Raw genomic sequence first — 112,459 nt, forward strand, 5'->3', positions numbered from 1 at the left:
TTTCCAGAGTGGGGGGAGTGACTCTTGATGGCATATCCAGAAGTGGATTCACGCCATGGCGACAGCCCCCTGGGCATGAGCGAAATCGGTCTCAGTGACGACGACCTCGTGCTGCTGGCTGAGCTCGCCAAGGGTGTCACCGTCGATCGGGTAGGGCGTCGCCTCGACATCAGTGGCCGGACGGTGAGGCGCAGGCTGAGAGGCATCTGCGACCGCATCGGCGTCGCCACGGCGATCGAGGCCGTGGCCTGGGCGGCTCGCCGTCGCCTGATCTGACGCGTCGCCGCGTGTCCGGCAGGTCGGGCCGGACACGCGTGCGAGCCGGCAGGCAGGACAGGCCACACCACTCCGGTCCGGCAGGTCGGGCCGGACACGCGTGCGAGCCGGCAGGGACGCCCGCACCGCTCAGGCCGGAAGACGGCTCAGGCGGCGATGCGGACGCCTCCGGCGAAGGGCCGGTTGTCGATCGTGGCGATGTGGATGACGTCACCCGTCCGGGGCGCGTGGACCATCAGGCCCGCGCCGATGTAGATCCCGACGTGGTGCAGGTCGCTGTAGAAGAAGACCAGGTCGCCGGGGCGCAGCTCGTTCCTGGAGACGTGGGTGCCCGCGGTCCACTGGTCGCCGGTGTAGTGCGGCAGGCTGATGCCGACCTTCTGGTAGGCCCACATGACCAGGCCGGAGCAGTCGAAGGAGTTGGGCCCCTCGGCGCCCCACACGTACGGCTTCAGCTGCTGGGTGAGCGCCCAGCGGGCGGCCTCCGCGCCCTTGCCGCTGCCCACGATGGGCACGTTCGTCTTGACCCGGGCACCCCTGTTGCTGACGGCCCTGGTGCGCACCTCGCTGAACAGGTCGCTCTCGACCCGGTCGACCAGCCGCTCGATCTTGGTCCGGTTGCCGTCGATCTCCGCCAGGAGCTTCTTGACCTCCGTCGTCCTGGCCTTGGCACTGGCCTGGGCCCGCTCGGCGGCCTCGATCGCCCGGCTCACCTGGGCGAGCTCCTCGCTCTGCTGCTGCTGGAGCGCGTAGTTGGTGGTGGCCTGGTCGAGGAAGGTGTCGGGATCGGTGGCCTGCGTGAAGGCGAGCCCGGAGTTCAGGCCGCCCGACATGTAGGTGCTCTGCGCCAGGAGGGTGGCCTTGGTGCGGCGGGACGCCAGCTCCGACTCGCTCGACGCGAGGATCTTCTTGGCGCTCTCCGCGGCCCGCTGGGCCTGCCTGAGCTTGACCCGCTCGCCGTTGTAGCGCTCCGCGAGGGTGCCGATCTCCTGGTGCAGTTTCTCGGCCTGCTTGGCCAGCTGCTGGAGGCTGGGCTCGGGGTCCGCGGTGGCGGACACCAGCGGGGTGCCGAGGGTCAGGGTGGCGAATGCCAGGCCGATGACCGCCATGCGACGGCGCAGCCCTCGCGGCGCGCGTTCTCGATCGCGGGTGTCGTGACCCGCCTGCTTTCCTCCGAGGTCGCGCGTGCGCTTCACCAACGGGCTCCTCTCTCGGCCGCCTACCGGGTTAGCTGACGGGTTCGGGCCGGAGGCAGCCCTACCGGGTGCGCCGGTGGCACTCGGATTCACCCCGGAGGACGTGGTGGGTCCCTGGTTCCCCGCGCGGGGGGATTCGGCGGGTCAGGCTTTTTACGTCTCTGACATCGAGCACGGAGATTAGTGCACCCGTGGTTCATGCTCAACCAGAACTGCGAATTCAGTAGAGGTTTCGCAACTGAGGTGTCACGAAAAGATCACACCTCAATATGATCAACATAGCCGTTACGCAGGCTTTGCCTTCGGTGTGACGGGTGGGACGAGAGGTCCTCCCAGGTCCGGGACCGTGCCAAAGGTGAGTTGCGGCACACGGGAGGCGCCGCGTACCGAGAGTGGTAAAGCGATCGCCAACGGTCATGTGCGGCCTGCGAGCTGCGAGTTAAGGATGAGCCGTAATTAAAGACCGGTGAGGACGTACGCTGAACGGTCATGGAGCAGCTTGCTGAGCATTCTCCCGTGCCGGTCGTCAGCGCCCCCGGCGGCGGGGAGCGGCGTGCCGGATCCACGGAGGCGGAGCGGGGCGCGCCGGAGGCCGGGACGGGTCCCGAGGTCGCCGGGACCACCGAGGTCGCCGTGATCGCCGAGGTCGCCGTCCGCCGCGCACGCACCCCGGACGTCCGCGCGATAAGGCGGCTCGTCGACACCTACGGCGGTGCCGGCCCGCGCCTGCTGGCGAAGGCCACCGTGACCCTGTACGAGGACGTCCAGGAGTTCTGGGTCGCCACCGACGCGGAGGGGGCGGTGATCGGCTGCGGGGCCCTGCACGTCCTCTGGGAGGATCTGGCCGAGATCCGCACCGTCGCCGTCGATCCGACCCGCAGGGGGCTGGGAATCGGCCACCGGATCGTCTCCGCGCTCATTCGCACGGCCGCCGAGCTCGGGCTGCGCCGGGTCTTCTGCCTGACCTTCGAGGTCGACTTCTTCGCCCGGCACGGATTCCGGGAAATCCAGGGCACACCCGTCGCGCCGGAGGTCTACGCGGAACTTCTCGCCTCCTACGACGAGGGTGTGGCGGAGTTCCTCGATCTGGAACACGTCAAGCCCAACACCTTGGGAAACACCCGGATGCTGCTACATCTGACACGTGAGCCCGACTCTGATGACTTTAGAGCTGACTGATCGGAAAGGTGACTGTTGATACCTATGTCGATACCTTGTGCTGCAGCATGCATGTGCGTCTGACATTTGCCACATGCGCAGTCTAAGTGAGGTGACGCGGTGAGCACCGGACAGCCGCCGTATCGACAGGATGATCCCGACCGCGATCGCACACCGTCGGGACAGCCGGATTACGGACAGCACAACGCGGGTCGAGCCCCCAACGAACTCGATCCCGACGTGACAGTCGTGGGATATCGGTCGGAGGCCTCACAGCCGAACACCGGCCCAGGACAGAGCCAGCCCGGTTACGGCCAGCAGGGCTACGGGCAGCAGGGGTACGGCCAGCAGCAGGGTTACGGCCAGCAGCCCGACTACGGGCAGCAGGGCTACGGCCAGCAGCAGGGTTACGGTCAGCAGGGTGGGACGGGGGCGTACGGGCAGCAGCCCGGCTACGGCCAGCAGCCCACCCACGACCAGGGTTACGGCCAGCAGGGCGGGACCGGCGCGTACGGTCAGCAGGGTGGGACGGGGGCGTACGGGCAGCAGCCCGGCTACGGCCAGCAGCCCACCCACGACCAGGGTTACGGCCAGCAGGGCGGGACCGGCGCGTACGGTCAGCAGGGTGGGACGGGGGCGTACGGGCAGCAGCCCGGCTACGGCCAGCAGCCCACCCCCGACCAGGGTTACGGTCAGCAGCCGGGCTACGGCCAGCAGCAGCCCGGCTACGGGCAGCAGCCCCAGCCCGGTTACGGCCAGCAGCCCGACTACGGCCAGCAGCCGTACGGCAAGCAGCCCGACTACGGCCAGCAGCAGTACGGCCAGCAGGGCTACGGCCAGCAGCCCGACTACGGGCAGCAGGGTTACGGCCAGCAGCCCGCGTACGGGCAGCAGGGCTACGGCCAGCCGTACGGCGGTCCTCCCGGGGCCCCGGCCCCGCTCGCCGAGTGGTGGCAGCGCCTGGTGGCGAGGATCGTCGACGGGGTCATCCTGGCGATCCCGACGTTCATCATCAGCGCGGTGCTGACCAGCATGCTCGTGACGTTGCCCAGTTTCAACACCGAGACGGGCGAGGTCACGGAGGCCGGCGGCCTGTTCCTGTCGACTCTCCTCATCACGCTGATCACCGCGGGGATCTACTTCGCCTATGAGTTCTTCATGCTCAGCAGGGGCGGGCAGACGGTCGGCAAGATGGTCATGGGCATCAAGGTCGTGCCGGTCGGCGGCGCCCTGCCGCCCGGCGGGCTCAGCTCCGACGTGGCGGTCAAGCGCGCCGGGGTGCTCTACGGTCCGCAGTTCCTGACCTGGGTGCCGTTCCTGAACTACATCGTCTACATCTTCAGTCTCGTGAACGTGCTGTGGCTGCTGTGGGACAAGCCGCTGCAGCAGGCTCTGCACGACAAGGTGGCCGGGACGGTCGTCGTCAAGATCAAGTAGTTCCCTGAATAACGGGGCCGGCGGTTGAACCGCCGGCCCCGTTTTCGCGTACGGGTGAGAAAACGGGGGGCCTTAGGGGCCGCGTATGGGTCTCGGGGTCCGGGGGCCGCGGAAGCGCGAAACCATTTGCCGCGTCCTGAGCAACGCGGGGCAACTTATGACCGAGTCTCGCCCCGCCCACCGGAATATTCGCGTACGGTGCCCACAACGGGCCCACCGGCGCCCGTGGGTCTCCTATGGGGCGTCAATGCCGGATCCACCGCCGTCGGGGGTTCGCGCACTACTCACCGAATGGTCGGCCCGGCGCGCCTCCGGCATCCTCGGCGATCTCGTGCCGGATTCTCTTCTTCGCCTTCCGCCGCGCGTTCAGGACAGGCGGTGAAGGCCTTCTTACGGACCCGGATCGGAGGCGCGTGGTGTTGGCGGGGTTGTCCGAGGGGGCCATCGTGTTTGGTGGTTATACGGTCTACGACTATGTACTCCGTGCCAGAGCGGGTCGTACTCTTGGCGAGAAAGTGTTGAAGATCCGTCTTGTTCCATACGCTTGCGTCACATCGGCTCACACCGGGGTGATGAAGCGAGCGGCTCTCCGTCCGGGTGTTCCGCCGACGGCGGGTATTCCCGTGTTGAACCCGCTCGCGGCGATCTCCGGTTCCACGGCGAGGTGCTCTTCGTCCAGCCCGGCCGACCCCTCCACCAGGGGTTTCGGCGCGGGGAGCTCGACGGCGCGGCGGCCGCGAACCCGCCTGGCATTGGTATTACCGCGACGGTGATGATCACCCGATCGTCCTGTTGGTTTTTCCTCACGGCTTTACGGCCGCAACCGGTAAGGCGGCTGGAGAGAAGCATTAGGCTGGAGAGAGACGGACATGGTCGCCCCTGCTGACGCGCGTCGCCGGCCGGTGGCGCTATGGTCATCTGTGGGCGGTTCCAGACCGATCGGGCGTGCCTGCGCGGCCCAGGAGTCGCCGCCACATTTCCATGGTCCCCAGAAAGCCACCCACGGTGCGGAGCGAGGACGAATGTACGACGTATTGTCCGCGTTGATACCCCCGGCGGTCGTCGGCGGGGCCTTCATCTTCGGAGTTGTCAAGCTACTTCGGAGTGAAGCCGTCGGCCGACGTCCGGCAAAACGACCCGACCCCGAGTCGCAGAAGAGCTGATCCACGGGAGGCTCGACTGCGAGTCTCGGTTGCCTGTGAGAATCGCCGGGCTCCTGGAATTGCCGCTCTTCGATCGCGGGTATATGTTTAGCTTGCGAATGAAACAATACCCGCGAAAGGATTGTGTAGATGGCCAAGCAGATCCAGGAGATTCTCATCGACGACCTCGATGGGGGCGAGGCCAATGAGACTGTCGCCTTCGCGATTGACGGCACCAGCTATGAGATTGACCTGAGTGACGTTAACGCGAAGAAGCTCCGTGACTCCCTGTCGCCTTTCGTGCAGAGCGCCCGCCGGTCCGGCGCCCTGGCTCCCCGTCGCCGCCGCGCAGGCGGAGCGCGGGCGCTCACGCGAGAGAAGAGCGCCGACATCCGGGCGTGGGCGAAGGCTCACGGCCTTAATGTCAGCGAGCGCGGTCGAATCGCCTCCAAGATCGTCGAAGAGTACGAGCGGGCTCACTAGATCGGCTCAGTGGATCGAGTGAATCATGCGGTTATGGCGGTCACGGTGGGGTCCGGTGGCGGCCATGACCGCATGATGCGTTTCGCCGACAGACAAACGTCGTTCGCTTGCGGCGTAGCGGGAACATCCCGCCCCTCGTAAGTAGTTGGATGGAGGGTGAACGCCCTGCTCTCGGGGAACGTCTTCTGCATAGAGCGGTCGCCGGGTCGGGGCTACCATGCGGGATGACAGGGCTCGGATATCCCGGACCTGCCTGACCGCTCTGTGAGGAGCGACGAGATGTTCGAGAGGTTCACCGACCGCGCACGGCGGGTTGTCGTCCTGGCCCAAGAAGAGGCCCGGATGCTCAACCACAACTACATCGGTACGGAGCACATTCTTCTTGGCTTGATCCATGAAGGTGAAGGCGTTGCCGCCAAGGCTCTGGAGAGCCTCGGCATCAGTCTTGAAGGTGTGCGTCAGCAGGTCGAGGAGATCATCGGCCAGGGTCAGTCTGCGCCGTCGGGGCACATTCCGTTCACCCCGCGTGCCAAGAAGGTCCTTGAGCTTTCGCTCCGCGAAGCCCTGCAACTAGGACACAACTACATCGGCACCGAGCACATCCTGCTCGGCCTCATCCGTGAGGGCGAGGGCGTCGCGGCCCAGGTGCTGGTGAAGCTGGGGGCCGATCTCAACCGGGTCCGCCAGCAGGTCATCCAGTTGCTCCACGGCTACCAGGGCAAGGAACCGGCCGCCGCGGGCGGTCCGACCGAGGCCGCGCCGTCGACCTCCCTTGTGCTGGACCAGTTCGGCCGCAACCTGACCCAGGCCGCTCGCGAGGGCAAGCTCGACCCGGTCATCGGCCGGGAGAAGGAGATCGAGCGGGTCATGCAGGTCCTGTCCCGCAGGACCAAGAACAACCCGGTCCTGGTGGGGGAGCCCGGCGTCGGCAAGACCGCCGTCGTGGAGGGCCTGTCCCAGAAGATCGTCAAGGGCGAGGTGCCCGAGACCCTCAAGGACAAGCAGCTCTACACCCTCGACCTGGGCGCACTGGTGGCGGGTTCCCGCTACCGCGGTGACTTCGAGGAGCGGCTGAAGAAGGTCCTCAAGGAGATCCGCACCCGAGGCGACATCATCCTGTTCATCGACGAGCTCCACACGCTCGTCGGCGCGGGTGCCGCCGAGGGCGCGATCGACGCCGCCAGCATCCTGAAGCCGATGCTGGCCCGAGGCGAGCTGCAGACCATCGGGGCCACCACCCTCGACGAGTACCGCAAGCACCTGGAGAAGGACGCGGCGCTCGAGCGGCGCTTCCAGCCGATCCAGGTGGCCGAGCCCAGCCTCAGCCACACGATCGAGATCCTCAAGGGCCTGCGCGACCGCTACGAGGCGCACCACCGCGTCTCCATCACGGACGGCGCCCTGGTGGCCGCCGCCCAGCTGGCCGACCGCTACATCAGCGACCGGTTCCTGCCCGACAAGGCGATCGACCTCATCGACGAGGCCGGCTCGCGCATGCGCATCCGCCGCATGACCGCGCCGCCGGACCTTCGCGAGTACGACGAGAAGATCGCCAACGTGCGGCGCGACAAAGAGTCCGCGATAGACGCGCAGGACTTCGAGAAGGCCGCCGCGCTGCGCGACCAGGAGAAGCAGCTCCAGCTCAAGCGCGAGCGCCGCGAGAAGGAGTGGAAGGCCGGCGACATGGACGTCGTCGCCGAGGTCACCGAGGAGCTCATCGCCGAGGTCCTGGCGACCGCCACCGGCATCCCGGTCTTCAAGCTCACCGAGGAGGAGTCCCAGCGACTGCTCCGCATGGAGGACGAGCTGCACAAGCGGATCATCGGCCAGGACGACGCCATCAAGGGTCTGTCCCGCTCGATCCGCCGTACGCGCGCCGGTCTGAAGGACCCGCGCCGTCCGGGTGGCTCGTTCATCTTCGCCGGCCCGTCCGGTGTCGGTAAGACCGAGCTGTCCAAGGCGCTGGCCGAGTTCCTGTTCGGGGACGAGGACGCGCTGATCATGCTGGACATGTCGGAGTTCATGGAGAAGCACACCGTCTCCCGCCTGTTCGGCTCGCCTCCCGGCTATGTCGGGTACGAGGAGGGCGGGCAGCTGACGGAGAAGGTGCGGCGCAAGCCGTTCTCGGTCGTCCTGTTCGACGAGATCGAGAAGGCCCACCCCGACATCTTCAACTCGCTGCTGCAGATCCTGGAAGACGGTCGCCTGACCGACGCCCAGGGCCGGGTGGTCGACTTCAAGAACACCGTCATCATCATGACGACGAACCTCGGCACCCGCGACATCTCCAAGGGTCAGGGCGTCGGCTTCGCGAAGAACAACGACGCCGAGTCCAACTACGACCGGATGAAGTCCAAGGTCCAGGAGGAGCTCAAGCAACACTTCCGGCCCGAGTTCCTCAACCGTGTCGACGACATCGTGGTCTTCCACCAGCTCACGCCGAAGGAGATCATCCGCATCGTCGACCTGATGCTGGCCCAGGTGGGCCTGCGTCTGAAGGACCGCGACATGGGGATGGAGCTCACGCAGGAGGCCAAGCAGCTGCTGGCCGACCGTGGCTACGACCCGGTGATGGGCGCCCGCCCGCTCCGTCGTACGATCCAGCGCGAGCTGGAGGACACCCTGTCCGAGAAGATCCTGTACGGCGAGCTCCGTCCCGGCCAGATCGTGAAGATCGGCATCGAGGGCGAGGGCGAGAACGCGAAGTTCACCTTCATCGGTGAGAACGCGCCGGTCGCCCAGGTTCCCGACTCGGCCGCCGCCATCGCGGAGCCGATCCAGAACTAGGACCGACCGGGCATGGCCTGATCAGGCAGGGAGCAGACCCCGCCGTGAGGAGACTCACGGCGGGGTCTGCTTATTTGTTACTAAAGACGGTATCTCGCCACGGCAGGTAGTACTACACTCTGTAGAGCGAGCTCGCTCAATCCCGTCAGACGATCTCAATGTCGTACGAACCGCGGTGGGAGCGGTGTCGGGGTCAGCCTGGCGACGTACCGAGGAATCAGCTCCGGGAGTGACGCGGAGGTCGGTGCCCGCGCGGGATGCTTCGGAGGATGGTCGGGCTCCCGACAGAAGAGCTCCGGCTCACGCCGTCTTCGACGACCGGCGCGGGGCCATCGGGGACGCTTACACGGAAAGTACGCCTTGGAGGCACGCATGCGTTTACGGCACGAGGACGGGACGCTCGTTCACCTGGCCTACAACGCGGGCGTGCACCCCGCCGAGGATCTGGAGAACCTCATCGCGCACCTGACGCGGTACGCGGTGCCGGTGCGCAAGCGCCTCGGGGTGGAGCGCATGGGGGTCGGCCTCTGGCTCTCCCCGAGCGTCGCCGACCACCTCACCGCCGACCGGATCGAGCTGGTGCGCCTGCGCCGCTCCCTCGAGGAGCGCGGCCTGGAGGTCGTCAGCCTCAACGGCACCGGCGGCAGGAACCAGGAGGTCCCCGGTCCCGACTGGGCCAAGCCCGAGCGCTACCGCTACACGATGGCCCTGGCCAAGATCCTGGCCTTCCTGCTCCCGCAGGACGTCCGGTTCGGGAGCATCTCCACCATCCCCATCGGCTGGCGCCGCGACTGGCCGGCCGACCTGCACTCGATCGCCTCACGGCGGCTGGAGCGCCTCGCCCGCGAGCTGCGCGGGCTGCACAGCGTCACCGGCAAGACGATCAGGGTCGGCTTCGAGCCGTGGCCCGGATGCGTGCTGGAGACCACCAAGCAGGCCCTCGACCGGGTGGGCGGCATCGACTCCGAGCACCTCGGGATCTGCCTGGACGCCTGTTACCTCGCGGGCGGCTCTGAGGAGCCCGGAGCCGCCCTGCGCGGCCTGGCGGACACCGGAGCCCCGGTCGTGAAGCTCGGCCACGTGCACAACCACATGGCCGCCGCCTGCCAGGAGCTGCCCAGCACCCGCCCGGTGCTGGAGGACACCCTCACCGCGATGCTCTCCGGCGCGGTGAACGGCACCGCGCACATCGAGGTGGAGACCCACGATCTGGCCGTGCCCGTGAGGACCAGGGGCCCCGGCGCCCTGGTCAGCATGATCGCCGAGGAGCTCGACTGGGCTCGCACCAGCCTCACCGCCCTCGGGCTGCGCCTCGCCGCCTGACCTCCCTCGCCCGCCGGTCCGCCCGGCTCAGCCGGGGAGGCGGTAGGCGCCGTCGTCGAGGACCTCGGCCAGGCCGTCCGCCACCAGGCCGTCCAGGGCGCGCTCGCGCTGCGGGGCGTCGTCCCAGACCACGTCGAGGGCCTTCTTGGGCACGGCGCCGTGGGCCTGGCGCAGCACCGCGAGCAGGCGGCCACGGCACTGGCGGTCCGTCCCCGCGTACGTCTGGCCCTTGCGCGCCGGGCCGTCGTAGGCCGGCTTGCCCGCCAGGCGCCAGGCGCACAGGTCGCTGATCGGGCAGTCGGCGCAGCGGGCGGCGCGGGCGGTGCAGACCAGGGCGCCCAGCTCCATGACGGCGACGGCCCAGACGGGGGCGCGGGCGGGGTCGGGGAGCAGCGAGGCGGCCAGTTTGCGCTCGGCGGGCGTGGTGGCCTTCGGCGGGTACTCCAGGCCGCTGACGGCCCGCGCCAGGACCCGCCGCACGTTGGTGTCGAGGACCGCGTGGCGGCCCTGGAAGGCGAAGCTGGCGACCGCGGCGGCGGTGTACTCGCCGACGCCGGGAAGCGCGAGCAGGGCGTCGTGTTCCGTGGGGACCTCGCCGCCGTGCCGCTCGGTGATCGCGCGGGCGCACGCGTGCAGGTTCAGTGCCCGGCGGGGGTAGCCGAGGCGACCCCAGTGGCGTACGGCCTCGCCAGGGGACTCGCGGGCGAGCGAGGCGGGCGTGGGCCAGCGTTCCATCCACTCGGTCCAGACGGGCAGCACCCTGACCACCGGGGTCTGCTGCAGCATGATCTCGCTGACCAGGATCGACCACGGGGAGGCGCCGGGCGTCCGCCAGGGAAGGTCGCGGGCGTTGCCGGCGTACCAGTCGAGGACGGGTTCGAGTAAGCGGTTCGACTCGGGCACCTTTCGACGATAGTGCGGCCTCGGGCACCCTTGGCCCGTCTTCACCGTCCTTCGCCCGTCGCCGCCCCGAGCCCCGAGGCCGAAACAGGCCGGAAGCGGCGGGTCGCCTGCTGTGGCCCGCGAGGACTAACCATACTGAGCGTATGGATCCCGACACGTTCCGTAGCGATATCGGAGTCGACGTCTACTGGCGGCGCCGGATGGCCGCGCTCGTCGGTGTGCTCGTGGTGGTCGCCGTCGTGGCGTGGGCCTGCTCGTCGACGAGCGGGCCGGACGACGTCAGGGAGAGGAACGCGGCGGCCCGGCAGGAGACCCCGGACCCGCTGCTGGCCGTCCTGCCGACCGTGACGGTCGTCCCCTCGCCGTCCGCGAGCCCGACGCCCTCGCCGGGGACGGCCAAGGTGTCCGCCAGGCCCAGGAGGCCCGGCGAGGCCTGCGCCTCCCCGCAGCTCGTGCTGAGCATGGAGGGTCAGGGGACGATCTACCCGGCGGGCATCCGGCCCCGGTTCATCCTCACCCTCGTCAACGTCGGCAAGGTGATGTGCACCACCGACGTGGGGCCGCGCGCCCTGGAGGTGCGCATCACCTCCGGCGACGACCGCGTGTGGTCCTCCTCCGACTGCGTCAGCGGCGAGGCCGCCAACGTCCGCGAGCTCAACCGCGGCATCCCGTACGTCAAGGAGCTGGTGTGGGACCGTCGCCGGTCCGGTGACGACTGCGCCGCCGACCGCGCCGCCGCCCTGCCCGGCACCTACGTCGCGGTGGTCCACGCCCCGGGCCTGAGGAGCCGCAAGGCCGTCTTCCACCTCAGGTAGCCGCCGAGGGTCCCGCCCGGCAGGGGGCCTCAGACATAGCGTTCCAGGATGGACGACTCCGCCAGCCGGGACAGGCCCTCGCGGATGTGGCGGGCCCTGGCCTCGCCCACCCCGCCCACCTCCTGGAGCTCGCCGATGCTGGCGGCCAGGAGCTTCTGCAGGCTGGCGAACTGGTCGACGAGGCGGTCGACCACCGTGTTCGGCAGGCGCGGGACCTTGGCCAGCAGGCGGTAGCCCCGGGGGCTCACCGGGGTCTCCAGGGCGTCGTTGCCCGAGTGGCCGAGGATCTGGGCGACGACCGAGAGGTCGAGCAACTCGGCGGAGGAGAGCTGGTCGAGCTCGTGCAGCGCCTCGGCGAACTTGCGCGGCCGCCGGCCCGCCACGGGCAGGTAGTCGCGCACGATCAGCTCGCGGTCGCTCTCGGTGCCGGCGACGAGCTCGTCCAGCTGCAGGGAGAGCAGCCGGCCGTCGGTGCCGAGCTCGACCACGTAACCCGCGATCTCCTCGGAGATGCGCCTGACCATCTCCAGCCGCTGGGCGACCACCGCGATGTCGCGGACCGTCACCAGGTCCTCGATCTCCAGCGCCGAGAGCGTGCCGGAGACCTCGTCCAGGCGGAGCTTGTAGCGCTCCAGCGTGGCCAGGGCCTGGTTGGACTTGGACAGGATGACCGCCGACTCCTCCACCACGTAGCGGATGCCGTCGAGGTAGAGGGCGATGATCCGCATGGACTTGCTGAGGGAGATGACCGGCAGCGACGTCTGCAGGGCCACGCGCTGGGCGGTGCGGTGGCGGGTGCCGGACTCGTCGGTGGGAATGGAGGGATCGGGCATCAGGTGAACGGCCGCGCGCACGATCCGCAGATCGCCCGCGTTGAGCACGATGGCGCCGTCCATCTTGGCCAGCTCGCGCAGCCGCGTCGCGGAGAACTCGACGTCCAGCTCGAAGCCGCCGCTGCAGATCTCCTCGACCGTGCCGTCGTACCCCAGCACGATCAGGCCACCCGTGTGCCCGCGGAGAATGCGCTCCAGCCCGTCGCGCAGAGCGGTGCCCGGTGCGACCGCGGCCAGGACGGCCCGGCGGCGTTCGTCGAGCCCTTTGTAGGTTGCTGCCACATGACCCCCGTGGTCTGCGTATAACGCTCAGCTTACCGGCGAAGACCCCGCGCGGCCCGGAATCGGTGGATGCCACGCGCCGTACGGCTCCCGTGACGCGCCGCACCGGCGCTGGATCGCCACCCGTGTCTCATGCGGCTCCCGTGACGCGCCGCACCGGCGCTGGGTCGCCACCCGTGTCTCATGCGGCTCCCGTGACGCGCCGCGCCGGTGCGGCCGGTCGCGGGAGGCTCAGGTGACGTGGGTGAGGGCGTCCCAGACGTTCTCCGCCTCGACGACGTCGAACCCGGGCGCGAAGGGCGCCCCGCGGCCGGCCACGGGGACCAGGGAGTTGTCGCCGTTGCGCCTCTTGCCCGTGTCGAGGGAGCCCGCGGGGACCAGCGCCCGGGTGAAGCCCAGCCGGGCGGCCTCCGACAGGCGGCGCCGCACGTCGCGCACCGGGCGCAGCTCCCCGGCCAGGCCCACCTCGCCGAGCACCACCAGGCCGGAGGGCAGCGCCTTGTCGCCGGCCGCGCTGGCGACCGCCAGCATCACCGACAGGTCGACCGCGGGGTCGCTGAGCTTGATCCCCCCGACGGTGGCGGTGAAGACGTCGCACCCGCCCAGCTTGGCGTTGAGCCGCCGCTCCAGCACGGCCAGGACCATCGTCACCCGGTAGGTGTCGAGGCCCGAGGAGGAGCGGCGCGGCTGCTGCGCCTCGGTCCTGGCGACCAGCGCCTGGACCTCGGCGGGCAGCGGCCGGGTGCCCTCCAGGGTGACCGTGACGCACGTGCCGGGCACCGGGTCGGTGCGGTGGGAGACGAACAGGCCGCTGGCGTCGGTGATGCCCTCGATGCCGCTCTCGTGAAGATCGAAGCAGCCGACCTCGTCGACCGGGCCGTACCGGTTCTTGATCGCGCGGACCAGGCGGAGCCGGGAGTGGCGGTCGCCCTCGAAGTGGAGCACGACGTCGACCAGGTGCTCCAGGGTCCGGGGACCGGCGATCGAGCCCTCCTTGGTGACGTGGCCGACCAGCACGGTGGACATGCCGCGCTCCTTGGCCAGCCGCACCAGGTTTCCCGCGACCTCCCTGACCTGGGTCACCCCGCCCGGCACGCCCGTCGCCTGGGTGGAGCCGATCGTCTGCACCGAGTCGACGATGAGCAGGTCGGGCTGGACCTTCTCGACGTGCGAGACCAGCGCGCCCAGGTCGGTCTCGGCGGCCAGGTAGAGGCGGTCCTGGATCGCGCCGATCCGATCGGCCCTGATCCGCACCTGGGCGGCCGACTCCTCGCCCGTGATGTAGAGGACCGTCTGCTGGCGTGCGATCTTGGCCGCGGCCTCCAGCAGGAGGGTCGACTTGCCGATGCCGGGCTCACCGGCCAGCAGCACGACCGCCCCGGGGACCAGGCCGCCGCCGAGGACCCGGTCGAGCTCGGGGACCCCGGTGCCGCGCGCGTGCGCCACCTCGGCCTTGACCTGGCCGATCGGCACCGCCGGTGCCGACACCGCCCCGGCGGAGGCCACGCGCGCCCCCGCGGGCGCCGTCTCCTCCTCGACCGTGCCCCAGGCCTGGCACTCGCCGCAGCGCCCCACCCACTTGGCCGTCTGCCACCCGCACTCGGCACAGCGGTAGCCACCAGCCTTCTTCGCCATGGCCGCACGTTACCGGCAGGGCCCGACAACTTTCACCCGGTACGGGATGTCGTACCGGGTGAAGGGCGGCGCGCGCTCCGTCAGATGTGGCCTTCGAGGTCGGCCAGGAGCAGGCGCTTGGGCTTGGCGCCCTTGATCTGCTGGACCACCTCGCCGTCCTTGTAGAGGTTGAGCGTCGGCAGGCCGAGGACGCCGTACCTCGCCGTGATCTCGGGATAGTCGTCGGCGTTGAGCTTGGCGATCGTGACGCGGTCGCCGTACTCGGCCTCGATCTCCGCCAGGACCGGCGCGATCATCTTGCACGGCCCGCACCACTCGGCCCAGAAGTCGACCAGGACGGGCTTGTCGCTCCGCAGCACCTGCTCGTCGAAGTTCTCCGCGGTCAATGTGATCATGACTCTCCCACTTTCCTCAGTACGCATCCTGGGCAGGCCGTGGTCAGCTGTGCCGCCACCTCCGCCCTCCGGGTGAGAAGCGCGCGGATCTCGTCGTCGATCTCCGCCAGCTTGCGCTGGTAGACGGCCACGGACTCCGGGCACGACCCCCCGGAGTCGTGCCCGGCCCGCAGGCAGTCGACGAACGGGCGGGCGTCGTCCAGGGTGAATCCGACGGCGAGCAGCGAACGGATCTCGGAGACGAGCCTGAGGTCCGCCTCCCCGTACTCCCGATAGCCGTTGGCCGAGCGCCGGGCCGTGATCAGCCCCTGCTGCTCGTAGTAGCGCAGCGCCCGGGTGCTGACACCCGCACGCCGCGCCAGCTCACCGATCCGCATCCGGCCCTCCCCATGGGACGACGATAAACCTTGACATCAACGTCAAGGTCAAGCGCCCGCCCGGTTGTTCCCGGCCGGGTCCGCGTGAGGGTCAGAAAAGCTTCCAGCGAAGCACGTTGGGGTAGGCGATCTCCAGGCCGGGGGTCTCGGCGATGGCCTGTTCGGCGACCGCCGGGGTGAACTCGATGCGGAGCACCGCCTCCAGGTCGGCGCGGCGCTCGAAGGACATGCGCAGGTCGAGCTTGTCGGTCCGCCAGCCCTGGCGGTTCCAGAAGCTCTCGACGGACCTGGCCGAGTACGCGGGGATGGACTGGCCGAACCAGCGGCCGAAGGCGCCGCGGGTGGTGTCGATGTCGATCACGAAGGCCGCGCCGCCGCGCCGCATCACCCGGGAGAGCTCGGCTAGGCCCGGCTCGCACCCGGGGCCGAAGAAGTAGGCCCAGCGGGCGATGGCCACGTCCACGGAGGCGCCGGGCAGCGGGAGGGCCTGGGCGGTGGCGGCGTGGATCTCGACGTTCCGCAGGGCGTGGCAGCGGCGCCTGGCCAGCCGGACGAGGTCCTCGTGCGGTTCCGCGCCGATCACGCGGCCGGCGGTGGCGGCGAGGGCGGGCAGGTGGTAGCCGGTGCCGCAGCCGACGTCGAGGACCGTCGCCCCGGTCCACGACCTGATGGCCGACATCGCGGCCTCCGCGCGCCCCTCGGGGTCCACCGCCCGGTTCTCCAGCTCGTAGGTCTGGGGGGTGTTCCAGATGTTGGGGCTGGGGATGGCGCCCCGTAAGAACCTCGGCATGCCCTCACCGTAATGGTGTGATCTCGGACGCGTCGGTGGTGGCGGACAGCACCGCTCTTCGGACGCGCTTAGGCTGGCAAAGGTGAGCGACTTGAGCGAGTGGGCCGGTCGGCCCGGTGGTGCTCGCGAGTGTGCGCTCCGAGCCGGAGACGAGGAAGCGGTATGAGCGTCCGTGTATCCAGCGCGAAGATCGCGCTGTCCACCGCGTCGGTGTATCCCGAACGTACTCCCGACGCCTTCGAGCTGGCCGCGCGCCTGGGGTACGACGGCGTGGAGATCATGGTGGGCGCCGACCCCGTGAGCCAGGACGTCGACGTCCTGGAGCGGTTGTCGGACCACTACCAGCTGCCGATCCTGGCCATCCACGCCCCGTGCCTGCTGGTGACGCAGCGCGTGTGGGGCAAGGACCCGTGGGCCAAGCTCCAGCGCGCGCAGCGCGCCGCCGAGCGGGTCGGCGCCAGGACGGTCGTGGTGCACCCCCCGTTCCGCTGGCAGCGCGACTACGCGCGCGACTTCGAGGTCGGCCTGGCCAGGATGCGTGAGGAGACCGACGTGGTCTTCGCGGTGGAGAACATGTTCCCGCTGAAGGCCAGGGGCAACGAGGTCGTCCCCTACTCGCCCGACTGGAACCCGGTCGACTACGACTTCCCGCAGGTCACGCTGGATCTGTCGCACACGGCGGTGTCCGGGTCCGACGCCCTGGAGATGTTCACCAAGCTCGGCGATCGGCTCGCCCACCTGCACCTGGCCGACGGCCTGGGGGTGCCGAACAAGGACGAGCACCTGGTTCCCGGCCGGGGCGCCCAGCCGTGCGCGCCGATCCTGGAGCGGATGGCGGGCAACGGATACTCCGGGCTGGTCGTGCTGGAGATCAACACGCGCAAGGCCACCAGCCGCTCCGAGCGGATCGACGACCTCGCGGAGGCGCTGGCCTTCGCCCGGCTGCACCTCGCCGCCTCCACCCCCGCATGAGCGAGCTTTCCGTGAGTGAGTCCTCTGACTCCTCTGAGTCGTCGGAGTTCTCCGAGGTCAGGAGGCGTCCGGGGCGCAGGCCGGGGTCGGCCGACACGCGGGGGCAGATCCTCGCGGCGGCGCGCGAGACCTTCGCGGAGAAGGGGTTCGACAAGGCGACCATCCGGGGCATCGCCCGCCGGGCGGGGGTGGACCCGGCGCTGGTCCATCACTACTTCTCCGGCAAGGAGGGGATGTTCGTCGAGGCGATGGACCTGCCGATCACCCCCGACATCGTCCTCTCGGCGGTGACGGCGGGACCTCGCGAGGAGGCCGCCGAGCGGCTGGTCCGGCTCATCCTGACGATCATCTCGGAGGAGGGGGCGCGCCAGCCGGTGCTGGCGCTGGTCCGCACCGCGATGACCAACGAGCAGATGGTCGCCACGATCCGCGAGTTCCTCGGCCAGGCGCTCCTCGGCCGGGTCGGGGAGGCCCTGGAGGTCCCCAAGGTCCGGATGGAGGCGGCGTTCGCGCAGATGTTCGGCGTGGTCCTGGTGCGCTACGTTCTCAAGCTGGAACCGCTGGCCTCGGTGGACACCGAGGAACTGGTGAAACTGCTCACCCCCACGATCCAGGGCTATCTCGACTCGCCCCGGTAGCCTTTCCCGCCCCTGTCCTCGTCCCGGATCGGCGGGTGGCCTCCCGGCTTTGTCCGGGCCGTTCCGGTGTCCCGGGGGTCTCCCGGGTCACTCCGATGCCCCCCGGAGGCGTACAGAGCATTGTTCTGGGAACGGTGTTGACCATAGGGTGACCACGGTCGCCGCGGGTCCCGGTACAAAGGGAAGTTACTCGTCGGTAGGATTCGTGGAGACCCCTTGTCATCGTGGATGACCGGCGGTCGTACGCTGGCAGCCAACGCCGTCTGTGGGAGGACCCGTGCTCTGGGTAGCGATCATCGGGCTGGTCATGACAGCCGTCGCGGTCGCGCTTGCCGCGCGCCGCGTGTTGTTCCTGTACAAGCTCGCCACCGTCGGGCCCGCCGCGCCCGAGCGCGTCGAATACGCCAGGACCCATCTGGGTGACGAGATCAAGGCCCAGCTGGTCGAGGTCTTCGGGCAGCGGAAGCTGCTGAAGTGGACGGCGTCGGGCATCGCGCACTTCTTCGTCATGTGGGCGTTCTTCATCCTGGCGACCGTCTACCTGGAGGCGTACGGAGCGCTGATCCAGGGGGCCGTCACCGGCACCCCGGACTTCCACATCCCGCTCGTCGGGACGTGGGCCGTCCTGGGCTTCCTGCAGGACTTCATCGCGGTCGCGGCCCTGCTCGGGCTCCTCGCCTTCGCGATCATCAGGATCAAGAACTCGCCGAAGAAGCTGGGCCGCAGGTCCCGCTTCTTCGGGTCGCACCTCGGCGGCGCCTGGCTCGTCCTCTTCATGATCTTCAACGTGATCTGGACGATGCTCCTCTTCCGCGGCGCGGCGGCCAACACCGGCAACCTGCCGTACGCCTCGGGGGCGTTCGCCTCCGACGCGGTCGCCGCCCTGCTGCGCCCGCTCGGCCCCTCGGCCAACGAGGTGCTCGAACACGTCGGGCTGCTCCTGCACATCGGCGTCATGCTGGTGTTCCTCGTGATCGTGGTGAACTCCAAGCACCTGCACATCTTCACCGCGCCGATGAACGTGGCGTTCTCCCGGCGCCCCGACGGCAACGGCCCGGCCCAGCCGATGCGGATCGACGGCAAGGTCGTCGACTTCGAGGACGAGGAGCTCGACGGCGACAGGCTCGGCCGGGGCAAGATCGAGGACACCACCTGGAAGGGCTTCCTCGACTTCTACACCTGCACCGAGTGCGGACGCTGCCAGGACCAGTGCCCGGCCTGGAACACCGACAAGCCGCTGTCGCCGAAGATGCTGATCCTGGAGCAGCGCGACCACGCGTTCAAGGTCGCCCCGTACCTGACGGCCACCCAGGAGCAGCGCGCGGGCTTCCACGAGGACGTGCTGGCCCTGCTGGAGAAGCCGCTGGTCGGCGAGGACGGCGTCATCCACCCCGACGTGCTGTGGTCCTGCACCAACTGCGGCGCCTGCGTCGAGCAGTGCCCGGTCGACATCGAGCACATCGACCACATCCTCGACATGCGCCGCTACCAGGCGATGGTGGAGTCCAACTTCCCGTCCGAGGCCGGCGTCATGGTCAAGAACCTGGAGAACAAGGGCAACCCGTGGGGGATGTCCGAGACGAAGCGGGCCGACTGGATCGAGGAGCTGGCCGGGCGCGAGGTCGACCCCATCGAGGTCCAGCTCATCGACGAGACGATGCCCGAGGACACCGAGTACCTCTTCTGGGTCGGCTGCGCCGGGGCCCTGGAGGACCGGGCCAAGAAGACCACCAAGGCGGTCGCGGAGCTGCTGCACGTCGCGGGGGTCAAGTTCGCGGTGCTCGGCCCGATGGAGGCGTGCACCGGCGACCCGGCCCGCCGCCTGGGCATGGAGTATCTCTTCGACATGCTGGCCAAGCAGAACATCGAGACCCTGAACGAGGCCGGGGTCAAGAAGATCGTCGCGACCTGCCCGCACTGCTTCAACACCCTCGCCAACGAATACCCGCAGCTCGGCGGCACCTACGAGGTGGTGCACCACACCCAGCTGCTGGCCAGGCTCGTGGACGAGGGCAAGCTGGTGCCGGTCACGCCGATCGAGGAGAAGATCACCTACCACGACCCGTGCTTCCTCGGACGCCACAACAAGGTCTACTCCCAGCCCCGCGACATCATGGCCAAGGTGCCCGGGGTCCAGACCCAGGAGATGCACCGCCACAAGGACCGCGGCTTCTGCTGCGGCGCGGGCGGCGCGCGGATGTGGATGGAGGAGCGGCTCGGCAAGCGCATCAACACCGAGCGCGTGGACGAGGCGCTGACCACCGAGCCGGACACCATCTCCACGGCCTGCCCGTTCTGCCTGGTCATGCTCGGCGACTCGATCAACGAGAAGAAGAACGCGGGGGAGGCCAAGGAGACGCTGGAGGTCGTCGACGTCTCCCAGCTGCTGATCAAGTCGATCAAGGGCCAGCCCGTCGAGGCGTCTTGACATCCGGACAGTGACCGTCAGAGGGGACATCTTCCCGATGTTCCCTCTGACATATGGTCAAGTCACCGGGAAAAGGATGTCAGGTCCGAAAACCTTTCTCCACATAACGGGAAAATCACGGTAACCTCAACGTCGCGTAGCTCATTCAACGGGGAGGGGGCTTGACGATGCCCGTCGTCGTCAGCGATGCCGAGGTTACCCTGGCCGATGTTCTCTCACTTCGGCTGGCCGTCGACGAACCTCTGGCCGACGGCACCGAACTGGTCCTGCGAAACCGGGCCACCTCGGTCGAGAGCCGGGTGCCGCTGGGCACGCCGGACGTACAGATGCGGGAAGCGGAGCTGGCGGTCTCGCTCGCGCCGCTCGAACTCGGTCCCGGCCGCTGGGACACCTACCTGCAACAGGGCACGACACGCATGCGGCTGCGCAGTGTCGATCCCGGGTTCTCCCTCGACCATCTCGACGCGTACGCGCTGAGCCGCCGCACGCTGGCCTATCGCGCCTACCGGACCCGCAACGGCTTTTTGGCCCTGAAGGTCGACGACGCCCAGCCGGCGGCGGAAGTCCGTTCCGTCTGGTTCAGGGAGGGGCGCTTCGAGGTCACCGGGCTGCTCGCCTTCACCGGCCTCGACGACGACGAGGCGCGGCACGAGGCGAAACTGGCCCTGCGCCGCAGCAGGCCCGACGCCGAGCTGACCTCCGTTGCAACGGTCCAGGGTGTGCGCTTCCACGCCGCGCTCTCGCTGTGCGACGTGATCGCCGCCGCCCCCGACCAGACCGGCACCTGGGAACCCTCGCTGGAGGTACGCGGCGTGGCCACGCCACTCCGGCTGGGCTCCCGGCTGGACGACGTCGACGGCAAGCGCCGCCGCCTGCACTACCCCGCCACGCAGATCGACGGCGTGCCGATCCGGCCCTGCTACACGGCGGACGACGAGCTCAGGATCGAGGTCGGCGGGTGAGGATCTGCCTGCTCACCCCCTCCGTCTACGGCATGCGCGGCGACGTCAGGTCGATCGTCAACCTCGCGGGGGAGCTGGCAGAACGTCACGAGGTCGAGATCATCAGCGTCCGCCGCCACCGGGAGAAACCGTTCTTCCCGGTGGCACCGGGCGTGACGCTCTCCTGGGTGGTCGACGCCCGGCCCGGGGTCAGATACCTGCTGCCGAGGGGCCAGATGCGCACCGAGGTCGCCCTGTGGCGGCGGCTGCGCGGGCTGCGGGCCGACGTGATCGTCAGCACCCGGCCCGGGCTGAGCGTCCAGGTGGCCAGGCACGCGCCGCGCGACGTCACGCGGATCGCCCGCGAGTGGGGACGGCCGCCGGTGCCGGGGCCGATCAGGAAGTTCTACCCGCGCCTGGACGCGGTCGCCGCCGCCACCGAGACGAGCAGGCAGGAGTGGGACCACCTGCTGGGCGGGACCGTCCCGGTCAGCGTGATCCCGGACGCGCTGCCCGCCGGGCCGTGGCCGCGCTCGCGGATGGACAACCGCATCGTCGCCGCGGGAGGGCGCCTGGTGCCGGTCAAGGCCCACGACCGGCTGATCCGCGCGTTCGCCGTCGTCGCGGGCAAGCGCCCCGACTGGAGGCTGCGCCTGTACGGCGGGGGCCCCGAGGAGAAGCGCCTGCGCGCCCTGGTCGGCGACCTCGACCTGCACAACCACGTCTACTTCATGGGGACGACCTCCGACATGACCGGCGAGTTCGCCAAGGCGTCGATCGTGGCGACGACCTCCAGGACGGAGGTGCTCGGGATGACCGTGATCGAGGCGATGGCCAGCGGGGTGCCGGTGGTCGCGTTCGACACTCCCCGGGGGCCGGGCGAGTTCGTGGCCGACGGGCGGAACGGGGTGCTGGTCCCCGAGGGGCCCGAGGGGGAGGACGGGATCGAGGCGTACGCCTCCGCGCTGCTCACGCTCATCGACGACGAGGGGCGGCGCAGGGAGCTGGCCGCGGGCGCCCTGGAGGTCGCGGCGGGCCACGGCGCGTCCTCGGTGGCCGACCGGTGGGAGAAACTGATCGCGGCCACGTCCCGCCGCGCCTGACACCGGTACCGTTGGGACATGCATGGGTACAGCAGTGACAAGCAGGCTTATCTGACCCGGTTACGGCGCATCGAGGGACAGATCAGGGGCCTGCAGCGGATGGTCGAAGAGGATGCCTACTGCATCGACGTGCTGACCCAGGTCTCGGCCGCCACGCGGGCGCTCCAGGCGGTGGCGCTCGGCCTGCTGGAGGACCACATCGGGCACTGCGTCGCCGACGCCATCAACACCGGGGGGCCGGAGGCGGAGGCCAAGGTCAAGGAGGCGTCGGCCGCGATCGCCCGTCTCGTCCGTTCGTGACTAGTCACATGACTATCTTTTCCGACCACGTCCCGGACCCCGTTGGAGGGTCCGGGACCAGGTCTTGGAAACGGTTCTTCCCGAGGCTTCAGCAAACAGCCGAAGCACTCAATCCGAGCGCGTTGTCGAGCTCCACCAAGGTGAGGGGCCGTTCGCTGATCGCGACGGCGGACAGCACCTCGGCATAGAGCGCGATCTCGTCCAACGCGACACGGTCGTGGACCCTAGAGTCCAGGTCGTCGTGCCCCACCGCGTCGTCCTTCCTTCCGCAGCCCACACCCACTTCGAGGTTACGGCGGGCGGTCATCGGTGCCCATGGCCCATCGGGACCATTCCTCGCCCCGCCCGGCACATCCTCAAGGAGGATCATTTCCCGTTTAGGAGATCACAATTCAGCTAATTGTCTGATGCGTGGGGGGGTAGAAGGATATAGGGAGAGTAAGGATGAAATAACTGTATTTGTGGTTTAGGTATACCGGCGCGTGTCAGGAGTGACGGGGGTAAGTTCCCGATACTCCGGGGACGGGATCGTCGCGCTCGTGCGTCAGCCGGTGCACGACCGCGGAGGCCGTCGCGAACCCGCGCTCCGGCACCTCGGTCCCCGTGAGGCGGCACCACGCGAGCCCGGTGGCGTAGGCGGCGCCGAGCAGAGCCGCCGCCGCGGCCCGGTCCGGCGGGTGGAGCGCCGCGGGCAGCTCCCCCGAGCGCGGCCAGCACCCCCGCAGCGGGTGCGAGGAGTCGGTGAGCACCACGTGGAGGATGTGCCGCAACTCGGGGTCCAGCCACGGGTAGAGACGGTCGGCCGCCCTGGGCGAGAGGCCCGACAGGTCGGCGGCCAGCAGCGAGGCGGCCACCGCCCTGGGGTCGGCGCCCATCGGTGCCAGGAAGCCCAGCGCCTGGACCAGGTCGTAGAGCGCGTGCTGGAAGTACTCGCCGGGCGAGGTGTCGGGCAGCGTCAGGTGGGGCGGGCAGCGCGAGAGCCACGCGTGCCGTACGGCCTCGTCCCCCTGGCGGGCCACCTCGGGATCCCGGCAGGCCCGGCGCAGCAGCGGCTCGACCATGGACAGCAGGGCGTCGGCCCTCGGCCTGAACCTCGGGTCCTCACGCACCACGGCGGCGGTGTCGGCCATCAGCGCGACCAGCCGCAGGCCGGCCTCCGGGTGCCCGGCCCTGACCCGCTCGCCGTACAGCGCGACCAGGTCGTCCAGCGAGGTGGGCGGCAGCCAGCGGACCCACTCGTCACCGGGCAGCGGGCGGGCCAGGAACTCCCCGAACATCGACAGCAGCACCTCGTTGCCGTCGAAGGCGGGGGCGTAGGCGCACCACATGAGCGTGCCCCAGATCGCGGCGACGGGGCTGGCCACCTCCCTGGCGAAGAGCTCGGTGAACGGCCCGGTGATCGGGAAGTCCTCCCTGCGCCTGCCGCGCTGGGCGACCACCAGTTCGCGTACCCGCTCAGTGATCTTGTACGGCACGTCGGGGCCGACGAACCCCTGGATCGACCCCCGGTCGGCGACGAGGTCGGCGCCGGTCGGCACCAGGTGCGGCATGACCACCGAAGTGATGTTGGTCACCTGCGCCGCGGCGCGAAGGCTCCGGTCGGTGGGGGGAGCGGTCAGGTACCAGCGGCCGTCGGCGGGATCCTGGCGGTACCACCGGGCGTGGGCGCCGAACAGCCAGCGCCCGCCGTCCGGGGTGGACAGCGCGCGCCGCGCGATGGCCTGGGCCCGTGCGAGCGGCGGCAGCGCCACCCACCGGTGGTCGGCGACCATGGTCCGCACGTCTTTCTCGATGGCGTCGAACCCGTCCCACTGCCACATGCCGGTCATCGGCATTCCGGGGCGAGGGCCCCTGGCCTGCGCCACGGGCGGGATGCCCCTGCCTCCCTTCGGTCAAGGTCGTGCCAGGCCCCGTTCCCCCGATGGGGCCTGGCACGATCGTAAGGCCCCGCCCGTCGCCGCGTCGGGGGGCGGGTGGTGCGGCCCATCGGGGGAACGAGGCCGGGAGATCCGGGGACGCCCGGATAACCCGAGCGTCCGGGACATCTGGATCTTCGGGTGTTCGGTCGATCGGGGCGTTCAGAATGTCCAGGTCATCCGGGTGGTCCGGGGCGCCCGGGTCATTCGGGTCGCTCGGGCTGTCCGGGGTGGGGGAGGGCGGTCGCGGCGCGGTGGCGGGCCGCCCTGGCGACGTAGCCGGCCGGCGTACGGGCGAACGAGGCGCGGTCGTCGTCGGTGAGCTCGCGGACGATCTTCCCGGGGACGCCCGCGACGAGCACCCCGGCAGGGATCCGCTTCCCCGGGCCCACCAGGGCGCCCGCCGCGATCAGCGACCCCGCGCCGATCCTGGCGCCGCCGAGCACGATCGCGCCGATGCCCACGAGCGCGCCGGTCTCCACGTGGGCCCCGTGCACCATGGCCTTGTGCCCGAGGCTCACCCGGGGCTCCAGCACGGCCGGCTCGCCCGGGTCGGCGTGCAGGCAGCACAGGTCCTGGATGTTGCACTCCTCCCCGACCTCGACGTCCTCGTCGTCGCCGCGCAGGACCGAGCCGTACCAGACGTTCGCGGCACGGCCCAGCCGTACCCTCCCGACGACCACCGCTCCGGGGGCGATGTAGGCGTCCGGATGGATCCGCGGGATCGCGTCGCCGTCGAGGGCGGCGATGTAAGGCGTGGCGTTCATGATGACGATGTTATGAGGGGGCGATCTGTCCGGTATTTCCGCAAGCAGGTCGGGCGTTCAGGTTGCGGACTTGGGCAGTAAGCAGGAAAGTCGTCTCCTGACGTCTCCTTTCCCGCCACACGACCTCCACGGGCAGTGCCATGACAAACCAGCACGAGAGCTTTCCCGACCTGATGCATGAGGACTCGTTCGAGGTCGTCATGCGCGGCTACAGCCGTCGTCAGGTTCACGACTACATGGACCGCCACCGCCACCAGATCCGCGACCTGGAGGAGCGGCTCGGGCGCGCGATCGACCAGGCCGAGCAGGGCCGGATCGAGCTGGCCGAGGCCCGCAGGAGGCTCTCGGACGCCCCGCAGGACTACGACGAGCTCGGTCAGAGACTCAGCCAGATCCTGAAGCTGGGCGAGGAGGAGGCCACCTCCAAGAGGGAGGTCGCCGAGGCGGAGGCGATCAAGCTCCGCGACGACGCGGCCACGGAGGCCGAGCGGCTGATCACCTCCGCGCAGGATCGGGCCGAGGGCATCCTGAACGCCGCGCAGCAGGAGGCCGAGCGCCGCGTCGCCGAGGCCACCGCCGCCGCCGAGCAGATGCTCTCCCAGGCCGGCAACGACGCCGAGGAGACGCTCAACGCGGCCCGTGCCGAGTCCGAGGAGACCCTGCGCGGCGCCCGCACCGAGGCCGACCGGATGGTCACCTCGGCCAGGAACGAGGCCGAGCGGACGGTCCAGGAGGGCCGCGCCGAGGCCGACTCCACGCTGAGCGCCGCCCGCGCCGAGGCGGAGGCGACCGTGCTGGCCGCCAACACCGACGCGCACTCCACCCTGTCGACGGCCCAGCGGCGCGCCGCCGCCCTGGACGAGACCACCGGCCGCCGGGTCGTCTACCTCACCGACACCCACCAGGAGGTCATGCGCCGCCTGCACGAGATGGGCGCCGTCCTGGGGGACCTGCTCCACCGCGAGAGCGCGGCCGGAGCCCTGATCGACGAGAACGCCGTGCTGCCCCCGGCCCGCGTCCAGCCCGCGCTGGCCGCTCCCGACCCCGTCGCCGTCACCGCCCCCGTCCCCGGGACCGGAGCGGGCTCCGCTCCCGCTTCCGCCGAGGCCTCCGACGACGTCCAGGGCGCTCCCGGCGCGACGGACGTCACCGCGTCCGGGGCCGCCGCGCCCGAGGGCGCGGAGAAGCCCTCGGGGCGGGCCGGGACCGCCCGGCGAGCCGGGTCCGAGGAGACGCCCGAGGACGTGCGGGACCCCGGGTTCGACGGCTCGTCCGACCTGGAGTCCGTACGCGTGATCGTGGACGACGACACCCCCGCCAGGGGCGCGGAGGAGCGGCGCGGCCGGGACGACGACCGTTCCGGCGAGGCGCGGGTCGAGGTGTACGACGACACCGACACCGACACCGACCTCGGCCCGGCCGCGGGGAAGACCGGTAAGGACGAGGGGAAGAAGTACGCCTCCCCGAGGAAGTAGGGAACCCCGGAAGCAGGAACCCTGGAAGTAAGAACTCCGGGAGCGGGGGCTCGGGGAGCAGGAGAACCCCGGAAGCGGGAGCCCCGCCCCGGAGGCGGTGGAACGGGCTCGCGCGGCCGTGGAGACGCCGCGCGGTGAGCCCTCGCGAAGGCCGCGCGGCCGTGGAGACGTGGAAGAGGCCGCGCGGTGAGCCCTCGCGAAGGTCGTGGCGGGGCCGCGCGGCCGTGGAGGCGTCAGGCGTGACCGGTGCCGCGCGAGCCCTCGCGGGCGTCACGGGCTGGTCCGTGCGGCCCGGGTGCTTCGGAGATCGAGCGGAAGTCCCCGCGGGCGTCACGGGCAAGTTCGTGCGGCCCGGGTGCTTCGGAGATCGAGCGGAAGCCCCCGCCCCCGATCGGGTCGGGGACTTCCGTGATTGGGGGCCCGGCGCCGGGACCGCATCGGATCCGCTCATCCCGGCACCGGGCGGTCTTCAGGGGTCCGTTCTCGGCTCCGTGTCGCCGGAACGTTCCCGTTGGTCGAGAAGCTGCTCGCGCAGCCCTTCCGGATCGTCCGCGTCGATGGTCATCGCGCAGCCGACATCGCGCTGGGCGGGGGTCAGCGGGTGGTGGCGGGTGGCCCACCACCTGCCCGCGTCGCTCCGCCAGATCGTCCAGTCGGGGAACTCCCGGGCGATTTCAGCGAGATGTCGGTCGAAAGACATCTGTGCACCTTCCCCGCGCCCAGGCCCGCCTTTGCGACGTTCCACCTCTGACGGTGAGGCACTTCTCTAGAGAAATCAATGATCGCAGGGGACAGGTCAACCTATCGGTTGACGGATGGCCTTGATCTATGAGTCGAAGTCGTACTGAAGTACGTAAGAGGCGGCGTCGAGGACCATCTCGTTGACCTCGACGGCGACGCCGTCGGCGGTGCGGGCGACCCGGGCGATCACGATGACCGGGGTGCCCGCGGGCAGGTCGAGCTGGACGGTCTCGTGGGGATGGGGCATGCGGGCCCGGATCTCCTCGGTGAAGTGCACCGGGGCGTGGCCGAGCTCGCCGAGGCGCGCGTACACGCCCCCCGGTCCCGTGTCCTCTCTCGTGATCGCGGTCCCCTCCACCAGGGCGGCGGGGAAGTGGGAGACCGACAGCTGCACCGGCCGCTCGTCCACCGAGTAGCGCCGCCTGCGGACCCACACCTCGGGGCCGCCCAGCACCCGGGCCACGGCGTCCTCGGCGGTCTCCCGGTCGATGTCCACCTCGTCCACGGTGTAGGGGCGCCCCCTGGTGTCGGAGTCCCAGATGGCCTCGCCGCGTCCCCACTGGTCACGGGAGAGCCGCCGGGAGCCGTGCCGCCTGATGGGGCGGAACTGCCTGACGTACACCCCTGAGCCGCGTTTGGGGACGGCCAGTCCTTCGTTGATTAGTACGGACAGGGCCTGCCTGGCGGTGGCACGGGCTATGCCGTGTCTCGCCATCAGGGCGTTCTCGCCCGGAAGCCGATCCCCGTCTCGGAGATCACCGGACAGGATCGCTTCGCGAAGCCCGTCGGCGATGCGCCGATAGATCGGGGGCTCGGGAGGTACCGGGGACTGCTGCACGTTCGATCACCCTCTGTCACCAACCGGGTTTGGCGTCTCCAGAGAACTTGCCCCGCCTTGTCCACGATCGCACAGATACGGGGGTTGGTATCGTGCTTCTTTTGGGAGGATCGTGCCCGTGTGGCGATCTTAAGGAGTTTCTTCGGTCCGTTACCGTGGAACGGTCCCAGCCGGTATTCGGGCGGCCCACCACCGGCGCGTGACGACCGCGGCCAGCACGGCCCCCGTCGCGTTGATGATCACATCGTCGACGGAGCTCACCCGCCCCAGCCCCAGGGCGTACTGCAGGACCTCCACGGCGAGCGACGCCCCGGCCGCCACGGCCGCGATCCGGGCGAGTGACGCGAACAGCGCCGAACGGACGGGAAGCATGGCCCCGAGCGCGGCGAAGACCAGCAGGTTCCCTCCGACCTGCACGAACGCGGCCTGTCCCGGCCCCTGAAGGGTCGCCCACAGGTCCGCGAACGGGACGAGGCTGACGCCCGAGACCCCCGCTCCGGGGGTGAGGATCATCCAGATCCAGGGCGCGGTCCCGGCCACCGCGACCACGTCGGCCAGGGCGGTGCGCGCGGGGAGGGGACGACCGGCGCGGGTGCGGCGGAGGGCCAGCAGGCGGACGGCCACGACGACCAAAGGGGTCGCCAGGAAGGCCACTAGAACGATGTTCCCCCACTGCTGCCACGCCTGGTGCATGAGGCGATGATGCGGTGTGCGCGGCCCCGCTGGGCGGCCTTCGAGGTTACGAGAAGGTGACCTTCGAGCAAGGGCCGTTTCCGCCCCGGCCCCGCCTCCGGCGGCGGCGAGACGGCGGCCGGAGCCGCGGGCCCCCTCACCCCCGCCGTACGCGGAGAGCGGAAACGCGGAAGCGGGAACGCGGGAAGCACGCGCCTCAGGGGAGGGAGGCCGGGGCGAGGGTGCGCCCGAGGAAGTGCACGGCCCGGTCCCAGGCGGTCCGGGCGGCCTCCGGGTCGTGGAACTGCGGGGCCTCGTGGTTGTGGAAGGCGTGCCCGGCCTCCTCGGCGACGTACACCTCGACGTTCGGCCGCCCGGCCGCGGCCTTCTCGACCACGGAGACCCGCTCCCGCGGGATGTAGGGGTCGGAGCCGCCGAACACGAGCAGCAGCGGGCAGGTGATCTTCTCCAGCATGCCGGCCGCGTCGGGCACGGCCGATCCGTAGAACGACAGGACCGCGTCCACCTCGACCGTGGCCGCGAGCAGGTAGCCGATCGAGCCGCCCAGGCAGAACCCGACCACCCCGGCCCCGCCCTCCGCCTCGGGCAGCCCCCGCAGGTGCGCCAGGGCGACGGCCGAGTCGGCCACCCCGTGGGGGACGTCGAACGTGGAGACCATCTCGACCGACAGGCTCGTTCCGGCGTCGTCGTGCTCGGACACCCAGTTGGGCCGGATCCGCCAGAACAGGTCGGGGGCGCCGACGACGTACCCGAGCGCCGCCAGGTCCTCGGCCACCTTCCTGATGTACGGCCCCACCCCGTAGATCTCCTGGATCAGCAGGATGACCGGGCCCCGGCCGGTCGGGGGCAGCCACAGGTGCAGGTCGAACGAGCCGTCGGCGACGGTGACCGTCTCGGTGCGAGCTTCCACGGGTTCCTCCTGCTGGTTGGTGGCCTGGCGTGCGGCGACGGACGGGCAGTGAATCTGCATACCCGTCGAACGCGGACAGATGTGCGGGCGGGGCGGCGGGGTGCGCGGCCCGCCGTCAGATGGTCCTGGCCAGGGCGCGGGAGATGCCCAGCGCGGCGGCCTTGACGGCCGGGGCGAGCCGGGTGGGCTGGAAGCGGGCCAGCGGCACCGAGACGGACAGGGCGGCCACGGCCACGCCGTCGCCGAACACCGGGGCCGCGATGCACGCGCCGCCCAGCTGGGCCTCCTCGCGCTCGTAGGCCAGCCCCGCCGCCTGGATCTGGCCGAGGGCCTCCTCCAGGCGCCGGGGGTCGACGATCGAGTGCGGGGTCAACCGGCGCAGCGGGCGGCCGAGGACCTCGTCGATCAGGTCGGGCCCGGAGTAGGCCAGCAGGGCCTTGCCGATCCCGGTGCAGGTCAGCGGGAGGCGCCCGCCGACGCGCGAGGGCAGCGCGAAGGCCTCCTGGCCGCGGATCTTCTCGACGTAGACGACGTCGAGGCCGTCGCGCACCCCCAGGTGGACGGTCTCGTGGGTCGCCTCGTAAAGGTCGTGCATGAAGGGCAGGGCCGCGTGTCTCAGGTCGCGCTCCAGGGGCACGATGCTTCCGAGCTCGAAGAGGCGGCGGCCGAGATAGTAGCCGTCCGGGCGGCGGGTGACCGCGCCGATCGAGGTCAGTTCGGTGAGCAGCCGGAAGGCGGTGGTCTTGGGCAGGTGGCAGCGCTCGGCGACGTCGGCCAGGCGCAGCGGTCCTCCCGTGGGACGGAACGCGTCGAGTACGAGCCAGGATTTCTCCAGCACGGACAGCCGGTCGGGGTTCCGTTTCACGGAACGCATTCTTGCCTACGAGCCACTTACGGCTCTATACCCGTACGTAATGACCCTTAAGGAGTACATCCCCGAGGAGCAGTCTTGTCTGACCAGGTGAACCACTTCATCGGTGGGGTGCCGGTCGCCGAGGGCGCGACGTTCACCACCCACGACCCGGTGACCGGGCTGCCGGTACGCGAGGTCCGTGAGGCGGACCGGGACGTCGTCGGCAGGGCGGTGACCGCCGCCCGCGCGGCGCTGCCCGGGTGGGCGGCGCTGCCGGTGGCGGAGCGCGCCGCCTGGATGCGCCGCCTCGCCGCCGCGATCGAGGAGCGGTTCGAGGACCTGGTCGCGGCGGAGATCGCCGACACCGGGAAGTCGGTCACCCAGACCCGCACCCTGGACATCCCGCGCGGCGCCGCGAACTTCCGGTCGTTCGCCGAGATCGCGGCCCAGCACCCGGAGGACGCGTTCCACCTGACGGACGTGCTGAGCTACACCGTCCGCAAGCCCCTCGGCGTGGTCGCGGTGATCGTGCCGTGGAACCTGCCGTTCCTGCTGGCGACCTGGAAGCTCGGTCCCGCGCTCGTCGCGGGCAACACCGTCGTGGTCAAGCCCTCGGAGCACACGCCCGGCTCGGTCGCGGTGCTCGCGGAGATCGCCGCGTCGATCGGCCTGCCCCCCGGCGTGCTCAACGTCGTGAACGGCTTCGGCGGCGGCTCCACCGGCCAGTTCCTGGTGGAGCATCCCGGCGTGGACGCGGTCACCTTCACCGGCGAGAGCCGTACCGGATCGACGATCATGAAGGCGGTCGCGGACCGGGTCAAGCCCGTCTCGTTCGAGCTGGGCGGCAAGAACGCCGGGCTGGTCTTCGCCGACGCCGACCTGGACGCGGCCGTCGAGGGGAGCGTGCGGTCGGTCTTCACCAACGGCGGCCAGGTCTGCCTGTGCACCGAGCGGCTCTACGTGCAGCGGCCCGTCTTCGAGGAGTTCGCCGCGCGGCTGGCCGCGCGTGCCGGGGAGCTGCGGTTCGGCCGCCCCTCGGACGAGGACGCCACGATGATGCCGATGATCTCCGCCGAGCACCGGGACAAGGTGCTCTCCTACTACGAGCTGGCCAAGCACGAGGGCGCCGAGATCCGCGCCGGGGGCGGGGTGCCGCGCTTCGGCGACGACCGCGACGGCGGCTACTACGTCGAGCCGACCGTGCTGACCGGCCTGCCGCCCGGCTCCCGGGTGAACCGGGAGGAGATCTTCGGCCCGGTCTGCCACATCGCCCCCTTCGACACCGAGGCCGAGGCGGTCGGGCTGGCCAACGACAGCGAGTACGGCCTGGCGGCGACCGTCTGGACGTCCGACCTGAGCAGGGCCCACCGGGTGGCCAGGTCGCTGGAGGCCGGGCTGGTCTGGGTCAACACCTGGTACCTGCGCGACCTGCGCACCCCCTTCGGCGGGGTGAAGCTGTCCGGCATCGGCCGCGAGGGCGGTACGCGCTCGCTGGACTTCTACTCCGAGCCCACCACGATCACCATCAAGCTGGAGCCTGGACATGACTGAGTGGAGCGAGGCCACCGACGTGCGCGCGGAGGCGGCCGACCGGCTGCTGGAGGCGGCCAGGAGCGGCAAGCCGTGCGCCCCGGTGCGCGACACGCTGCCGAACGGGAGCGCCGAGACCGGCTACGCCGTACAGGAGATCAACACCAGACGGGCGCTGGACGAGGGCCGCAGGCTGGTCGGCAGGAAGATCGGGCTGACCTCCGCCGCCGTCCAGCGCCAGCTCGGCGTGGACCGGCCGGACTTCGGGATGCTCTTCGCCGACATGGCCTACCTCGACGGCCTGCCCGTGCCGACCGGCCGCTTCCTGCAGCCCAGGGTCGAGGCGGAGGTCGCGCTGGTCCTCGGGGAGGACCTGGAGGGCGGCCCGTTCACGGTCGCCGACGTCATCCGGGCGGTCGACTTCGCGCTGCCGGCGATCGAGATCGTCGACAGCCGCATCGCGGGATGGGACATCACGCTCGTCGACACGATCGCCGACAACGCCTCCAGCGGCGCGTTCGTCCTCGGCAACACCCCGGCGAGCCTGCGCGGCCTGGACCTGCGGCTGGCCGGGATGACCATGAACCGGCACGGCCAGGAGGTCTCCACCGGCGCGGGTGCGGCCTGCCTCGGGAACCCGCTCAACGCCGCGGTCTGGCTGGCCGACGCGCTGGCCCGTACGGACTTCCCGCTGCTGGCCGGGGACATCGTGCTCACCGGCGCGCTCGGCCCGATGGTGGACGCCGCGCCCGGCGACGCGTTCGAGGCCCACATCGAGGGCCTCGGCTCGGTCAGGACGGTGTTCTCGTGAAAGCCCGTGAAGGCGGTCCTGTCGTGAAGATCGCCATCATCGGCTCGGGGAACATCGGCACCGACCTGATGTTCAAGGCGCTGCTGTCGGAGAAGGTGGAGGTCGTCGCGATGGCGGGCATCGACCCCGACTCCGACGGCCTGGCCCGCGCCCGCCGCCGGGGGGTCGCCACCACCCACGAGGGCGTCGAGGGGCTGGTCGCGCTGCCCGGGTTCGCCGAGGTGGACGTCGTCCTCGACGCGACCTCCGCGGGCGCGCACCGGCACAACGACCGGGTGCTGCGGGAGCACGGCAAGCGCGTCATCGACCTCACCCCCGCCGCCGTCGGCCCCTACGTGGTGCCCCCGGTCAACCTGGACGCCCACCTCGGTGAGCGGAATCTCAACATGGTCACCTGCGGCGGGCAGGCCACCATCCCGATCGTCGCGGCGGTCGCCTCGCGGATGCCTGTCCGGTACGCGGAGATCGTCGCCTCGATCTCCTCCCGGTCGGCGGGGCCCGGCACGCGCGCCAACATCGACGAGTTCACCGAGACGACCTCCCGGGCGATCGAGCGGGTCGGCGGGGCGGCGCGGGGCAAGGCGATCATCGTCCTCAACCCGGCCGAGCCACCGCTGATCATGCGCGACACGGTCTACTGCCTGGTGGACGAGTGCGACGAGGCGACCTTGGGAAAGGTGGCGGGCGCCGTGCTGGAGATGGTGGCGCGGGTCAACGACTACGTGCCCGGCTACCGGCTCAAGCAGGACGTGCAGTTCGAGACGATCCCGCCCGGGGAGCCGCTGCCCGACGGCACCCGCGACGGCGGCGTCAAGGTGACCGTCTTCCTGGAGGTGGAGGGCGCCGCCCACTACCTGCCCGCCTACGCGGGCAACCTCGACATCATGACCTCCGCCGCGCTGCGCACGGCCGAGCGGCTGGCCGAGCTGCCGGACCGGGCCGTGGACGCGGCTCGTACGGGCGCCGAGGCCCGTGCGGACGCGGAGGTGGGCGCGTGAGGCTGTACGTGCAGGACGTGACGCTGCGGGACGGCATGCACGCCGTCCGGCACCGCTACACCGTCGCCCAGGCCACCGGGATCGCCGCGGCCCTCGACGCCGCCGGGGTGGCGGCCATCGAGGTCGCGCACGGCGACGGCCTGGCCGGGGGCAGCTTCAACTACGGCGCGGGCGCGCACACCGACGACGAGTGGATCGAGGCGGTCGCCGGGGTCGTGCGGCGGGCGAGGCTGACCACCCTGCTGCTGCCCGGCATCGGCACCATCCAGGATCTCAGGCGCGCCCACGCCCTCGGCGTCACCTCGGTCAGGATCGCCACCCACTGCACCGAGGCCGACATCTCCGCCCAGCACATCTCCACCGCGCGCGAGCTCGGGATGGACGTGGCCGGGTTCCTGATGATGTCCCACATGGCCCCCGCCGAGGAGCTGGCGCGGCAGGCCGCGCTCATGGAGTCGTACGGCGCCCACTGCGTCTACGTGACCGACTCCGGCGGCCGGTTGACCATGGACGGGGTGAGGGAGCGGGTCAGGGCCTACCGGTCGGTGCTCGACGAGGGCACGGAGATCGGCATCCACGCCCACCACAACCTGGGGCTGGGCGTGGCCAACTCGGTCGTCGCGGTGGAGAACGGTACCTACCGGGTGGACGCCTCCCTCGCCGGGATGGGCGCGGGGGCGGGCAACTGCCCCATCGAGGTGTTCGTCGCGGTGGCCGACCTGATGGGCTGGGAGCACGGCTGCGACCTGCACGCCCTGATGGACGCGGCCGACGACCTGGTCAGGCCGCTGCAGGACCGGCCGGTCCGGGTGGACAGGGAGACGCTGACGCTCGGCTACGCGGGGGTCTACTCCAGCTTCCTGCGGCACGCCGAGGCGGCCTCGGCGCGGTACGGGGTCGACACCCGGACCATCCTGACCGAGGCGGGCCGCCGCCGGATGGTGGGCGGCCAGGAGGACATGATCGTGGACATCGCGCTGGACCTGGCGCGGGAGGGGAGGCGGTCGTGACCGACGTCCACAAGCTCGCCGCCGTCCTGGACGAGGCGGCCCGTACCGCCCGCGCGGTGCCGAGGCCCGAGCAGGACTACGGCGTGGCCGACGCCTACCGGGTCCAGGAGGAGCTGATCCGGCTCCGCCTGGAGCGGGGCGACCGGCTCGCCGGGGTGAAGCTGGGCTTCACCAGCGAGGGCAAGCGCCGCCAGATGGGCGTGCGCGACATCATCTTCGGCCGGGTGCCGGAGTCGTCGGCCATCCTCGACGGCTCGTACGCGGATATGTCGAGATATATCCATCCAAGAGTGGAGCCGGAGGTCGTCTACCTCGTCGGGCGGCGCATCGCGTCGCCGGGCGACGCGCTCGCGCCGGGCGCCGTCGCGGCCGTCGCGACCGGCATCGAGGTCATCGACTCGCGCTACGAGGACTTCAGGTTCTCGCTGCCCGACGTGATCGCCGACAACACCTCGGCCGCCGGGTACGCCGTCGGTCCCTGGCAGCCGTACGACCCGTCGCGCTGGAACCTGGGCGTCGTCCTGGAGATCGACGGGCGCGTGGTCCACGCCGGGTCGACCGGCGCGATCCTGGGCGACCCGCGCCGGGCCCTCGCGGAGGCCGCGCGCCTCGCCCTCCAGGCGGGGACGGTCCTGGAGCCGGGCTGGGTCCTCCTGGCGGGCGCCGCCACGCCCGCCGAGCCGCTCGCGCCCGGCGCGCGGGTACGGGCCGAGATCCAGCACCTGGGCTCGGTCTCGTTCACCGCCTCCTCGCCGGAACCCGCCCCGGAACTTAAGGGCCCCGAAGGGCAGGGATCATGAGCGACGGGCTCGTCGTGGCGGGGAAGGCCCGGCCGCGAGGCAGGTTCCCGCACGTCAAGCGGGCCGGAGACTTCCTGTACGTGTCCGGGACCAGCTCGCGCAGGCCCGACAACACGATCGTGGGAGCCGAGGCCGACGAGTTCGGCACGGTCACGCTCGACATCGCCGCACAGACCAGGGCAGTGATAGAGAACATCGGCGACATCCTCAAGGCGGCGGGAGCCGACCTGAGCGATCTCGTCCAGATCACCACCTACCTGGTGAACATCAATGACTTCGGCGGATACAACGCGGTCTACGCGGAGTACTTCGACGAGGCCGGCCCGGCGCGCACCACCGTGGCCGTCCACCAGCTGCCCCACCCGCACCTGCTCATCGAGATTCAGGCCGTGGCCCACCGACCGGAGGAGCGCCCGTGATCCCGCCCATCGACCTCACCAAGTGGATCGACGAGCACGCCCACCTGCTCAAACCGCCGGTGGGCAACAAGATGGTCTTCGAGGGAGCCGGCGACTTCATCGTCATGGTCGTCGGCGGCCCGAACGCGCGGACCGACTTCCACATCGACCCGTACGAGGAGCTCTTCTACCAGATCCGCGGCAACATGCACGTGAACGTCATGACCCCCGAGGGGCCCGACACCGTGCACGTGCGCGAGGGCCAGATGTGGCTGCTCCCGGCGAACACGCCGCACTCGCCGCAGCGTCCCGAGGAGGGGTCGATCGGCCTGGTGGTGGAGCGGATCAGGCCGGAGGGCGTGCTTGAGCGCTTCCTCTGGTACTGCCCGGAGTGCAGCGGCGTGGTCCACGAGGTCGAGCTGCAGGTCCGCGACATCGTGACCGACCTGCCGCCGATCTTCCAGGCGTTCTACGACGACGAGAAGGCGCGCACCTGCGAGAACTGCGGCACCCTCCACCCCGGCAAGGGATAGTCGTTGATCATCGACGTCCACACGCACCACGTCCCCAAGGGCTGGCCGGAGCTCGGCTGGCCGGGGGCGCCCCGGCTTCGGGTCGACTCCGAGCGGGAGGCCGTGATCCTGCTCGGGGACCGGGAGTTCCGCCGGATCGCCGACGACTGCTGGAACCCCTCGGTCCGCCTGGAGCGGATGGACGCCGACGGGGTGGACGTCCAGGTCGTCTCGCCGACGCCGGTCTTCTTCTCCTACGAGCGCCCGGCGGCCGAGGCCGTACGGGTCGCGCGGGTGTTCAACGACCTGGCGCTGGAGATCTGCGCCTCCGAGCGGCTGGTGCCGTTCTGCCAGGTGCCGCTGCAGGACCCCGACCTGGCCTGCGCCGAGCTCGACCGGTGCCTGGCCGCCGGGCACGCGGGCGTCGAGATCGGCAACCACGTCGGCGACCGCGACCTCGACGACGAGGGGATCGTCCAGTTCCTCCAGCACTGCGCCTCGGTGGGCGCGCCCGTCTTCGTCCACCCCTGGGACATGCCGGGCGGCCCCCGGCTGGAGCGCTGGATGGCGCGGTGGCTGGTCGGCATGCCGGCCGAGACGCACCTGTCGGTGCTCGCCCTCATCCTGGGCGGCGTCCTCGACCGGGTGCCGGAGACGCTGCGGCTGTGCTTCGCGCACGGAGGCGGCTCGTTCGCCTTCTGGCTCGGCCGGTTCGAGAACGCCTGGCACCGCCGTAACGACCTGGTCGGGGTCTCGGAGTTCCCCCCGTCGCACTACCTCGACCGGTTCAGCGTGGACTCGGTGGTGTTCGACGAGCGGGCGCTGCGGCTGCTGGTCGACACGATGGGGGAGGACGGGGTGATGCTCGGCTCCGACTTCCCCTACCCGCTGGGCGAGTCGCCGGTGGGCTCGCTGGTCCGCCGGGCGGGATTTCTCTCCGACACCGCCCGCGCCAAGCTGCTCGGCGGCAACGCCACCCGGTTCCTCGGCCGCTGATCAGGGCGGAATGCTATGAAATCTGGCTTTGACGGCATTATGGGAGGGTTGCCAGGCACCTAACCGGGAGACGACTCTTGGCCATCAGCCGTGCGGAGTGTGCCGCGCTCGACGCCGCAGACCCCCTCAAGGACGTCAGGGACGAGTTCGTCCTGCCCGACGGGACGATCTACCTGGTCGGCAACTCCCTCGGCGCCCCGCCGAAGAGCGCGACGGCGGCGGTGACGCGGACCGTGGAGCAGGAGTGGGGAGGCCGCCTGGTCGGCGCCTGGAACACCTCCGGCTGGTTCGACCTCCCGCTGACCACGGGCGACCGGCTCGCCCCGCTGATCGGCGCGGGGCCCGGCCAGGTGGCGGTGGGCGACAGCACCTCGATCTCCATCGTCAAGGCCGTGTCCGCCGCGCTGAGCCTGCGCCCCGGGCGCCGGGTCGTCATCTCTGACCTGGCCAACTTCCCCACCGACCGCTACGTGGTCGAGGGGCTCGCCGAGGCGCTGGGCGGCTACGAGATCCGCGACGTCACCGGCGGCGACGACCTCGCCGGCGCCCTCTCCGGCGCCCTGTCCGACGAGGTCGCCTGCGTGCTGCTGTCGGAGGTGGACTACCGGACCGGGGCCCGCCACGACACGGCGTCGGTCACCGCGCTGGTCCAGGAGGCGGGCGCGCTGATGATCTGGGACCTGTGCCACAGCGCCGGCGCCTACCAGGTGGACGTCTCGCCGGCCGACTTCGCGGTCGGCTGCACCTACAAGTATCTGAACGGCGGCCCCGGATCCCCGGCCTTCGTCTACGTCCACCCGCGCCACCAGGCCGGGGCGCGGCCCATGCTGACCGGCTGGCACGGCCACGCGGCGCCGTTCGCGTTCGAGCCCGGCTTCCGCCCCGCCGACGGCATCCGGCGCTTCACCGTGGGCACCCCGCACGTGCTGTCCTTCGCCTCGCTCAACGCCTCGCTCGACATCTGGGAGCGCGTCGACCTGGCCGCCGTACGGGCCAAGAGCGTGGCGCTGGGCTCGATCTTCATCGAGCTCGTCGAGGAGTTCTGCGCGCCGTACGGGCTGGAGCTGGTCTCGCCCCGCGACCCGGAGCGCAGGGGCAGCCAGGTCAGCTTCCGTCACCCCGACGGCTACCCGGTCATGCGCGCCCTGATCGACCGTGGCGTCCACGGCGACTTCCGCGCCCCCGACGTCCTCAGGTTCGGGTTCGCGCCGCTCTACATCCGCTTCGTGGACGCCTACGACGCGGCCGTGACCCTGACCGAGGTGCTGGAGAAGGAACACTGGCGCGACGACCGCTACAGCCGGCGCCTCGCCGTCACCTGAGGAGGGGGATCCCGGAGAAGGAGCCTCAGCGCCTGCTCAGACGGCGTCCCTTGTACATCGGGTGGTCGGTCTCCCAGTATCTCCAGCCCTCCACCCGGGCGGGGACGCTGGCCACCCCGGCGGCGATCTTGCGCATCCGGCAGTTGTAGACCTGCTTCCACGCGGAGAAGCCCACCCGGTAGCCGAAAACGCGGTACCACATGTTTCCGTATTTGCCGGCGGTGATCTCCTGGGCGTATTCGTGCCCGGTCTCGACGATGTACTCCTCGGCGAGCAGCGGGTTCACCATGTTCCGCAACTGGCGGATCAGATCACCCGTGGTGATCAAGCCATATCTTTCCCTTTCGATTTCCATCTCGGCGTACACGCGGTGCTGCCGGGTGACCGAAACGGTCATCGTGCCACCGGGACCGTCGATGAAGCGCGTACGGGGAACGAAGAAATTCCTCGGCCGGAAAGAGTGGAATCTGAAGAAGGACCTCGGCTTGCATTTCTTGCGCGCCTGTTCCGCGAGCGTGTGACGGGTGTCGTCGTCCCCGTCGTCGAGGGCGTCGGCGGTGTCGAGGTCGTCGAGGGCGTCGTCGTCGGCGGTGTCGCTGTCGGTGTCGGTGTCGTTGGGGGACGAGGTGGTGGTGGAGGTGCTGGTCGACTTGACGGACGAGCCGGAGTCCTTGACGGACGATTTCGGGTCGGGGGGCGGGGCGCCGAGCGCGGACGCGGTGGCGGGTGAGGGGACGGCGGAGGACACGGTGACCACGAGGGCCACGGAGAGGGATCCGGCCAGGGCCAGCAGCGCCGGTCCTTTCGGTGACCGGCCCCCCTTCCGCCGTCCACGAATGGCCGCGGCACTCATTCGGGACGTGGGAGTGAGCATGGAGACACCATTCCCTTCGAGGCGTGGTCCGTGGCCGCGATCAATCCGCTGACCGGAATACGGCTTTTGCCGGTACGCCGAGCCGCTCAGCGTGACAGTGACGATGCTTACAGTCGTGATTGAGGGTCATGTGATGACACGCCGAGACCCCGTCCACTGAATGTCCACCGAACAGGGAAAGGACGGGTGAAAGGGGACTGGAGTGGTTGCCCGTCGTTCCGCTCCGTCTTGCCGCCGTTCCGCGAGGGTGCGTCGAGCCCGGAGAGCAGGCCCCCGGAACCGTGCGGTTCAGGGGCGCGGGATGCTCCGCAGGTTCGCCTTCGCCATGTCGATCATGCGCCCGACCCCGCCGTTGAGCACGATCTTGCCCGCGGCCAGCGCGAACCCCTTCACCTGCGCCCGGCTGATGTTCGGCGGCACGGCCAGCACGTCCGGGTCGGTGACCACGTCGAGGAGGAAGGGCCCGGGGGTCGTGAAGGCCGTGGCCAGGGCCTCCCGTACGTCCGAGGGGTCCTCCACCCGCAACGATCCGATCCCGGCCGCGGCGGCGATCGCCGCGTAGTCGACGGGAGCGTGGTCGGTGCCGTAGTCGGGTATCCCGTCCACCATCATCTCCAGCTTCACCATGCCGAGCGAGGAGTTGTTGAACACCACCGTCTTCACCGGCAGGTCGTGCAGCCGGACGGTGAGAAGCTCCCCGAGGAGCATGGCGAGCCCGCCGTCCCCGGAGAGCGAGACGACCTGCCGGCGCCGGTCGGTGAACTGGGCGCCGATGGCGTGCGGGAGGGCGTTGGCCATGCTCCCGTGCCAGAACGAGCCGATCACCCGGCGGCGCCCGTTGGGGCTGAGGTAGCGGGCCGCCCAGACGGTGCACATCCCGGTGTCCACGGTGAACACCGCGTCGTCGGCGGCGAGCTCGTCGATCAGGTTCGCGACGTACTCGGGATGGATCGGTAGGTGGTGCTCGATGTCGTGGGTGTACGCCTCCACGACGTTCTCCAGCGCCTTCAGGTGCTTGCCCAGCATCCTGTCGAGGTGGCGGCGGTCCGTCTTCTGGGTGACGTGGGGCAGCACCGCGCGGATCGTCGCGCCGACGTCGCCGTGCACGGCCAGCTCCAGCGGGGTCCTGCGGCCCAGATGCGCCGCGTCGTGGTCGATCTGGACCGTACGCGAGCCGGGCAGGAAGTCGTCGTAGGGGAAGTCGGTCCCGGCCAGCACCACCAGGTCGGCCTCGTGCGTCGCCTCGTAGCAGGCGCCGTACCCGAGCAGCCCGCTCATCCCCACGTCGTACGGGTTGTCGTACTGGATCCACTCCTTGCCGCGCAGCGCGTGCCCGACCGGTGCCAGGAGGCGTCCGGCCAGCGCCATGACCTCGTCGCGGGCGTGGCGGGTCCCGGCGCCGCAGAACAGCATCACCTTCTCGGCACGGTTCAGCGCCGCCGCCAGCTCGGCCACCTGGTCGGGGTGCGGGACGACCGTGCCGGTCCCGGTCACGAAGTCGTGCTCGCCGGTGGGGCGGGCGGCGGACAGGTGCGCCACGTCGCCGGGAAGCACCACGACCGAGACGCCGCCGAGGCCGATCGCCTGCTGGACGGCGACACGGAGCACCCGGGGCATCTGCTCGGGCGTGCTGATCATGTCGCAGAAGTGGCTGCACTCCACGAACAGGCGCTCGGGGTGGGTCTCCTGGAAGAAGCCCGTGCCGATCTGCGAGGAGGGGATGTGCGAGGCCAGCGCGAGCACCGGGGCGCCGCTGCGGTGGGCGTCGTAGAGCCCCTGGACCAGGTGGGTGTTGCCGGGCCCGCAGCTGCCCGCGCAGACCGCCAGGCGCCCGGTGACCTGCGCCTCGGCGGCGGCGGCGAACGCCCCGGCCTCCTCGTTGCGTACGTGGATCCACTCGATGGCGCCGGCCTTCCTGATGGCGTCGACCACCGGGTTCAGGCTGTCGCCCACCACCCCGTAGATACGTTCCACCCCGGCCTGGCGGAGAACCTCGATGAACTGCTCGGCCACGGTCGCCATGGTGCCCCCTCGTGTCTGACGTCACCGGGGTACCTCACCGTATTTCGCCGGATCACTCCGGGTTTTCCCAGGTCACTCGGTGTCACCCGGTGTCACTCCGGGAGAAGTGCGCGACCAGGTGCTCGGAGACCGCCTCCGGCCGCTCGACGTTCGCCAGGTGGGCCGCTCCGTCCAGGACGACCAGCCGGGAGCCGGGAATCCCCTCGGCGATCCGTTCCGCGTGCTCGGGCGGTGTGGCGGGGTCGTCGGCGCCGGCGAGCACGAGCGTGGGCGCCGAGATCAGCGGCAGGTCGGGGCGGAGGTCCATGGCCCCGATGGCCTCGCAGCAGGCGGCGTACCCCTCGGCGGAGACGCCGCCGAGCATCGTCACGTACGGTTCCCGCCCGGTGAAGGCGGGGGTGAACCACCGGGCCATGGCCGTCCCGGCGATCGACGCGGTGCCCGCCTCGCGGACCGCGCTCGCCCGTTCGGCCCAGGACTCGGGGGTGCCCAGCTTCGCCGACGTGCACAGCAGCGCGAGCCGGTCGATCCGCCCCGGCGCGTGCGCGGCCAGCCGCATGCCGACCATGCCGCCGAGCGAGAGCCCCGCGAAGGAGACGCGCGGCAGCTCCAACCGGTCGAGGAGGTCCAGCACGTCACCGGCGAGGTCGGCGATCGAGCACCTCCCGGTCGCCGGGGACCGCCCGTGGCCCCGGTGGTCGAAGCGGACGACCCTGAAGTGCCCGGTCAGCGCCTCCATCTGCGGATCCCACATCTCCAGCGTGGTGCCCAGCGAGCCGGCCAGCACGACCGTCGGCCCGCCGGCGGGTCCTTCGATCTCGTGATACAGCATTGTTCACCTATCGCACATAAGTTCTTTATCCGGACATACTGTAGCTTGGAGGATACGTTCTCCAGGGAAGATGGCCAGGTCCGGCCGGAGGCCTGTCACTTTCCGTGGTGCCCTACCTACCATGCGGCGAGTATCCGCTTTTGGAAGGGTCCAGATGACCGGGCAGAACCCAGCGCCCCCGTCCGACTACGTCTTCGACAACGACGGGGATCACTCGTCCGACCAGCATCATTACCTCGCTCGCCTCCTCGACCCGCTCACCTTCGAGCGCCTCGCGCTGACCGGCGTCGGGGCGGGCTGGAACTGCCTGGAGGTCGGGGCCGGCGGGGGCAGCGTGGCCCTCTGGCTGGCCGAACGGGTGGCGCCGGGCGGGCGCGTGCTGGCGACCGACATCAAGCCGGGCCTGATCCCGTCCAGGCCGGGGCTGACCGTGGCCCGCCACGACATCGTCACCGACCCGCTGCCGGAGGGCGCGTTCGACCTGATCCACGCCAGGCTCGTGCTCAGCCACCTGCCGCGGCGCGGCCAGGTCCTGCGACGCCTGCGGGCCGCGCTGCGGCCCGGTGGCTGGCTGCAGCTCGACGAGATCGACATCACCCGCTGGGCGGCGCCTCCCGCCTCTGGCGGGCGTGCGGGAGAGGTGTACGGGGCCTACGTCACGGCGATGGCCCGGGTGCTGAGCGCGGCCGGTGGCGATCCGACCTGGGGCGGTTCCGCGGCGCGGGACATGGCGGCGGCGGGCCTGGCCGACATCGACCGGTTCCGCTGGACCGAGGTGTGGGAGCGGGGTTCCGCCGGCCTCGGCCTCCTGATCAGCAACAGCCACCACCTGGAGGACCGCCTGGTGGAGGCGGGGATGACCCTCAGGCAGCTCGGGGAGGTCAGGGAGGTCATGTCGGCCCCGGGTTTCAGCGCCCCCTCCTTCGAGATCCACTCGATCCTCGGCCGCAGGGCCCACGACGGGTGAGGGTCGCGCGGGGCGCGTGAGGGCCCGGGCCTCGTGGTCCCGGCTCGGCCGGCACGTGTGAGGGCCCGGGTCCCGTGGCCTCGGTACGGTCGGCACGTGTGAGGGCCCGGGCCTCGCGGTCCCGGCCCGGCCGGCACGCGTGACGGCCGGGGGCGCGGCGCGCGGCCGAGGCGCCCCGGTTGTGGTAGGTGGGAGGGGCGGGGGTAGAGATGCCGGTATGACGATCACGGGTCTCACCACGCGTATCTCCGGGGCGTGGACGCGTGCTCGTCGTCGGCACGGTTGGCTGGACCACCTGGTGCGCGCCGGAGTGCGCTACGACGAGGTGGACGCCGGACGGCTCTCCGCGGCGCTCACCTACTACTCGTTCTTCGCCGTGTTCGCGCTGGGACTGCTCGGCTTCGCCGTCATCGGGCAGGTCCTCGACGACCCGCAGGTGGTGCACGCCGTCGAGGGCTACCTCTCGGAGAACTTCCCGCGCCTGGACGTGCGGGCGCTGCAGAGCGCCAGGGCCACGGCCGGGGCGATCGCCCTCGTCGGCCTGCCCCTCACCGGCCTGTTCTGGATGGACGCCCTGCGCTCGGCGATCAGGGCCATCTGGCGGATCGAGGAGTATCCGGGCCGCTTCGTGATGCGCCAGGTCATCGACCTGGGGGTGATGGCCGGCCTGGGACTGCTGCTGTCGGCCTCGCTCGCGGTGGCCTTCGTCGCGGAGACGGTGCTGAACTGGTTGTTCCTGCACACGGTGGGGATCGACGACACGCTGTCGCGGTGGCTGCTGTCGGCCGCCGCGTTCGTGATCGGGCTGGCCGTCAACACCCTGCTGGCGATCGCCCTGCTCTGCGCCCCGCCGCGCCTGCGGCTGTCGTTGCGCCGGGTCATCTGGCCCGCCCTGCTCATCACCGCGGGGCTGGAGGTCCTCAAGTCCCTGGGCCAGGTCTACCTGGAGATGACCGTGGGCAACCCCGCCTACCACGTCGTCGCCGGTGCCGTCGGGATGCTCGTCTTCCTCAAGCTCCTCAACCAGCTGATCCTCTTCGCGGCGGCGCTCACCGCCACCGGCGAGGGCACCATGATCGACCTGGCCGCCCGCCGCGCCCGCTCCGAGGCCGTACGCGAGTCCGAAACGGCGAGGGAGTCCGAAACCGAGCGGCAGTCCGAAACCGTGCGCGGGTCCGAAACCGTGCGGAAGTCCGGAACCGTACGCGGGTCCGGCCCCGGACACGGGCCCGCGTACGGGCCCGTGTCCGAGGCCGCGCGCGACGGGCCGTGGAGGGCCGGGCTTCGCGACGGCCCGTGAAGGACCGGGCTTCGCGACACGCCGGAATCCCGCCTCTCAGGTTTCGGCCATTTACCGGCGCTGTGATCTGTGCCACCCTCCATAACAAAGCTCTAGAAGCGGATTCTAGATTTTGGCTACAGGAAGGCCGGCGCATGGTCGACACGCCCACCACCCCACGCCTGAAACTCGGAGCGCCCCGCAACGGGGAGGTCGACGCCGGGTCCCGCGCCCCCTACGGCTGGGCACCCCTGGTCGTGCTCTTCATCGTCGGGCTGGTCGACCGCATCGAGTTCAACCTGCTGTCCGGGGTGCTGCCGCTCATCCAGGCCGAATGGGGCTTCAGCGACACCGTCGCCGGTTCCATACCGACCGCCTCCGCCCTGGCGGCCGCGCTCGTCGCGCTGCCCGCCGGGTACTTCGCCGACCGGCGCAGCCGCACCCGGATCATCGCCGTCGTCGTCTTCTGCTGGGCCCTGGCCACGCTCGGCTCGGGACTGGCCACCGGGTTCGCGATGTTCTACGCGATGCGCGTCTTCCTCGCCGCCGCCGAGAGCATCGACAATCCGGCCGCGGGCAGCCTCCTGGCCGACTACTACCCTCCGGCCACCCGCGCCCAGGCCTACGGCTGGACCCGCGTGACCACCTATCTGGGAGGTGTCGGCACGCTGCTCGGCGGCGTGCTCGCTGAGGCGTTCGGCTGGCGCAGCGCGTTCCTGATCATGGTCGTTCCGGGCGTGCTCACCGCGCTCCTCGTGTGGCGGCTGAACGAGCCCGTCAGGGGTCACCTCGACCGGCTGGTCGCCAACGCGACCCCCGCCGAGCCCGGCGCCGACGCCGAGCCCGTTCTCGGCGCCGGCTCCGGCCTCGCCACCGCCGAGGCGCCCGCTGCCAAGCCGCCGTTCGCCCGCCAGCTCCGCGAGGTCCTGGCCATCCGCACCCTGCTCGCGGTCTCCGTCGGCCTGATGCTGCTCAGCCTGGGCCTGGCCGGGATCTTCTACTGGCTGCCCTCGCTGCTGGTACGCAACTTCGGCATCGGCCCCGCCGCCGCGGGCTCGCTGGGCGGTCTCATGACCATCGTCGGCGTGGTCTCGGGCACCCTGATCGGTTCGTGGCTCGGCAGGCGCTGGCACGGCACCCGCAAGGGCGGCAGGCTCCTGGCGGGCGGCGGGGGCATCACGGCGGGATCGCTCGTCCTGGCCGTCGCGCTCACGATGGACTCCCTGGCCGCCTTCTGCGTGGTGGTCACGCTCTCCAGCGTGCTGACGTCGATGGCCATCCCCAACATGACCGCCTCGCTCGCCGACGTGATCGGCGCGGCCTCCCGCGGTCTCGGCTTCGCCGTCCTCCAGGTCCTCATCACCGCCGGCGCGGCGTTCGGGCCGCTGGTCGTCGGCATCGCCTCCGACGGCACCGGCTCCCTCGTCTCCGCCATGTACGTCCTCATCGTGCCCATGGTGATCGGCGGCCTGCTCACCCTGGCCGCCCGCGGCTTCTTCGAGAGCGACTCGCGGAGGGTTCTCGAAGCGGCCCGCCGCTGACCCCCGGCCCGTCGCCGGAACGGCCGCCCGTCACCGGACGGGCGGCCGTTCCGGCGGCGGATGGTGACGGAATGATCTCAATCCGTGGCGACGGTGAAGGATGATCGCTCGCGGAGTACGTCCGGCGTGAGCTGCGTAATTGATGAAAAGCCCGGTTTTTACGGGGATGTGACCACACAGCTCAACATGAACATTGATACTCAATATTCGCTCCGGTGGCTTGAAGCGCGATATGTCCCATGGGCATAGTGTGTCGAATCACACACGCACCAGTCGCGGCGTGCGACCGCGGGGCACCCACTGCCCGCGGCTGTCGGCCACGCGCAGGAACCGCGGATTGGACAAGTCGAATGAGTTCCCCCCCTCCGATTCGCTGGAAGATCCTCCGGATCCTCATCCTCCCCGTGCTCTCGTTGATCATCCTGTGGGCGTTCGTCGCCTACTCGACCGTCGCGCAGGTCGCCGGCATCGCCCAGACCCAGACGCGCTGGCAGGTGATCGGCGCGCCGATCCGGGAGCTGATCGTGGAGATCCAGCGGGAGCGCCAGCTCTCCGCCGAGGCGGCCGGCGCCACCGGCCAGAGCCGGGCGCTCTCCGAGCAGCGGCGGGTCACGAACGGCAAGCTGGACCTGGTGCGCCAGGCGATCGCCTCCGCCGAGGCCTACGAGCCCGGCAACACCCCGAAGGACGTGCGGTCGCTGGAGGCGGCCATGGAAGGGCTCATCCAGGTGCGCACCTTCGCCGACAGCGGTGCGATCAAGGCCGTCCAGGTCACCGACGGCTACAACGAGTTCATCAGCGTCGCCAACCGGCAGTTCGGCGACTCCAGCGCGATCGCCGACCTGTCGTCCTTCCGCAACGTCCGGGGCATGGGCGCCTACAGCACCACCAGCGAGTTCGCGGGCCGGGAACACGCCGTGCTCACCGCCGCGATGAAGCGCGGCGAGATGACGCCCACTGAGCACGCCGCCTTCGTCTCGGCGATGACCAGCCGGAGGACCTACCTGGTCTACGCGGAGCGGGACATGAGTCCCGACCTGCGGGCGGAGCACGAGACGTTCATCCAGAACCCCGCCTACCTGCGCTTCAAGGCCAACGAGGACAGGATCTTCTCGTGGAACCTCATCGGCAGGCCCCCGCTGGACGCCGGTGAGTGGAAGCGTGACGCCGAGGCCGTTCTCGGGACCCTCAGCAAGCAGACCCTGCAGGAATTCGCCCGCTCCAATGCCAGGGGCGACGACCTCAAGAACGCCGCCTACCTGCGGATCGGGCTGACCCTGGGACTGGGCCTGCTCGCGATCATCGTCTCGATCGTGGTCTCCTACCGGTTCGGCCGCTCCCTGATCGCCGAGCTGAAGCGGCTCCAGGCGTCGGCCGTGGAACTGGCCGAGGAGCGGTTGCCCCGGCTGGTCGAGCGGCTGCGCAAGGGCGAGGACGTGGACCCGGCGACCGAGGCCCCCGAACTGGCCCCCGCGAACACCGCCGAGGTCGACCGCGTCGTGAACGCCTTCTCCAGCGTGCGGCGTACCGCGGTGGAGGCCGCGGTCGGCCAGGCCACGCTCCGCAAGGGCGTCGGCATGGTCTTCCTGAACCTCGCCTGGCGCAACCAGGCGCTGCTCCACCGCCAGCTCACGCTCCTCGACACGATGGAGCGCCGCGTCGAGGAGCCGGAGACCCTGGAGGGCCTCTTCAAGCTCGACCACCTGACCACCCGCATGCGGCGGCACGCGGAGAACCTGATCATCCTGTCCGACGCGGCCCCGGCCCGCAGGTGGCGCGACCCGGTGCCGATCTTCGACGTGGTGCGCAGCGCCGTGCTGGAGGTCGAGGACTACACCCGCGTCACCGTGCTTCCCATGCCGCAGGCGCCGCTGCTGGTCGGCGCCGCGGTCACCGACGTGATCCACCTGATCGCGGAGCTGGTGGAGAACGCCACCATCTTCTCGCCGCCGAACACCGTGGTGCACGTACGCAGCATGGTCGCGGCCAACGGCTTCGCGCTGGAGGTCGAGGACCGGGGCCTGGGACTGAGCCAGGTCAACCTCGACGAGCTCAACGCCAAGCTCGCCGACCCGCCGGAGTTCGACCTGGCCGACAGCGACCGGCTCGGCCTGTTCGTCGTGGCCAGGCTCGCCGCCCGGCACGGGATCAAGGTCGTGCTGCGCCCCTCGCCGTACGACGGCACCACCGCGATCGTGCTGCTGCCGCAGAACCTGCTCGCCACCTGCGCGTCACTGGCCGCCGAGGGCGTGCACCCGCGCCAGGGCGGCGCGCACGCGGCCGGGCCCGTCAGGGCGCTGAACGCGGGACCGGAGGAGTGGCCCAAGGTCCTGCCCGGCACGCAGGAGGAGGTGGTGACGGCCGGCGCGTCCGAGACCACGCAGAGCTGGTTCCCCACCCAGGAGCGGCGCGAGGCCCCGACCTTCCCGAACGGCTCCCCGGTCGCTTCCCCGAACGGTTCCCAGGTCGCCTTCCCGAACGGCGCCTCAAACGGGTCCCCGAACGGCTCCTCGAACGGGTCCCCGACCTCCGTGCGGCGGGCCGTGTTCATACCCGACACCGACGACGACCTGGACGGGCTGCCGATGCGGGTACGGCAGGCTAATCTGGCCCCCCAGCTCCGCCAGACGCGTTCCGCCGAGAAGCGCGACATCACCGCGCGAACTCCCGAGGAGCTCTCAAACCTCATGTCGTCCATGCAGAGAGGCTGGCAGCAGGGTCGCAGCCAGGCCGAGCAGGAACTGGACGTGTGGAAGCGAAAGGATGGCCACTCCGATGCCCGACCCCAGATCTGAACTGAGCTGGCTGCTCGACGACCTGACCCAGCGGGTCACCGGTATCCGGCACGCCATCGTGCTGTCCGCCGACGGCCTGGCGATGGGCGGTTCCCGGGAGCTGACCCGGGAGGACGCCGAGCATCTGTCCGCCATCTCGGCGGGAAGCCACAGCCTCGCACTGGGCGCGGGGCGGCACTTCGGCCTCGGTGGCGTGCGGCAGACCATCATCGAGATGGAGGGCGGCTTCCTGTTCGTCACCGCGGCGGGCCAGGGGGCCAGGCTGGCCGTGCTGGCCGCGCACGACGCCGAACTGGGCATGGTGACGTACGAGATGGCGCTGCTGGTCAAGCGCGTCGGCGAGCACCTGTCCGCGCAGCCGAGGGGAGCTGCCCCGGCGCCGGCCTGGAATGGTGCGAGAACGTGACGGGAGAGGATCCCGGGCCCCTCGTCAGGCTCTTCGGGGTGACCGGTGGCCGGGCGCGCCCGGTCGGGGAGAGCTTCGACCTGGTGGCCATCGTCACGACCGTCGAGATGGTCTTCGAACCGGTCGGGCTGATGCCCGAGCATGTCAACGTGCTGACCGCATGCCGCCGGCCCACCCCCGTGGCGGACGTCGCAGCCCACCTCAAGCTGCCACTCAACATCACCCGCGTACTCCTCAGCGAGCTGCGACGCGAGGGCCTGGTCACCATCGACAGGCCCCAGCCGATGGGGAAGACGATCGACGAACGCATCTACAGGGAAGTGCTGCATGGAATACGCGGCCTCTGAGCCGGGGACGAGCCCGGCCGACAGCCCGGCCATGGCCATCAAGATCCTTGTCGCCGGTGGTTTCGGAGTCGGCAAGACGACCATGGTCGGCACGATCAGCGAGATCAGGCCCTTGCACACCGAGGAGCTGCTGAGCGAGCGCGGCATCTACGTGGACGACACCGCGGGCGTGGAGTCGAAGATCACCACGACCGTCGCGCTGGACTTCGGCCGGATCACCATCCGCGACGGGCTCTGGCTCTACCTGTTCGGCACCCCGGGCCAGGACAGGTTCTGGTTCATGTGGGACGAGCTGTCCGTCGGGGCCCTCGGCGCGGTCGTGCTCGCCGACACCCGCCGCCTGCAGGACTGCTTCCCGGCCGTCGACTACTTCGAGCAGCGCGGGCTCCCGTTCGTCGTGGCGGTCAACTGCTTCGACGGCGCGCGGCGGCACGACCCGATCAAGGTGCGGCGGGCGCTGGGCCTGGACGGCGTGGCCCCGATCATCCTCTGCGACGTGCGCAGGCGCGACTCGGTCAAGGAGGTGCTGACCACGCTGGTCACCTACTCGGCGGGAGGTGCCTTCCAGGCGGCTCACGCGGGCGCCTGAAGCCCGAGCCTCCGGGTCCTATCCGGGGGCCGGGTTCTTTGGGTTCTCCGGTGTTTCCGGGACCTCCCCGGCCCTCACGGCGCGTTTCCTGTCGCGTTCCCCCAGGAGCCGCGCGGTCTCCTCGGAGACCTCGGTGGCCAGTACGGCCGACACGACGTCGACCAGGTGGCTGGTGAAGAGCCGGTCGTCCTTGCCCTCGGGTCCGGCGGCGCGGCGGGCCAGCTCCACGTACGTGATCCGGATCGCCATGAAGCGCTGGTGCAGCCGGCGCAGCGCGACCTCGGACAGCAGCGGGGCCACGAGCTCGCGCCACCGGTCGATGCTCTGCCCCGGGTCCGTGCTCCGCGTGGCGGGCAGGGGCGTGCGGTGCACGAGCTGCTCCATGATCCGCAGGTAGTGCCGGCCGCCGTCGGGGTCGGCCAGCTTGGCCGCCATCGGCCGTACCAGCGCGGCGGCGAGGGTGCGGCGGGCCTCGGCCTCCGGCAGGTCGCCCCGGGACTCGTACTCGTCGAGCAGCTGGTGGCGGCGCGCCTCGATCTCGGGGTGGTGCTTGGCGAGCACCGCGCCCAGCAGGCCCGCGCGGTCCCCGAAGTGGTACTGCAGCGCCGTCGCGTTGCGCTGCCCGGCGGCGCCGTTGATCTCGCGGAGCGACACGCCGTCGATCCCGCGCTCGGCGAACAGCCGCTCGGCCGCCGCCACCAGGCGCCTGCCGGTCGCTTCCGGGTTGGGGGGCATGCCGTGCTCCTGCCTTGCCGATGCCTTGCCGGTGAACGTACCGGTCGCTAGGGTAATAATGCATGTGTATCAAATCATGAAGCAGTCGCATCAAAGGTCGCGGCACACCCGCCCGGCGGCCCTCCGGACCCGCAGGACCTGTCAGCCGCCGCTAAGGGGAGGACCCCATGGCCATCGACTTCACCCTCGCCCCCGAGCACGAGGAGATCCGCCGCCGGGTGCGTGCCTTCGTCCAGGAGACCATCGTCCCGGCCGTCAGCGGCTTCGGTGACCTCGACGACACAGGGAAGGTGACCTCGCGCGACGAGTACATTCGCGTCATCTTCGAGCTGCGTGGCAAGGCGCAGGCCGAGGGGCTGTGGCTGCCGCACATGCCCAAGGAGTGGGGCGGCATGGGCCTCGGCCACGTCGAGCTGGCCATGGTGCAGTCGGAGGCGGCCAAGACCCGGCTCGGGCCGTGGGTCCTCAACTGCTCGGCGCCCGACGAGGGCAACATGCACACGCTGCTGCACTGGGGGACCGACGAGCAGAAGGAGAGATACCTCAGGCCGCTGCTCAAGGGCCACAAGATGTCGTGCTTCGCGATGACCGAGCCGGAGGTGGCCGGCTCCGACCCCACGCTCATCCGCACCCACGCCGTCCAGGACGGCGAGGAGTGGGTCATCAACGGCCACAAGTGGTTCATCTCCAACGCCCGCCGGTCGAGCTTCGCCATCCTCATCGCCAAGACCGAGCTCGACGTGCCAGAGGGCTCGCGCGGCGGCAACACCGCTTTCCTCGTCGACCTCCCGCAGGAGGGGTGGAACGACGTCCGCGAGGTCGAGACGATGCACGGCTCCACCGGCCACAGCGAGATCGTCATCACCGACCTGCGGGTGCACGACAGCCAGATCCTCGGCGGGCGCGGCAACGGCCACCGGCTCGGCCAGTACCGCCTGGGCCCGGCGCGGCTGGCGCACTGCATGCGCTGGATCTCCCAGGCCGAGACGGCGCTCGACATGATGGTCGACCGCGCGCTCAACCGCTACAGCCACGGGTCGCTGCTCGCCGAGAAACAGGGCATCCAGTGGCTGATCGCCGACTCGGCCATGGAGCTGTACCAGTGCAAGCTGATGGTCCTGCACGCCGCCTCGAAGATCGACAGGGGCGAGGACTTCAGGACCGAGGTCTCGATGTCGAAGCACTTCGTGGCCAACAGCCTCAACCGGATCGTCGACCGGGCGATCCAGGTGCACGGCGCGCTCGGCTACTCGACCGACACCCCGCTGGCCAAGATGCTCCAGCACGCCCGCTGGGCCCGTTTCGCGGACGGGGCCGACGAGATTCACCAGATGCGCATCGCCGAGCGTACGATCGCGGCGTACCGGAGCACGGGCTCGACCAACGCCGCCACCGGAGGGTTGCCACTGTGAGCACGGAGAAGACGAGCGGGTTCACCGGAGAGGGCGGCGGGGGCGGGCTGCTCAGCGGGCTGGGCGTCCAGGGGAGCCCGGAAGGCGTGACCGGGACGTTCAACACGGTCCGCGGCGACGATCTGGAGGGCAAGGTCGCCCTCGTCACCGGCGGCGGCAACGGCATCGGCGCGGGCGTGGCCCGGCGGCTGGCCGCGGGCGGGGCCCGCCTCGTCCTCGCCGACATCGACGACGTCGCGGGCGCGAAGCTCGCCGACGAGCTGGGCGCGACGTACGTCCACTGCGACGTGTCGCGGCTGGAGGACAACGAGGCGGCGGTGGCGACCGCGGTCGAGCGGTACGGCAGGCTCGACCTCGCCTTCCTCAACGCGGGCATCGCCTCGGGCTTCGGGCTGGGAGAGGACTTCGACGTCCGGCGCTACCGCCTGGCGATGGGCGTGAACCTCGACGGCGTCGTCTTCGGGATACACGCCTCCCTCCCGGCCCTGCGCGCGGCGGGCGGCGGCACGATCGTGGCGACCGCGAGCATGGCGGGCATCGTCGGCATCCCCTCCGACCCCGTCTACGCCGCCAACAAGCACGCCGTCGTCGGCCTCGTCCGCTCGCTCGCCGAGGACCTCCGGCCGCAGGGGATCAGGGTGCAGGCGCTCTGCCCGTCGTTCGCCGACACCGCGATCCTCGGCGAGGGCAAGGCCGTGCTGGAGCAACTCGGCTTCCCGATCCTGGACGTCTCGTCCGTCGTCGACACGTTCGTCCGGCTGCTCGACAGCGACGGCACCGGCGAGTGCTGGTTCGTCATCCCGGGCCGCGAGAGCGAGCCCTTCGCCTTCCGCCGGGTCCCCGGCCCGCGAGCCTGAGGCCGGGAACCCGGCCTCAGGTTCCCGGCCCGCGAGCCTGAGGCCGGGTTCCCGGCCCGCGTACCGAAGGTCGCGTCCCCTGCCCGCGTACCGAAGGTCGCGTCCCAAGCCCGCGAGCCCGAGGTCGCGTCCCAAGCCCGCGTACCCGAGATGAGCGGGCGGGGCGATCGGCCTCGCCCCCGGCCCGCGACACGCCCGTGGTCACGGCAATCTCCCCCACACCAGCACTGATCACTCACCGTAAGATCGCGAGCGTGAAAAGTGATCGCGAGGTGGCCTCGTCCAGGAAAACGGCACCCAGCGGGCCTCGTCGTGTCGTGCTGCTGACCGGGCAGCTGAGAGTCGGTGGCACCGAGAAGCAGATCTTCCTCCTGGCCGCGGGGCTGGCCCGCAGCGGTGTGAAGGTCGACGTGGTGACGTTGCACTCGAAGGGCCCCTACGGGGACGCGCTCGAAGGCGCCGGTATCCGCGTGCACAACGCCGGGTTCACCGAGTTGTCGACGGGGGTCATGGCCCTTCCTCGCAACCTGTTCGCGGCGGTACGCCTCGTCAGGCTGGTATGGCGGCTCAGGCCGGACGTGCTGCACGCCTTCCTCTACCACGCCTACGTGCTCGGCGCGCCGATCGCCTGGCTCGCCCGGGTCCCCGTCATCGTGGCGGGGCGGCGCAACCTGGGCATCTTCAAACGGCTCCGGTACGGGAGCCGCGTGCTGGAACGCATCGCCACCCGGCTGACGCGGCACGTGGTGGCCAACGCCGTGGCCGTGGCGGAGAGCGCCAGGAGGATGGAGGGTCTCGCCCCGGAGAAGATCAGCGTGATCTACAACGGGTTGCCGGAGTCGGCGTTCCTGCCCGCCGCGCCCGCGCCGATCACCACCGACCTGCCGGTCGTGTGCTGTGTCGCCAACCTGATGACGCACAAGGGGCACCGCTGCCTCATCGAGGCCGTGGCGCTGCTGGCCGACCAGGGCACGCCGTGCACGCTGGTGCTCGCGGGCGAGGGGCCCGAGCGCGACGTCCTGGAGTCGCAGGCGGCGAGCCTGGGGGTGGACCTGCGCCTTCTGGGCCTTCGCCGGGACGTCGAGGCCCTGATGCACCGGGCGTCGGTGGTGGTGCTCGCCTCGCTCCACGAGGGGATGAGCAACGCGGTGATGGAGGCGATGGCGGCGGGCAGGCCGATCGTCGCCACCGCGGTGGGCGGGACCTGCGAGCTGCTGAACGGGCGCGGGCTGCTGGTCCCTCCGCAGGGCCCCCGCGCGCTGGCCGACGCCCTGGAGCGCGTGGTGCGCGACCCTCGCCTGGGAGCGTCCCTCGGCGGCGCCGCGCGCGCCTGGGCGCTGGACAACCTCGGCGTGGACTCCATGATCGACCGGCATCTGGCGCTGTACCGGCGTCTTCTGGAGGAGCGATGTGCGCGATAGCCGGCGCCTTCTGCCCGGACGGAGTGGACCCGGACACGGTCCGCGACATGTGCGAGACGATCGCGCACCGCGGCCCCGACGGCGGTGGCCTGCACGTGGAGCACTCCGCCGTGCTCGGGACGCGCCGCCTCGCCGTCGTCGACGTGGCCGGCGGCGACCAGCCCGTCTACAGCGAGGACGGTCGCGTCGTCGCGGTGTTCAACGGCGAGATCTACAACTTCGCCGAGTTGCGGGCCGAGTTGCTGGCCAAGGGACACCGCCTGGCCGCGAGCGGCGACTCCGAGTGCCTGGTCCACCTCTACGAGGAACACGGCGACGCCCTGGTGCACCGCCTGCGCGGGATGTTCGCCTTCGCCGTGTGGGACGGGCGCAGGCGCAGGTTGCTGCTGGCCCGTGACCGGGTGGGCGTGAAGCCGCTCTACTGGGGGGTCCGGTCCGGCTCGCTGCGGTTCGCCTCCGAGCTGAAGGCACTGGTCCGCGACCCGCGCTGGCGCGGAGAGGTCGACCCCGCCGCCCTGCACCACTATCTGACGTTCCAGTACGTGCCGGCCCCCTGGTCGATCTTCGAGGGCATCGGGAAGCTCCCGCCGGGTTCGACCCTGGTGTGGCAGGACGGCCAGGTGCGCGTCGACCGCTACTGGCGGCTGGACGCCACTCCGCGCCCGGCGGCGGCCGTCGAGGAGGAAGCCGGACGGCTGCGCGGGCTGCTGGTGGAGGCGACCCGGCTGCGCATGACCGGTGAGCGCCCGATCGGCGCCTTCCTGTCGGGTGGGGTCGACTCCTCCGCGGTCGTCGCGGCGATGGCGCGGCAGTCCTCGCGGCCGATCCGCACCTTCTGCGTCGGCTTCGAGAAGGCCGCCTTCGACGAGCGCGAGCACGCCGGAGAGGTGGCCGCCCTCTACGGCACCGACCACTCGGAGCTGGTCCTCTCCGGCGCCCCGCTGGACGTGTTCCCCGCTCTGGCCTGGCACTTCGACGAGCCGTTCGCCGACTCCTCGGCGATCCCCAGCCTCGTCCTCGCCCGGATGAGCGGCCGGGAGGTGACGGTGGTGCTCAACGGGGACGGCGGGGACGAGTCCTTCGGCGGCTACCGCCGTTACGTGTTGCTGCGGCGGGCCTCCCGGCTGCGGCTGCCGTCGACGGTGTCGCCGTTGCTGGGCGCGGCGGGCCGGAGCGTGCAGGCCCTGTCGCGCCAGGGGTCGATGCTCCGCAAGGCGGGGTGGGGCATGGAACTGGCCGGGTTGCCGACGACCGGCAGGTACACGCGCCTGATGTCCTACTTCACCGAGGAGCAGAAGTGGAAGGTCTACACCCCGTGGCAGCGTGGCCGGGTGGCGGGCGTCCACAGCGGGGACATCGTCGAGCGGGCCTTCGAGGAGTCCTCCGCGGGCTGTGACCTCACCCGGGTCATGGACGTCGACGTCAACACCTACCTGCCCGGCGACCTGCTGGTGAAGACCGACATCAGCACGATGGCCTACTCGGTCGAGGCGCGCTCCCCCTTCCTGGACCACGTCCTGATGGAGTGGGCCGCGGGCCTGCCCGGCGAGCTGAAGATCCGCGGCGGGACGACGAAGTATCTCCTCAAGCGCGCCCTGGCGGACTGGTTGCCCGCGCACCTGCTGCGGCGCCCGAAGATGGGGTTCGGGGTGCCGCTGGCCTCCTGGCTCAGGACCGGGCTGCGTCCCCTGGCGTACGACCTGCTCACCGACGCCACCGCCCGCGACCGGGGGATCTTCGATCCGCGGGTCGTCGCCCGCCTGCTCGCCGAGCACGCCGCCGGCCGTGACCACTCCGAGCGCATCTGGGCGCTGCTGCAGTTCGAGCTCTGGCACCGGACCCACCTGCCCGCGCGACCGGCCGTACAGCCGGCCGTACGACCGGCGGCGGACCGTCATCGGCGACCGCGGCTCACGTGAGCGCCCCGGCCACGGCGGGGCGCCGGGACGCGACCGCCACCCGCCTGGCCCACCTGCTCCTGACCCGCCTGACGCTCGCCGTGGCCGGGGGCCTCACCGGCGTCATCGTGGCCCGCGCACTGGGGCCGGGCGACCGCGGCGCCTACTGGGTGATCGTCACCATCGCGACCACGGCGGCGGCCCTGGGAAACCTGTCGGTGGAGAAGTCACAGACGGCGCTGTGGACGCGGGAGGGCGACCGGCCGGCGATCGCGGCGAACGCCCTGTGGCTGGGGCTCGCCGTGGGCGCGGTGGCCGCGGGAGGCTCGTTCCTCGCGGCCGTGCTCCTGCCCGGCGCCGCCGTGGTGGCCGCGGACCGCTCCGCGCTGATCTGGGGGCTGGCCGCGGTGCCGGTCATGACGGCGATCGTCTACGTCAACAACGTGCACGTCCTGCGCTCCCGCACCGGGGTCGTCAACCGGGGCTCGCTGGCCGGAGCGGCCCTGCAGTGCTCCGCCCTGGCGGCCCTGGGGTTTCCCGGGTCGCTCACCGTCGAGGGAGTGGTGATCATCTGGACCCTCTCGGCCGTGGTGAACCTGCTGCTCCTGCTGCCGTCCCTGCCCGTACGCCGGCCGCGCGAGGGGCGGCTGGTCGCCCGCACGCTGTCGTGCGGGCTGAGCCATCATCCGGGCTATGTCTGTCATTTCCTGCTGCTGCGGCTCGACGTTCTGATCCTGAACGCCATGAGCACGCCCGCCGCGGTGGGGATCTACTCCATGGCGGTGACGCCGGCCGAGCTCCTGCGGGCCATGACCGGCACGGTGGTCCAGATCGCTCTGCCCCGGCAGATGGAGTCGAGCCAGGAGGCGGCCGCGGCGTACACGGCCCGGACGATCCGGATCACCGCCGTCCTCGCCGTTTCCTCGGCCGTCCTTTTCTGCCTGGCGGGACCGTTCCTGGTGGTCGCCGCCGCCGGACCGGCCTTCGCGGGGTGCGTCGTCCCGATGCTGGTGCTCGCACCGGGCGTGGCGGCCGCCGCGGCGGCGGCTCCGGCCGCGGCCTATCTGCTCCGCCTCGACCTGCCGGTCCCCACCACGCTGATGTACGGCGCGGCGTTGCTGACGAACCTCGTGCTGAACGTCCTTCTGATCCCTCGTACGGGCGTCGTGGGGTGTGCTCTGGCGTCCACGATCGCCTACACGGCGCTCGCCGCGGCCCAGGTGGGCTGGTTCGCGCGATCAGCGGGGATGCCCCTGAGGCGGTTGAGCCCGGGGGTCGCCGAGGTGCGGGAGATCATCCGCAGGGTCCGCGGGTCGCGGCGCGCCGGCTGATCCGGCGGGCTCCCGCGCGCCGGTCGATCTGTTCGGCTCCCGCGCGCCGGCTGATCCGGCGGGCTCGCACGCGTCGGCCGCCCCGAGCGGCTCCCGCCCGCCGGCCGCCCCGAGCGGTCGCCGGAGCAGATACTCGTTGCAGCCGAGTCCGCCCCCGCACGTCTTGAGCAGCAGGAGGCCGAGGTCGTGCGCGTGGGCGCGGGCGAGGACCTGCTCGGGCTTGGAGACCTCGAAGGGGTAGCCGCCCACCCAGTCGAGCATGTCGTGCCAGCGCGACATGCCCCGCGGCTGGACGAGCGCGGGATCGGCCCGGCCCTGGAGCAGCCGCGCGACCTTGAGCAGGGGCCAGGCCCGGTAGACGTAGGCCGAGCTTCCGGCGATCAGGGCGCCGCGGGTCACCGGTCCCGACCGGTTGTAGCGCCGCTTCACGGCGGTCCAGATCCGGCTCTGCCGGCCCTGGTCGTTGTACAAGGAGACGAACAGCAGCCCGCCGGGAGCGACGAGCCCGACGGCGGCGTCGAAGGCCCGCCACATGGCCCCGGTGTGGTGCAGCACCCCCCAGGCGTACACCACGTCGAAGGTCCCCAGCCGCGCGAGGTAGCCGTCGTCCAGGATCGACCCCCGCTCGATCGTCCAGGCGGGGCCGACCGAGTCCCGGTCGGTCGTCCGGGGGGCGTCGGCCGATCCCCGCTCGGTCGTACGGGGGGCGTCGATCGTTCCCCTCTCGATCGTCAGGGAGGCGCCGGGAGCGAAGGCGTGTCGTAGCCGTACGGCGGACTCCACCGCCTCGGCGTCGGCGTCGAAGGCGTGCACGCGCGCTCCGAGGCGGTGCGCGGCGAGCGAGAACAGGCCGCTGCCGCAGCCCACGTCGAGGAAGGTGCGCCCGGCGAGGTCCTCGACGCCCAGGGTCGCCCGCAGCGAGCCGATCGCGCGCTGGACACGACCTTCGTCGACGAGGTTGACGAAGGACGTCCAGTTGCGGCCGAAGGCGAACCTGTCACCCCGCCTGACCTGCAGAAGGTGCTCGTCCACTGTCGTCTCCCGTCATGTGCCGCGCGAGGGACCTCCAACGACGGGTAACTTACCGCAGTTGATCAATCACACCGAGAAGGCGCCGCCGAAGGCGGCAAGAGCGGCCGAGGGTCCGCGCCACCACCTCGGGCACCGTGCGGGTTTTCGGGCAGAGCCCGCGCGACCGGAACGCCGTGCGGCCCCGGATGGGCATCATGCTGCAGGAGAGTCGGTTCTCCCCGGACCTGACGGTGCGTGAATCGGTCCGGCTGATCGGATCACTCACCCGGCGCATGGACACGGCCGAGCGCGTGCTCGGCGTGGTGAATCTCACCCGCAAGGCCACCACCAAGGTCTCCCAGCTCTCCGGCGGCGAGAAACGACGCCTGGACTTCGCCACCGCCGTGTACGGAACACCTGAACCGATCTTCTTGGACGAGCCCACCACCGGCCTGGACATCCAGTCCCGAGACGATCTGTGGAACACCGTCGACAGGCTCCGCGAAGACGGCTCCACCGTCGTTCTCACCACGCATTACCGTGCACATGCCTGATACGGACAGAAGCGATCCAACAGCGCTAACCGACCGCCCGGCGACCAGATGAGGACCAGTGAGCCCGACACAAGGTCGACTCAGACGAGGTGTCCGTCCTGCGGGGGAACCTCGATGTGCGTTGCGGCTCGGTCGTGTGCGTTCCGGTGGTGTCTGGTTACACTCGATACATGAGCGTGATGCGTGAGGAGCTTCACCATCTGGTGGACCGCCTGCCCGAGGAGAAGGTGGCACCACTGCTCCGCCTTGTCCGAGACCAGCTCGACGAACAGCCCGTCGTCCGTGATCTGCCGTTCATCGGAACGCTTGAGGCCGAGCCGGATTTCGCGGAACGCTCTGAAGAGATCCTGCGCTCGGAGGACAATCACTCTTCGTGATTGTCATTGATTCAGGGCCTTTGGTCGCGGCGGCCAATATCCGGGACAACCATCACGAACTCTGCGCCGGGCTTTTGCGGACTCATCCGGGTCCGCTTCTCGTTCCCGCCACAGTTGTCATGGAAGTCTGCCAGCTCATCGAGAAGCGCCAGGGAAGCAAAGCGGAAGCGGCTTTTCTGCGATCTTTTCAATCTGGTCTGGTTCTGATCGACCTCATCAATGAGGATTTGGACCGTATGAGTGATTTGGTGGAAACATATGCCAATCTCCCATTAGGTGCGGCTGATGCCTCAGTGGTCGCGGTGGCTGAGAGGCTTGAGCTGGCCGAGGTTGCCACACTCGATCGTCGTCATTTCACCGTCGTACGTCCCCGGCACGTGAACGCGTTCACCCTCTTGCCCGAGCGGCTCTGAGTGCGGAACTGAAGGATCATCGCCAGCGGCATCCGGACGGATCGGCTGTCGAGGAACCGTTTTGTGGCTCTCGGAAGGGTGATGAGACCTGATCCACTGCCTCTCCGTGGGTGTTCTCCGGCGCGTCAACCCGGACGGTCGCCTGTTGTGAGGGCGTGGAGTTCGCGGGCGGCGGGCAGGGTTCGGGCGCGTTCGGGGAGGGCGGTCACGACCTCTCGCATGATCTTGCGCCTGGCGGTCGTGGTGGGGAGGGAGGTCGCGATGTCGAGAGCGCGGCCGAGCCCCTCGGTCACATCGCGATCCTGGACCACTCCCCATGCCTGGATGAGGCCGATGTTGGCCCTTCCCCCGGCTTTCTCGCGCGGGCAGGAGGCGAGAGCCTGCTCCAGCATCGGCATCGCCGTCTTCCCGTCTCCCAGCTTGGTGAGCACGAAAGCCTCGGCGTACTGCGCGCTGTCCAAAGGCAGGCCCCACACGGAGATGGGGTCGTCGGTCACGGAGGCGGGAAGGCGCTCGTATACGCCCCTGAAATCGTCGAGGACCTCGCGGGCGGAGGCCACCTGCCCGGCCTCGGCGAGAATGCGGCTGCGCGTTTTCAGTGCCTCCGTCAGGCCGAGGCATGGACGGCCGTCGGCGAGATGCACGGCCTCCTCGATCAGGGTGTCCGCGACCGGTCCGAGACGACGCATGTAGAAAGACTTAGTGGCCTCCTCCGCGCGGATCCACACGCTCAGCTCACGGTCGCCGGAGGCGTTGGCGGCCGACCGGGCCGCGCGCCACGAACGCCAGCACGCGCGGGCGCTGGAGGTTTCGGCCAGGTCGAGGGCCAGGAACGCCGACAGCTGGGCGTAGACGCGCAGCAGGGTGGTGTGCTCGGCCGGGGCCTGAGCACGCGTCAAGGCAAGGCCCAGGTTGCGGATGTCGCCTGTCAGGTCGGCGATCCTGGAACCCGGCGGCTCCGTCCAGACGCCCTGCGCGTAGTCCCACGCGATCTGCTCCCAGTCGCTCGCGCTGTTCTCGGCCGCGTGGTCCGTGATCCGTCCCAGGCCCGCGTGCAGGGCGTCCACGGCGGAAGCGGGGATGCCGACACCGGCACCCATCGTCATCAGGAGTTGGAGAAGGGTTCGGCGCTCCACATCATCCTCATTACGTCCTGAGGTGCTGGTTTTTTCGTTACTTACCCGGAATCGGGCGAGTTCCACGACGAGGGCGTGAAGCTCCGCGATCTGCCCGTTCGCCTCCAGCGCCTTGTCGACCGCCCGAGCGCTGGAAGTGTCCATTCGCGAGGCGGCGCGCTCCCAGGCGGAGATCATCGTGTGGTCCACGTGGACCATTTCCGCAAGGCCGCGCTGCGATAAATGGGCATTTTCCCGCCGATGGCGAATAGTGCTGCCAAGCAGGTGCCAAGGGGAATCAGCGGGATTAACCGGCTGGGGCGTACGTGGCATTCCGTACTCCGGGGTTTGGGGAGGTTGGGGGGTGCGCGCTTTCCCCCGGAAAACCTCTTGGATATCTCGTCGGCCGATTCCACTATTACACGGACGCGGCGAAAAGCCTCGGGAAACGGCGGAGCCCGCCACGGCATCGCACGCCGGGACGGGCCCCTTGATCGGATGGAGGTCCGATCCATGGACGATGGTAAATCAACGACACCCGGTTCGGTGATTTCGGGCTGGCGAATTGTTCTGAGTGACAAGGGACGGCTGTGGGCCTCCCGTGTCGTCCCGTTCACCGACGCCGAGTTCGGCGCCGGAGCGGCGCGTACGGTCGACGCCGACACCCTCGACGAGTTGCGGGCCGAGGTCGAGAGACAGGAGAGCGCGGCACGGCAGGTGGCTGGGCAGGAGGTCTCGTGATCCGGCGCGGGTCCGCGCCTGCCGGAGGGCGGCACCGGGATGGTCTGGTACCTGCCCTCGTTCCCCGCCGCTCGTGGGATCGGCGGGCACGCGCGGACGCGGAGCGGCTGGATCGCGAGTGGAAGGACTGGGCCGTCTTCTACGGCACGCACTCGCGCCTGTTCTACGCGATCGCGGCCTGGCCGGTGCCCGGTCCGGAGATCCTGCGGGCCTCCACCGCCGACGACCTCGAAGCCCAGATGTACGAGGTGGTCATGGCTCTGGCCGTCCGGCGCGAGGTGCCCGCCTCAGGCGTGTTTTCCTGACGGGGACGGCGATGATTCCCGCGAGCGGCGGTGCGAACCTTCCGAAACCGTTCGCTGGGGCCGGGGCGACCGGGGACGATGAGCCCGACCATGGATGCCGGGACGTCGTAGTAGTGGCCGTGATGTGCGACCTTTGTCTGGGTTTTTGGTGGTCACCGGGACAATTTACGACGGGCTCTGTCCGATACCACTTGGAGAACCTCGGTGTCGCTCTGAGGGGCTGGCCATATCTGGAGGTGAAACGAGTCGATGATCACCGTGGATCGCAGGTCGAAGGCCTGGTCCATGTTGCGGGCGTGGTAGCGCAGCCGGTACCAGCCGTCCTCGGACGGCAGCTGTGGCAGGGCGATGTACTTTGTGGAATCCCAGGCGGTTACCGTGAGTGGTTCGATGTCGGCTTGGAAGCTGGCCTCGACCACGTCCTCGTATTCCTCCAGCAGCGGCCCCGGGGCGTGGTGGTGCAGGGATACGGTCAAGTCGATGCTTCCGAGATAGAGGCCGGTAACGAAGTGGGCTCCTCCTCGTACAGTTCGCAGGATGCCCGCGTTCGACAGTCCAGGTGCTTTCGGCTCCGGGTGCACGGTTCGATACTTGTTGCCGTCGAACAGGTAGAACTGCGCGTAGTTCACAGGGAACTCGGCACGGATGACAGTGTTCCCGGGCTCCCCGGACACGACGGTCTCAACTGTTGAGCTCACGTGATTCCCCTCGGTATAGATCAACGCGGTGAGTGCCGTGGTTGGGAGGTCGTCACCGCCGAAGAGCACCTCCGCACGCTCACCGGTCACGGGGGTCAAGCGGTCCCCTCCACGATCCCGACGCCGGTAACTCCCCGGGAGGAGTGTCAGGATCCCGACGTCGTCGCCGGGGTCGTCGCCGCCTGCGGGACCGCCGAGGAGCAGGGCGATCCTCCGGACGAGAGGCGGCCGCCGGCTCGTCGTCGACGTGGCCTGCCGATCAGCGTGGACGGCTGAGGGCGGCCTCGGCCAGATCCGTCCATTTCCCGGCCGAGGAGTGGGGCACGACCACCCAGTCCTTCATCGCCCTGCCCCGCCCCGAGGGGTCGAACAGGGACGCCCCGGCCAGCTGCAGCGCGGCTGTATGTTCGGGGGTCTCCCTGACCAGCCGGAACACCATCGCGCCGTCGCGCTGCAGGCTCGCGAACACCTTCCCCGCCTGGTCTTTCAGCGCGGGACTCCCCATCATCCTGGAGATCCCCACACCCAGGTCGGCCAGCTCGGCGCCGACCCGCTTGAAATCCTCTTCCGCGCTCATCGTCAGTCGGTCCCAACTCCGTGGCGGCGTGGTCGAGCGGCTCGTCGTGGCCGGGACCGTTCCCACATGACGCGATCGCCTCGGCCCCGCCCTCCGGCGGCACGGCGATCAGGCTAGCCGTCCCGGTGGTACCGATCAAGGCCGGACGCGGGGTGCCGAGGCCGGCCCGGCCGTCCACGACGGGCTGACCGGGCAGAGCGCTACCGGGCCGGGGAACCGCCCGGATCGCTCACCGAGATGGCGCCCGACGGGCAGAGCTGCTGTGCTCGGCGGGCGGCGGCGTGCAGCTCGGGCGGGGGCGTCTCGTCGAGGAGCACGACGGTGCCCTCGTCCTCGCTCTGGTCGAAGACCTCGGGCGCGGTGAGCACGCACATGCCCGCTCCGATGCACCGCCCCATGTCCGTGGTGATCTTCATATCCCCTCCTACCATCTGACCGGCAGCTCCCGTACACCGTAGATGGACATTGTGTCGCGCATCGGGACCTCCTCCGCCGGTACGGCGAGGCGCAGGCCGGGGAAGCGGTCGAACAGCATCGGGAACGCGATGCGCATCTCCACGCGGGCGAGCTGCTGGCCGAGGCACTGGTGCAGCCCGTGCCCGAAGGTCAGGTGCCCGGTCGCGGGGTTGGTGATGTCCAGGCGGTCGGGGTCGGGGAAGCGCGCGGGGTCGCGGTTGGCGGCCGGGAGCGAGAGGGTCACCGGGTCTCCGGCCCTGATGAGCCGCCCCTCCACCTCGACGTCCTCCAGGGCCGCGCGGAGCGGGCCGACGTGGATGATCCCGAGGTAGCGCAGCAGCTCCTCGACCGTGTTGTCGATCAGCGAGGGGTCGGCGCGCAGCGCGGCGAGCTGGTCGGGGTGCTGGAGCAGGGCGAACGTGCCGAGCCCGAGCATGTTCGCCGTCGTCTCGTGCCCGGCGACGAGCAGCAGGAAGCCGACGTTGCCCAGCTCCTCGTCGGTCAGCTCGCCGCTCGCGATCAGCCCGCTGAGCAGGTCGTCGGCGGGCTCGGCCCGCTTGGCCTCGATGAGCCGGGCGAAGAACGCGGCGAAGCGGGCGATCGTCGCGCGGATCTCCTCGACGGAGGACGACAGGTTCAGCAGCACCGTGGTGGACCGCTGGAACTCGTCGCGCTCGGCGTACGGGACGCCGAGCAGCTCGCAGATCACCAGCGATGGGATGGGCAGCGCGAACTCCCGCACCAGGTCCTGGGGAGGCCCGGCCTTCTCCATCGCGGAGAGCCGCTCCTCGGTGATCTCCCGGATCCTTGGCTCCAGCTGCTTCATCCGCCGCACCGTGAACTGGGCGGTGAGCGGCTTTCGGTAGCGGGTGTGGTCGGGCGGGTCCATCCGGATGAACAGGCCGGGGTCGGCCGGGCGGCGCACCTCCTGCATCAGGGGGAAGGGCACCGGGACGTTCAGCAGCTCGCGCCGGGAGCTGAACCGGGGGTCGGCGAGGATCGCCCGCACGGCGGAGTAGCCGGTCACCAGCCAGCCCGTCGTGCCGTCCGGGTAGGCGAGCGGGGTCACGGGCCCCTCCTCGCGGAGCGCGGCCAGGCGCTCCGGCGGTTCGAAGGGGCCGGGACGCCCGAAGGGGAAGGTGACCGCTTCCGGATGGGACTGCGTCATTTCACACTCCTCATGCAGCGATGCGCTTCGTCCCGTCCAGAAAACTACATCAAATGCAAAATTACAATAGATGCAGAGTATGGGCCGATGCATTAGGCTGCGCGCATGAGTGAGGCCCTGGGACTGCGTGAACGCAAGAAACTCCGCACCCGGCACGCGCTCATCGCCGCCGCGCTGAAGCTCTTCATGGAGAAGGGCTACGAGCAGACCACCGTCTCGGAGATCGCCGCGGCCGCCGACGTCTCGACGCGCACCTTCTTCAGCTACTTCGCGAGCAAGGAGGACGTGATCTTCCACAACTCGCGCGACGGCGTCGAGCGCGTGCTGGGAGTGATCGCGGAGTCCCGTCCGGGAGACCGGGCGATCGACGTGCTGACCCGCGCCGTCGCCTCCGGGTTGGCCATGCTCGCCCTCGACGAGCGGCTCCAGAGCGAGATAGGCCCGGCCAACTACCTCGTCATGACCGTCCCCTCGCTGCGGGCGCGCGGCCTGCTGCTCCTCTTCGAGAGCCAGCGGGAGCTCGCCGAGGCCCTGCACCGGGCCTGCCCGCAGGAGCTGAGCCTCGTCGAGGCGTCGGCGCTCGTCGGCGCGGTGGCCGGCGGGGGCAAGCTCGCCGCCTTCGTCAGCATGAGCAACGGCGCCTCACCGGAGGAGATGCTGGAGGCCGGTCGCCAGGCCACCGAGCTCGCCCTCTCGGCCCTCCGCGCGGCCTCCTCGCCGCTGCCCTGACCGGGCCCTCGTCTGTCTCCACGGCGCTTCTTCGCCGCGCTTCTTCGCCGCGCTTCTTCATCGCGCTTCTTCATCGCGTACGACCGCGCCTCGGTCCGACGGTCTTCCGGTGTATCGGCTGACCTCGTCGTTTTCCCGCTCCGCGTGCGACCGCGTCGGTCCATACCGCCGACCGGTCGGTCTTCCGGTATGCCACCGGCGCCGTTTTCGCGTCTACGCTGCCTGACATGGAGTCACCCTCTCCCACCGCGATCCTGTTGCGAGAGAGGCGCTTCGTCCTGCTCGCCTCGGCCCGGACGATCTCCGTGCTGGGAGACGGTTTCGCCCGGGTGGCCCTGGCGTTCGGCGTGATCGCGATTCCCGGGAGCACGCCCGCGCAGCTGTCGCTGGTGCTGGCGTGCCAGGCCGTGCCGCAGCTGCTGCTCATCCTCGTCGGCGGCGTGCTGGCCGACCGCTTCTCCCGGTCCGGGCTGATGGTGATCGCCGACGTTGTGGGCACCGTCGCGTACGGCGGGCTGGCGGTGATGTTCCTGACCGGAGACGCGCCGATCCCCGCGGTGGCGCTGCTGGCGACCCTGGCGGGGGTGGCCACCGCCCTGTTCGTCCCGGCGATGACCGGGGTGGTGCCCGAGGTCGTCCCCGGGGAGCGGTTGCAGGAGGCCAACGCCCTGCTCGGGGTCGCGAGGAACGGCGCCATGGTGCTGGGGCTCGCGCTGTCCGGTGTCGTCGTCGCCCTGGTCGGCGCCGGGTGGGCCCTGGCGTTCAACGCCGTCTCGTTCCTCGCCAGCGCCGCGCTGATCCGCGCCATGCGCCTGCCCCGCCGCCTCCGGATGTCCATGGGGTCCGGCTGGTCGGATCTGCGGCACGGCTGGCGGGAGTTCGTCTCGCGCCAGTGGCTGTGGGTCGTGGTGGTGCAGTACGCCTTCGTCGTCGCCGCGGTGGGGGCCAACGTCGGCGTGCTCGGTCCGCTGGTCGCCGAGCGGGACCTGGACGGGGCGAGCTCCTGGGCGCTGATCGTCACGGCCCAGGCGCTGGGGACCGTCGCGGGCGCGGGTCTCGCCGCGCGCCTGCGGCCCCGGCGTCCCATGCTGCTCGCGGTGCTGGCCACCTTTCCCACGGCGCTGCCGATGGTGCTCCTCGGGGCCGGGGCGCCGCTGTGGACGATCGTGGTCGCGATGTTCGCCGCGGGTGTGGCCGGGGACGTGTTCGGCGTGCTGTGGACCACCACCATGCAGCGCGAGGTGCCTCCCGACGCGCTCTCCCGCGTCAGCTCCTACGACTGGTTCGGATCCCTGGCGCTGGCGCCCCTCGGCATCCTCGTCGCCGGTCCCGTCGCGGCCACGATCGGTCCCGGCACCGCCCTTCTCGGCTGCTCCGGTCTCGTCGTGGTCGCCACGCTCGCGGCGCTGCTCTCCCCGCAGGTCCGCACCCTGCGGGCGCCGGGCGCCACAGAAGACGTACGGCCCGCGTCTGGGGAGACCGCGGGCCGTACTCAGTAGGGGAGGGTCAGGGGTTGGGGACGGTGTCGACCCAGGTCGTCGAGGCGGAACGGTAGTTGTTGACGCGGCTCAGCACGGTGGCCGGGGCGACGACCTCGTTCTTGGAGTGGTAGAACCAGTCGACCTGCTGGACGTAGTCACGCGAGGTCGAGCTGCCGACCAGGCCGCCGCTGATGAACCAGAGGTTGAAGTTCACCGACTGCACCGTCTCCGGGTAGTAGTCGCCGCCGTGCTCGGCGAAGAGGGCGCCGTCGATGTAGTACCTGATCTGGCCGCCGGAGACCTGCAGGACCAGGTCGTGCCAGCCCGCGTAGCTCTGCCTGACCTCGGTGTGCACGTTCACCGCCTGCCAGGGCTCGTTGCGGTAGGTCTCCCACGACGTGGCGTACATGATGTTGGCGGGCTCGCCCCAGCCGCCGTTGGGCAGGTACTCGAAGTCCTGCTCGCTGTAGTTGGGGTCCATGTCGGCGGCGAGCGGGGTGATGGTGAAGAAGGTCTGCACGATGTGGTCCCCGTCGGGACCGCTGACCGGGGTGTCGGAGAACTTCACCCGGGCCGCGTAGGTGCCCTCCAGGAACTTGCGCTGGTGCAGCACCTCCGACTGCTGGGTGCCCGAGGCGGTTCCGTCGGTGACGGCCTTGAGCTGCAGCGCCTTGTTCGTCCCCGAGACCGTCGGGAAGGTCACGTTCTGCTTGGGCCAGCTCGCGCCGGGCACGCCGGGGCCGCCGGTGTTGGTGCGCACGGTCCAGTTGTGCGCGGAGATGTTGGGGTCGTCGGCGTTGTTGTAGGTGAAGTCGTCGAACACCACCCCGCTGCCGCCGGGAGGGTTCGTGATCGTCGGGGTGGGCGTCGGGGTCGGGTCGCCGCCACCGCCGGAGGGCGAGGTGCCCCAGACCAGGGCGCCGTTCTGGTAGACGGTCACCTTGGTCCAGTCGCCGTACGTCGTGCGGGCCGGGCCGAAGGAGTAGTCGTCGCTCTGGGTCAGCCGCTGCCAGTCGGCGCGGTGGAAGCGCAGCTGCAGGTCGCCGGTCTGCGCCCCGACCGCGAGGTTCCCCGAGGTGAAGCCCACCTCAAGGTAGCGGTCGGCGGTGGCCGTGCCGGGGGAGAGCGTCCCGAAGGTCCCGGTGACCGTGGAGCAGGAGACCACCGCCCACGAGCAGGCGAAACGGTACTGCGGCGATCCGGCGTCCGCCTTGAAGTAGTAGCGGATCTTCACGCCGCTCAGCGGCACGGCCGTGGTGCCGCTGTTGACCAGGTTGAACCACGGCTCGACCTGGTCGGCGGTCGCTCCGGTGGCGCTCGTCTTGTACTGGAGCCTGACGGACTGCTGGGCGCTGGCCGGGTTGGCCGCGACGCCCACCAGCGCGAGCAGCATGGCGGACACGAGCCCGCCGAGTAACAGCTTTCTGCGCACTGTCTTTCCTTCCCTTCAGTGGGTGCTTTCCGGGGCTTGGGGTTTTTCAGGGGAGAGTCACGGGATGAGCGGGCCGCCGCGGACGCCCTGGGCACTGAGCCGGGCGAGGTGCGGGCCGAGCCGCCGCAGGAAGTCGGGGTAGTCGCCGGGCGAGCCCCAGGCGACCTCGGCGAAGGCGCACATCCTGGGCAGGGCCATGAACTCGACCCGTTCGGGCGTGGGCATGTACTCGGTCCACAGCTGGCACTGCACGCCCCGCGCGGCCGGGTCGGGTGCGAACGCGTAGGTGTCGGCCAGGGTGAGGACGCTCTCCTGGACGGTCGGCCGGTCGGGGTCGGCCGGCTGGTCGTCGAAGGGCGCGGCCGAGGGGCGGTAGTCGAAGTAGGTCCGCGTGTGCGGGGCCAGGATGATGTCGTTGCCGCCGCGCTCGGCCTGCTCGTCGCGCCAGACCATGACGGTCGTGCCGGGGGTGGGCTCGCGGTCGGGCTCGTCCCAGCAGACCAGCCTGCGCGAGTGCTTCTCCAGGTGCGCGGCCATCCGGCCGATGAACCAGGCGCACGCGTCCTGGGGCCCCGCCAGCCCCAGCTCCGCCAGCCGCTCCCGCGCCCGGGGACCGCGCTCCCACTCGGTGGTGGGGCACTCGTCCCCTCCGACGTGCACGTACGGGCTCGGGAAGAGCTCGAAGACCTCGTCGAGCACGTCCTGGCAGAAGCGGACGGTGGACTCCTCAAGGTTGAGGACGTGCTCGCTGATCCCCCACTCGTCCCAGACCTCCACCTCACGGGACGGGTCGTTGCCCAGGTGCGGGTAGGCGGCGATGGCGGCCTGGGCGTGGCCGGGCATCTCGATCTCGGGCACCACGGTGACGAAGCGCTCCGCCGCGTACGCGACGATCTCCCGTATGTCGTCCCGCGTGTAGAAGCCGCCGCGCCGCGCGCCGACCTCGGTGAGCAGGGGGTAGCGCTCGATCTCCAGGCGCCATCCCTGGTCGTCGGTGAGGTGCAGGTGCAGCACGTTGAGCTTGTGCTCGGCGAGCAGGTCGACGAGGCGCAGGACGAACGCCTTGGGCATGAAGTGCCGGGCGACGTCCAGCATCACCCCGCGCCAGGCGAACCTCGGCCGGTCCTCGATCGTCCCGTACGGGATCAGCGGACCCAGCTGGGAGAGGGTCCGCGAGCCGTAGAAGCGGCCGGCCGGGCCGCCGGCGGTGAGCTCGACGCCCGAGGGGGAGACGTCGAGGCGGTAGCCCTCCTCGTCGAGGGACGGGTCGTCGGGCATCAGCCGCAGGAGGTCCCGCCGGAACGCGACGGAGCCCCCGTCGACGGCCACTTCCCGTGGCCTCGGAATGATCACGTTGGTCTTCCCTTCGCGGCGCCCCGGGAGGGCACGCCTGTGGACGGTGGGAGGGAGGGCATGGCTGGGAGAGGGCATGGCGGTGTGAGGGTGCGGTGGTGGGAGGGCGTAGTGGTGGTGGTGGGGGGCGGGGTCGCGTTTCGCGGGCGGGGCCGCTCACCCCTTGACGGCGCCGGCGATCATTCCCGAGGTGACCCTGCGTTGCAGGACGAGGAAGATCAGCAGCACCGGCAGCATGAAGAGGGTCGAGGCGGCCATGGTGGCCCCCCAGTCGGTGCCGAAGACGTTGCTGAAGGAGGAGAGCCAGACGGGCAGGGTCCGGTCGTCCTGGTTCTTGATGATCAGTGCGTTGGCGAAGGCGAACTCGTTCCACGCGGTGATGAAGCCGAACAGGCAGGTGGACATCAGCCCGGGGGCGAGCAGCGGCAGGACCACCCGGCGGAAGGCCGCCGCCCGGTCGCACCCGTCCATCAGCGCGGCCTCCTCCAGTTCCGGAGGGATCGCGGCGAGGAACCCGCGCAGGGTGACGATGGTGAACGGCAGCGTCGTCATGAAGTAGATCAGGGTGAGCATCGACAGCTTGTCGAGCATGCCGGTGTCGCGGGCGATGATGAACATCGACACCAGCAACGCCTCCCAGGGGGCCATCTGGGCGATGAAGACCATCAGGATGAACGCCTTGCGCCCGCGCCAGCGCATCCGGGCCACCGCGAACGCGGCGAGCAGTGCCACCACCAGGGCGAGCAGCACCGCGCTCGCGGTGACGGTGAGGCTGTTGCGCCAGAACGTCCAGAAACCGTCCGCGCTCACCGCGGTCGCGAAGTGCTCCAGGGTGGGGTGGGCGGGCCAGAAGGTCGGGGTCTGCGACTGGATGTCCCTGGTGGGCTTGAACGCGGTCAGCACCATCCAGTAGACGGGGAAGACCGAGACGGCCAGCACGGCCAGGGCCGCGAGGTTCAGCGGCGCGCGGCGCAGCAGGCGAGCGGGTGCCGGTCGGCTTGACGCCAAGGTGGTCGTCACAGTTCCTCCCCTTCGTGCTTGAGCATCCGCCGGAGGTGGGTGATGAGCAGGGCGATCAGGATCAGCACGGTGAGGGTGGAGATCGCCGAACCGAGGTCGTACTTGTGGAGCGACTGCGCGACCTGGAACGCGTAGACGGGCAGCGTGGTGGTGGCCTCTCCGGGGCCGCCCTTGCTGATCGCCCAGATCTGGGCGAAGCACTTGAACACCCAGATCACCTCCAGCGAGGCGATCAGGCCGAAGAGCGGTCGCAGGATGGGGAAGGTGACCGAGGTGAAGACCTGCCGTCCGCTCGCCCCGTCGATCCGCGCGGCCTCGTACAGCTCGGCGGGGATGGTGGTCAGGCCCGCGTAGAGGGTGAGGGCGGCGAACGGCACGGACTGCCAGACGACCAGGGCCACCAGGATGGCGAAGGTGGACGTGCCGTCGGCGAACCAGGTGTAGTCCCTGAAGGACTCGAATCCCAGCGTGACCAGCAGCCAGTTGACCACCCCCAGCCGCGACTGGAACAGCCACTGGAAGATCGTGGTGGCCGCGAGGACGGGGGTGGCCCAGGTGAGCACCAGGCCGCCCATCACGGCCAGGCGCATCCCCCGGCCCAGACGGGCGATCATCAGGGCCACCGCGGTGGAGATGACCATGATCAGGACGACGTTGACGGCCGTCCAGACCAGGGTCCTGCGCACCACGGCCCAGAACTCCGCCCCGCCGAGCACCTCCGCGTAGTTGCCCAGGCCGACGAACTCCGCGCCGCCCCGGATCAGCTCACCGGTCCTGAAGTGCTGGAAGGAGATGACGACGCTGCGGATCAGCGGGTAGAGCAGCAGGTAGGCGGTGCCCGCCAGGGTGGGCGCGATCAGCAGGTAGGGCCAGAGGCCGGCGATCCGGGACGGCCGCGCCCCCTGCCCGGAGGGTTCGGGGCGTTCAGGGCGTACAGGGTGCTCGGGGTGCTCTGGCGCGGAGGCGTCCCGGTCGCGGGTGCGCCGCCGTGTCGGGCGCCCGGTCGGGGCCTGGGGGACAGCGGGCATGGCACTCCTCGAAACGGGCGAGCGGGTACGGACGGGTGGGTGGGATCCGGCCGGGGTTCGTCGCGGCCGGCGCGGTGGACGGAGGCCCGGTCAGGGTCTGTCGCGGCCGGTGCGGTTTCACGCGGGCCGGCGTCGGGTCTCGCGGCCGGTGCGGTGGGCGGGTGTCAGGACTTGGTGTTGAGGATCTCGGTGATGTCCTGGTCCACCGTGGCGGCCTCGGTGGCGGGGGTGCCTCCGGTGAGCACCCTGGTCAGATACTCCTTGATCAGGTTCTTGGCCTCGACCGCCGCCCAGTTGGGGGAGTTGGGGGTGGCGTGCCCGTTGGCGGCGCCCGCGGCCATCGCGGCCGTCGCCTCGTTGTCGCTCAGCACGCCCGCCAGGGAGACGCGGTTGGGCACGTAGCTCATCTCCTTGGCCATGTCGGTCTGGAACTTCTCGCCCGCCAGCGCCTTGACCACCTCGTACGCCGCCTCCGGGTTCTTCGAGGCCTCGGGGATGACGAGGTCGGAGCCGCCGGTGAACACCGCGCCGGGCTTGTCGGCGGTCTTGCCGGGGATGGGGAAGAACCCGAGCTTGCCCTTGAGGTCCGGGTTGGCCTTCTCGATCGCCACCGCGCCGCCCGGGGCGGAGATGAGCTGGGCGACGTCGCCCTCGGCGAAGACGTCGGCCTGCGGCGGCCTGGCCTCGTCGGAGTCCTTGGGGCCCTTGCCCAGCGCCTGGAGCTTCCGGTAGAACTCGACCCCGGCCAGCGCCTGGGGGGTGCCGAGGCCGCCCTTCCAGGTGCCGCCCTCGTTGACCGCGAGGTCGCCGCCCTCGTCCCAGATGAACCCCGCGAGGGTGTACCAGTTCTGGCCGGGCAGGTAGATGCCCTGGTCGCCGCCCTTGTTGAGCTTGGCCGTGACCTCCAGCCACTCGTCCCTGGTCTTGGGCGGAGAGGTGATCGAGGCCTTGGCGAACAGGTCCTTGTTGTAGATGACCACCCGGTTCGCGGCGTACCACGGGATGCCGTACTGGCGTCCGTCGATCTTGCCCGGCTCCGCGAGGCCGGGCAGCCAGTCGCCGCCGCCCAGGTCGGTGACCTTGTCGGTGAGGTCCTTCACCCCGCCGCTGGCGGCGTACTCGGCGACCTGGGTGTTTCCGACCTCGATGACGTCAGGGGCGTCGTTGCTGGCCAGGGCGCTGGTGACCTTCTGGCCGATGCCGTCCCACTCCTGGATCTGGATGTCGAGGGCGACGCCGGGGTGGGCCGCCCGGTAGTCGGTGCGGAAGCGGTCGAGCAGGGCGTCGGAGAAGCTGTCGCGCATCACCCACACGGTCAGGTTCGTGGTGCCCTGCCCGGTACCGGCCGAGCCGGGCGAGTCCGCGGAGGGGGACGGCTCGGAGGAGCCGCATGCGGTGAGGCCTGCGGCGAGTGTCAACGCTGCCGCGGTGGCGCGGAGGCGGTACCCCATCGGTACTCCCAGAGGTCAGATATTGGTAAGTAATTGGCCTGCTCCGCATAGGGTGGCTCTTACCACTTCTGACGTCAAGGCCTGTTTTTTCAGGGATGACAGGTAACAAATAGGTAAGATCTTGGTAAGCTGGGGCGGTGACTCTAAACATGAGGTCCGGGCTCAAGCGCGACCGGGTGCGCGACGTCCTGCTCGACTTCATCGCCGACATGAAGCCGGGCGAGGCGATCCCCTCCGAGCGGGATCTCTGCAAGGAGCTCGGGGTCTCCCGGCCCACCGTGCGCGCGGCGATCGACGACCTGGTCATGTCGGGGCTGCTCGTCCGCGAGCACGGGCGCGGCACGTTCACCGGGCCGCACCGGGTCACCCAGGCGCTGGCCTCGACCACGGGCAACTCGTTCTACGCGCCGCCGGCCGAGGGCAACTGGCTCAGCCGGATCCTGGAGTTCGGCTCCACCCCCGCGGGCGCCCGGCTCGCCACCCGGCTCCAGCTCTCTCCCGCCGACCCCGTCCTGAGGGTCGTGCGGCTGCGCGTCGTCGACGACGAGCCCATGGCGATCGAGCGCATCCACCTGCCGTACGCCCTGGTCGAGGGCCTGGTCCCGGCCGACATGGAGTCGGGCTCGTTCTACCGGCTGCTGCGGGAACGTTTCAACGTCGACGTCCGCACCGCCGTGCAGACGATAGAGCCCACCGTCACCGACGAGACCGAGGCCGAGCTCCTCCACGTCCCCCAGCACGCCCCGGCCCTGCTCTTCGAGCGCACCACCCGCGACGTCGGCGGCCGGATCGTCGAGTTCACCCGCTCGATCTACCGTGGCGACCGCTACCGGGTGACCTCGGAGCTGTCCTTCAACGCCGACTCGGGCTGATTCCCCCCTGGTCCCGGCGGACCTCGGCGGACCTCGGGGCCCGCCCCGGCCGCCTCTCCTCGGAGGAGCCCGCCGGGCCGGGCATGAGCCCCGGCCCCTCCCTCATTTGATCGCGGCCAGGTCCACGACGTACATCTTCTCCCCGAGCTGATAGGTGATCAGCCGGTCGAAGCCGATGTCGGGGATGCGCACACCTCCCGCCTTGTCATTTTTTATGCCCAGATCAGCGGACGTACCGGTGAGCAGGTCGTAGAGGAAGATTCCACCCTCCATGGGCATCCTCATGTAGAACCGCTCCAGGCCGGAATTGATCACCCGGACATCGAAAGGCACCGTCCGCTCCCCGGAACCGTCACGGTCGCGGACGAAGTTGCGTGGGTCGGATCCCTTGGGCGCGCTCTGGCCGGAACACCGGTTGACGCCGCAGAAGACGAAGTTCTCGTCGGGCTTGACCACGGCGCCGCGCCGCTCCCCCGTCTCGACGTTGAACAGCTCGCCGAAGCTGACCTGCCTGTCCACGTCGCCCTGCTTGTCCGGGTTGGTGTGGCGGCCGACCCAGGGCCACCGCAGGAGGAACCGTCCCTCGGTCCCCGGCACCGCCCGCGGCTCGCCGCCGCGCAGCGGCACCCGGTACACCCCGGCGCCGTCGCGGGTGAAGACCACCTCGGAGCCCACCACTTCCAATGCCCGGATGTGGCGGCTCTTTCTCGTGACGTCCAGGGAAACGTCGGTCACCTTCCGGGGACTGCCGCCGCCGACGGGCACCGTCCAGATCCGCACGACCCGCTGCCGGCCCGGCTCCTTGTACAACGTCCACCAGACGATGTTTCCACCGCCCGCGGCGACGTGATGGGAAGGGGACGTCGAATTCCCGGCCGGGATCTCGGCGATCCGCCGGGGCCTGCCGCTCTCCAGGTCATAGCTCCACAGGAACTGCCTCCTTCCGTCGCCCTTCGCCGTCTTGACGAGCAGCGTACGGTCGTCGAGAAGCAGCTGCGGGTAATGGGCGCGGCCGTCGGGCAGCTTGGCGGGGATCTTGTGCAGGGCGCGCGGCCACACCTTCTCGATGGGCGGTGGCTTCTCCCCCGGTACCGGGGTCGGCCGCGGCGTCGGTTCCTGCGCGCCCGTGGCGTTCACCTCGGGCTGCCGCGCGGTCGGCGAGTCCAGGATCCGCACCGCCGTACCCGCACCGCCGGCCACCACGACCACGGCCGCCGCCGCGAGCAGCGCGGCGGGCGCCCGCCGGGGGCGGCGGCGCGCCCTGACCGCCGCGGACAGCCCGGCCCGCGCCCGCTCGGGCACCTGGTCCGCCGCTCCGGCCAGGACGCGGATCAGCTTGTCTTCGATGTCGGTCATCGCGTGCTCCCGTGGGCCGCCGGTGAGGTGGAGAGGGAGGACCGCAACTTGTCCAGGCCGCGGGAGGCCTGGCTGCGCACGGTCCCCTGGGAGATGCGGAGCACCTCGGCGATCTCGGCGTCGGCCAGCTGCTCGTAGTAGCGGAGCACCAGCACGGCGCGCTGTCTGCGGGGCAGCGCGGCCAGTTCCCGCCAGAGTCCCTGGTCCTCGTCGGAGGGGAAGACCGCTTCCCAGGTTCGCTCGGGCGGCTGCCCGGTGAGATGCTCGCGCCTGCGCCGCCGCCAGATGCTGACGTGCAGCCGCGCCATCGTCGTCCGGGCGTAACCGTGCGCGTCGGTCTTGTGCCGCACCCTCGGCCAGGCGTCCCGCAACCGGGTCAGCGCCTCCTGCGCGAGATCGGCGGCGTCGTGCGGGTTGCCGGTCAGGACGTACGCGTAGCGGAGCAGCGCCTCACCCCGTTCGGTCACGAAGTCCTCGAAACCGGGTTCTTCGTCCACATGCCGTCCCTTCTCCATCGTCATGGCCTAGACGCCGAAGAACCCGGAAACGTTGCACCGCGCCGCCGATGTGTGCAGGCCGCGCTGGATGTCGGCGGGCGGCTCGGCTACGTTCGTTCAGATGACGACCATCTCGGGCGCCCCGCCCCGATGACATCCCTCGACGACCTGGTGGTCCGGGCGCGCTCCCTCGTACGGGACGGGCACCGCGCGGTGCTCGGCGTCACCGGAGGCCCGGGGGCGGGCAAGACCACCCTCGCCGAACACCTGGTCCGCCTGCTGCGGCCGGTGCCTCCCGAGGGGCTGCCGGAGCGGGAGTGGGTGGCGTACGTGCCGATGGACGGCTTCCACCTCGCCGACGTCGAGCTCGACCGGCTCGGGCGCCGCGACCGCAAGGGCGCCCCGGACACCTTCGACGCCGCCGGGTACGCGGCCCTCCTCCGCCGCCTGCGCGAGGACGAGGACGACGTGGTCTACGCGCCCGCGTTCGAGCGTGATCTGGAGCAGCCGATCGCGGGCAGCATCCCGGTCCTCCGGGCCGCCCGGCTCGTCGTCACCGAGGGAAACTACCTGCTGCTCGACCGGGGCGACTGGGCACGCGTGCGAGCCGGGCTGCACGAGGTCTGGTACTGCGACCTCGACCCGGACGAGCGCGTGCGCCGCCTCGTCTCCCGGCACGAGCGCTTCGGCAAGGACCCCGACGCCGCCGTGGCCTGGGCACTGGGAACCGACCAGCGCAACGCCGACCTCATCGCCACCACCCGCCTCCGCGCCGACCTCGTCGTCCCCGACGCCGTCCTGCGCTCGATCGGCGACCGCGAGACGGAGCCTGGTTGACGGGGTGACAGGTTGGCGGGTCGACGGGTTGACGAGGTCCGGCTGCCGCGAGCCGGTCGGCGCGGGCCGATCGGCGGCGACGGGCCTGCGCGGGCCGGTTGACGGAGACCGGCCGGCCCGGCGGGGCGAGCCGGCGGAGCCGGAGCGATGCGCGGGCAGGCTGTTTCGCGGACCGTGAACCCGGTCGGGCGGTCGTGGCGATACATCGCTGACCACTTTTCCGACGGGAAGGCCGGCCTTCATGCCATGGTGCCCGCGATGACCGCGCCACTCACCGCCCAGACTCGCGACTGCGACCTCATCGACGAGTCGCGGACCCGCCCGGAGGCGTTCGCGGCGCTGTTCGACCGCTACTCCGGGATGCTCTACCGATACGTCTCCCGGAGGCTGGGCCCGGAGATCGCCGAAGACCTGGTCGGCGAGACGTTCCTGGTCGCCTTCGCCCGCCGGGACCACTACGACCTGGCCCACGCCGACGCCCGGCCGTGGCTGTTCGGCATCGCCACCAGGATCGTCTCCCGGCATCACCGCACCGAGGCCGCCCGTTACCGGGCGCTGCGGCGCAGCCCCGCAGAGGACGCCGTGGAACCCCCCGCCGACCGGGTGGTCGCGCAGGTCACCGCCCGGGTGTCCCGCCCGGCGCTCGCCCGTGCGCTGGCCGGGCTCTCGTCCGGAGACCGCGACGTCCTGCTGCTGGTCGCCTGGAGCGACCTGTCGTACGTGGAGGTCGCCCGGGCGCTGGACATCCCGATCGGCACCGTGCGGTCCCGCCTGAACAGGGCCAGGCGGAAGGTACGCGCGGAGTTCGGCGACAGCAACCCGATGCACGAGGAGGAGTGACCATGGACGATCTGACGATGCTCCGCGACCTCGGCCGCGAGCTGGAGCACGAACCGCCCGCCACGCTCGCACGCCAGCGTGCGCGCCTGCTCGACGCCTCGGCCGGTTCCCCCCGGGGCCTGTCCCGCGTCCCGGCCCGCTCCCGGTGGCGGCCGCCCCGCGCGATGCGCGGCTGGCCGATGCTCGCGCTGGTCGCGGTGGTCACCGCCGCCGTCGTCGTCGTTCCCGTCGTGCTCCTGAGCGGGCGCCCGCTCGTACCCGGCCCGTCCGTGCCGGTGCCGTCGGGAGAGCGCCCGTACAAGCAGGGGGAGGCACTCAACGTGCTGGTGGTCGGGATCGACGGTGAGGCGCTCAATCCCCGCCTGCGTGAAGCCGCGGGGATGCGCAGTGACACGATGATCCTGCTGCACATCTCCGCCGACCGGCGGAAGACCCGGGTGGTCAACATTCCGCGGGACTCGATCGTCCGCATTCCCGCCTGCGAGTCCCCGGACGGGACGACGCTTCCGGCCAGGAACGACATGATCAACTCGGCGTTCCACGCGGGCGGGCTGTCCTGCGCCTGGAAGACGGTCGAGTCGACCACGAGGATCCATGTCGACCACGCGATGGAGATCCATTTCTCCGGGTTCAAGGGCATGGTCGACGCGCTCGGCGGGGTGGAGGTCACGTTGCCGCGGCCGGTGGACGACCGCAAGGCGAAGCTGCGGCTGCCCGCGGGAAGGCATCTGCTCGACGGCGAGCAGGCGCTGGGTTACGTGCGGCTCCGCAACTTCGGCGACGGGACCGACCTGGAGCGGATCAAGCGCCAGCACCGGTTCATGCACGCGCTGGTCACGAAGGCGAGCGGTCTGCTGGACGAGCCCGCGAAGCTCTCCGCCTTCCTCGCCGAGGCGAAGAGGTTTCTCAGGACCGACGCCGGGCTCGACCTGGGGACGATGTACGCCATCGCCCGGAGCATGGCGAGGATCGAGCCTGGCTCGGTCACGTTCTCCACGGTTCCCACCCGCCCGCACCCCGATGATCCGAACCGTCTCGCGTGGGACCGGGCCGCCGCGGAGCGGCTCTTCGCCGGGATCAGGAAGGACGCCGGGTGAGCCGGAGGGCTTCTCGTCCTTGCGGGCCAATGGGGGCATAAGTGGATAAAAAGGGCAATTGTTCCGAATATGGCTCGGTGTGAGTTTTGATGGTCGACGTGGTTCTTCTTTCCGGAAAAAAGGCGATATCTCCGTCGGAACATCCGCACGTCATGGGAGAACCCATGTCCGTTGCCCGTTGTATCGCCACCGCCGCCCTCACCACCTTCACGGTGGTGCTCGCCGCGCCGGTCGCGTCCGCCGCTCTCATCCCACCCCGGCCCGCCGTGTCGAACGACTGCTCGCTCTTCGGGAAGGTGACCGTCAAGAAGGGGGACCGCACGGAGACCTGGACCTGGGGGCCGGGCTACCAGAGCTACCTCAGCAGCGAGAGCAGCTCACGAACGTTCACCGAGACGATGTAGGGGTCACGCGGAGTGCCGTACGCGGGCGCGGCCCACGTACGCGCCGGGGCGGATCACCGATTCCGGCCGGGTGCGCGGGAGTCCGTACCGGACGCTCACGGCTCCGGCCGGCTGCGGGGTTTCGGCCCCGTGAAGCGGGAGCCGGCTGCTCGTGGCTTCGGCCCGGTGAAGCGGGAGCCGGGGGCGGCCGGGGGCTCGAATGCCCGATTATTCTCTCAGCATTGGCCTGAACCGGTCATTTCTTGGCAGCACGCCGCCGTCCTCAGAAGACGAGCCCGCCCGCCGGCCTTAGCGTCGAACGATGGAGATCGACGTGGTGTCGCCCCGCCCGGACGAGAGGGTGGCCCTGACGCGCCGGGTCATGGCCGATCGAGCGGACGCATGAGCGACGCGGGGAACGGGCGGTACGGCACCGGCCCGTTCCCTCACAGCCGGGACGAATCCGGCCGGGACGAATCAAGCCGGAACGAATCAAGCCGGGACGAATCCGGCTGGGACGAGCTTTCCCGGGACGGGATGCCTCACGGCGAGGCGTCCCGGAGCCGGAGAGCCTGGGGCGAGTCGCCCCGGCACGTGCCGTCCCAGGGCGGGCTGTCCGGAGGGCAGGTCGTGGTGATCGCCAGGGAGCCGGTGTCCGGGAAGGTCAAGACCCGGTTGATCCCGCCCTTCACCGCCTCCGAGGCCGCCGCGCTGGCCGCCGCCGCCCTTGAGGACACGCTTCGCGCGGTCGCCCGCGTCCCGGTCGCCCGGCACGTGCTCGCGCTCGACGGCGTCCCGGGCCCCTGGCTCCCGCCCGGGTTCACGGTGCTGCCACAGCGCGGGAACGGGCCGGACGAGCGGCTCGCCGCGGCCCTCGACGACGCCCACCGGCTCCTGCCCGGCCCGGTCCTGCTCATCGGGATGGACACCCCGCAGGTCACGCCGGACATGCTGGGCTACGCCCTGTCGCTGCTCAGCGCCTACGACGCGGTGTTCGGCCCGGCGACGGACGGCGGGTTCTGGCTGCTCGGGCTGCGCGCTCCCGACCCCGCTCTCCTGCTCGGCGTCCCGATGTCGGAGCCGACCACCGGAGAGGTCCAGCTGTGGAGGCTGGGGGAGGCGGGGTTGAGCGTCGCCCTGATGCCCCGCCTCACCGACGTGGACACCGCGGCGGACGCGTTCGCGGTGGCCGCTCAGGCTCCGCGGTCCCTTTTCGCCGCCACCCTCGCCAGGATGAGCGCGCTGCGCTGAACGAGGTCCCGGCAGGGCGTACGGGAGCATGAAGGGCTACGGGAGCCCGAAGGGCGTGCGGGAGCCTAGAAGAGCGTCGGGGCGACGTCCTCGCGCGCCCGCTCCAGCTCGCCCGGCTCGAAGAGCCTGATCACGCCGTACGTGCCGTCGTACCCGGGTTCCCGGATCACCTCGCCGCGGCGCAGCCGCCCGACGGCCTCCGCGAGCTGCGGCGAGTGGGCCTCGATGTCGCCGACCGGCACGTCCTCCAGGATCCTCAGCTCGGGTCCCAGGGCGGCGGTGAGCCTGTCGAGCTCCTTGACGACCTTCTTGCTCTTCGGCCCGACGTCGAGGATCTCGCCCACGATCTCCGGCAGCGGTACGAGGTTGCGGAAGCCCGCGACGCCCTCCGGCCGGAAGCCGTCGGGCCGGTCGGCCAGCTCCTGGACCCGGTTCAGCACGCCCACCGTGAGCGGCTTCCCGCACACGGGGCAGATCCCGTCGCGCCCGCGCGTCTCCTCGGGGTCCATCCGGACGTCGCAGGCGCGGTGCCCGTCGACGTGGTACTTGCCCTCCTCGGGGAAAAACTCGGTCGTTCCCGCGTACCCGGTGCCGGTCCGGAGCGCTCGCAGGACGGCGAAGTAGTCGAGGTCGGTCTCGAACACCGTGGTCTCGCGGCCGACCATGGGCGGCGAGTGGGCGTCGGAGTGGCTGACCAGCCGGTAGCGGTCGAGGGCGGAGACCCGCCAGTTCATCGCCGGGTCGCTGGACAGGCCGGTCTCCAGCGCGAAGATGTGCTCGGAGAGCTCGCCGTAGCACTCCTCGATCGTGTCGAACCCCGACTTCGAGCCGAAGACGCCGAACCACGGCGTCCAGACGTGGGCCGGCACCAGGTAGGCGCCCTCGCCGCTGCTCAGGGTGATGTCCAGCAGGCCGCGGGAGTCCAGGCCGAGGACGGGCCGCCCGTCCGCGCTCAGGTTGCCGATCCGTTCGAGCCTCGCGTTGAACGACGCGGCCTCGTCGAAGCCCGGCATGTAGACCAGGTGATGGATCTTCCGGGTGCGCTCGCCGCGCCGGTAGATCGTGGAGACCTCGGTGGACAGCATGAACCGCACCTGGCCGGAGGACACCCCGGCGGGCGGTGGGCCGAGGGCGTCGGCGGCGTGCTCGTCGCGCAACCGGAACAGTCCGGGCTCCGCCGGTACGAGGCTCTCGCGCAACTGCTCGAACCAGGCCGGATGTGTGAAATCGCCGGTGCCCATCAGCGCGATGCCCTTGCGCCGAGCCCACCACGCCAGATGCTCCAGGTCGCTGTCCCTGCTGCAGGCCCGGGCGTACTTGGAATGAATGTGCAGGTCAGCATGGAACCGCATTCACCACATTCTGCCACAGGCCAGAGATGAAGATCGAAAAGGGGGTGATTTCTCCCGTTCCTCTCCTCGTCGGAAGGACCCGCCGCGCACCGCGATTCCGGTCCGATGCGAGACGTGTCGCGAGACCCCGGGGAGGTCGCGGGAGCGGGACCGCCACGGTGACCTGAGCACGATCCGCCGGGCCCGGGGAAATCCCGGTGATCGTTTTTGTGTGAAAGAAAGGGACCACCGGTGATTTCGCGCCGGAAAGGGAGGCCGCCGGTGAGAATGTTCGTCTCGGCGGACCGGGCCGGCCGTTATCGTGGAGATGTCGCGCGAGCGCGGGGAGGTGCCGGGATGGCCGGGCATGAATGGGGTCCCGATCCAAGTGGTGAGGGCGAATCCACGGGGCGTCGAATTGCCAGGGCGCGTAAACGCAGGGGGCTCACCCAAATCGGCCTGGCGGCAAAGGCGAATGTTTCTCGCAGCTTGATCGCGCAGGTCGAGGCGGGCCACAAACGGGCCACCCCGTCGCTTGTCGCGGCCGTGGCGAGAGCGTGCGCGGTCGATGCCGCCGAGATCGTCGGACGGCTCCACGGAGGGCAGGAGCGGGGAGGCGGCAGGCGCGCCGAGGCGGTGCACGCGGCGATGCCCTCCATCAGGCGCGCCCTGGCCTACGCCGACGTCTCCCCCGAGCTGGGGGTTCCGCCCAGGTCGCTCGACGCGCTGGCCGCGGAGCTGGTCAAGCTCCAGAGACTGCAGGGGGCCGCCGCGCACGTCCGTCTCGGTGCCCGCCTGCCCGCGGCCATCGAGGAGCTGACGATCCACGCGGTCGAGTCGGACGTTCCGAGGGCGTGGCGCCTGTTGAACCACGCGTACGCCATAGCGGTGTCCCTGGCCCGGAGGCTGGGCTACGGCGACCTGGCGCAGGTCGCCGTCGAGCGGGCCGCGATCGCCGCTCCGCGCGCCGACGACCCGCACCTGCGGCACCTGGTCTCGCTGTCGCGCGCGTTGTTGCTGCTCACCCTGGGGTCCGAGGACATCGCGTTGACCATGGTGAGGCGGGCGGCGGGTGAGGTGGACCGGTCGGACCCGGCGGGGCTGCAGGTCTACGGCTCCCTCCAGCTGCGCGCGGCCGTCTCCGCCGCGCGGCTGGGGTACGGGGCGGACGCCTGGGAGCACCACGGCCTCGCGGCGGAGACGGCGGCACGGATCGACGCGCTGTCGCGGCCCGATCCGTACGGGCTGCAGGTGAATCCCGTCAACGCGATGATCCACGGGTGCGCGGTGGCGACGGAGCTCGGTGACTACGACACGGCGGTCCGCCTGGACTCGGGGTTCACGCTCCCACCCAGGCTCTACGCCGAGCGCAGGGCGCATCACGAGATCGACATGTCCAGGACGCACCTGTTGCTCAAGGAACACGACAAAGCGCTCAGGCGAGTGCTCAACGCCGAGCGAATCGCCCCGCAGATGGCACGATTCCACCCTACGGCCAGAGAGTCCGTCAGGCAGTTGGGCACCTATTACCGGACCGTCCCCGAACAGCTGCGCGGTCTGGAAAGTCGAATGGCCTTCTAGTCTTATCCGGAGATTTGTTCACGGGAAATCGTGAACACTGACGATGACGATTCTTCATAAGGTCGTCGTGATGGTGAGAACCGCGACCCTCGCCATCCGAGTCCGGTGATTCCGACCTTGGAGGATGGGTGACACGGCGTGCGGTGCGGGCTGAATCCCGGGGCATGGTCGACGAGGCGACGGCGGCACGCCATGACAGGGCGCTGGCGGTCGTGCAGCGACTGCTGATCGAGAGGGGCATCCGCGCCCACCGCCACCACACGATCAGCCTGGGGTTCTTCGGCACCCGCCCGGGTGCTCCCAGCCTGCCCGGACGGCCAGGCTTCCGCTCGCGGACGGAGCGGCACCCGCCCGAGCTGACCGTGATCGCTCAGGGGCGGCGCGCCGCCACGGTGACCATAGGTCCGCGCTCCGGCTGCTACCTGGTGTCCGTCCGCAGCGGCCCCAACCTCCACGCCGTCAGGCGGGAGCAGCCCCACAGGGTCGTGGAGCTGATCGTCACCGACCGGCTGGGCGAGGGGTCGTGATCGTCGGGGTCGCCCGTCGGTTCCGAGGGTGTTCCCCGGTTCCGGGGGCGCTCCGTGCCCGGGACCGAGGACCGGCGGGGCCGTGCCGGGCGGCGCGGGGGACGAGCGGTCAGGAAAGGCAGCCGACGTGCGCGAGGGCCTGCTTCAGCAGGACACCCTGCCCGCCGAGCATCTCCTGCTGCACCAGCGGCGACGAGGCCTCCTCGGGGGTGAACCAGACGAGGTCGAGGGCGTCCTGCCGGGGACGGCAGTCACCCGCGACCGGCACGACGTAGGCCAGGGACACCGCGTGCTGCCGGGGATCGTGGTACGGCGTGATCCCCTGGGTCGGGAAGTACTCGGCGATGGTGAACGGCTGCGGAGAGGCGGGGACGCGGGGCAGCGCCGTCGGGCCGAGATCCTTCTCCAGGTGGCGCATGAGCGCGTCGCGGACGCGCTCGTGGTGCAGCACGCGGCCGGAGACGAGGGCGCGGCTGACGGCTCCGTCCGCTCCGATGCGCAGCAGCAGGCCGACACGCGTGACCGTCCCCGTTTCGTCGACCCGTACCGGCACGGCGTCGACATAGAGAATGGGCATCCGCGCGCGGGCCGATTCCAGTTCTTCGGGAGCGAGCCAGCCGGGCGTGGTTTCGGTCATTTCGGTCATTGACCGATCGTACGTCGCGGTCGGCTCGGAAACGCGTTCCCTTCCCGCGACCCGCCCGCCGAAAGGGCCCCGGCACCTCCGGATCCGCTCATCGGTCGGCGATACCGGGTTCGTGGGCACGGGAAGGACATCGGCCGCCGCCCGGCCAGGCCCGCGCGGGGGCCTCGGCGCGTTCGGCCACCTCGGTCGTCCCGCACGGGTTCGGATCCCGAAGCGCACGCGTGCCACCCGGAGGGGCTCGGGGGTCGATCACGGAGCGCACGCATGCCCCCCGGCGGGGCTCGGAGGTCAGCTCACGGAGCGCACGCATGCCCATCGGCGGGGTTCGGAGGTCAGAAGAGCCGCGAGAGCCACTCGGCCTGCTCGCGTTGCAGGAAGGCCTCGCCTCCCTCGTGGTCGTTCCACTCGTAGGCGATCATCTTCTTCCGGCCGCCGTAGCGGTTGAAGCTCGCGTAGCCACCCGAGGGCGGACAGGTCTCGTCGCGCAACGCCACGCTGAACAGCGCCGGGCAGGTCGCCCGGGGCGAGAGGACCGCGAGGTCGAAGTACGCGGTCATGGCCAGGGCGGCGCCGGCCTCGGCGCGATGGGTGCGGCACCACTTCACCAGCTCGGCGTAGGGGCCCTGCGTGGCGATGTGAGCCGAACGCCGGATGTCGCAGAGGAACGGGACGTTGGGCATCGTGCCCGCGACCGTCGGGTGCAGGGCGGCGGCGGCGAGTGCCAGCGCGCCCCCCTGGCTGGTGCCGGTCGTCACGAGCCGCGTCCGGTCGGCGAAGGGAAGCAGCGCGGCGGCGTCCACCGCGCGGACCGCGTCGGTGAAGAGACGGCGATAGTAGTAGGAGTCGCGGTCCGGCAGCCCGTCGGTCAGGAACCCCGGGACGCGCGGACGCCCCGAACCGCCCGTGTCGGGGGTGTCTCCCGTACGCCAGGCGCTGCCCTGACCGCGGGTGTCCATGATCAGATGCGGGTGGCCGACCGCGGACCAGTAGAGCCACTCGTGGGGGAGGCCCCGGCCGCCTCCGTAGCCGATGTACTCGATGACGGTCGCTCGCGTGCCGTCGGCGTCCTTCGGCACGAGATACCACGCGTGGATCGGCTGGCCGCCGAATCCCGCGAAGGTCACGTCGTAGACCGTCACGGACCGCAGGGGAGTGTCCTCGACCGGCTCCGCCGTCACGTTCAACGGGTGGCCGGCGGCCTCGTCCAGGGTTTTCCGCCAGAACTCGTCGAGGTCTTCCGGTGTGTGCAGGTTCGGCAGGTAGTCGGCTACGTCGTCCAGGGGTAGCTCCCAGCCCATGGGTCGCCCTCCGTCTTCTTCTCGGGATGTCGCCCGGACAGGATCGAGGCGGCCGCTGTGACGCCCTCGGCCCGGTCCTCACACTCCACCGGCGGAACCGTAACGGTTTCGAGATGGAGCGCCGCCGAGAGACCGGCCGGCCCCGCGCCGAGAACGATCACCGGGGGGTCGGGCATGCGTTCATGATGGCAGTCGCGACGTCACCCGTCACGCCCGGCCCGGCCGTTCACGGGAGTCCCAGGATTCCCCGGCCGTCGACCGTCCCTCACCGCGCTTCCCCACCCGCCCGAGCCGGTCGGGAGGGGACGCGGCCCGGAAAACACCTCTCGCCGGGGTGTCCGCTCGCATGAGCGGGGCGGACATGTTCACGCCACGGATCACCGGGCGAGGCGGCGGCCCGCCCCCGGGTGCCCCGGTCAGGTCTCCGAGGCCCGTTTGAGCAGCCCGGCCTCGTAGGCCGCGGCCACCGCGGCGGCCCGGTCCTTCACCCCGAGCTTGGCGAAGACGTGCAGCAGGTGCGTCTTGACCGTCGCCTCGGTGATGAACAGCTTCGCGGCGACCTCGCGATTGGTGGCGCCGCGAGCGATCAGCCCGAGCACTTCGAGCTCCCGCCGGCTCAGCGTCTGCTGCTCGGGCACGCGTACCTTCCGCGTGAGCAGCCCGGCCACGGCGGGGGACAGCACCGTCTCGCCGCGGGCGGCCGCCTGCGCGGCGCGGAGCAGCTCCGCGCGCGGGGTGTCCTTGAGCAGGTAGCCGGTGGCGCCCTGCTCGATGGCGGGCAGCACGTCCGCGTCGTTGTCGAACGTGGTCAGGATCAGGACGTTGATGCCCGGCTTCTGCTCGCGCAGCCGGCGGATCAGCTCGGTGCCGCTCATCTTCGGCATCCGCAGGTCCATGAGCACGAGGTCGGGGTCGGTCAGGCGCGCCAGGACAAGGGCCTCCGGCCCGTCGGCCGCCTCGCCGACGACCTCGAAGGCCTCGGCGGTGGAGAAGATCTCGCGCAGTCCGTCGCGGACGACGGGATGATCGTCCACGACGATGATACGAATCGGCATGCTCACGCGTTTCCAGGGTCGGCGGTGATGGCGGGCACCGTGGCGGAGACGCCCGTTCCCTGCCCGGGAGCGGTCTCGATCTCGAAGTCTCCGGCCAGCCGGGTGACCCGTTGGCGCATCGCGATGAGCCCGAATCCGCCCGCGATCGACGGTTCCACCGTCCGCGGGTCGAACCCGGATCCGTCGTCGCGTACGTCGAGCACCACCACATCCTCCATGTAGGACAGGGTGACGGCGACCCTGCTGGCGGAGGCGTGCTTGCCGACGTTGGCCAGGGCCTCCTGGGCCACCCGCAGCAGGGTCATCTCCACCTCGGTGTGCAGCGGCCTGGCCTCGCCGGTGACCGACACCGGAACCGGCACGCCGGACGTCCGCGACCACGCGGCCGCGACGTCCTCGAGGGCGGTCGCGAGCTGGGCCTCCTCCAGCGGAGCGGGGCGCATCGCCAGAACCGACCGGCGGGCCTCGTTGAGGCTCTCCCTGGCCAGCGTGCGCACGGTGTTCAGTCTGGAGCGGGCGGCGGGGGCGTCGTCGATGACGTTCTCGGCGACTTCGAGCTGGGTGAGGATGGCGGCCAGCCCCTGGGCGATCGTGTCGTGGATCTCCCTCGCCATCCGCTGGCGCTCGCTGAGCACGCCCGCCTCGCGGGCCCGGGTCAGCAGCTGCGACTGCAGGTTCGAATTCTCCTCCGCCATCGCGGCCAGCCTGGTGCCGGTGGCCTCCAGCTGCTCGATCATCTCCTTGCGCTGCCGGTTCTGCTTGGAGATGGTCTGGACGAACAGGCCGACGGTCGAGGCGACCAGGACGGTGACCAGGAAGGAGAAGATCAGCTCGTCCGGCGGCCGGGGATCGGGGCGGACACCGATCAGCACGGCGGCCGTGGCGGCGACCCCCAGGTAGGCCGTCCAGCCGCGCAGCAGGGTGAAGGCCTGGATGAACGCGCCCGGGCCGGCCACCGCGAACAGCGAGTCGAGCCTGATCAGCACCGCGACGAGGGCGAGCATCACGACGAAGTAGACGATCGCCACCGCCGGCCGCTCGATCCGGGCGAATCGCGAGGAGACCATGAACCACTGCCAGGCGCAGGTCACCGCCGCCAGGGCCAGTACCTCCGGCCTCCACTCCTCCAGCAGGGCGAAGACCGTCGGGAGCAGGAGGAAGAGGTACGAGAGGGTGGGCCAGGCGCGCTCCCACCGCGAGACGTCGAACTCGGTCCACCTCACCAGCGGAACGCCTTCAGCGCGACCCCGCCGGCGACGATGAAGATCGCTGCCATGACGGCGAGGGTGAGCGGGGAGGCGGGGTGGCCTTCCCACCCGGCCCGGACGGCCTGGACGGCGGGGGCCATGGGGGTGAGGTCACCGATGGAGCGCATCGACTCCGGCAGTGTCTCGCGGGCGCTCATGGCACCGGAGACGAAGACCATGGGGAAGAAGACGGCCAGGCCGATCACCGTGGCGGCGCGGCCGCTGGGCACCAGGGCGCCGATGAGCAACCCTATGGAACCGAGGCTGAGGGCGCCGAGGACCCAGGCGAGGACGACGCCGGCGGGGTCGGCCGGCCCGCCCATGCCGTAGGCGGCCAGGCCGATGACGGCGAGCAGAGCGGTGCCGAGCACGGCCAGCAGCATGTGCGCGACCCACTGGGCGCCGAAGATCATGGTGGGGGAGGCCGGTGTGGCGCGCAGCCGTTTGAGCACCCGGCGTTCGCGGTACTGGGCCAGCGTCGCCGGGAGGATGACCAGGGAGGCCAGGCCGATGACGAAGACGCTGAGCATGGGGACGACGGCGTCGATGATGGGCAGCCCGCTGGGCAGCGTGCCGCCGTTGCGCATCTTCACCCACAGGATGACCGCGGGGAAGGCGAGCGCGAAGAAGGCGGACATCGGGTCGCGCATGGCCAGTTTGAGTTCGATCGCGATGACGTTGCCGAGACCTCTCATCACACGGTCCTCTCGATGAGTGCGAAGTAGGCGTCGTCGAGGGAGCCGGATCGGCCCCTCCTGAGGAGCTCGCCGGAGGTCCCCTGGTGCACGACACGTCCCTGGTCGATGACCGCGATGCGGTCGCAGAGGGCCTCCACCTCGTCCATGAAGTGGGTGACCAGCACGACGGTGACGCCGCGGTCGCGCATGTCGCGGATCAGGCTCCAGGTCAGCCGTCGGGCGGCGGGGTCCAGGCCGGTGGTCAGCTCGTCGAGGAAGACGATCTCGGGGTTGCCGACGAGGGCCAGCGCGATGAACAGGCGCTGCTTCCAGCCGCCGGACAGGCCCGCGAAGCGGGTGCCCCTCTTCTCGGCCAGCCCCCATTCCTCCATCAGGGCGCGCCAGTCGGCGGGGCTGTCGTAGAGGGAGGCGTACATCCGGAGCGCCTCGCCGACCTTGATGGCGTCGGGCAGGGCGGCTTCCTGCAGCTGGGTGCCGACGCACTGGAGCAGCTCACGCCGGTGGGTCCGCGGGTCCATGCCGAGCACGCGCAGGGTGCCGCCGTCGGGCGTGCGCAGCCCGGACGCGCACTCCACCACGGTGGTCTTGCCCGCCCCGTTGGGGCCGAGGATGCCGAAGATCTCACCTCGCTCGACCGCCAGGGTGACGCCGTCCAGCGCCTTGTACTTCCGGTAGCTCTTCCGCAGGTCTTTGATCTCGATGACTGCCATGTGTCGAGAATCCCCGCTCCGCCGGATCTCCGTAATCCACCGAACGGTTGATGGGGCCGACGTCCTGCCCGGGGCCCTCCCCGTGGAGCCGGCGGCCCGGGCCGCCGACCGGGTACGGATCGCCGTGGCGGTGCCGAGGAGAAGCGCCCGTCGCCGCCACCGGCGCTCCCGGGGCGGTCGGTGCCGGAGCTCCGCGGGCGAGGGGGCGTCCATGCGATGGACCCTGACCCGCACCGCCGCGACGCCTCCGCTCGAACGGGGACGGACGTCCGGGACGTCCTTTGGCTAGTAGCTGCGCCCGCCGAGAGTGATCGTTTCCTTGCGCCGCCCCGTGATGTGCAGCGCCGAGCCGGCCAGGTAGCCGCGGTCCTCCGTGGGGCACCAGCCTCCGGCGGGAAGGGGCGCCTGCCCGTGGTAGCCGCGCGTCACCGGCTCGCCCCTGACCTCGATGTCGCCGACGACCCTCTCGCCCACCTCGACGCCGTCCCTGACGATCCGCACCTCGACGCCGGGCACGGGTACACCGCAACTCACGACGCCGCGCGCCGCGAGGGCGCCCCGGTCGGCGGGCTTGGCCCACCCCTCGTCGTCGAGCAGGTCGCGATCGACCCAGTCGATCCGGGCCCCCTGCCCGACGGGGGTGAAGGTGACCGCGAGGGTGGCCTCGGCCAGGCCGTAGCACGGGGTCATGGCGCGGGGGTCGAGCCCGGCGGGCGCGAAGCGCTCCTGGAAGGCGTCGATCAGCTCGGGGGGGATCGGCTTGGCGCCGTTGAGCATCACCCGCACCGAGGACAGGTCGAAGCCGGGCACGTCCTCGGGGGGGACGGAGTCGAGCAGGTGGTCGTAGCCGAAGGCAGGGCCCAGGTAGACGGTGGCGCGCAGGTCGCAGAACCAGCGCAGCCAGTCGTCCGGCCGCCTGATGAAGTCCTGCGGCGTGGACACGTGGACCGAGATGCCGCCGCCGACCGCCGCCAGCGTGGGGAACAGCCCCATGTCGTGGGAGAGCGGCAGCCAGTGGCAGGTCACGTCGCCGGCTCGCGCGTCGACCCCGCACTGGATGGCGCGCAGGCCGGCCAGCACGTTGCGATGGGTCAGCGCGACGCCGCGGGGCGCCGAGGTGCTGCCGGAGGTGTACTGGATCAGCGCGAGGTCGTCGCCCCCGGCCTGCGGCGGCTCCAGGACTCCGCCGCTGCCGTCGCCGCTGTCGCTGTCGCCGAACGCGTGGGCGTACGGGCCGACGAGCCGGGAGAGCGGCACGACCCGCAGGCGGGGCATCAGCTCGGCGAGAGGCTCGGCGTAGGGGTCGTCGATGACGGCGAACCGCGCGCCGCTGTCGACCAGCACGTGCCGCATCCGGGACAGGAACGCCTTGGTGAACCCGGTGGAGACGGCGAGGGGGACCATCACCGCGCCCGCGAGCGCGACGGCGCCGGTGACCCGGAGGAAGTTCACCGGCGACCGCAGGAGAACGGCCACCGGCGTGGCGGGCCTCACACCGAGGGATCGCAGCCGCCCGGCCGCGAAGCGGCCGTCGCGGACCAGCTCGTGGAAGGTCAGGCGGTCGCCGGGGAAGAAGCTGCCGACGACCTGACCGGGGTGCGCCTCCGACGCGTGGACGAACATCTCGCCCAGTGTCCGCACCCCTGCCGGGACGAGCGCGTTCATGCGACCCCCTCCTGTTCCTGCACGTTCCTGCACTCACGACGGGGACCGGCCGGAGTCAGGGCCGGGCGGGCACCGGAACCGACTCCGGGCCGCATGCCCGGTCCCGATGCCCGCCCGGCCGGCGGGTGCGCCTCGACGGGCGGCGAGGCGGAACGCCGCCGTTCGATCCCCCTACCGGGGCTCCGGGCCGCGGAGCCGTCCGGCCGGGGCGATCGCGAAACGCGGCGTCAGCGGACGCGGACCAGCTTCCACGTGCCCTCCCAGGCGGTGGAGCGCATGGTGTCCGCGTCGCTGAGGAAGGAGGCCAGCGCGTACTCGCCGGCGGGTACGCCCGGACGGATGATCGTCGACTCGCCGGGGCTCAGCGGCGCCATGCCGATCGGTCCCCTGACGTACGGCGACTCCGGCTTCTCGCCTCGCTTGAGCGCCTCGTAGTACGCGGCCAGATCGGCCTCCTTGGTGCCGGGACGGACCGCCACGACCAGCATTTCCTGCGGTTGCGACGTGTGGTTGGACACCAGGATGTGGCCGCCCTGCCGGAGGCGGGGCGGGCTCAGGTACCGGCCGACCCCGTCCTGCTCGTAGATCGTCACGACGTCGTCGGGCAGCGGGGGACGGGAGGTGCGGCGGCCGCTGCCCACCTCCAGCCGGCGGATCCTGCTCAGGAACTCCGGGTGCGCCGCGTCCTCGAAGTCGAGGAGGTAATGGGTCCCGGCCTTCAGGCGCGCGGTGAACGTGAGCTCCGAGGTGGCGCTCAGCACGGCCCCGCCGTAGGCGTGCGCCAGCGTGAACACTCCGTGCAGTCCCGCCTTGCGGGTGGCCTCGTCCGGGTTGAAGGCCATGCGGATGTGCGCGACGTACTTCTCGATCGTCACGCCCTTGCGCATCCGCAGCAGTGTCAGGTCCCGCAGGCGTTTCACTCCCGACGGCGGGGTCGACGCCTTGAACGTGACGAATCCGGCACGCGGCTTGGGCGACCCCAGCACGGTGATGCCCGTCGTCTCGTCCACGACCAGTTTCACGTCCGCCTTCGCGGCCAGGTTCGCGTCCGCCGCCGCGGGGCGGCCCGCGGCGGCGACGGTCAGGGAGGTCGCCAGGGCGAGGGGCCCGGCCCCCAGCAGGCGACGTCGGGAGATGGAGGGCATGAGGACTCCTTCGGAGCTGATCAGAGGGTGTGACGAGAGAGTCAGAGGGTGACGAGGGAGAAGGTGCTCACCACGAGGAGGGCGAAGGCGAGCGCGGTGCGCAGGAGGTGCCAGTTCCGCCACAGGGCCCGGGGGTCGTCCCAGTCATCGGGTACGGCGTTCGGGTCGACCATCTTCGCGCGACGGTTGATCGGGACGTTGCACAGGTGTGAGACCCCCTGTACGGCGAGGAGCAGGACCGTCATGGCCACGAAGAGCCAGCGCGCCGATGCCGAGGGGGCGAGGAAGATCAGCGCCACCGCCGCCACCGTGCCCGAGTTCACGATGATCGGCATGATGGGGTGGTAGCCCTCGCCGAGAGCCCTGTGCGACTCTATGTATCTCCCGGCGGGCATGCCCGCCAGCGCCGGGATCACGCTCACCGCCACGGCGAAGAAGACGCCGGCGACGATGCCGCTCTCCACCGTGACGAGAACTGCCAGAAGTTCGATCACCATATGCGTTCCCTGGATGCCGGTTGTCGACAGTGACCGGTCGTGTTGGAAGGAGCCCTCCCCCGCCGGGGGCACGCGAGGGAGGGCTCGATCCGTGGCCGTGCGCTCAGTACACGGCCACGACCTCGTAGATCCCGTAGTGCCGGTGACCTCGATCCCGATCCTGGTATTTGCGGAGCGGGGAGGTGGTGCCGCGGTGGTGGGCACCCTGCTCCCACGCTTTGAAGGTGTCGAGACTCTCCCACTCGCTGAGTACGAGGAAACTGTCGGGCTCGTCCCTGTCGCGCAGCAGCTCGTTGCGGAGCAACCCCTCGGTCGACGCCAGGTCGGCGCTGATCTCGTGGTAGGCGTTCTCGATGGCCGAGGCGTCCCCGGAGGGGGCCCGGTAGTAGATGATGACGCGGGCGGTGCCCCGGTCGCTCACGACGTGGCCCCCTTGCCCGCCAGCTGGTGGACCACGTGCATCGTCGTCATGGAGCCGCCGGTCCGGTAGGGGTGGAGCCGCTGGCGGTGCTCGACGTGCTCCGCGCTCCGCTCGAACTCCCTGAACGACGGCTCGTCGGTCCAGTCGCTGACGATGTAGTAGACGCTGTCCTCGTCGGCGCTGCGCAGCAGCCACTGGCTGAGGTTGGCGGGCTGGGAGGTGATCACGTCGCCCACGCTGAGCCAGGTCTCCTCGAACTCCTTCTCCCGGCCCGCGATGATCTGCAGCTTCAGCATGATGCGGAATGCCTGGTTCCGCGGCATCAGATCCCTCCGTCCACGTTGATGGTCTCTCCGTGCACGTAGCCGGACAGGTCGCTGGCCAGGAACAGCACGACCCTGGCGATGTCCACCGGACGGCCGAACTTGCCCATCGAGATGATGCTGCGGTAGCGCTGCTCGTACACCTTGCGCTCCTCGTCGGAGAGCTTGGCGGCCGCCTCGGTCTCGATCAGGCCGGGCGCGATCACGTTGCACCGGATGCCGCGCGGGCCGAGCTCCTTGGCGAGCGACCGGTTCAACCCGATCAGGCCCGCCTTGGCGGCGGTGTAGTGCGCGCGCTGCGGGATGCCGACGGACGCCACCCGCGATCCGATCATGACCAGCGACGACCCGGCGGACAGCAGGGGCAGGGCCAGGTGGGCCAGCAGGTAGCCCGCGGTGAGGTTGGTGTCGAGCACCTTCCGCCACTCGTCCAGCCCCAGCTTGTCGAACGGCACGTGGCTGATGGTCCCCGCGTTGTGGACGAGCAGGTCGAGGGAGCCGTCGAACTCCCTCCTGCACTCGTCGATCAGGTGCCGGACCTCCTCCTCGACGGAGACGTCCGCCTTGACGAGCAGGAACGGGGTGCCGATCTCCTTCAGTTCGAGGGCCAGGCTCTCCACGGCCTCGCCCTCGTTGCGGTAACAGGTGACGACGTGCACGCCGGCCCTGGCCAGGGCCAGCACGATGCCCTTGCCGATGCCCCGGGAACCGCCGGTCACCAGTGCGGTCTTGCCTCTCAGTTCCAGATCCACGATGCTCTCCTCGCTACTTGGGCCGGCAGACGAAGGCGACCCACGGTGAACGGTCGGGCGACGGCGGCTCGCCGTCGATCTCGAAGCCGCCCTCGCTGATCACGTGCAGCCAGTCCTCCAGGGCACGGTCGCGACCGCCGGTGTGGACGAGCATGTCGAGGCAGAGGAGCTTGCCGTAGTCGAAGGCGTTGAGCTTCCCGGTGAGCAGCTTGTCCAGGATGAACACGCGAGCCTCCGGCCGGTCGCCGATCGCGTCCCGTACCTGGCGCAGGAGCGCGATGGCGTCCTCGTCGCGCCACTCGTGCAGGACCGCCTCCATGATGTAGGCGTCGGCGTTGTCCGGGAGCCCGCCGTCGAAGAAGCTGCCGGAGACCAGCTCCGTGCGGTCGGCGACGCCGTACTCGTCGAGCAGGAGCTTGGCCTCCTCGATCACCGGTGCGCGGTCGAACAGGATGCCCTTGCTGCCGGGGGTACGCTGCAGCACCCGCGCGAGGAAGTGCCCGCGCCCGCCGCCGAGGTCGGCGATCACCGGGTACGGCGTGAAGTCGAGGTCCGAGAACAGGTCCTTCATCAGCTCGCTGCGCTGGACCATCGCCTTCTCGAAGCGCTCGGCCGCTCCCTTGTCCGCGGCCAGGTGCTCGTAGAACGGCCGGTTGTACACGTGCTCGAAGGACGGCCGTCCCGTGAGGACGGTGTGGTCGAGGTGGGCCAGCGGCTGCCAGAGGAGCTCGTCGCCCTGGAAGAGGATGAGGTCGCGCAGGCTGTCCTCGACGTCGGTGCGGAGCGTGTGGGAGACCGTGGTCAGGGCGAACTTCCCACCGGGCTGCTCCTCGAACAGGCCCACCGCCGCGGACGCCCGCAGCACCTGGAGCAGCGCGTGCGGGTCGGTCCCGGTCGCCTCGGCGATCTCGGGGGCCGTCAGGGGCCCGTCCTTGAGCGTGTCCGCCACGTTCACCTTGGCCAGGGTGTAGACCACCTGGGTGATACGTGCTCCGAAGGTCAGGTAGAGCAGCCTGTCGTGTCCGACCCACTGCTCGTACTTGCGAGTGGGGCCTACCGCGGCCCAGGTGTCATAAGCGGTCGTCATCGATCTGTCTTCCTTCCTCGGGGGCGTCGCACCGTGAGTCTGGCGACGGGATCTCGACATGGGCTCAAGAAGCGCTGGAGACGGCGACCGGGGCCGGGGCGGGAGTGGACAGACGCCACACCAGCACCGAGGTCACCAGGTAGAGCGCGATCTCGTACCAGTAGGCGGCGGCCATCGCCGGCGCCGTCTCTCCCGGCCCGCCGGCCAGGATCGCGAAGAACAGCCCGCCGAGCAGCGCGACACCGAGGGCGGTGCCGACCTGCGCGACGGTGTTGAGGAGGCCGGACGCCGCCCCGGCGGAGTGCCTGGGGACGCCGTCCAGCGCCGTGTGCAGCAGCAGCGGGCCCATCAGGCCCATCCCGACCCCTCCGACCAGCAGGCCGGGCAGGAGCCACCACGGGGACGCCCCCATGGACAGGGCCGCGTACTGCGCCGCCATGCCGCCGGACAGCAGCAGCGGGCCGGCCCGCAGCATCGTCGAGCCGAACCTGCGCTCGTACTTCACCAGCGGCCTGGAGAGCAGGATCCCCAGCGGCCAGGGCAGCGCGACGAGGCCGGAGGCCATCGCCGACATGTTCAGGCCCTGCTGGAGGTGGATCATGAGGGCCAGGAAGAAGGCGCCGACGCCGCAGTAGAGCAGCATGTTGACGACCAGGCCCAGGCGGAAGGTGCGGAAGGAGAACAGGTCGGGGGGGACCAGCGGTGCCTTTCCCGTCGCGGCGACGCGCCGCTGGTGGCCGGCGAACCCGAGGAGGATGGCCACCCCCGCGGCCACGAGCAGGGCCCTCAGGGGCCACGGCCCGAGAGAGCTCCCCTGGACCAGCGGGAGCATCAGCACGAGCAGGCCCACGCTCACCAGGCTCATGCCCGTCAGGTCCAGGTTGAGGGAGCGCTCCGCCTTGGACTCGCGGATCAGCACCATCGCGCACACGACGGTGAGCACGCCGACGGGCAGGTTGATCCAGAAGATCAGGCGCCAGGACGACCCCACGAGCAGGCCGCCGAGCAGCGGCCCGCTGACCGTGGCCAGGCTGATGATGCTGCCGTACACGCCGATGGCGACGGCCCGTTCCTGGGGTTTGAAGAGCACCTGGGCCATCGACAGCACCTGCGGCACCATGATCGCCGCCATCGCGCCCTGGAGGGCGCGTCCGGTGACGAGCAGGCCCGCGGTCGGGGCCAGCGCGCACACCAGGGAGGCGAGGGTGAAGCCGGTCACGCCGGTGACGAACACGAGGCGCCGGCCGTACAGGTCGCCGAGCCTGCCGCCCGTGACCAGCAGCACGGCGAAGGCGAGGGCGTAGGCGGCGACGACCCACTGGAGCTCGGCGTCGCTCGCGCCCAGTTCGCGCCGGATGGAGGGAAGGGCGACGCCGACGATGGTGACGTCCAGGAAGTCCATGAAGACCGCCATGGAGGCCACGATCAGGGCGAGCCATCTGCGGGAGTCGGGAGCCATCTCCGCCATGTCAGAAGGCCAGCCGCACGCTGTGGTTGCGCAGCCACGCGTTGAGCTGCAGCAGCATCTCGACGTTCGTCCTGCTCAGCCAGCCTTGCGCCAGCCCCTGTGGATCGCTGAGGAGCTTCTGCGCCGCGCCGACGTCCATCAGGGCCCTGGCCGGCGCGTCCCTGTCCTCGACCAGCTCGTTCAGCTCGTCGCGCAGCGCCTTGTCGTAGGCGGTGTCCTGCGTCACCGGGAACGGCGACTTCGGCCGCTGCAACACCGACTGGGGCACGATGTCCGCGACGGCGGAGCGCAGGAGGCTCTTCTCCCGGCCGTCGTGCGTCTGCATGGCCCAGGAGGTGTTGTAGACGTACTGGACGAGGTCGTGGTGCCAGTACGGGATGCGCACCTCGATGCCCAGGGACTGGCCGACGGCCTCGACGTGGTTGTTCTGGTTCTCGGCGAAGCGGGTCATGTTCGCGTAGCACAGCTCCCGCATCAGCCGCTCGTCCGGGCTCGCGCCCGGGAGGTGCTTGACCTCGGCCACGGCCTCGGCGAACCGGTCGCGCGCGTAGCCCGCGGGGTCGAGCCGGCCGAGCAGGCCGGGGTCGAGCAGGCCACAGCCCAGCCCGGCCGGGTGCCCGCGCAGCTGTCCGACGGCGATCCAGGGGAAGGTGCCCGACCGGGCCGTCACCGGGTCGTGCTGCCACGAGGTGCCCTGGAAGATCAGGTCCGAGCCCTCGCCCAGCAGGGTGATCCGGGAGTGCTCGCGCGCCGCGCGCGCCAGCAGGTAGGCGGAGGTGTTCATGTCCCCGAACGGGGTGGGCACCTCCTTGGCCCGCAGGACGGCCGCCCGCACGACGGGGTCGATCAGGTCGGCGGCGTCGACCACGACGTCCGTGTGCTCCGCCCCCAGGGCCGCGACCACCTCGGCCACGTAGGGGGCGTCGGGCGCCGACCTCTGGTCGTCGGGCTTGAAGCGGTCGGCGTGCCCGGCGAAGCCCACCGAGAAGGTGCGCACCGGGCCCGCGCCGCGCCGCTTCAGCTCCGTCGCGACCAGCGCGGTGACCGCGCTGGAGTCGAGCCCTCCGGAGAGCATCGTGGAGATCGGCACGTCCCCGGTGAGGTGCCAGCGGACGCTCTCCTCCAGCAGCTCGCGCACCCGCGCGACGGTCCCCTCCAGGTCGTCCTCGTGCTCGGCGGTCTCCAGGCCCCAGTAGCGGACCGACTCCACGCCGGCGCGGCCGGCCCGCAGCAGGTGGCCGCCCCTGACCTTCCGCACGTGGCGGAAGGCGGTGGTGCCCGGCGTGCCCGCGTAGGACAGCACCTCGCGCATGCCGTCGGCGTCGACGACGGGCGAGACCAGCGGGTGGGCGAGCACCGAGGTGATCGTCGAGCCGAACACCACTCCCGTGGGCAGTGCCGCGTAGAACATGGGCTGCACGCCCATGCGGTCACGCGCCAGGACGAGGGTCTGCTCGCGTTCGTCCCACACGGCCGCCGCGAAGGGGCCGATGACGTGCTCGCAGAAACCCTCGCCCCACTCCAGGTAGGCCCTGGCCAGGACCTCCCCGTCGCCTTCCGTCGTGAACCGGTGGCCGCGGGCGGTGAGTTCGCGCCGCAGTTCCCGGTGGTTGAGCACCGTTCCCGTGTGCGCGACCACCGCCAGCAGCCTGCCGTTCTCGGACACCTGGACGGGGCCGCCCCGGTCTCCGTCGAGCGTGTTGAGCGTGCGGCACCCGAGAGCGGCGTGCGCGCCCGTCCACAGGCCCTCCGCGTCGGGGCCGCGGCAGGCCAGCGTGCCCGTTGCCCAAAGTACTGTGGAGCTGTTGTCGCGCAGGTCGCGCTCGTAGTCCACCCAGCCGGTCAGTCCCGACATGTCACCCTCCCAGACAAGGTCCTGGGATGATCGTCGCCTGGACTGCTCGAAGCGTGCTGTAGTGCCGCTGGAGCCCGGGTCAGGTCGCGCGGGGCAGCTGGTGGCGGTCCCAGAGCCTGTCGAGGGTGTCGACGAGGTGCTCGACGTCCCCTGGGGAGTGCCTCGGGGTCGGGGTCATCTGGAGCTGGTCGGTCGTCGGCCGCACCAGGATGTCGTGCTGCTCCAGGAGCTCGTCGGCGATCCGATGGCACCGCTCCCGCTCGCCGATGGCCACGGAGATCATGTGGTTGTCGACGCCGGTGGTGGGTACGGCCGCCTGGCGCAGCAGGTGCCTGAGGTAGCCCGACCGCTCGGCGAGCAGCTGCCGTTCGGTGTTGGAGGTGCGAAGGTGCCGCACGCTCGCCAGCGTCCCGGCCACCACGGCGGGCGGTATGGAGGTGGTGAAGATGATGGGCGAGGCGAAGGCGCGGACGGCCGTGACGAAGGCCGCCGACCCGGCGATGTAACTGCCCACCGCGCCGAACCCGTACTCGAAGGAGCCGACGACCAGGTCGATCTGCTCGGTCAGGCCGAGTCCGGCGGCCACGCCGCCGCCCTGCGCGCCGTAGGTACCCACCGCGCGCGACTCGTCGAGGTAGATCAGCGCGTCGTGCCGTTTGGCGATGCGGCAGATCTCCGTGATCGGGGCGATCCCCCCGCCCCGGGAGGGGATCGACTCCACCACCACGACCTTCGCCCGCTCCGGGCCGATCCGGCTCAGCGTGCTCTCCAGGTGAGCCGGCCGGTCGCGGTGGAAGACGAGCCGCTCGGCGCCGCTGTGCCGGATCCCCTGGAAGATCGACTCGTCGCTGAGCTCCTCGGCGAGGAACGCGGTGTCGGGCAGGACGCGGCTGAGCACGCTCAGGGCCGCGTCGTTGGCGCTGGAGCGCGAGGCGAAGAACAGCGCGGCCTCCTTCTCGTGGAGGCGCGCCATCTCGTGCTCCAGCTGGCCGTGGTCGTGGTGGGCGTACGGCCAGTCGCCGCACAACGTGCCCTTCACCGCGCTGAGGACCACCGGGTGGTAGGCCATGGCCAGGCAGTCCTCGCTGTACCAGACGGTGATCTCCCTGTCGCCTCCGGCGTCGTGGTGCAACACCTTCGGAAACCTCTGTGCGGCCTGTTCGATGTCCTCGAACGCGGTGGTGGCATTGTCGTGACGTTGAACGAGTTGTTCGGCAGTGGTCAGATCGTGATCAATCATGTGATTCTCCTGCGGAAGAATCCGCCGCTTCAGGACGGCTTACTGCGTTGTCACTTACTGCTCCATGTCATTCATGGAGTTCTCGCCAGAGAGAAACGGTTGCCCCGTTAGAAAAAGGATGGAACATCCTGCTTGACGCGCCCGCCGAACAGCCGCCAGGCCCATGCCTGTACGGCGACGACGAAGACGAGCGCGGCGATCCCGTATGCGGTAAGGACCGCGAGGGCCTTACCGCTCGCCGCGTGCGCCAGCAGGTCGGGTGCGACGACCAGCCCGGCCGTGAAGACCGGGATGCTCGTCGCCACGGCGCTGAGCGCGAAGGCCCGGCCGCTTCCGTCGAACGGGCGGGAGTGGATCCACCACAGCACCGCCACCGTGCCGAAGAGGGGAAGCATCGCCAGGACGCTGCCGATCCCCTGGGTGACGAGGGCCACCGCGACGCCGCCGCCGGTCGCCACGGCGGTCAGCGTGAGGGCGAGCTTGGTCACCTTGCCCCCGAGCCGCTGGATGTCGGGCCGGAGACGGTCGGGCAGGCGGTAGGCCAGGAACACCGTGCCGTGCACCGCGATCAGGGCGGGCAGGGTCACCGCCCACAGCACCGCGTAGGGGGCGAAGAGCGTCCCGGCCGACAGCGGCAGCTCGGGCAGGCCGACGAGCAGGTTGCCGATGGCGAAGCCCCACGCGGCGGTCAGTATCCCGCTGCCGGCGACGATCGCCTTCGCCCACAGGCGCCGCCAGCCGCCACCCGCACGGCGGAGCCTGAACCACAGCCCCGCGTCACGGATGATCCATCCGACGAGCCCGACGACCACGAACGGGTAGAGCCCCGAGATGATCTCTCCTTCCAGGAGCGGGAACGCCCCCATCAACACGCCTGCCACGGCGACCAGCCACACCTCGTTGGCCAACACGAACGGTGCGAAAGCGGCCACGGAGACGTCGGTGTCGTCTCGCGTGCCGTACCTTCCCAGCAGCAGCCCCGCGCCGAGGACGAAACCCTCCAGCGCGAAGTAGCCGACCAGGATGAATCCCAGGATCAGTAACCAGATGACGTCCATGACGTTTCCTCCCGCTCCGTCGACAGGTTGGTGGTGGTGCCGGTGTCCTGTGCGGGCAGGGTCTTGGCGCCGAGCATGAGCGCGTCCTCACCGGGACCGCGCCGGACGAAGTGGGCGATGAGCGAGTAGTCGACGATGGCCAGGAAGAGCAGGACCGCGGTGAACCCGACGAGCGAGCCGGTGATGGCCACCGTCCCGATGTCGCTGAGCGCGTCCTCGGTCTTCAGCAGGCCGTAGACGATCCAGGGCTGGCGGCCCACCTCGCGGACCACCCACCCGCAGATGACGGCGACGAACGGGAGCGGGATGAGGAACACCATCACGTACAGCAGCGGCCGAAGGCGGACGCTCCAGCGCCAGATCATCAGGGGCAGCAGGACCAGGGAGAGCAGCGCCAGTATCTGGCCGATGTAGACCATGACCTGGCTGACCTCGTAGATCCACGTGGGCGGGGTGAGGTCGCCGGGCCCGAACTGGGCCTCCAGCAGTTTCTGGGCCTTGGCGAGCTCCTCCGCGCTGCCGCTGGTCAGTGCCGTCTTGGCGGGCTGGAAGCCGCCGATCACCGGGAACTGCGCGATGCCGTTGAACATGACCAGCGGCGCGGTCACGGCCGCCACCACCAGGCCCATGCGCATCGAGCGGCGGAAGAGGTCGACGTCCTGCGTGCGCCGGACGAAGTGGTAGGCGCTGACGCCGGCCACGAAGAACGCCCCGACGCAGAGCACGGCCGGCAGCAGGTGGGCCAGGGTCACCGTCAGGGCGGGGTTGCTCACCAGCGCCCCGTAGTCGCCCATCTGTATGCCCTCCCCGGTCCTCTCGTACCCGACGGGGTGCTGCATGAAGGAGTTCGACACCATGATGAAGAACGCCGAGGCGTAGGCCGTCAGCGTGACGACGCCGAAGACGGCGAGGTGCAGTACCCGGTGGAGACGGTGCCATCCGAAGATCCACAGTCCGAGGAAGGTGGACTCCAGGAAGAACGCGATCAGTGTCTCCAACGCGATGGAGGCACCGAAGACGTCCCCCGTCAGCTTCGCGAGGCCGCTCCAGTTGAGCCCGAACTGGAACTCCATCACGAGGCCGGTGAAGATACCGAGCGCGTAGTTGACGAGATAGATCTGCCCCCAGAAGCGGGTCATCCGCTCGTACACGGGTTTGCCGCCGAACACCCACCTGGCCTGCATGTACAGGATCACGGGCGCGAGACCGAGGGTCAGCGCGACGAAGAGGAAGTGCAAACTCGTCGTTAACGCGAACTCAAGTCTTGCCAGATCGAGTGGTTCCATGGTTTCTCACGCTAGAGGCGTGATTACATGTTGGGCGTCATCCCGTGGGAGCGCCGGGAAGCGCCGTTGGACGTATCCGGCTCCTCGCGCGATACCCGGTTTGCTCACCGTGCGCCGGGAACGACCAGACCCGTCTCATAGGCGATCACCACGAGCTGCGCGCGGTCCCGCGCCCCCAGCTTGAGCAGGGCGCGGCCCACATGGGTCTTTACCGTGGCCGGGCTGATGAAGATGCGCCGGGAGATCTCGTCGTTGGACAAACCCTCGCCGACGAGCGCCATGATCTCCTTTTCGCGTTCTGTCAATACTCCCAGAGGTGTGTTGTCGAGCCGGTGAGTGCGCTCCCCGGTTACGAAACCCTCGATGAGACGGCGCGTGATGCTGGGGGAGAGCAGCGCCTCCCCTCTGGCCACGAGGTGGACGGCCTTGCGCAGGTCGTCGGGGTCGGTGTCCTTGAGGAGGAAACCGCTGGCCCCCGCCCGCAGCGCGTCGAAGATGTACTCGTCGACCTCGAAGGTGGTGAGAACGATGATCCGCACGTTCTCCAGCGCGGTGTCGCCCACGATGGCGCGGGTCGCCTCGATGCCGTCCAGCGACGGCATGCGGATGTCCATGAGCATGATGTCGGGCCGCTTCTTGCGCGCCATCTCGATGGCCTCGTGCCCGTCGGCCGCCTCCCCGACGACGACGATGCCGGGGTCGCGTTCGAGGAGCGCGCGGAAACCGGCACGTACTAGCGTCTGGTCGTCCACCAGGACGACGCGTGTGCTCACTGGTGTTTCTCCTCCGTGGGCAGCCAGGCGTGGACGCGGAATCCCTTGACGGGAGCGGGACCCGCCGCCAGGTGCCCGCCGAGCGCGGTGACGCGCTCCCGCATCCCGACCAGGCCGTGACCGGGAAGTCCTCCCTTGGGCACTCCCGACCCCCTGCCGTTGTCGACCACCTCGATGAAGATGCCCGACGGCTCGTAGGAGACGGTGATCTTGACCATGGTCGCCTCCGAGTGCCGGATCACGTTCGTCACCGACTCCTGGATGATGCGGTAGGCGCTCGCGTCGACCGCCGCAGGAAGATCGTAAGCCTCTCCGTGAGTGCCCCATCCCACGTGGAGTTCCGCCCGTTCCGCCATCGTGATGAGGTCCCGCACGCTCGACAGGCGGGGCACGGGGGAGCGGGGCTCCTTACCGGGGTCGATGTGGCGCAGCAGGCTGATCGTCGACCGCAGCTCGCTCATCGCCTCGACGCTCGCCCTGCGGATCACCTCCACCGCCTGCCGGCTCTGCTCCGGCTTCTCCTCGAACAGCTCGTGGGCCACCTCGGCCTGCACCTGGATCACGGTGACGGTGTGAGCGATCACGTCGTGGAGCTCCCTGGCGATCCGCAGCCGCTCGGCCTCGGTGCGGCGCTCCGACTCCGCCTCCTGGTCCTCCTCGGCGCGGCGCAACCGCTCGCGCACCTCCTCCGCGAGCGCCTGCCTGCTCCGCGCCGCCTCGCCGAGGAAGAGCACGGCCGCCAGGAGCGCCGTCTGCAGCGCCGCCTTCTGGACGAGGAGGCTGAGCACCGGGTCCTGGAGGATGATCGCGCGGTAGCCGACGCTGTAGCCGCTGAGTGCGCCCACGACCGTCGCCGCCCAGCCGAAGTATCCGCGCTCCGCGGCCGTGTACGTGGCCACGCCCAGCACGATCGCGATGGACAGGCTCGGGTAGGCCAGGGAGTGGTACACCAGCACCAGCGCGCACGTGGCCACCAGGACCGGCAGCGGCCAGGAGCGGCGGGCGAAGAGGACCAGGCCCATCCCCACGCCGATGGCGTAAGCCAGCGGGTCCGGGGTCCTGGCACCCGGCTCGGACGACACGCTGATCATCGTTGTCGTGGCGATGATGACGAGGACGACGAGTGTCCCGTCCAGCAGGCTGGGCGGGACACTTCGCAGTAGCGTTCGGAGGGCTCGTAGGGACATAGCGTGACCATAGGCTGGTAAGGCCCTCGGCCGCGTCACCTCCAGGCGGGCGGGTACTACGTCATTTGGCGCGGATCGGGGCGGAGAATCTTCACCCACCCGCGTACTCGCCTCGTTGTGAGAAAGCGGTCACGCGCAGTCGAAGAGAGCGGATGCCTTGGCGGTCAGCGGGTCGTCGGTGTGGTCGGCGGAGGGGACGCGGCGGCAGTTGGCCACCACCCACTCCTTGCGTTCCAGCGCGGTCGGGCTGTTGTAGGCGAAGCCGCCGATGAGCACGAACCGCAACCGGCCCTCGCGCACCAGCCCGGCCAGCCCGTCGGCGGTGAGCGCGGGAGTCGTGCCGGCGAACCCGCCCATGGCCAGGACCCGCATCCGGTGTTCGGTGATGTACGGAGCCGCGGCGGTGGTCGCCGTGGTCGCCAGGTCGTACTCCTGCCCGGATGACCTCGCCTTGACATAGGCCACCAGTTTGGGATCCGCGCCTACCATCATCCACTGGTCCACCGTAGCCGGAAGTCCCTCCGGCTCCTGCGTTTTGTCCGGTTCTGGCCCGGCTTCACGTACGGGCGGCGGGCCGGCCGCGGGGTCGAACGTCATGAAGAAGGCGGCCAGCGCGTTGGGTGGCGGGTAGAGCGCCGAGAGCGACCACAGCGCCGGCGGCGCCAGCACGAGGACCGCCGCGAACCCCGCGAGGGTCCGCCGCAGGCGCCGGGCCGCCGGGAGCCCGCGCCCGGCGAGCAGCGCGGCGCAGCCGAGGACCGTGCCCACCGCGGGAACGGCGGCCAGGGCGGGGGCGAACGACAGCGCGCGCCCCACGATGACCGCGCCCAGCACTCCGGTGGCCACCACGGCGAGCGGCAGCGCCCACTCCACGCGGTCGCGGCGGCGCCAGGCCCTCACCATGGTCACCGCGCCGGCTCCGGTGAGCGCGCCGATCGCGGGCGCGAGCACGGAGGTGTAGTACGGGTGGATGCTCTCCGCGAGGCTGACGACGGCGCCGTAGGTGAGCAGCCATCCGCCCCAGATCAGCCATCCGGCGCGCTCCGGGTCCCGCCGGTCCCGCCCGCGCGTGACCACCAGGCCCGCCACCAGGCCGATCACGGCGAACGGCAGCAGCCAGGAGACCTGGTCGGCCACCTGGTCGTTGAGGAGCCTGAACGGGCCGGCGAGCCCCCCGTGGTCGAGGGGGATCGGCCGCCCGTCGGGCAGCACGGGCGGGAAGACGCCGCCGCCCGCCTCGTTCACCCGGCCCAGCAGGTTGTAGACGAACGTCATCTGCCAGCCCGAGTCGTCGGTGCTCCCGTCGATGTACGGCCGGGACGGGGTCAGCGCCGCGACGACCAGCCACGTGGAGGCCACGGCCAGGGCCATCACCCCGGTCGCGGTGGCCCTCAGCAGCCGCCGCACCGCACTCCCGGGCCCGCAGGCCAGGTGGACCAGGAGCAGCGGCGCGAGCACCACCAGGCCCTGCACCAGCTTGGCGTTGAAGGCGTACCCCACCAGGAGGGCGATGGTGACGGCCCAGCGCCACCGGTCCTCCCGCAGCATGCGCGAGGCCGCCCAGGCCGCGCCGACCAGCGCGAGCACCAGGAAGGCGTCGGGCAGGTTGAGGCGCACCGACACCACGACCGCGGGCGTGGCCGCCATCACCGCGGCGGCGATCAGCCCCGCCCCGTCGCCCGCCCACCGCCGGACCGTGGCGAACAGCAGCGGCACGGTGGCGGTGGCGGCCAGGATCTGCGGCAGCAGCAGGGCCCAGGTGTGGTGACCGAAGATCAGTACGGAGATCGCCTGCGGCCAGATGCCCGCGGGCGGCTTGTCGATGGTGACGAATCCCGCCGGGTCGAAGGCGCCGAACAGGAAGTTGCTCCAGCTCTGCGTCATGCTGAAGGTCGCCGCGGAGTAGTAGCCGCTGACCGCGTTGGAGGGCAGGCCGAAGGCGTACAGGGCGAAGGCGGCCACGGTGATCGCGGCCAGGGCGTATCCCGTCCTGGGCCGGCGCTCGGGCCGGATGTCGGTCGTGTCCGGATCGGCGGGTCCCGCCGACTCCGTGGTGGGGGTGGTGAGGCTCATGACACTCCATCGCAGTCGTACAACACCGGTGCTTGCGGGTTGCGGGTCGCCTGGTACGCCGAGGGGTCGACCTGCTCGCATGAGGCGCGCACCCACTCCAGGCGGGCGCGGTTCATGCCGCTCTGGCCGCCGTAGCCTCCGGCGAGCACGAACCTGACCTCTCCGCGGCCGACCAGCCCGGCCAGGTCCCGCACGCCCGGCTGGGGTCCGCCGCCCGTGAAGCCGCCCATCGGCAGGACGGCGCTGCCGTAGCGGGCGATGTACGGCGCGGCCAGTTCCGCTCCGGTCGTCGCCATCAGGTAGCGCTCCCCGCCGCGCTGCCGCTCCAGGTAGTCGTGGAGGGCCGGGTCCGCGCGCGGGATGGCGGGCAGCAGCGCCGCCTCCGCCCTCCTCAGCTCCTCGGGGCGCAGGGGCCGGTTCACCTTGAGCATCGCGGAGGCCTTGGCCTCGTAGTCCGACGGGCCGGCGACCGGTTCGATCATCGCGAAGAACGCCCCCACCTCGGAGGTGGGGCGGTCGAGGGTGGCGACCGACCAGACGACGGGGCCCATCAGGGCCGCGACCCCGGCGATCGCGATGCCGAGCAGGTTGATCGGCTCGCCGCCGAACTCGCTGAGCCGGGAGACCACGAGCAGGAACAGGGCGGCGGCGCCCGCCGTGCCGATGGCCGCGGCCAGCCAGAACGGCGCGGTCGGCGCGGCGCGCAGGAGGAACACCGCCCACAGCGTCGTGACCCCGATCAGCAGCGGGAGAAGGAGGCGGCTGCTCGCCCCGGACGGCCTCTGCCACAGCCGCACGGCGGTCACCGCGCCCGCTCCGGTCAGTGCCGCCACGGCCGGGGCGAGGCTGCTGGAGTAGTAGGGGTGCACGCCGGTGGCGAAGCTGATCGCGACGCCGTACGCGAGGAGCCAGCCGCCCCACAGCAGCCAGCCGGCCCTGTCCGGGTCGGTGCGGACCGCGCGCCGTGTCAGGAACAGCCCGGCGGCCAGCGCGATGAGCGCGGCGGGCAGGAGCCACCCGATCTGCGTCACGTGCTCGGGATTGAACAATCGCAGCGGCCCGGCGGCGCCGCCCCCGGTGAGCGGTGCCGGATCGGTGCCCGTCCGCCCGGCGGTGAGGACCCTCCCCACGCCGTTGTACAGGACGAGCATCTCCCAGACGGAGTCGGTGGCGCTGCCGTCCAGGTACGGGCGCGAGCCCGAGGGGGTGAGGGCCACGGTGAGCGGCCAGACCAGGCACACCGCCAGGGTGGCGCCCGCGGCGCCCGCGGCGTGCGCGAGGCGGACGCGCAGGTCCCGGGGGGCGCAGGCCAGGTGGACGGCGACCAGCACGACCAGCAGGATCAGCGCCTGCACCATCTTCGCCTGGAAGGCCAGGCCTATCCAGAGCCCGGCCAGCACCACCCCCCGGCCCCTGCCGTCGCGCAGCGCTCCCGCCGCGCAGTAGGCGGCGGCCAGCAGGCAGATCATGAGGTAGACGTCGGGGGCGTTGATCCTGGCCAGCACCGTCCACACCGGCGTGGTGGCCAGCACGACGGCCGCCACCAGGCCCGCGGCCGGTCCCGCCCACCGGCGGACCGCCAGATACGTCAGCGGCACGCAGCCGGCCATCACCAGGGCCTGGGGCAGGAGCTGCGCCAGGTCGCCGTGGCCGAACAACCGGACGGAGAGCGCCTGGAGCCACAGCCCGCCCGGCACCTTGTCCACACTCATGAAGCCGGCCGGGTCCAGGCCGCCCCACCAGAACGCGGACCAGCTCTCGGACATGGTCCGCACCGCGGCCGCGTAGTACGCCTGGATCGCGCTGGGGCGCTCGCCGATGCCCCAGAGATAGGTCACGGCGGCGAGCACGGTCACGACGGCGACCGCGGCACCGTAGGCGCGCGTGCCGCGCGGCTCCGGCGGCCTCTCCCTGGCTTGGCGAAGATCGAGTGCTGTGGCGGCGTCGGCCATGGTCATCACCGGTCCCTTTTCGGATGCCCGCTGCGGGTGCGCTCGCCCAATTTGGGGCGCATACCTCGACGGAGACTTGAGAACGGCTCAAGGCCGCCCCCAGCGTTCGTCGAGGACGGCTTGAGCGTGTCCGGTGAGGATGCGAAGGACCGAGATCTGAGGAGGAGACATGGCCGACGGTGACCAGCGGTTCGCCGATCTTCAAGAGTTGTCCCCGGAGGAGATCACCGACCCCGAGAAGGTGGTCGACGACGTCTTCACCCGTCTGTGCGAGGGCTTCGAGCCCGAGCGGACCCACGGGGAGGGCGGGGTGTTCCGGTTCCTCATCGAGACCGCGACGGGGCCGATCTCCCGGCTCGTCATCGTCGAGGACGGGAAGTGCAACGCGTCGGCCGGGTCGGAACCGGAGCCGGGGGTCACGCTCTCGCTGTCGCTGGCGGACTTCCTGGATCTGGCGACCGGCAAGCTGGACGGGCCCGACGCCTTCGCGTCGGGGAAGCTGACCGTGAGCGGGGACCTGTTCCTGGCCATGCGGTGGGGCGAGTGGTTCGGCGCCGAATGACGTGACCGGGTGAGCGCGGAAACCTCCGCGCTCACCCGTTCTCGTTGACGCCCGGACGACCTTGACGACCCGGACGACCCGGACGACCTTGACGACCCTGACGACCCGGCCGCGCCGGCCGGGTCGTCAGGGTCGTCCGGGCCCGTTCTCAGGTTTCCTCCTGCATCTGCTGCACCAGCGCGGTCGAGTGCCCGCCCTTGACGAACAGCGGGTGGGCGAGCACGTCGCACAGGAACCGCCGGGTGGTACGCAGGCCCGGCCCGGCCAGCCGGAGCTCGCCCAGCGCCCGCTCCATGCGCGCGATGGCCTGCTCCCTGTTCGGCGCCCAGACCAGCTGCTTCATCAGCAGCGAGTCGTAGTCGGAGCTCACCCGGCAGCCCTGGTAGACGTGGGTGTCCACCCGCGTGAACGGGCCACCGGGCAGCATGAGCTCGGCGATCTCCCCGGGCGCGGGGGCGAAGTCGCGGTCGGGGTCCTCCGCGTTGATGCGGCACTCGATGGCCACCCCGCGCGGCACCACGTCCTCCTGGCGCAGTTCGAGGGGCTGTCCGGCCGCCACGAGGATCTGCTCCCGGACGAGGTCCACGCCGGTCACCATCTCGGTCACGGGGTGCTCGACCTGGATCCGGCAGTTGATCTCCATGAAGTAGCAGCGGCCCGCCGCGTCGACGAGGAACTCGAAGGTGCCCACTCCCTCGTAGCCGACGGCGCGGGCGCCGCGGACCGCCAGCTCGCCCATCTGCTCCGCCAGGCCGGGCAGCAGGTCCGGGGCGGGGGTCTCCTCGATGAGCTTCTGGTGCCTGCGCTGCACGGAGCAGTCACGCTCCCCGAGGTGGATGGTGTTCCCGTACCGGTCGGCGAGGACCTGCACCTCCACGTGCCGCGCGACCTCCAGGTAGCGCTCCAGGTAGACGCGCCCGTCGCCGAAGACGGCCTGCGCGTCGGCCCTGGTGGTCTTGTACGCCACGGAGAAGTCGCGAGGCCCGGTGGCCACCCGCATGCCGCGCCCGCCGCCGCCGGCCGCGGCCTTGATGATCACCGGGTAGCCCATGGCGTCCGCCGCCTCACGGGCCTCCGTCACGGTCGCCACCGGCTCGGAGGTGCCGGGCAGCACCGGGAGCCCGGCGTCCGCCATGATCTTGCGGGCGCGGGCCTTGTCCCCCAGCCTCGACATCACCTCGGGGCTGGGCCCGATGAAGGTGAGCCCGTTGGCGGCGCACACCTCGGCGAAGTCGGGGTCCTCCGACAGGAACCCGTAGCCCGGATGCACCGCCTCCGCCCCCGAGCGCAGGGCGGCCTCGATGATGGCGGGGATGTTGGAGTAGCTCCGGCGCGGGCTGGCCGGCCCGATGTGGACGGCCTCGTCGGCGAAGCGCACGACGCTGGAGTCGCGGTCGGCCGACGAGTACACGGCCACCGTCCGCAGGCCGAGCTCACGGCAGGTACGGGCCACCCGCAGGGCTATCTCCCCGCGGTTGGCGATGAGAACGGAGGTGAACATCGGCATCATTCCTCGGGCGGATCGGTGGTGACGACGACGAGCCGTTCGCCGTACTCGACGTGGGTGCCGTTGGGGACGCAGATCTCCGTTACCCGCCCCGAGACGTCGGAGTCGACGCGGTTCATCAGCTTCATCGCCTCGAGGATGCCGACCTGCTGTCCCACCTCGACCATGTCCCCGACGCTGATGAACGGAGCCGCGCCGGGTTCGGGCGCGTGGTAGAAGGTCCCCAGCATGGGGGAGCAGACGTGGTGGGCGTCGTCGGGGATCTCCGGCGCCGCCTCGGGCAGGAGCTCGGCCGAGGTGTACGACAGCGTGTCGCCGGCGGCGCGGGGCTTGTCCCACTCCACCTCGATCGTCGTGTCGCCCACGCCGATGCTCACCCGGCGTATCCCGTTCTTGCCGGATTTGAGCCGGTCGAGGGCTCCGATGATGGCTTCGAGTGTGTCCGACTGCTGGTTCACGCCGCACCTCCGAATCGGTGGAAGCGCCGCCTGCGGTCGCGCACGAGCTCGGCCGGGGGCGTCTCGGCCAGGTCGCGCAGTGCGCCGGAGAGCGCGGCCTGCAGGAGTTCGGCGGCTCTTACGTGGTCGGCCTGGGTGCCGCCCTCGGGTTCGGGGATCACCCCGTCGACGATCGCCAGCCGCAGCAGGTCGCGCGCGCACGGGCGGAGCGCCTCGGCGGCGACGCTCGCGGCGGCGGCGTCGTTCCACAGGATCGCGGCGCATCCTTCGGGGCTGATGACCGAGTAGACGGAGTTCTCGAAGGAGAGCACCCGGTTGGCGACGCCGAGGGCGAGCGCGCCGCCGCTGCCTCCCTCTCCCGTCACCACGGCGACCACGGGGACCGGCAGGCCGGACATCAGCCGCAGGTTCTCGGCGATCGCGATGGCCTGGCCGCGCTCCTCGGCCTCCAGTCCCGGATAGGCGCCGGGGGTGTCGATGAGCGTGATGACCGGGAGCCCGAGCTTGGCGGCCAGGCGCATGATCCTGGCGCACTTGCGGTACCCCTCGGGCGAGGGCATGGCGAAGTTGCGCTCGGCCAGCTCCCTGGTGGTGTGGCCCTTCTGGTGCCCGATGACCACGACGGGGGCGCCGTCGAGGTGGGCCAGGCCGCCGATGACCGCGCGGCAGTCGCCGAACGCCCGGTCCCCGTGCAGTTCCTCGAACCAGTCCGTCATGTGGCTGATGTAGTCGAGGGCGGTGGGCCTGTCGATGTTCCGGGCGATCTGCACCGTGGCCCACGCGTCGCCGCCCGCGGGCAGCAGCGCGGGGTCGGTGATGACGACCTCCTCCCGGGGGGCGGGGGGCGGGCCCTCACCCTGCGCCGCGAGCAGCCTGCCGATGGTCGAGCGCAGCGCCGCCCTGGGCCTGACCATGTCGATCAGGC

Annotated in this window: 107 protein-coding genes, 1 pseudogene and 1 riboswitch (1 of these 109 running past the window's edge); of the genes and pseudogenes, 51 read left to right on the forward strand and 57 right to left on the reverse strand. The window is 70.7% G+C overall.

Features of this window, described 5'->3' with window-relative positions; genetic code table 11:
• Window positions 1–75 precede the first annotated feature (75 nt).
• Window positions 76–276 carry a helix-turn-helix domain-containing protein gene (locus tag AC5L38_RS15685; RefSeq protein ID WP_362873574.1) on the forward strand — a complete coding sequence of 67 codons (201 nt, stop codon included), beginning with the start codon at window positions 76–78 and terminating at the stop codon, window positions 274–276.
• A gap of 146 nt (window positions 277–422) precedes the next feature.
• Here the strand turns inward: AC5L38_RS15685 and AC5L38_RS15690 are convergent, their stop codons facing one another.
• Entirely contained in the window at window positions 423–1,472 is a 1,050-nt protein-coding gene (locus tag AC5L38_RS15690; protein WP_495243520.1) for a C40 family peptidase, read from the reverse strand.
• 5 nt (window positions 1,473–1,477) lie between these two features.
• A riboswitch (cyclic di-AMP (ydaO/yuaA leader) is annotated at window positions 1,478–1,624 on the reverse strand.
• A 481-nt stretch (window positions 1,625–2,105) separates the two neighbouring features.
• Here AC5L38_RS15690 and AC5L38_RS15695 point away from each other — a divergent pair.
• The 5 genes from AC5L38_RS15695 (at window position 2,106) to AC5L38_RS15715 (ending at window position 9,802) form a co-directional block, all read left to right on the forward strand.
• Window positions 2,106–2,651, forward strand: a complete 546-nt coding sequence (locus tag AC5L38_RS15695; protein WP_495243760.1) for an amino-acid N-acetyltransferase — start codon at window positions 2,106–2,108, stop codon at window positions 2,649–2,651.
• Window positions 2,652–2,879: 228 nt separating this feature from the next.
• Window positions 2,880–4,067: an RDD family protein gene (locus AC5L38_RS15700; protein WP_495243521.1), complete on the forward strand. Its 1,188-nt coding sequence runs from the start codon at window positions 2,880–2,882 to the stop codon at window positions 4,065–4,067.
• A gap of 1,292 nt (window positions 4,068–5,359) precedes the next feature.
• Entirely contained in the window at window positions 5,360–5,692 is a 333-nt protein-coding gene (locus AC5L38_RS15705; RefSeq protein ID WP_389917844.1) for a histone-like nucleoid-structuring protein Lsr2, read from the forward strand.
• Window positions 5,693–5,971: 279 nt separating this feature from the next.
• Window positions 5,972–8,479 carry an ATP-dependent Clp protease ATP-binding subunit gene (locus tag AC5L38_RS15710; RefSeq protein WP_389917842.1) on the forward strand — a complete coding sequence of 836 codons (2,508 nt, stop codon included), beginning with the start codon at window positions 5,972–5,974 and terminating at the stop codon, window positions 8,477–8,479.
• A gap of 372 nt (window positions 8,480–8,851) precedes the next feature.
• A complete protein-coding gene (locus AC5L38_RS15715) occupies window positions 8,852–9,802 on the forward strand; it encodes a TIM barrel protein (protein ID WP_495243522.1) in 951 nt (316 codons plus the stop codon).
• A gap of 27 nt (window positions 9,803–9,829) precedes the next feature.
• Here AC5L38_RS15715 and AC5L38_RS15720 read toward each other — a convergent pair whose 3' ends face one another.
• Window positions 9,830–10,705, reverse strand: coding sequence for an HhH-GPD family protein (locus tag AC5L38_RS15720; protein ID WP_495243523.1), 876 nt, complete (start codon window positions 10,703–10,705; stop codon window positions 9,830–9,832).
• Between the two features lie 143 nt (window positions 10,706–10,848).
• Between AC5L38_RS15720 and AC5L38_RS15725 the strand changes: the two genes are divergently transcribed.
• The gene (locus AC5L38_RS15725) at window positions 10,849–11,520 is read left to right on the forward strand and encodes a hypothetical protein (RefSeq protein ID WP_495243524.1); all 672 of its coding nucleotides are present in this window, start codon (window positions 10,849–10,851) and stop codon (window positions 11,518–11,520) included.
• A 29-nt stretch (window positions 11,521–11,549) separates the two neighbouring features.
• Here AC5L38_RS15725 and disA read toward each other — a convergent pair whose 3' ends face one another.
• The 5 genes from disA to AC5L38_RS15750 form a co-directional block, all read right to left on the reverse strand.
• The gene (gene disA, locus AC5L38_RS15730) at window positions 11,550–12,635 is read right to left on the reverse strand and encodes a DNA integrity scanning diadenylate cyclase DisA (protein WP_495243525.1); all 1,086 of its coding nucleotides are present in this window, start codon (window positions 12,633–12,635) and stop codon (window positions 11,550–11,552) included.
• A gap of 231 nt (window positions 12,636–12,866) precedes the next feature.
• Window positions 12,867–14,270: a DNA repair protein RadA gene (radA, locus tag AC5L38_RS15735; RefSeq protein WP_495243526.1), complete on the reverse strand. Its 1,404-nt coding sequence runs from the start codon at window positions 14,268–14,270 to the stop codon at window positions 12,867–12,869.
• Window positions 14,271–14,350: 80 nt separating this feature from the next.
• A complete protein-coding gene (gene trxA / locus AC5L38_RS15740) occupies window positions 14,351–14,665 on the reverse strand; it encodes a thioredoxin (protein ID WP_440103831.1) in 315 nt (104 codons plus the stop codon).
• A complete protein-coding gene (locus AC5L38_RS15745; RefSeq protein ID WP_495243527.1) occupies window positions 14,662–15,042 on the reverse strand; it encodes a MerR family transcriptional regulator in 381 nt (126 codons plus the stop codon). Before AC5L38_RS15745 ends, trxA begins: the two co-directional genes overlap by 4 nt.
• A gap of 91 nt (window positions 15,043–15,133) precedes the next feature.
• Window positions 15,134–15,832 carry a class I SAM-dependent methyltransferase gene (locus AC5L38_RS15750; protein WP_495243528.1) on the reverse strand — a complete coding sequence of 233 codons (699 nt, stop codon included), beginning with the start codon at window positions 15,830–15,832 and terminating at the stop codon, window positions 15,134–15,136.
• Between the two features lie 162 nt (window positions 15,833–15,994).
• Between AC5L38_RS15750 and AC5L38_RS15755 the strand changes: the two genes are divergently transcribed.
• The 6 genes from AC5L38_RS15755 (at window position 15,995) to AC5L38_RS15780 (ending at window position 22,214) form a co-directional block, all read left to right on the forward strand.
• Window positions 15,995–16,804 (forward strand): sugar phosphate isomerase/epimerase family protein, encoded by an 810-nt coding sequence (locus AC5L38_RS15755; RefSeq protein WP_495243529.1) that lies wholly within the window; start codon window positions 15,995–15,997, stop codon window positions 16,802–16,804.
• Window positions 16,805–16,815: 11 nt separating this feature from the next.
• Window positions 16,816–17,442, forward strand: coding sequence for a TetR/AcrR family transcriptional regulator (locus AC5L38_RS15760; protein ID WP_495243530.1), 627 nt, complete (start codon window positions 16,816–16,818; stop codon window positions 17,440–17,442).
• Window positions 17,443–17,719: 277 nt separating this feature from the next.
• Window positions 17,720–19,870, forward strand: a complete 2,151-nt coding sequence (locus AC5L38_RS15765) for a (Fe-S)-binding protein (protein ID WP_495243531.1) — start codon at window positions 17,720–17,722, stop codon at window positions 19,868–19,870.
• Window positions 19,871–20,037: 167 nt separating this feature from the next.
• Entirely contained in the window at window positions 20,038–20,832 is a 795-nt protein-coding gene (locus tag AC5L38_RS15770) for a hypothetical protein (RefSeq protein ID WP_495243761.1), read from the forward strand.
• Window positions 20,829–21,914, forward strand: a complete 1,086-nt coding sequence (locus tag AC5L38_RS15775) for a glycosyltransferase (protein WP_495243532.1) — start codon at window positions 20,829–20,831, stop codon at window positions 21,912–21,914. Before AC5L38_RS15770 ends, AC5L38_RS15775 begins: the two co-directional genes overlap by 4 nt.
• 18 nt (window positions 21,915–21,932) lie before the next feature.
• Window positions 21,933–22,214 (forward strand): metal-sensitive transcriptional regulator, encoded by a 282-nt coding sequence (locus tag AC5L38_RS15780; RefSeq protein WP_495243533.1) that lies wholly within the window; start codon window positions 21,933–21,935, stop codon window positions 22,212–22,214.
• Window positions 22,215–22,699: 485 nt separating this feature from the next.
• Here the strand turns inward: AC5L38_RS15780 and AC5L38_RS15785 are convergent, their stop codons facing one another.
• Together AC5L38_RS15785 and AC5L38_RS15790 are read right to left on the reverse strand one after the other, a co-directional pair.
• Window positions 22,700–24,043: a hypothetical protein gene (locus AC5L38_RS15785; RefSeq protein ID WP_495243534.1), complete on the reverse strand. Its 1,344-nt coding sequence runs from the start codon at window positions 24,041–24,043 to the stop codon at window positions 22,700–22,702.
• A gap of 290 nt (window positions 24,044–24,333) precedes the next feature.
• Window positions 24,334–24,897: a gamma carbonic anhydrase family protein gene (locus tag AC5L38_RS15790; RefSeq protein WP_495243535.1), complete on the reverse strand. Its 564-nt coding sequence runs from the start codon at window positions 24,895–24,897 to the stop codon at window positions 24,334–24,336.
• 140 nt (window positions 24,898–25,037) lie between these two features.
• Here AC5L38_RS15790 and AC5L38_RS15795 point away from each other — a divergent pair, with 140 nt between their 5' ends.
• Window positions 25,038–26,372 carry a hypothetical protein gene (locus AC5L38_RS15795; RefSeq protein ID WP_495243536.1) on the forward strand — a complete coding sequence of 445 codons (1,335 nt, stop codon included), beginning with the start codon at window positions 25,038–25,040 and terminating at the stop codon, window positions 26,370–26,372.
• Between the two features lie 469 nt (window positions 26,373–26,841).
• On the opposite strand, the gene AC5L38_RS15800 is transcribed toward AC5L38_RS15795, so the two are convergent.
• The 5 genes from AC5L38_RS15800 to AC5L38_RS15820 form a co-directional block, all read right to left on the reverse strand.
• Window positions 26,842–27,072: a hypothetical protein gene (locus AC5L38_RS15800; RefSeq protein WP_389917818.1), complete on the reverse strand. Its 231-nt coding sequence runs from the start codon at window positions 27,070–27,072 to the stop codon at window positions 26,842–26,844.
• 126 nt (window positions 27,073–27,198) lie between these two features.
• Window positions 27,199–27,951, reverse strand: coding sequence for a GntR family transcriptional regulator (locus AC5L38_RS15805; protein WP_495243537.1), 753 nt, complete (start codon window positions 27,949–27,951; stop codon window positions 27,199–27,201).
• A 150-nt stretch (window positions 27,952–28,101) separates the two neighbouring features.
• The gene (locus tag AC5L38_RS15810; protein ID WP_495243538.1) at window positions 28,102–28,644 is read right to left on the reverse strand and encodes a VanZ family protein; all 543 of its coding nucleotides are present in this window, start codon (window positions 28,642–28,644) and stop codon (window positions 28,102–28,104) included.
• A 196-nt stretch (window positions 28,645–28,840) separates the two neighbouring features.
• Window positions 28,841–29,554 (reverse strand): dienelactone hydrolase family protein, encoded by a 714-nt coding sequence (locus AC5L38_RS15815; RefSeq protein WP_495243539.1) that lies wholly within the window; start codon window positions 29,552–29,554, stop codon window positions 28,841–28,843.
• A gap of 115 nt (window positions 29,555–29,669) precedes the next feature.
• Entirely contained in the window at window positions 29,670–30,428 is a 759-nt protein-coding gene (locus tag AC5L38_RS15820) for an IclR family transcriptional regulator (RefSeq protein ID WP_495243540.1), read from the reverse strand.
• 75 nt (window positions 30,429–30,503) lie between these two features.
• Here AC5L38_RS15820 and AC5L38_RS15825 point away from each other — a divergent pair, with 75 nt between their 5' ends.
• The 9 genes from AC5L38_RS15825 to kynU all read left to right on the forward strand — a co-directional run bounded on the left by AC5L38_RS15825 (window position 30,504) and on the right by kynU (window position 38,784).
• On the forward strand, window positions 30,504–31,958 hold the full coding sequence (locus AC5L38_RS15825) for a 2-hydroxymuconic semialdehyde dehydrogenase (RefSeq protein WP_495243541.1): 1,455 nt from the start codon (window positions 30,504–30,506) through the stop codon (window positions 31,956–31,958).
• The gene (locus AC5L38_RS15830; RefSeq protein WP_495243542.1) at window positions 31,951–32,748 is read left to right on the forward strand and encodes a 2-keto-4-pentenoate hydratase; all 798 of its coding nucleotides are present in this window, start codon (window positions 31,951–31,953) and stop codon (window positions 32,746–32,748) included. The genes AC5L38_RS15825 and AC5L38_RS15830 overlap by 8 nt, the downstream gene beginning before the upstream one ends.
• Before the next feature lie 23 nt (window positions 32,749–32,771).
• Window positions 32,772–33,746, forward strand: coding sequence for an acetaldehyde dehydrogenase (acetylating) (locus AC5L38_RS15835; protein ID WP_495243543.1), 975 nt, complete (start codon window positions 32,772–32,774; stop codon window positions 33,744–33,746).
• Entirely contained in the window at window positions 33,743–34,756 is a 1,014-nt protein-coding gene (dmpG, locus tag AC5L38_RS15840; RefSeq protein WP_495243544.1) for a 4-hydroxy-2-oxovalerate aldolase, read from the forward strand. The genes AC5L38_RS15835 and dmpG overlap by 4 nt, the downstream gene beginning before the upstream one ends.
• Window positions 34,753–35,556, forward strand: a complete 804-nt coding sequence (locus AC5L38_RS15845; protein WP_495243545.1) for a 2-keto-4-pentenoate hydratase — start codon at window positions 34,753–34,755, stop codon at window positions 35,554–35,556. The genes dmpG and AC5L38_RS15845 overlap by 4 nt, the downstream gene beginning before the upstream one ends.
• Window positions 35,553–35,975, forward strand: a complete 423-nt coding sequence (locus tag AC5L38_RS15850; protein WP_495243546.1) for a RidA family protein — start codon at window positions 35,553–35,555, stop codon at window positions 35,973–35,975. Before AC5L38_RS15845 ends, AC5L38_RS15850 begins: the two co-directional genes overlap by 4 nt.
• On the forward strand, window positions 35,972–36,487 hold the full coding sequence (locus tag AC5L38_RS15855; protein ID WP_495243547.1) for a 3-hydroxyanthranilate 3,4-dioxygenase: 516 nt from the start codon (window positions 35,972–35,974) through the stop codon (window positions 36,485–36,487). The genes AC5L38_RS15850 and AC5L38_RS15855 overlap by 4 nt, the downstream gene beginning before the upstream one ends.
• Window positions 36,488–36,490: 3 nt before the next feature.
• A complete protein-coding gene (locus AC5L38_RS15860) occupies window positions 36,491–37,462 on the forward strand; it encodes an amidohydrolase family protein (protein WP_495243548.1) in 972 nt (323 codons plus the stop codon).
• Window positions 37,463–37,539: 77 nt separating this feature from the next.
• Window positions 37,540–38,784, forward strand: a complete 1,245-nt coding sequence (gene kynU / locus AC5L38_RS15865) for a kynureninase (RefSeq protein WP_495243549.1) — start codon at window positions 37,540–37,542, stop codon at window positions 38,782–38,784.
• Window positions 38,785–38,809: 25 nt separating this feature from the next.
• Here the strand turns inward: kynU and AC5L38_RS15870 are convergent, their stop codons facing one another.
• The 3 genes from AC5L38_RS15870 to pcaD all read right to left on the reverse strand — a co-directional run bounded on the left by AC5L38_RS15870 (window position 38,810) and on the right by pcaD (window position 42,512).
• Window positions 38,810–39,550: a hypothetical protein gene (locus AC5L38_RS15870; protein ID WP_495243550.1), complete on the reverse strand. Its 741-nt coding sequence runs from the start codon at window positions 39,548–39,550 to the stop codon at window positions 38,810–38,812.
• 396 nt (window positions 39,551–39,946) lie between these two features.
• Entirely contained in the window at window positions 39,947–41,680 is a 1,734-nt protein-coding gene (locus AC5L38_RS15875; RefSeq protein WP_495243551.1) for a pyruvate dehydrogenase, read from the reverse strand.
• 82 nt (window positions 41,681–41,762) lie between these two features.
• Complete coding sequence (pcaD, locus tag AC5L38_RS15880) at window positions 41,763–42,512, reverse strand: 3-oxoadipate enol-lactonase (protein WP_495243552.1); 750 nt, start codon at window positions 42,510–42,512, stop codon at window positions 41,763–41,765.
• A gap of 154 nt (window positions 42,513–42,666) precedes the next feature.
• On the opposite strand from pcaD, the gene AC5L38_RS15885 reads away from it, so the two are divergent.
• The 7 genes from AC5L38_RS15885 to AC5L38_RS15915 all read left to right on the forward strand — a co-directional run bounded on the left by AC5L38_RS15885 (window position 42,667) and on the right by AC5L38_RS15915 (window position 50,436).
• Window positions 42,667–43,479 carry a class I SAM-dependent methyltransferase gene (locus AC5L38_RS15885; protein WP_495243553.1) on the forward strand — a complete coding sequence of 271 codons (813 nt, stop codon included), beginning with the start codon at window positions 42,667–42,669 and terminating at the stop codon, window positions 43,477–43,479.
• A 217-nt stretch (window positions 43,480–43,696) separates the two neighbouring features.
• The gene (locus AC5L38_RS15890) at window positions 43,697–44,779 is read left to right on the forward strand and encodes a YihY/virulence factor BrkB family protein (RefSeq protein WP_495243554.1); all 1,083 of its coding nucleotides are present in this window, start codon (window positions 43,697–43,699) and stop codon (window positions 44,777–44,779) included.
• A gap of 134 nt (window positions 44,780–44,913) precedes the next feature.
• Entirely contained in the window at window positions 44,914–46,299 is a 1,386-nt protein-coding gene (locus AC5L38_RS15895; RefSeq protein ID WP_495243555.1) for an MFS transporter, read from the forward strand.
• 404 nt (window positions 46,300–46,703) lie between these two features.
• On the forward strand, window positions 46,704–49,094 hold the full coding sequence (locus tag AC5L38_RS15900; protein ID WP_495243556.1) for a sensor histidine kinase: 2,391 nt from the start codon (window positions 46,704–46,706) through the stop codon (window positions 49,092–49,094).
• Complete coding sequence (locus AC5L38_RS15905; protein WP_495243557.1) at window positions 49,075–49,500, forward strand: roadblock/LC7 domain-containing protein; 426 nt, start codon at window positions 49,075–49,077, stop codon at window positions 49,498–49,500. Before AC5L38_RS15900 ends, AC5L38_RS15905 begins: the two co-directional genes overlap by 20 nt.
• Window positions 49,497–49,847: a DUF742 domain-containing protein gene (locus tag AC5L38_RS15910; RefSeq protein ID WP_495243558.1), complete on the forward strand. Its 351-nt coding sequence runs from the start codon at window positions 49,497–49,499 to the stop codon at window positions 49,845–49,847. Before AC5L38_RS15905 ends, AC5L38_RS15910 begins: the two co-directional genes overlap by 4 nt.
• Entirely contained in the window at window positions 49,828–50,436 is a 609-nt protein-coding gene (locus tag AC5L38_RS15915) for a GTP-binding protein (protein WP_495243559.1), read from the forward strand. The genes AC5L38_RS15910 and AC5L38_RS15915 overlap by 20 nt, the downstream gene beginning before the upstream one ends.
• 18 nt (window positions 50,437–50,454) lie before the next feature.
• Here AC5L38_RS15915 and AC5L38_RS15920 read toward each other — a convergent pair whose 3' ends face one another.
• Window positions 50,455–51,171 carry a TetR/AcrR family transcriptional regulator gene (locus AC5L38_RS15920; RefSeq protein ID WP_495243560.1) on the reverse strand — a complete coding sequence of 239 codons (717 nt, stop codon included), beginning with the start codon at window positions 51,169–51,171 and terminating at the stop codon, window positions 50,455–50,457.
• 167 nt (window positions 51,172–51,338) lie between these two features.
• On the opposite strand from AC5L38_RS15920, the gene AC5L38_RS15925 reads away from it, so the two are divergent.
• The 5 genes from AC5L38_RS15925 to AC5L38_RS15945 all read left to right on the forward strand — a co-directional run bounded on the left by AC5L38_RS15925 (window position 51,339) and on the right by AC5L38_RS15945 (window position 58,090).
• The gene (locus AC5L38_RS15925; RefSeq protein WP_495243561.1) at window positions 51,339–52,583 is read left to right on the forward strand and encodes an acyl-CoA dehydrogenase family protein; all 1,245 of its coding nucleotides are present in this window, start codon (window positions 51,339–51,341) and stop codon (window positions 52,581–52,583) included.
• The gene (locus tag AC5L38_RS15930) at window positions 52,580–53,440 is read left to right on the forward strand and encodes an SDR family oxidoreductase (RefSeq protein ID WP_495243562.1); all 861 of its coding nucleotides are present in this window, start codon (window positions 52,580–52,582) and stop codon (window positions 53,438–53,440) included. Before AC5L38_RS15925 ends, AC5L38_RS15930 begins: the two co-directional genes overlap by 4 nt.
• Before the next feature lie 254 nt (window positions 53,441–53,694).
• Window positions 53,695–54,861: a glycosyltransferase gene (locus tag AC5L38_RS15935; RefSeq protein ID WP_495243563.1), complete on the forward strand. Its 1,167-nt coding sequence runs from the start codon at window positions 53,695–53,697 to the stop codon at window positions 54,859–54,861.
• Window positions 54,849–56,780 (forward strand): asparagine synthase (glutamine-hydrolyzing), encoded by a 1,932-nt coding sequence (gene asnB, locus AC5L38_RS15940; protein ID WP_495243564.1) that lies wholly within the window; start codon window positions 54,849–54,851, stop codon window positions 56,778–56,780. Before AC5L38_RS15935 ends, asnB (AC5L38_RS15940) begins: the two co-directional genes overlap by 13 nt.
• On the forward strand, window positions 56,777–58,090 hold the full coding sequence (locus tag AC5L38_RS15945; RefSeq protein WP_495243565.1) for a lipopolysaccharide biosynthesis protein: 1,314 nt from the start codon (window positions 56,777–56,779) through the stop codon (window positions 58,088–58,090). Before asnB (AC5L38_RS15940) ends, AC5L38_RS15945 begins: the two co-directional genes overlap by 4 nt.
• Here AC5L38_RS15945 and AC5L38_RS15950 read toward each other — a convergent pair.
• Window positions 57,998–59,122: a class I SAM-dependent methyltransferase gene (locus tag AC5L38_RS15950; protein ID WP_495243566.1), complete on the reverse strand. Its 1,125-nt coding sequence runs from the start codon at window positions 59,120–59,122 to the stop codon at window positions 57,998–58,000. The genes AC5L38_RS15945 and AC5L38_RS15950 overlap by 93 nt on opposite strands.
• A gap of 113 nt (window positions 59,123–59,235) precedes the next feature.
• On the opposite strand from AC5L38_RS15950, the pseudogene AC5L38_RS15955 reads away from it, so the two are divergent.
• From AC5L38_RS15955 to AC5L38_RS15965, 3 genes and pseudogenes are all read left to right on the forward strand, one after another.
• Window positions 59,236–59,652, forward strand: a pseudogene (locus AC5L38_RS15955) (ATP-binding cassette domain-containing protein); the annotation flags it as partial.
• A 173-nt stretch (window positions 59,653–59,825) separates the two neighbouring features.
• Window positions 59,826–60,032 (forward strand): hypothetical protein, encoded by a 207-nt coding sequence (locus AC5L38_RS15960; protein ID WP_110695190.1) that lies wholly within the window; start codon window positions 59,826–59,828, stop codon window positions 60,030–60,032.
• Window positions 60,029–60,445: a type II toxin-antitoxin system VapC family toxin gene (locus AC5L38_RS15965; RefSeq protein ID WP_495243567.1), complete on the forward strand. Its 417-nt coding sequence runs from the start codon at window positions 60,029–60,031 to the stop codon at window positions 60,443–60,445. The genes AC5L38_RS15960 and AC5L38_RS15965 overlap by 4 nt, the downstream gene beginning before the upstream one ends.
• Before the next feature lie 125 nt (window positions 60,446–60,570).
• Here the strand turns inward: AC5L38_RS15965 and AC5L38_RS15970 are convergent, their stop codons facing one another.
• A complete protein-coding gene (locus AC5L38_RS15970) occupies window positions 60,571–61,581 on the reverse strand; it encodes a hypothetical protein (RefSeq protein WP_495243568.1) in 1,011 nt (336 codons plus the stop codon).
• A 492-nt stretch (window positions 61,582–62,073) separates the two neighbouring features.
• Between AC5L38_RS15970 and AC5L38_RS15975 the strand changes: the two genes are divergently transcribed.
• Together AC5L38_RS15975 and AC5L38_RS15980 are read left to right on the forward strand one after the other, a co-directional pair.
• On the forward strand, window positions 62,074–62,301 hold the full coding sequence (locus tag AC5L38_RS15975) for a hypothetical protein (protein ID WP_495243569.1): 228 nt from the start codon (window positions 62,074–62,076) through the stop codon (window positions 62,299–62,301).
• The gene (locus tag AC5L38_RS15980; RefSeq protein ID WP_495243570.1) at window positions 62,298–62,606 is read left to right on the forward strand and encodes a hypothetical protein; all 309 of its coding nucleotides are present in this window, start codon (window positions 62,298–62,300) and stop codon (window positions 62,604–62,606) included. The genes AC5L38_RS15975 and AC5L38_RS15980 overlap by 4 nt, the downstream gene beginning before the upstream one ends.
• A gap of 152 nt (window positions 62,607–62,758) precedes the next feature.
• Here AC5L38_RS15980 and AC5L38_RS15985 read toward each other — a convergent pair whose 3' ends face one another.
• The 4 genes from AC5L38_RS15985 to AC5L38_RS16000 all read right to left on the reverse strand — a co-directional run bounded on the left by AC5L38_RS15985 (window position 62,759) and on the right by AC5L38_RS16000 (window position 65,505).
• On the reverse strand, window positions 62,759–63,403 hold the full coding sequence (locus tag AC5L38_RS15985) for a hypothetical protein (RefSeq protein WP_495243571.1): 645 nt from the start codon (window positions 63,401–63,403) through the stop codon (window positions 62,759–62,761).
• Window positions 63,404–63,563: 160 nt separating this feature from the next.
• On the reverse strand, window positions 63,564–63,881 hold the full coding sequence (locus AC5L38_RS15990) for a hypothetical protein (RefSeq protein ID WP_495243572.1): 318 nt from the start codon (window positions 63,879–63,881) through the stop codon (window positions 63,564–63,566).
• Window positions 63,882–64,081: 200 nt separating this feature from the next.
• Complete coding sequence (locus AC5L38_RS15995) at window positions 64,082–64,297, reverse strand: ferredoxin (protein WP_495243573.1); 216 nt, start codon at window positions 64,295–64,297, stop codon at window positions 64,082–64,084.
• An 8-nt stretch (window positions 64,298–64,305) separates the two neighbouring features.
• Window positions 64,306–65,505, reverse strand: coding sequence for a cytochrome P450 (locus AC5L38_RS16000; RefSeq protein ID WP_495243574.1), 1,200 nt, complete (start codon window positions 65,503–65,505; stop codon window positions 64,306–64,308).
• A gap of 105 nt (window positions 65,506–65,610) precedes the next feature.
• On the opposite strand from AC5L38_RS16000, the gene AC5L38_RS16005 reads away from it, so the two are divergent.
• Entirely contained in the window at window positions 65,611–66,234 is a 624-nt protein-coding gene (locus AC5L38_RS16005; protein WP_495243575.1) for a TetR/AcrR family transcriptional regulator, read from the forward strand.
• Between the two features lie 227 nt (window positions 66,235–66,461).
• Entirely contained in the window at window positions 66,462–67,733 is a 1,272-nt protein-coding gene (locus tag AC5L38_RS16010; protein ID WP_495243576.1) for an MFS transporter, read from the forward strand.
• A gap of 7 nt (window positions 67,734–67,740) precedes the next feature.
• On the opposite strand, the gene AC5L38_RS16015 is transcribed toward AC5L38_RS16010, so the two are convergent.
• From AC5L38_RS16015 to AC5L38_RS16035, 5 genes are all read right to left on the reverse strand, one after another.
• A complete protein-coding gene (locus AC5L38_RS16015) occupies window positions 67,741–69,147 on the reverse strand; it encodes a cellulose binding domain-containing protein (protein ID WP_495243577.1) in 1,407 nt (468 codons plus the stop codon).
• A gap of 57 nt (window positions 69,148–69,204) precedes the next feature.
• Entirely contained in the window at window positions 69,205–70,500 is a 1,296-nt protein-coding gene (locus AC5L38_RS16020; RefSeq protein ID WP_495243578.1) for a beta-N-acetylhexosaminidase, read from the reverse strand.
• A 156-nt stretch (window positions 70,501–70,656) separates the two neighbouring features.
• Entirely contained in the window at window positions 70,657–71,520 is an 864-nt protein-coding gene (locus AC5L38_RS16025) for a carbohydrate ABC transporter permease (RefSeq protein ID WP_495243579.1), read from the reverse strand.
• Window positions 71,517–72,548, reverse strand: coding sequence for a carbohydrate ABC transporter permease (locus tag AC5L38_RS16030; protein ID WP_495243580.1), 1,032 nt, complete (start codon window positions 72,546–72,548; stop codon window positions 71,517–71,519). Before AC5L38_RS16030 ends, AC5L38_RS16025 begins: the two co-directional genes overlap by 4 nt.
• Window positions 72,549–72,712: 164 nt before the next feature.
• Window positions 72,713–73,999, reverse strand: a complete 1,287-nt coding sequence (locus tag AC5L38_RS16035; RefSeq protein WP_495243581.1) for an extracellular solute-binding protein — start codon at window positions 73,997–73,999, stop codon at window positions 72,713–72,715.
• A gap of 137 nt (window positions 74,000–74,136) precedes the next feature.
• On the opposite strand from AC5L38_RS16035, the gene AC5L38_RS16040 reads away from it, so the two are divergent.
• Window positions 74,137–74,871 (forward strand): GntR family transcriptional regulator, encoded by a 735-nt coding sequence (locus tag AC5L38_RS16040; protein WP_495243582.1) that lies wholly within the window; start codon window positions 74,137–74,139, stop codon window positions 74,869–74,871.
• A 102-nt stretch (window positions 74,872–74,973) separates the two neighbouring features.
• Here AC5L38_RS16040 and AC5L38_RS16045 read toward each other — a convergent pair whose 3' ends face one another.
• Entirely contained in the window at window positions 74,974–76,227 is a 1,254-nt protein-coding gene (locus AC5L38_RS16045) for a TolB family protein (RefSeq protein ID WP_495243583.1), read from the reverse strand.
• Complete coding sequence (locus AC5L38_RS16050; RefSeq protein WP_495243584.1) at window positions 76,224–76,724, reverse strand: SigE family RNA polymerase sigma factor; 501 nt, start codon at window positions 76,722–76,724, stop codon at window positions 76,224–76,226. The genes AC5L38_RS16045 and AC5L38_RS16050 overlap by 4 nt, the downstream gene beginning before the upstream one ends.
• Window positions 76,725–76,874: 150 nt before the next feature.
• Between AC5L38_RS16050 and AC5L38_RS16055 the strand changes: the two genes are divergently transcribed.
• The 5 genes from AC5L38_RS16055 to AC5L38_RS16075 all read left to right on the forward strand — a co-directional run bounded on the left by AC5L38_RS16055 (window position 76,875) and on the right by AC5L38_RS16075 (window position 81,132).
• On the forward strand, window positions 76,875–77,561 hold the full coding sequence (locus AC5L38_RS16055; protein ID WP_495243585.1) for a nucleoside/nucleotide kinase family protein: 687 nt from the start codon (window positions 76,875–76,877) through the stop codon (window positions 77,559–77,561).
• Window positions 77,562–77,819: 258 nt separating this feature from the next.
• On the forward strand, window positions 77,820–78,401 hold the full coding sequence (locus tag AC5L38_RS16060) for an RNA polymerase sigma factor (protein WP_495243586.1): 582 nt from the start codon (window positions 77,820–77,822) through the stop codon (window positions 78,399–78,401).
• Between the two features lie 2 nt (window positions 78,402–78,403).
• Window positions 78,404–79,498 (forward strand): LCP family protein, encoded by a 1,095-nt coding sequence (locus tag AC5L38_RS16065; protein WP_495243587.1) that lies wholly within the window; start codon window positions 78,404–78,406, stop codon window positions 79,496–79,498.
• A 164-nt stretch (window positions 79,499–79,662) separates the two neighbouring features.
• Complete coding sequence (locus AC5L38_RS16070; protein WP_495243588.1) at window positions 79,663–79,902, forward strand: hypothetical protein; 240 nt, start codon at window positions 79,663–79,665, stop codon at window positions 79,900–79,902.
• A 573-nt stretch (window positions 79,903–80,475) separates the two neighbouring features.
• Entirely contained in the window at window positions 80,476–81,132 is a 657-nt protein-coding gene (locus AC5L38_RS16075) for a TIGR04282 family arsenosugar biosynthesis glycosyltransferase (protein ID WP_495243589.1), read from the forward strand.
• A 65-nt stretch (window positions 81,133–81,197) separates the two neighbouring features.
• Here AC5L38_RS16075 and AC5L38_RS16080 read toward each other — a convergent pair whose 3' ends face one another.
• Complete coding sequence (locus tag AC5L38_RS16080) at window positions 81,198–82,484, reverse strand: endonuclease Q family protein (protein WP_495243590.1); 1,287 nt, start codon at window positions 82,482–82,484, stop codon at window positions 81,198–81,200.
• 336 nt (window positions 82,485–82,820) lie between these two features.
• Between AC5L38_RS16080 and AC5L38_RS16085 the strand changes: the two genes are divergently transcribed.
• Together AC5L38_RS16085 and AC5L38_RS16090 are read left to right on the forward strand one after the other, a co-directional pair.
• Window positions 82,821–84,044: a helix-turn-helix domain-containing protein gene (locus tag AC5L38_RS16085; RefSeq protein ID WP_495243591.1), complete on the forward strand. Its 1,224-nt coding sequence runs from the start codon at window positions 82,821–82,823 to the stop codon at window positions 84,042–84,044.
• Window positions 84,045–84,172: 128 nt separating this feature from the next.
• On the forward strand, window positions 84,173–84,571 hold the full coding sequence (locus tag AC5L38_RS16090; protein WP_495243592.1) for a hypothetical protein: 399 nt from the start codon (window positions 84,173–84,175) through the stop codon (window positions 84,569–84,571).
• A 109-nt stretch (window positions 84,572–84,680) separates the two neighbouring features.
• Here AC5L38_RS16090 and AC5L38_RS16095 read toward each other — a convergent pair whose 3' ends face one another.
• The 22 genes from AC5L38_RS16095 to AC5L38_RS16200 form a co-directional block, all read right to left on the reverse strand.
• On the reverse strand, window positions 84,681–85,217 hold the full coding sequence (locus AC5L38_RS16095) for an NUDIX hydrolase family protein (RefSeq protein WP_495243593.1): 537 nt from the start codon (window positions 85,215–85,217) through the stop codon (window positions 84,681–84,683).
• Between the two features lie 332 nt (window positions 85,218–85,549).
• Window positions 85,550–86,515 (reverse strand): acetylxylan esterase, encoded by a 966-nt coding sequence (locus tag AC5L38_RS16100; RefSeq protein ID WP_495243594.1) that lies wholly within the window; start codon window positions 86,513–86,515, stop codon window positions 85,550–85,552.
• A gap of 416 nt (window positions 86,516–86,931) precedes the next feature.
• A complete protein-coding gene (locus AC5L38_RS16105) occupies window positions 86,932–87,570 on the reverse strand; it encodes a response regulator (RefSeq protein ID WP_495243595.1) in 639 nt (212 codons plus the stop codon).
• 2 nt (window positions 87,571–87,572) lie between these two features.
• Complete coding sequence (locus AC5L38_RS16110; protein WP_495243596.1) at window positions 87,573–88,793, reverse strand: sensor histidine kinase; 1,221 nt, start codon at window positions 88,791–88,793, stop codon at window positions 87,573–87,575.
• Entirely contained in the window at window positions 88,790–89,512 is a 723-nt protein-coding gene (locus tag AC5L38_RS16115) for an ABC transporter permease (protein ID WP_495243597.1), read from the reverse strand. Before AC5L38_RS16115 ends, AC5L38_RS16110 begins: the two co-directional genes overlap by 4 nt.
• The gene (locus tag AC5L38_RS16120) at window positions 89,512–90,225 is read right to left on the reverse strand and encodes an ABC transporter ATP-binding protein (RefSeq protein WP_495243598.1); all 714 of its coding nucleotides are present in this window, start codon (window positions 90,223–90,225) and stop codon (window positions 89,512–89,514) included. Before AC5L38_RS16120 ends, AC5L38_RS16115 begins: the two co-directional genes overlap by 1 nt.
• Before the next feature lie 285 nt (window positions 90,226–90,510).
• Window positions 90,511–91,890, reverse strand: coding sequence for an AMP-binding protein (locus AC5L38_RS16125; protein ID WP_495243599.1), 1,380 nt, complete (start codon window positions 91,888–91,890; stop codon window positions 90,511–90,513).
• 227 nt (window positions 91,891–92,117) lie between these two features.
• The gene (locus AC5L38_RS16130; protein WP_495243600.1) at window positions 92,118–93,035 is read right to left on the reverse strand and encodes a hypothetical protein; all 918 of its coding nucleotides are present in this window, start codon (window positions 93,033–93,035) and stop codon (window positions 92,118–92,120) included.
• A gap of 41 nt (window positions 93,036–93,076) precedes the next feature.
• Window positions 93,077–93,532, reverse strand: coding sequence for an anthrone oxygenase family protein (locus AC5L38_RS16135; RefSeq protein ID WP_495243601.1), 456 nt, complete (start codon window positions 93,530–93,532; stop codon window positions 93,077–93,079).
• 103 nt (window positions 93,533–93,635) lie between these two features.
• The gene (locus tag AC5L38_RS16140) at window positions 93,636–93,953 is read right to left on the reverse strand and encodes an antibiotic biosynthesis monooxygenase family protein (RefSeq protein WP_495243602.1); all 318 of its coding nucleotides are present in this window, start codon (window positions 93,951–93,953) and stop codon (window positions 93,636–93,638) included.
• Window positions 93,950–94,276 (reverse strand): antibiotic biosynthesis monooxygenase family protein, encoded by a 327-nt coding sequence (locus AC5L38_RS16145; protein ID WP_495243603.1) that lies wholly within the window; start codon window positions 94,274–94,276, stop codon window positions 93,950–93,952. Before AC5L38_RS16145 ends, AC5L38_RS16140 begins: the two co-directional genes overlap by 4 nt.
• Window positions 94,276–95,028 carry an SDR family NAD(P)-dependent oxidoreductase gene (locus AC5L38_RS16150; protein WP_495243604.1) on the reverse strand — a complete coding sequence of 251 codons (753 nt, stop codon included), beginning with the start codon at window positions 95,026–95,028 and terminating at the stop codon, window positions 94,276–94,278. Before AC5L38_RS16150 ends, AC5L38_RS16145 begins: the two co-directional genes overlap by 1 nt.
• Before the next feature lie 13 nt (window positions 95,029–95,041).
• Window positions 95,042–96,115, reverse strand: coding sequence for a methyltransferase (locus AC5L38_RS16155; RefSeq protein ID WP_495243605.1), 1,074 nt, complete (start codon window positions 96,113–96,115; stop codon window positions 95,042–95,044).
• 64 nt (window positions 96,116–96,179) lie between these two features.
• Window positions 96,180–97,583: an MFS transporter gene (locus AC5L38_RS16160; protein ID WP_495243606.1), complete on the reverse strand. Its 1,404-nt coding sequence runs from the start codon at window positions 97,581–97,583 to the stop codon at window positions 96,180–96,182.
• A 1-nt stretch (window position 97,584) separates the two neighbouring features.
• A complete protein-coding gene (gene asnB / locus AC5L38_RS16165; RefSeq protein ID WP_495243607.1) occupies window positions 97,585–99,438 on the reverse strand; it encodes an asparagine synthase (glutamine-hydrolyzing) in 1,854 nt (617 codons plus the stop codon).
• 79 nt (window positions 99,439–99,517) lie between these two features.
• Window positions 99,518–100,678, reverse strand: a complete 1,161-nt coding sequence (locus AC5L38_RS16170) for an aminotransferase class I/II-fold pyridoxal phosphate-dependent enzyme (protein WP_495243608.1) — start codon at window positions 100,676–100,678, stop codon at window positions 99,518–99,520.
• Window positions 100,679–100,785: 107 nt separating this feature from the next.
• Window positions 100,786–101,736, reverse strand: a complete 951-nt coding sequence (locus AC5L38_RS16175) for a cytochrome d ubiquinol oxidase subunit II (protein WP_495243609.1) — start codon at window positions 101,734–101,736, stop codon at window positions 100,786–100,788.
• Window positions 101,715–103,022, reverse strand: a complete 1,308-nt coding sequence (locus AC5L38_RS16180) for a cytochrome ubiquinol oxidase subunit I (RefSeq protein ID WP_495243610.1) — start codon at window positions 103,020–103,022, stop codon at window positions 101,715–101,717. The genes AC5L38_RS16175 and AC5L38_RS16180 overlap by 22 nt, the downstream gene beginning before the upstream one ends.
• Window positions 103,023–103,126: 104 nt before the next feature.
• Window positions 103,127–103,795 carry a response regulator gene (locus AC5L38_RS16185; protein ID WP_495243611.1) on the reverse strand — a complete coding sequence of 223 codons (669 nt, stop codon included), beginning with the start codon at window positions 103,793–103,795 and terminating at the stop codon, window positions 103,127–103,129.
• Window positions 103,792–104,982: a sensor histidine kinase gene (locus AC5L38_RS16190; RefSeq protein WP_495243612.1), complete on the reverse strand. Its 1,191-nt coding sequence runs from the start codon at window positions 104,980–104,982 to the stop codon at window positions 103,792–103,794. Before AC5L38_RS16190 ends, AC5L38_RS16185 begins: the two co-directional genes overlap by 4 nt.
• 129 nt (window positions 104,983–105,111) lie before the next feature.
• The gene (locus tag AC5L38_RS16195) at window positions 105,112–107,055 is read right to left on the reverse strand and encodes a glycosyltransferase family 39 protein (protein WP_495243613.1); all 1,944 of its coding nucleotides are present in this window, start codon (window positions 107,053–107,055) and stop codon (window positions 105,112–105,114) included.
• Window positions 107,052–109,013 carry an ArnT family glycosyltransferase gene (locus AC5L38_RS16200; protein ID WP_495243614.1) on the reverse strand — a complete coding sequence of 654 codons (1,962 nt, stop codon included), beginning with the start codon at window positions 109,011–109,013 and terminating at the stop codon, window positions 107,052–107,054. The genes AC5L38_RS16195 and AC5L38_RS16200 overlap by 4 nt, the downstream gene beginning before the upstream one ends.
• Before the next feature lie 163 nt (window positions 109,014–109,176).
• Here AC5L38_RS16200 and AC5L38_RS16205 point away from each other — a divergent pair, with 163 nt between their 5' ends.
• Window positions 109,177–109,569 (forward strand): SCP2 sterol-binding domain-containing protein, encoded by a 393-nt coding sequence (locus AC5L38_RS16205; RefSeq protein ID WP_495243615.1) that lies wholly within the window; start codon window positions 109,177–109,179, stop codon window positions 109,567–109,569.
• Between the two features lie 148 nt (window positions 109,570–109,717).
• Here AC5L38_RS16205 and AC5L38_RS16210 read toward each other — a convergent pair whose 3' ends face one another.
• The 3 genes in view from AC5L38_RS16210 to AC5L38_RS16220 are tightly spaced (at most 5 nt apart) and all read right to left on the reverse strand, a layout consistent with a single transcriptional unit that may run on beyond the window.
• On the reverse strand, window positions 109,718–111,070 hold the full coding sequence (locus tag AC5L38_RS16210) for an acetyl-CoA carboxylase biotin carboxylase subunit (protein WP_495243616.1): 1,353 nt from the start codon (window positions 111,068–111,070) through the stop codon (window positions 109,718–109,720).
• Window positions 111,071–111,075: 5 nt separating this feature from the next.
• Window positions 111,076–111,534 carry an acetyl-CoA carboxylase biotin carboxyl carrier protein gene (locus AC5L38_RS16215; protein WP_495243617.1) on the reverse strand — a complete coding sequence of 153 codons (459 nt, stop codon included), beginning with the start codon at window positions 111,532–111,534 and terminating at the stop codon, window positions 111,076–111,078.
• Window positions 111,531–112,459: the 3' portion of an acetyl-CoA carboxylase carboxyltransferase subunit alpha gene (locus tag AC5L38_RS16220; RefSeq protein WP_495243618.1), read on the reverse strand. It continues 928 nt past the right edge of the window; 929 of the gene's 1,857 nt are visible here — the last part of the coding sequence; its start codon lies beyond the right edge, outside the window; its stop codon occupies window positions 111,531–111,533. The genes AC5L38_RS16215 and AC5L38_RS16220 overlap by 4 nt, the downstream gene beginning before the upstream one ends.

This window comes from Streptosporangium nanhuense (genome assembly GCF_059358815.1).

What these genes read in the sequence shown, in the direction of transcription:
- AC5L38_RS16010 (WP_495243576.1), top strand. Translation starts at nt 66,462, where the DNA reads ATGGAGTCACCCTCTCCCACCGCGATCCTGTTGCGAGAGAGGCGCTTC.
- AC5L38_RS15685 (WP_362873574.1), top strand. Translation starts at nt 76, where the DNA reads ATGAGCGAAATCGGTCTCAGTGACGACGACCTCGTGCTGCTGGCTGAG.
- AC5L38_RS15755 (WP_495243529.1), top strand. Translation starts at nt 15,995, where the DNA reads ATGAGCGTCCGTGTATCCAGCGCGAAGATCGCGCTGTCCACCGCGTCG.
- AC5L38_RS15745 (WP_495243527.1), bottom strand. Translation starts at nt 15,042, where the DNA reads ATGCGGATCGGTGAGCTGGCGCGGCGTGCGGGTGTCAGCACCCGGGCG.
- pcaD (WP_495243552.1), bottom strand. Translation starts at nt 42,512, where the DNA reads ATGCTGTATCACGAGATCGAAGGACCCGCCGGCGGGCCGACGGTCGTG.
- AC5L38_RS15795 (WP_495243536.1), top strand. Translation starts at nt 25,038, where the DNA reads ATGACAAACCAGCACGAGAGCTTTCCCGACCTGATGCATGAGGACTCG.
- AC5L38_RS16175 (WP_495243609.1), bottom strand. Translation starts at nt 101,736, where the DNA reads ATGGACGTCATCTGGTTACTGATCCTGGGATTCATCCTGGTCGGCTAC.
- AC5L38_RS16135 (WP_495243601.1), bottom strand. Translation starts at nt 93,532, where the DNA reads ATGGTGATCGAACTTCTGGCAGTTCTCGTCACGGTGGAGAGCGGCATC.
- AC5L38_RS15725 (WP_495243524.1), top strand. Translation starts at nt 10,849, where the DNA reads ATGGATCCCGACACGTTCCGTAGCGATATCGGAGTCGACGTCTACTGG.
- AC5L38_RS16085 (WP_495243591.1), top strand. Translation starts at nt 82,821, where the DNA reads ATGGCCGGGCATGAATGGGGTCCCGATCCAAGTGGTGAGGGCGAATCC.
- AC5L38_RS15800 (WP_389917818.1), bottom strand. Translation starts at nt 27,072, where the DNA reads ATGTCTTTCGACCGACATCTCGCTGAAATCGCCCGGGAGTTCCCCGAC.
- AC5L38_RS16155 (WP_495243605.1), bottom strand. Translation starts at nt 96,115, where the DNA reads ATGACGACCGCTTATGACACCTGGGCCGCGGTAGGCCCCACTCGCAAG.
- AC5L38_RS16000 (WP_495243574.1), bottom strand. Translation starts at nt 65,505, where the DNA reads ATGACGCAGTCCCATCCGGAAGCGGTCACCTTCCCCTTCGGGCGTCCC.
- AC5L38_RS16095 (WP_495243593.1), bottom strand. Translation starts at nt 85,217, where the DNA reads ATGACCGAAATGACCGAAACCACGCCCGGCTGGCTCGCTCCCGAAGAA.
- AC5L38_RS15810 (WP_495243538.1), bottom strand. Translation starts at nt 28,644, where the DNA reads ATGCACCAGGCGTGGCAGCAGTGGGGGAACATCGTTCTAGTGGCCTTC.
- AC5L38_RS15905 (WP_495243557.1), top strand. Translation starts at nt 49,075, where the DNA reads ATGCCCGACCCCAGATCTGAACTGAGCTGGCTGCTCGACGACCTGACC.
- AC5L38_RS15780 (WP_495243533.1), top strand. Translation starts at nt 21,933, where the DNA reads ATGCATGGGTACAGCAGTGACAAGCAGGCTTATCTGACCCGGTTACGG.
- AC5L38_RS15995 (WP_495243573.1), bottom strand. Translation starts at nt 64,297, where the DNA reads ATGAAGATCACCACGGACATGGGGCGGTGCATCGGAGCGGGCATGTGC.
- radA (WP_495243526.1), bottom strand. Translation starts at nt 14,270, where the DNA reads ATGGCGAAGAAGGCTGGTGGCTACCGCTGTGCCGAGTGCGGGTGGCAG.
- AC5L38_RS16205 (WP_495243615.1), top strand. Translation starts at nt 109,177, where the DNA reads ATGGCCGACGGTGACCAGCGGTTCGCCGATCTTCAAGAGTTGTCCCCG.
- AC5L38_RS16145 (WP_495243603.1), bottom strand. Translation starts at nt 94,276, where the DNA reads ATGCCGCGGAACCAGGCATTCCGCATCATGCTGAAGCTGCAGATCATC.
- AC5L38_RS16060 (WP_495243586.1), top strand. Translation starts at nt 77,820, where the DNA reads ATGACCGCGCCACTCACCGCCCAGACTCGCGACTGCGACCTCATCGAC.
- AC5L38_RS16160 (WP_495243606.1), bottom strand. Translation starts at nt 97,583, where the DNA reads ATGGCGGAGATGGCTCCCGACTCCCGCAGATGGCTCGCCCTGATCGTG.
- AC5L38_RS15705 (WP_389917844.1), top strand. Translation starts at nt 5,360, where the DNA reads ATGGCCAAGCAGATCCAGGAGATTCTCATCGACGACCTCGATGGGGGC.
- AC5L38_RS15770 (WP_495243761.1), top strand. Translation starts at nt 20,038, where the DNA reads ATGCCCGTCGTCGTCAGCGATGCCGAGGTTACCCTGGCCGATGTTCTC.
- AC5L38_RS15975 (WP_495243569.1), top strand. Translation starts at nt 62,074, where the DNA reads ATGGACGATGGTAAATCAACGACACCCGGTTCGGTGATTTCGGGCTGG.
- AC5L38_RS16105 (WP_495243595.1), bottom strand. Translation starts at nt 87,570, where the DNA reads ATGCCGATTCGTATCATCGTCGTGGACGATCATCCCGTCGTCCGCGAC.
- AC5L38_RS16115 (WP_495243597.1), bottom strand. Translation starts at nt 89,512, where the DNA reads ATGAGAGGTCTCGGCAACGTCATCGCGATCGAACTCAAACTGGCCATG.
- AC5L38_RS15960 (WP_110695190.1), top strand. Translation starts at nt 59,826, where the DNA reads ATGAGCGTGATGCGTGAGGAGCTTCACCATCTGGTGGACCGCCTGCCC.
- AC5L38_RS16045 (WP_495243583.1), bottom strand. Translation starts at nt 76,227, where the DNA reads ATGACCGACATCGAAGACAAGCTGATCCGCGTCCTGGCCGGAGCGGCG.
- AC5L38_RS16190 (WP_495243612.1), bottom strand. Translation starts at nt 104,982, where the DNA reads ATGTCCCTACGAGCCCTCCGAACGCTACTGCGAAGTGTCCCGCCCAGC.
- AC5L38_RS15915 (WP_495243559.1), top strand. Translation starts at nt 49,828, where the DNA reads ATGGAATACGCGGCCTCTGAGCCGGGGACGAGCCCGGCCGACAGCCCG.
- AC5L38_RS15850 (WP_495243546.1), top strand. Translation starts at nt 35,553, where the DNA reads ATGAGCGACGGGCTCGTCGTGGCGGGGAAGGCCCGGCCGCGAGGCAGG.
- AC5L38_RS15925 (WP_495243561.1), top strand. Translation starts at nt 51,339, where the DNA reads ATGGCCATCGACTTCACCCTCGCCCCCGAGCACGAGGAGATCCGCCGC.
- AC5L38_RS15920 (WP_495243560.1), bottom strand. Translation starts at nt 51,171, where the DNA reads ATGCCCCCCAACCCGGAAGCGACCGGCAGGCGCCTGGTGGCGGCGGCC.
- AC5L38_RS16080 (WP_495243590.1), bottom strand. Translation starts at nt 82,484, where the DNA reads ATGCGGTTCCATGCTGACCTGCACATTCATTCCAAGTACGCCCGGGCC.
- AC5L38_RS16200 (WP_495243614.1), bottom strand. Translation starts at nt 109,013, where the DNA reads ATGACCATGGCCGACGCCGCCACAGCACTCGATCTTCGCCAAGCCAGG.
- AC5L38_RS15990 (WP_495243572.1), bottom strand. Translation starts at nt 63,881, where the DNA reads ATGAGCGCGGAAGAGGATTTCAAGCGGGTCGGCGCCGAGCTGGCCGAC.
- AC5L38_RS16070 (WP_495243588.1), top strand. Translation starts at nt 79,663, where the DNA reads ATGTCCGTTGCCCGTTGTATCGCCACCGCCGCCCTCACCACCTTCACG.
- AC5L38_RS16055 (WP_495243585.1), top strand. Translation starts at nt 76,875, where the DNA reads ATGACATCCCTCGACGACCTGGTGGTCCGGGCGCGCTCCCTCGTACGG.
- AC5L38_RS15830 (WP_495243542.1), top strand. Translation starts at nt 31,951, where the DNA reads ATGACTGAGTGGAGCGAGGCCACCGACGTGCGCGCGGAGGCGGCCGAC.
- asnB (WP_495243564.1), top strand. Translation starts at nt 54,849, where the DNA reads ATGTGCGCGATAGCCGGCGCCTTCTGCCCGGACGGAGTGGACCCGGAC.
- AC5L38_RS15890 (WP_495243554.1), top strand. Translation starts at nt 43,697, where the DNA reads ATGACGATCACGGGTCTCACCACGCGTATCTCCGGGGCGTGGACGCGT.
- asnB (WP_495243607.1), bottom strand. Translation starts at nt 99,438, where the DNA reads ATGTCGGGACTGACCGGCTGGGTGGACTACGAGCGCGACCTGCGCGAC.
- AC5L38_RS16125 (WP_495243599.1), bottom strand. Translation starts at nt 91,890, where the DNA reads ATGAACGCGCTCGTCCCGGCAGGGGTGCGGACACTGGGCGAGATGTTC.
- AC5L38_RS16065 (WP_495243587.1), top strand. Translation starts at nt 78,404, where the DNA reads ATGGACGATCTGACGATGCTCCGCGACCTCGGCCGCGAGCTGGAGCAC.
- AC5L38_RS15895 (WP_495243555.1), top strand. Translation starts at nt 44,914, where the DNA reads ATGGTCGACACGCCCACCACCCCACGCCTGAAACTCGGAGCGCCCCGC.
- AC5L38_RS16030 (WP_495243580.1), bottom strand. Translation starts at nt 72,548, where the DNA reads ATGCCCGCTGTCCCCCAGGCCCCGACCGGGCGCCCGACACGGCGGCGC.
- AC5L38_RS16035 (WP_495243581.1), bottom strand. Translation starts at nt 73,999, where the DNA reads ATGGGGTACCGCCTCCGCGCCACCGCGGCAGCGTTGACACTCGCCGCA.
- AC5L38_RS16005 (WP_495243575.1), top strand. Translation starts at nt 65,611, where the DNA reads ATGAGTGAGGCCCTGGGACTGCGTGAACGCAAGAAACTCCGCACCCGG.
- AC5L38_RS16100 (WP_495243594.1), bottom strand. Translation starts at nt 86,515, where the DNA reads ATGGGCTGGGAGCTACCCCTGGACGACGTAGCCGACTACCTGCCGAAC.
- AC5L38_RS15875 (WP_495243551.1), bottom strand. Translation starts at nt 41,680, where the DNA reads ATGGCGACCGTGGCCGAGCAGTTCATCGAGGTTCTCCGCCAGGCCGGG.
- AC5L38_RS16170 (WP_495243608.1), bottom strand. Translation starts at nt 100,678, where the DNA reads ATGATTGATCACGATCTGACCACTGCCGAACAACTCGTTCAACGTCAC.
- AC5L38_RS15820 (WP_495243540.1), bottom strand. Translation starts at nt 30,428, where the DNA reads ATGCGTTCCGTGAAACGGAACCCCGACCGGCTGTCCGTGCTGGAGAAA.
- AC5L38_RS15750 (WP_495243528.1), bottom strand. Translation starts at nt 15,832, where the DNA reads ATGCCGAGGTTCTTACGGGGCGCCATCCCCAGCCCCAACATCTGGAAC.
- AC5L38_RS15790 (WP_495243535.1), bottom strand. Translation starts at nt 24,897, where the DNA reads ATGAACGCCACGCCTTACATCGCCGCCCTCGACGGCGACGCGATCCCG.
- AC5L38_RS15885 (WP_495243553.1), top strand. Translation starts at nt 42,667, where the DNA reads ATGACCGGGCAGAACCCAGCGCCCCCGTCCGACTACGTCTTCGACAAC.
- AC5L38_RS15785 (WP_495243534.1), bottom strand. Translation starts at nt 24,043, where the DNA reads ATGACCGGCATGTGGCAGTGGGACGGGTTCGACGCCATCGAGAAAGAC.
- AC5L38_RS16180 (WP_495243610.1), bottom strand. Translation starts at nt 103,022, where the DNA reads ATGGAACCACTCGATCTGGCAAGACTTGAGTTCGCGTTAACGACGAGT.
- trxA (WP_440103831.1), bottom strand. Translation starts at nt 14,665, where the DNA reads ATGATCACATTGACCGCGGAGAACTTCGACGAGCAGGTGCTGCGGAGC.
- AC5L38_RS15710 (WP_389917842.1), top strand. Translation starts at nt 5,972, where the DNA reads ATGTTCGAGAGGTTCACCGACCGCGCACGGCGGGTTGTCGTCCTGGCC.
- AC5L38_RS15715 (WP_495243522.1), top strand. Translation starts at nt 8,852, where the DNA reads ATGCGTTTACGGCACGAGGACGGGACGCTCGTTCACCTGGCCTACAAC.
- AC5L38_RS16210 (WP_495243616.1), bottom strand. Translation starts at nt 111,070, where the DNA reads ATGTTCACCTCCGTTCTCATCGCCAACCGCGGGGAGATAGCCCTGCGG.
- AC5L38_RS16195 (WP_495243613.1), bottom strand. Translation starts at nt 107,055, where the DNA reads ATGAGCCTCACCACCCCCACCACGGAGTCGGCGGGACCCGCCGATCCG.
- AC5L38_RS16120 (WP_495243598.1), bottom strand. Translation starts at nt 90,225, where the DNA reads ATGGCAGTCATCGAGATCAAAGACCTGCGGAAGAGCTACCGGAAGTAC.
- AC5L38_RS16130 (WP_495243600.1), bottom strand. Translation starts at nt 93,035, where the DNA reads ATGCCCTCCATCTCCCGACGTCGCCTGCTGGGGGCCGGGCCCCTCGCC.